We start from the raw sequence: 110,987 nt of genomic DNA, 5'->3' as shown, positions 1-110,987 counted from the left end.
AAGTGCAGCGCGCCGAGCAGGACGAAGACAAGTTCGTCGAGCAGGCCAACCAGTATTCCAACCAGAAGCTCGGCCAGGCGCGTGGCGCCGCGGCGCAGATCCGCGAGGACGCGGCAGCCTACAAGAACCGTGTCGTCCAGGAAGCCGAAGGTGAGGCGCAGCGCTTCATCTCGGTCTATGACGAATACGCCAAGGCGCCCGACGTGACGCGCCGGCGGCTTTATCTGGAAACGATGGAGAAGGTGCTGAAGGATTCCAACAAGGTCATCGTCGAACAGGGCAATGGGCAAGGGGTCGTTCCCTATCTGCCGCTGCCGGCACTGCAGCCGAAGGCGCTGCCGCCTGCGACCACGGGAGGAGCCCAGTGATGGCCAATCGTCTTCCCATCATCGCGGTCATCGCGGCCGTGCTTCTGTTCCTGCTCTACTCCTCGGTCTTCGTGGTCAACGCGCGCCAGCAGGCGCTCGTGCTGCGGTTCGGCGAGATCGTCGACGTGAAGAATGAACCCGGCATCTATTTCAAGGCGCCTTTCGCCTTCTTCGACGCCGACAGCGTGCAATTGATCGAAAACAGGGTGCTGCGCTTCGATCTCGACAACATCCGCGTCCAGGTTTCGGGCGGCAAGTTCTACGAGGTCGACGCTTTCATCGCGTACCGCATCTCGGATCCGCGCGTGTTCCGCTCAGCCGTGTCCGGTCAGATCACACTGGCCGAAGCACGACTGAGGACGCGTCTCGATGCGGCGCTGCGCCGTGTCTACGGTCTGCGCGACTTCGAGGCGGCGCTTTCGGAAGAGCGGGCCGTGATGATGCGCGAAGTGCGCGATCAGCTTCGGCCCGACGCCACCTCGCTCGGCCTGCAGATCGAGGATGTGCGCATCCGCCGAACCGATCTGACGGCTGAGGTTTCGCAGCAGACCTTCGACCGCATGAAGGCCGAACGTTTGGCCGAGGCCGAACGGCTGAGGGCACGCGGCAAAGAGGCCGCGCAGCGCATCACCGCCCGCGCCGACCGCGAAGTGGTGGAAATCGTCGCCGAAGCGCGCAAGGAATCGGAAATCCTGCGTGGTGAAGGTGAAGCCCAGCGCAGCGCGACCTTTGCCGACGCCTACAAACGCGATCCGGCGTTCTTCGACTTCTACCGGTCGATGAATGCCTATGGCACGGCGCTGGACAACTCCGGGACGACGATGGTGCTGTCGCCGAACTCGGAGTTCTTCCGCTTCTTCCGCAATCCGGACGGGACGGACGCGAAGCCGGCGGCGCCTGCGGCTCCGGCGACGGCACCTGCCGCGCCGGCGACGGCACCTGCCGCGCCGGCGACGGCACCTGCCGCGCCGGCTGCACAACCTGCACCCGCCCAGTAGGGCGGTGCAGGATTTCCTTGCGGCCATAGGCCTGGTCCTCGTTGTCGAGGGCCTGGTCTATGGCGGCTTTCCCGGCCTTGCCAAACGTCTTGCCGGCGAAGTGCTGTCGACGCCGGAAATTGCGCTGCGCATCGTCGGGCTGGTGGCGATCGCCATCGGCGTCGGCATCGTCTGGTTGGTGCGTGGCTGAGGACCGCTGATCTGCAATTCCAGGAAAGTGTGAGCGGTTTTCCGTCCGGAATTGCGTAAAAGCAAAGGGATTGAACGGTTCGCCGTTTCCGCGAAACGGCGAACTGCTCTAGGGTGTAACGGAGGATTTATCCTCCTGATGTGGCCATAGCCGCAAACGTGCCGTATTTCTTGCCAACATGACGCGACGCGGCGTTTTGCCGAAGCGCTTTTTCTTTTCAGCAATCCGGGAGGCTTTCGATGACATCCAACACCCTTCTGCGCGCGGCGCGGCGGACGTTCATCGCAGGTGCTGCGGCACTTATGGTCGGCGCGCTTGCCGTTCCGGCTTTGGTGACGCCGACGGTGGCCGCGGACGGACCGGCTTCGGTCGCCGACCTCGCCGAAGGCCTGCTCGGTGCGGTGGTCAACATCTCGACCTCGCAGACCGTGAAGGGCACGGAAGGTCCGGGCGCGGTGCCGATGCCGCAGCTGCCGGAGGGTTCGCCGTTCCAGGATTTCTTCGACGACTTCTTCAAGAACCGTGGCGGCGACAAGGATGGCGGCGCGCAAAAGGTGCAGTCGCTGGGCTCCGGCTTCGTGGTCGACGCCGAGCAAGGCATTGTCGTCACCAACAACCACGTCATCGCCGATGCAGACGACATCGAGGTGAATTTCTCCGACGGCGTGACGCTCAAGGCGACGCTGGTCGGCACCGACACCAAGACCGACGTGGCGGTGCTCAAGGTCGACCCGAAGGGCCACAAGCTGACGGCGGTGAAGTTCGGCGATTCCAACAAGATGCGCGTCGGCGACTGGGTGATGGCGATCGGCAATCCGTTCGGCCTTGGCGGCACGGTGACGGTCGGCATCGTCTCGGCCCGCAACCGCGACATCAATTCCGGCCCCTATGACGACTTCATCCAGACCGACGCCGCCATCAACCGCGGCAATTCCGGCGGGCCGCTGTTCAACAGCCTGGGCGAGGTCATCGGTATCAACACGGCGATCATCTCGCCGTCGGGCGGCTCGATCGGCATCGGTTTCTCAATCCCCTCGCAGCTTGCCTCGGGCGTCGTCGACCAGCTGCGCCAGTTCGGCGAGACCCGTCGCGGCTGGCTCGGCGTGCGCATCCAGCCGGTGACCGACGACATCGCCGAGAGCCTCGGCATGGCGACCGCCAAGGGCGCGCTGGTGGCCGGCGTCATCAAGGGCGGACCGGTCGACAACGGCACAATTCTCGCCGGCGACGTCATCATCAAGTTCGATGGCAAGGACATCCATGAAATGCGCGACCTGCCGCGCGTCGTGGCGGAAAGCCCGGTCGGCAAGGCGGTCGACGTGATCATCGTGCGCAAGGGCGTCGAGCAGACGGTGAAGGTGACGCTCGGCCGGCTTGAGGACGGCGAGAAGGTCGCTGCCGGTGAGGACGGCACTACCGATGAGGACAAGGGCGGCGACAAGGCGCCCGCGGTCTCCACGGCCTCGGTGCTCGGCATGACCGTCGGCGAGCTCAATGACGACACACGGAAAAAATTCGGCATCGCGGCCGACGTCTCCGGCGTCGTCATCACCGACGTCACCAAGGATTCGGCCGCCGCCGAGCGCGGCATCCAGGCCGGCGAGGTGATCACCGAAATCGCCCAGGAATCGGTCGCGACCCCGAAGGACGTGATGGACCGGATCGGCGCGCTGAAGGAGCAGGGCCGCAAGAATGCGCTCTTGATGCTGGCGTCCAAGACAGGCGAGTTGCGCTTCGTGACGATCCGGATGGATTGAGTCCGGTCAGGCCTGCAACGATCTGATTTCGAAATGAAAAGGGCGGCTAGTTAGCCGCCCTTTTTCTTGCCTGCCAGTCCTTGCGCGACAGGGTGTAGAGGACATGCCGCTTGAGGTGCGGGTGGCTGTCAGGGATGGATGGGTGGTCGAAATCGCGAGCCGGGTCAGGGCTCATGCCAAGACGCTCCATGACGGCCGTCGAGCGGCGGTTGGCCGCGACGGCGAAGGAGACGATCTCGTCCCGGTCAAGCGTCTCGAAGCCAAAGGCGAGCCAGGCTTCGGAGGCCTCCGTGACATAGCCCTTTCGCCAGAATTCCGGCGCCAACCGCCAGCCGATCTCGATCGTATCGGAGGGCAGGGACGGCACGTGATCGGTCTTTAAGAGGCCGACGAAGCCGATGCATTCCCCAGTCGCGGCGATCTCGGCGGCGGCAAAACCAAAGCCGTCCTCGGCGATCCTGCCCCGAAACTCGTCCATCTTGGCATCCGTCTCGGCGCGGTCGCGGCGGAACGGAAAAAATTCCATCACCCGCTCGTCGGAGTTGATGCGATGGAATAGTTCGCGGTCGCGCTCTTCCCAGTTGCGCAGGATGAGGCGCTCGGTGCGCATCGGTTTCATTGGGCGAACTCTTCCTGGCGGTAGCCCTGGAGATAAAGCAGTGCGGTGAGATCGCCATGGTCGATGCGGACCTTGGCTTCGGCAGCAACGGCCGGCTTCGCGTGGAGCGCGACACCGGTGCCGGCCAGGCGGATCATGTCGAGGTCGTTGGCGCCGTCGCCGACCGCAATCGCATCGAATGGCGTCAGGCCCAGGCGGGCCGAGATATCGTTCAGCGCATCGGCCTTGGCGGCGCGGCCGAGGATCGGCTCGGCGACCAGGCCGGCAAAGCGCCCGTTCTCCTCGATCAGTCGGTTGGCACGGTTTTCCTCGAAGCCGAGCATGGCGGCGACACGGCTGGTGAAGACGTCGAAGCCGCCGGAGACAAGCGCCGTCCAGGCGCCATTGGCGCGCATCGTCTGCACCAGAGCGCGGCCGCCCGACGCCAGCGTCAGGCGGTTCGCGATGATGCGGTCGACGACGGCCGTATCGAGGCCTTTCAGCAGCGCCACGCGTTCACGCAGCGCCGGCTCGAAAGCGATCTCGCCGTTCATCGAGCGTGCGGTGATGGCAGCGACGCGGTCCTTGACGCCGATCTCGTCGGCGAGTTCGTCGATGCATTCCTGGTCGATCATGGTTGAATCCATATCGGCAAGCAGGATTGTCTTGCGGCGGCTTTCGGCCTGCTGAACGATCACGTCGACCGGCTCGGAGCCAAGTGCCAAGCGCAAGGCGGCACTTGCCTCAGCGGCTTCCGCACCCTCGGGCAGCACCAGGTCGCAGGCGACGCCTTCGCCCAGCCAGCGAACAGCGCTTGCGCCGACCGACCGTGAGGCCATATTCGCAAGCGAGGCCGACATCGCGCGGCGGACGGGGTGGGACACAAGCGTGGCAATGAGCGGCATCGAGGCTTCCAAGCAGCTAGGCGAGGGCGGGCAGGCGGGCGAGGGCCGCGTGAAGGACGCGATCCTGATAGCCGGGCCGACCGCCAGCGGCAAGTCGGCGCTGGCGCTCGATCTCGCCGAGCGCAAGGGCGGCGTCATCGTCAACACCGATTCCATGCAGGGCTATTCGGTGCTCGACGTGCTGACGGCGCGGCCGAGCGCTGCCGACCTCGCCCGCGCGCCGCACTATCTCTATGGCCACGTGCATCCCTCCACCGCCTATTCCACCGGCGCCTGGCTGCGCGACGTGATGAAGCTGATCGATGACGGCACGCTCGCCCGACAGCCCGATGACGCCGGCTTTGAACGTCCGGTGATTTTCGTCGGCGGCACCGGGCTCTATTTTCGCGCACTTGCCGAGGGCATTTCGGAAATGCCCGACATTCCGCAGCAGGTACGCGACCGCTGGCGCTACGGGTTAAAGGAGCAAGGCGCAGCCAAGCTGCACCGCATCCTGATGCATGAGGATTCGGCAGTCGCCATGCAGCTGAAGCCGACCGACGGCCAGCGCATCGTGCGGGCGCTGGAGGTGCTCGACGCATCCGGCCGCTCCATCCTAGAATGGCAGGCAGCGCGCGGCCGGCCGCTGATCGACCGCGACAGCGCTCGGTTCTTCGTTATCGAGCCGGACCGCGCCGCCCTTGTCGAGCGGATCGAAACAAGGTTCGACCGCATGCTCGATCTCGGCGCGCTCGATGAGGTCAAACGGCTTGCGGCGCTTGGCCTCGATCCCGACCTGCCGGCGATGAAGGCGATCGGCGTTCGCGAACTTTCGGCCGCCATGGCTGGTGACACCAGCTTTTCCCAGGCCATCGCGCGCTGCAAGGCAGCGACGCGGCAATATGCCAAACGGCAAACGACGTGGTTTCGCCATCAGCTGGGACCGGAATGGCTGAGATTGCAGCCCGGCGACGGCCTGCAAGCCGTGATTTGATTTTCGTGCTGCTAATACAATTAAAGAACAGAAGTAGGAATGAACATTCCCGCTCCGGTTGTCTGGATTAACCGTCCGTAAGGCGCCGGCATGCCATAGATCCGGGGGGTACTTTTCCAACGGGGAGCAGATGCGTTTCCACAAGGCGGAATCCGCATTTTTCGTCTTTATTTTCGTGATCCTGGCCGCAGGCCTGGTGACGCTTTATGCCTATGGTCAATTGCAGTCCATCGCGGTCGGTCACGATACGACTTCCCGGGTCGAGAGGATCGCCTATCTCAACACGCTGCTGTTTGTCACCGGGGTGCTGCTGGCGACAGCGCTGTTCTTCGGCGTGTTCTTCATCTACCCGCTGATCCGTAGGCAGGCCACGGAAGAGGGCAAGCTGCGCGCCATGACGGTTTCGCTCAGCGCCCGCTCGGAAACGCTGCAGCATGCGGCATTGACCGACGGCCTTACCGGCATGCAGAACCGGCGCTACTTCGATGATGCGCTGAAGGAATATCTCGAGGAATTCCGCCGCATCGAAAAGCCCGTCGGGCTGATGATCCTCGACCTCGATCATTTCAAGCAGGTCAACGACACGCATGGCCACGATGTCGGCGACGAGGTGCTTAGGGCAGTCGCCAATTGCCTCAAAGGCATGACGCGCTACCACGATGTGGTGGCGCGGCTTGGGGGCGAGGAGTTCGCCGTCGTCACGCCCAACATGGATGCGGAGTTGTTGGGGAAGTTCGCCGAACGCATCCGCAAAGCGATTGCCAACATGTCGGTGCTGTCGGGCAATGTCCGCCTCAAGATCACCACCAGCGTCGGACTAGCCGTCTGGGATCGGAAGGAAACCGCCGAGGAATTCTACCGCCGCGCCGACCGCCAGCTCTACGAGGCGAAGAGGCAAGGCCGCAACCGCGTCTGCGCCTGAAATCCCGGCATTAAATTCGTGAGGCTGGCCGTTTGATGCCGTCTTCTGCGCTTCCGGCCTTCGCCGGCCGAAGCACTCATGAGGTGGTGACGGCAGCTATGGCTACGGCCGGCGTAGGCCGGTGCTCACGGACTCAATGTCCGCTCCGCTCCGGTTCTCGAAGTCGACACCGACCGACTCAGCCTGACGAATTTTCTGGCGTGATTTACCCAAGCGGCCAACGAAGCCGAGCCCTGGCGCTCCGGCGGCTTCTCAATTGGCCGGCAAAAAAGTCGCTACGCTGAAGGTCAATCGTTCTGCGGGCGCATGCCGAAGGTTGTGGGCTTGAGGCCGTAGCGCAGGTCGAAATCGTCGTCGGGCTGGACGCGCTGGGCGGTGGCCGGCTTGCGGTAATCGGGATCGCCGGCCTGGCGGCCGGAGTCCACGACCTCGGCGAAGGCCATCTGCTGCTGCGGTTTCGGGACGTTGCGCAGCCGCTCGACGATGGCGGCGAGATCGACGTCGTTGCCGTCCTGCGACAACTCGTCCTGCTCTCGCTTGGCGGTGCCGGGGATCAGGTTCTCCGCCAGTTTTTCGAACTTCAGCCGCATGGTCGTCGCCACGCCTTCACCGAAGGCGATGGCTTCGCGCTGGCCCATGGAGGACAGAAAGGCCAGCGTCGAGGCGGAGGAATCGGCGATCGCCGAGCGGATGATCGCCTGGTCCTGCTCATTGGCCAGCCGCATGGCGAAGAAGGTCGAGCATTGCGACAGGATGGTCGGATCGAGTTCACCCGGGCGCTGGGTGACGACGCCGAGATAGCAGCCATATTTGCGGCCTTCCTTGGCGATGCGCGACAGTGCATGCCTTGTCGGGGCGAAGCCTAGGCGCGGATCGGCCGGCATATAGCGGTGCGCTTCCTCGCACAGCAACAGCAGCTTCAGCCGGCCCTCGCTCCACAGCGCAAGGTCGAAGGCCAGGCGCGCCAGCACCGAACAGACGGAGTTGACCACTTCGGACGGCATGCCGGCCATCTCGAAACAGGTCACCGGGCGGCCATGATGCGGCACACGGAAAATATTGCCGATCGTCTCGTGGATCGTGTCCTCGATCAGCCGCGAATTGAACATGAAGCGATAGCGCGGGTCGGACGCGGCGGACTCGATGCGCGTCTTCAGCGATTTCAGCGTCGGGCGGTCGTTCTTGCTTTCCAGGAGGCCCATGCGCTCGTCGATCTGCTTGATGAGATCGACCATGCGGTAGGGCACCGGCGTGTCGGCGGTCAGCGCATCGCTGCCGCGGCGCACGTAAGAGCCTGAATTGGGATTGCGATAGAGGTTCTTGGCGGCGGGGATCAGGTCGCGCAGGACATCGACTTCTTCCGGCACGACCTCTCGGCCGCGAAACAGCACTTCGGCGAATTCTTCAAGCCTGAACATCCAGAACGGCAGGTCAAGCGTCTTGGAATCGACCCGGACGCAGAACTCAGGCAGGGATGCCGCGAATTCATTGTGCGGATCGAGAATGAGGATTCGCAGATCGGGCCGGGCGGCGATCGATTTGCGCAGCAGCAGCGAGATGGCGGTGGATTTGCCGACGCCGGTTGTGCCGACAACGGCAAAATGGCGCGCCAGCGTGTCGTCGATGGCGATGTTGGCGTCGATCGACTCATCCTGCGACAGCGTACCGATGGTGATCGAATGACGCCCGGCGAGATCGTAGACCGCCTGCAGATCACGGGTACGGATGCGGTGCGCTATGGCGCCGATATGAGGATAGGTGGTGATGCCGCGGTCGAACACCGGTTTGGCCCCCGGTTCGGCGCCGTCGCGCACTTCGCCGATCAGCTCGACGCTGACCTCGATGGGGTTTTGTCCCTCATTGCTCCAGGCGCGATCCGACTTGCCGATTTCGTAGACCAGACCAACGGTGCGCGATGTCCCGAGATTGATGGAGATCATCTTGCCGACGGTCCACAGGCCGGTGACCGCGCCTTCGATGTCGTCGGCATAGGCGCTGATGGTGGCGCGCGCACCGTCGCACTGCACGACGTTGCCGAGAATGCGCTTGTCGCTCTGCTCTGCGCGGCGGCGCTCCTGCGAGGTCGGTTCGCCGACGGAGGCTTCGCGCTCGACAAACATACGATCCGATCCCCATTCTCGTGGAGCCTCGATCCTACACAGACGGGGTTAAGGTGGCGTGATGCGGGATGGTGTAGCAGGGGTTAACCCGTCAGCGAAAATTCAACCGGCCGGCCTCTTTTCCGAATCCAAATATTCGATATATTGGACGAATGACTGATATAGCGAATGACATGTCGGCCACGATAGGCAGACGAATCCACGCCGAAAGAGCCTTGCGGGGCTGGTCGTTGGCCGACCTGGCGAACCGCTCCGGCGTCTCCAAAGCCATGCTCAGCACTATCGAGCGCGGCATGACCAGCCCGACGGCCGCGCTGCTGGTGCGCATCGCCGCTGCTTTCGGCATGACGCTGTCGACGCTGATAGCACGCGCCGAGCAGCAAGGTGGCGGCCTGCTGCGCGAGAGTGAGCAGCCGGTATGGCGCGACCCCGGTACGGGCTATGTCCGTCGGCATCTGTCGCCGGTTTCCGACACGCCGCTCGAATTGATCCGGGTGCAACTGCCGGCTGGCGCCAGTGTGAGTTTCCCGGCGGCGTCCTATGCCTTCATCAAGCAGCAGATGTGGCTGATCTCCGGGCGACTTGAGTTCACCGAGGGTGATATGGTGCTTAGTCTCGAGCCCGGCGACTGCCTGGCGCTCGGCGCGCCGTCGGACTGCACGTTCCATGCCGTCGGACCGCAGCCGGCCGACTATCTGGTTGCGCTGGTCAGGGGCTGAAATCGTGGCAAGACGTCCCAAGCGCTCCGACAATGGCGGACCGCCGCTCGATGATTACAAGGGCCCGCCATGGGGCAAGGGCGATCCCTACATCTTCCTGGCCTGGCAGGCAGCGCATGCCAAGGCGTGGAAGGCGCCAAGCCGTGACGTGATGCTGATGCGCATGGAAAAGGCCGAGCGGCTTGGCCTGACCTATGAGGAATACACGCTCGAAATCCTCGAACGCGGGCTGCATCTGCAGCCGAAAGACACAGATCGCATCGCCGCGATCAAGGCGAGACGAAAGCGGCGCCGCGTCGCGCGTCTGGATTAGCAAGGGAAAGTGCAGGTGAGTCCCATCGAAATCAGGTCGCTGACTGCGGAAACACGCGACATGCTGGCCGACCTCCTGATCGAGACGGTCGCGGCCGGCGGCTCCGTCAGCTTCATGCATCCCTTATCCAGGCAAGCGGCGGAGACCTTCTGGAGCAACTCGTTGATGGCAGCAGAGAGAGGTGAAAGAGCGGTGCTGGGTGCTTGGTATGGCGACGCGTTGATCGGCACCGTCACCTTGCTGCTCGACTTTCCGGTCAATCAGCCGCACCGGGCCGAGATCGCCAAGCTCATGACCCGCGTCGAACACCGCGGCAAGGGCATAGCGAGCCGGCTGATGCGGGCGGCCGAAACGCTCGCCGTCGAGAAAGGCCGCACGCTTCTGGTGCTGGACACCGCAACCGAGGAGGGCGCTTCCGGCCTTTACGAAAAACTCGGCTTCACGCTCACTGGCGAAATACCGGACTTTGCCCTGAAACCGCATGGCGGGCTGACCGGCACGCTCATCTACTGGAAGCGCATCGGCGGCGCTGCCTAAGCCTTGTGGTGAACCTCTTGCAGCGCGTAGACCGGCGTCGCGATGCCTTCCATGCGCGCCTTCAGCTGCAGCGCCAGGAACTGGGAGTAATGGCGCGACTGGTGCAAATTGCCGCCATGGAACCACAGCGCCTCCTGCTGCGTCGGCTTCCACATGTTGCGCAGCTCGCCTTCCCAGGGGCCTGGGTCCTTGGTGGTGTTGGAGCCGAGGCCCCAGCATTTGCCGACCTTGTCTGCGACCTCCCGTGAGATCAAATCGGCCGCCCAGCCATTCATCGAACCGTAGCCGGTGGCGTAGACGATGAGATCGGCCGGCAGTTCCGATCCGTCGGAGAGCAGAACGGAGTGCGCCTTGATCTCGTTCACCTCGACGTCGCTCTTCAATTTGATCGAGCCGTCGATGATCAGGTCGGAGGCGCCGACATCGATGTAATAGCCCGAGCCGCGTCTCAGATACTTCATGAACAGGCCGGAGCCATCGTCGCCCCAGTCGAGCATGAAGCCCGCCTTCTCAAGGCCCTTGTAGAATTTGTCGTCGCGCTTCTTCATCTCGGCATAGGCCGGGATCTGGAATTCGTGCAGGATCTTGTAGGGCAGCGAGGCAAAGACGAGGTCGGCCTTGGCGGTGGTCATGCCGCTCGCGACCGCCTTTTCCGAATAGAGCGAGCCCAGCCCGATCTCCATCAGCGTGTCGGACTTGACGATATGCGTGGTCGAGCGCTGTACCATGGTGACGTCGGCGCCGGCCTCCCAAAGGGCTGCTGCAATGTCGTGGGCGGAGTTGTTCGAGCCGATGACGACAGCTTGTCTGCCGACATAGGCATCAGGTCCCGGGTGTTTCGAGGAGTGATGCTGGTCGCCCTTGAAGCTTTCCATGCCCTTGAAGTTCGGCATGTTGGCCTTGCCGGATTGCCCGGTGGCCAGCACCAATTGTTTCGGCTTCAGCGTGATGTCCTTGCCGTCGCGGCGCACGACAACGGTCCATTCCTTTTTCTTGTCGTCATAAACGGCGCTCTTGGCCTCGGTCGATGACCAGTAATTCAGCTCCATCACCTTGGCGTACATTTCCAGCCAGTCGCCGATCTTGTCCTTGGGCGCGAAGACCGGCCAGTTCCTGGGGAAGTCGATATAGGGCAGATGGTCGTACCAGACCGGGTCGTGCAGGCACAGCGACTTGTAGCGCTTGCGCCAGCTGTCGCCGGCCCGTTCGTTCTTCTCGACGATGATGGTCGGCACGCCGAGCTGCCGCAGCCGCGCGCCGAGCGCGATGCCGCCCTGGCCGCCGCCAATGATGAGCGTATAGGGCTGCGTCTTGAAGCCGAGCTCGGCGGCTTCCTTCTCGCGCTCCTCCTTCCAGGTCGGGCGGTTCTTGCCATGGCCGTGCTTGGCGCCGAGCGGGCGGTCGAAGCCGGCCGGCTCCTCATGGCCCTTGAGCTCGACCATGGTGGTGAGCAGCGTCCAGATCTTGCCGTCCTTCAGCCGGATGTGACCAAAGCCGCGCGCCACGGACGTCTCGAAGCTGATCCAGCCGTCGACCACGCCGTCGCTTTCCGTGGCGTCCTCGCCCCTGGCGATCGCCCAGTTCGACGGTCTGGTTTTCGCCAGCTGGCTGACCAGCATGTGGCGCACCTGGTCGCGGCCTTCCATCGTCTTCATGTTCCAGGTGAAGGTAACAAGATCGCGCCAGTAACAATCCTCCTGGAAGCAGGCGACCGCCTTGTCGATGTCGCCGGCGGTGAGTGCCGCGCCGAAGCGATCGAGCAGGTCGGAAAGCTTCTTGTTGGGGGCCTTGTCGAGCATTGAATTTCCTCCGCGATTTTTCCTGGCCGCCTGTAGCGAGCGGAACCCTGCCGAAGCTTGACGTCCGGCCTGGCGCAGTATCGCGGCAAATTATGCGCCGCGTCACGTCGTCCAATAGTTTGGCGCGTATTCAGGGGCTTATCGGGAAATCGGGACGCCGAAGACCGTCGCGAACCAGCGGCGGACCGCTTCCTCGGCCGGGCTCAGATGCGCGCCCGAAGGTGCGGTCAGATAGTGGCCGGCACCGCTCGACAGCGTAAAGCCGGACAGGGTGACGAGAGATCCTTCGCGCAGTGCCGCGTCGGCCAACGGTCGCGATCCCAGCACCATGCCGGCGCCGTGCTTCGCCGCCTCCAGTGCGGTAACGAAACTGTCGAATTTGTGCGTGGGCCCGAGCGCCGGCTTCATCCGGGCGACGGCGAACCACTCGCCCCACATTTCCCGCGCGCCGACCACTGTAAGTCTCGGCAATCCTGTCCAATCCTTGGCCTTGGCGACATTTGGCGACGCCATCGGCGTCAAGGTTTCGCGGGTGAGGCGGTCGGCCTGCCGTCCGGCAAAGGAGCCGGAGCCAATGCCGAATCGGATGTCGAGACCCACAAAGCGCTCGCCGTAATCGGCCGGTGTGTGGATGGTCTCGATCTGCAGCTGGACGAACGGCAGGTCCTTGGCCATTTGCGGCAGCTTCGGCGCGATCATCAGCACGGCAAACGAGATCGGCGAGCGTATCGTCACGCTCTGGACGGTCTTGGGTTCGAACAACTCGCGCGTGCTGTTGGCGATCACGGCAAAGGCCGATTGCAGATGCGGCAGGTAGGCGGCACCCTCCGGCGTCAATTCGACGCCGCGCGCCAGGCGGATGAACAGCGGCTGCTTCAACCGCTCTTCGAGAGAACGGATGTGCTGGCTGACCGCAGCCTGGGTCAGGCCAAGCTCGGCCGCGGCGGCGGTGAAATTCGACAGCCGCGCGGCGGCCTCGAAACTCCGCAGCCAGTCGAGCGGCGGCAAGGGCAGGGTTGCTTGAGGCATAAACCGTTTGTGGCCTTTGGCCGCAAAATGATAATTTGAGTTATGCCTTCAACATCATCACGATGCAACCGGAAACCCTGCGGAGTTGGCTGCGGGGCGCAGCGGACAGGAACGGATCTCCATGCTTACCCAGGCGCTGATCGGCGACGAAGGAAGAACGATCGACCTCGGTTGGAAGGACGGCGCGCGCACTCGCTTTCACGCCATGTGGTTGCGCGACAATGCGCTCGACGACAAGACGCGCAGCGCCGGCAACGGCCAGCGGCTGATTACCATTCTCGACATTCCGGCGCAAACGCGGATCGGCGCAGCCGCGATCAAGGGCGATGCGCTTGAAGTCAGTTTCGAACCGGAGGGAAAGACGGTGCGCTTTCCTGCGGCATGGCTGAGCGCCAATGCCTATGACCGCGATGCCGCCCGACAGCCCGGCTGGACAGGCGAGGGCACCGTGCGATGGACCAGGGCCTCTATGCAGAATTCGGTGCCGCGCGCCGGCTATGTCGCGGCCAGCCGCGACCGCGCCGTCTTGCGGCAATGGCTGTCGGCGGTGAAGACCCACGGCTTCGCGGTGATGGACGATCTGCCGGCCGAATCCGGGGCGCTGTGCAAAGTGTCCGATCTGTTCGGCTATATCAGGGAGACCAATTACGGCCGCTGGTTCGAGGTGCGCGCCGAGGTCAATCCAACCAATCTGGCCTACACCAATCTTGGCCTGCAGGCGCACACCGACAACCCCTATCGTGATCCGGTGCCGACCTTGCAGATCCTGTCCTGCATCGAAAACACGGTGGAGGGCGGCGAATCCAGCGTCGTCGATGGTTTTGCCGTGGCGGCCGCGCTGCAGGCCGAAAACCCCGAAGGCTTCCGGCTGTTAAGTTCATACCCGGCGCGTTTCGAATATGCCGGTTCGTCGGGCGTGCGGCTGCAGGCCAAGCGGCCGATGATCGAGCTGGGGCCTGATGGCGAACTCATCGCCATCCGCTTCAACAACCGCTCGCTGGCGCCGACCGTCGATGTGCCGTTCGCGGAGATGGAGGCCTACTACGCCGCCTATCGCCGGTTTGCCGAACTGATCGAGGATCCTTCCTTCGAAGTCACCTTCAGGCTCGAGGCGGGCGAGGCCTTCATCGTCGACAACACCCGCGTCATGCATGCCCGCAAGGCGTTCTCCGGCGCCGGCAAGCGCTGGCTGCAGGGCTGCTACGCCGACAAGGATGGCCTTTTGTCGACGCTGTCGGCGATCGAACACAGCTTCAAGGAGGCTGCGGAATGAGCGGCCAGGATTTGAACGCGGGCAACATCGTCGAATTCATCGCCGATATTTTCGAACGCCGAGGGGCGGAATCCTATCTCGGCGAACCCGTCACCATGTCGGAGCACATGTTGCAGGGCGCCTGGTTCGCCGAAAAGGACGGCGCGCCCGATGTGCTGGTGGCGGCAGCACTGCTGCACGATATCGGCCACTACACCAGCGAGTTCGGCACCTATTCGCCCGACGATGTCGAGGACAAGCATCATGACGAAGCCGGCGGCGAGGTGCTGGCGCCGTTCTTTCCACCGGTGATCGTCGAATGCGTCAGGCTGCATGTCGCGGCCAAGCGCTACCTCTGCGCTACCGACCCCACCTATTTCGGCAGGCTGTCGCAGGCCTCGGTCCACACGCTGTCGCTGCAAGGCGGGCCGATGAATGCCGAAGAGGTGGCCGAGTTCCGCAAGAACCCGTTCCACGAGGAAGCGGTGCGGGTTCGCATCTGGGACGAGGCCGGCAAGATCGCCAACATGAAGACCCGGGCATTTCGCGACTACATGCCGCTGCTGCAGCGGGTTGTCCGCGACTTCGCCAATCGCGCCTGATCGCAATCCGGGGAAGGAACGGCATATGCACCGTTTCGACGGCAAACATGCGCTAACCGTATGCCGCCGCAGACTTGCCGCGAGCGTCTGCGTGCGCAGGCGCTCGCGCCTCGCTGCCGATCCCTACCGGTGACGAGCCTTGTCACCGCGGATTTTATTGCGACATCCGTCGGCGCGGCCCAAGATCAGTAGGTCAGACTTCGGTGTATATTTGACTCAGACGAAGGTCTGAGAATCGAGCTGCAAGCACGAAAGGAGAGTTTCCTCAGCGTTTGTGAGCCGCAATTTTGGGCTGTTCATTCTTGAATACCGTGACACATCATGATGTGATGGTGGCATGAATGGAGAAAGGCAGCCCCTGTTTTCATCCGTGCGTCGCCGGGCGTACTTTAGCTTGCGCGTATTCGCGGCGGTTGCGGTGACGATGCCGGTGCTTGGTCTGCGGTTGAGCCATGTCGACGGTTACAAGATCGAATTCGCCGCTGCCAGCGCCAAGAGCGGAAACAATGGCAATGGTAACGGTGGTGGCAACGGTAGTGGTAACGGTAATGGCTCAGGCGGCAACGCCGGGAATGGCAACGCCAACGGAAAGGGAAAAAATGGTGCCGGCGACAACGCCGCCGGTAGCCAAGCTCCCAGTAGCCAAGTCAATGCCGCTGGCGACACGGTGACGGTACAGGGCGCCAAAATCCAGGTCGTGCATCGCGATGGATTCAGCGAAAGCATCGAGGCCGGCCGCTTCACTATGAAGGATCCGCTTGGAAGGACAATTGTCGAACGCGCCGTAAGGGCCTCCGACATTGCTCGTCTGAAAGGGCTGTAACTGTTGGTTCGCCAACCAGCATCCGACCTTCAGACAAGCCCCGATCTCCCTATACAAGACCCGTTTTGGGCGCGTGCATAAGAATGGCTGCTTCGGTGCGGTTTCGCACCTTTAGCTTTTGAAATATCCGAGTCATGTGGTGTTTTACCGTTTTCTCCTGCAGGTTGAGACGTTTGGCGACTTCTTTATTGCTCAGTCCTTCGCCTACCAAGGAGATTATCCCAAGCTCGCGTCCCGAGAGATTGGCAACGAGATCGGTTGTGCGCTTTTCCGGCCGGATCAGTTCATTCAAAAGCTGCGCTGACAGGGTCGGCGAAACATATTTTTTTCCTGCGGCTATATAAGTCAGCACCTCGGCCAGCGATGCCGCCCCAATCCCTTTCAGCACATATCCGCGTACGCCCAGCCTGAGCGCCGTTGCCAAATCGGCGTTCGCCTCCGAGACGGTGAGCATGACGATCTTGCAGTCAGGCTGAGTTGCAAGAATATTTTCCGCTGCCGCCAGACCCCCTCCCGGCAAACTGATGTCTAGCAGCAATATGTCGGGATTTGCCAAGGCCGCAAGCTGTTCGGCATCCGTCGCGGTTTCGCCCGCACCAACGACTTCGAAGCCGCCGATTTCGGCGAGGCTGCGAGCCACACCCTCGCGAAACAGCGGATGATCATCAACAATGGCAATCCTTATGGGAGCGGTCATTTCTGGTCCTCGATGTTGAGCGTTATGGTCAGCCGGGTCCCCCTGGGGCTCGAAAAGGTCTCGAAGTGACCTCCGATACTTTCGATACGTTCCCTCATACCGGCGAGTCCAAGTCCTTCACACGATCCCGACTGGAATCCAGGGCCGTGATCAAGCACTTGAATGAGGAGCTTGCCCTGCGTCACTCTCGCCTTGACAGCCTGCCCCTTGCCCAGACCGTGTCGCCAGGCATTGTTCAGCCCCTCCTGCGCGAAGCGAAAGATGCTTATTTTCTCGGACGTCCCCAGGTCGGGCAGGCGAGATGGCAGTGAAAGCGATACGGAGGAGGCCGTCCGGCGTTCATGTTCGGCAACCGCAAGCCGCAATATCTCCGCGACTGTCGAAGCTTCGATCTGTGGCAGCACGAGGCCGGTGCAGATGGCGCGGATCTCCCGCATCGCCTCGTCCAACGTATGATGGATATCGGCGATCTCGGTCTTCCGGTGGCTTGGGGATGCGGCGGGATCGAGCAGCAGAGGGCTGTCCATGCGCAGCGCAGCCAGTGCGACCAGCTGAGCTGGACCGTCATGCAAATCAGACCCGATGCGACGCAAGTAACGCTCGTTGATTGCCGTTGCGCGGCGCGACGCCTGCTGGACGCGCTCCCGCAAAGCGGAATTCTGCTCCAAAAGCAACTGAAGTTCGGCCACTTGTGTCTCAAGCGCTGAACGCTGCGTTTCGATAGTGCTGCTGCCGCGAAGCACGATTCCCGAGAGCATCGCCAAGGCGACCGCGGTCGCGCCAGCCACGAGCAGCCAGCTCGACCATAGTGCCGAGTTTAAAGTGCCCTGAAGATCGTCGGCTATCTCGTAGAACTCGGAAACGGCCACAACATCGCCCGACCACGGCTCTCGAACCGGATTGTAGATCTCGAGCAGCGAGGCGGTGGGGCTCTTGCGTTCCTTCCTTTCATTTTCGTCCAGATCATTGAATTGCGCCACCACGTTTCCACCGAACGCATGCAGCAAGTTCGCATTTGGCTCGAAGGTCTGGCCGATAAGAGCCGCGTCTTTGGCGTACAGCACCTTGCCATCACGCCGCCAAAGCACGAAGGACGCCAGTTTTTTTCCGAGAGCACCCTGGTCCAGGGTTTCATCGAGTGCCCGTTTAACGGTGTCGCTGAGCTGCTGGCTTTTGCGCATGTCCGGCAGGATTGGCGCGATGACACTGTCGACGTAAAGCGCGGTCGTGCTTGCAGAGTTGCGGATCACTCCATCTCGTATTTGCGAGGTGACCCATAGGCCGACGACCAGCATCAGCGACAGCAGCCCAATGCTTCCGACTATGATGAACTGCCAAGCCAACGATAGCCTGTTCCAGTTTTGATAGAGACTATCAATGTAGCGCACGTCTCAACCGACCCCGCGAGCTTTGGCCGTGCCAAAATGCCTAAGCCATCCTACATCTAGAACGGTCGATGGTGCGAGCAAGCGCCAGGTTGAATTGCTGGGGAAACCGCCAATTCAGGGCATGATCCCACCGCCACCCGCGGGGAACGGCGGTGGGATCAGCGTTACTGTATGATCTTGACGATCTTCCGCGTGCCGGGGTCGACCAGCACGGTTCGCCCGTCGACCACAACGTAGCGATACTTGACGCTCGGCACTTCATGCAGTTCCACCGTGTCGGGAATGGCGGTCCCCACGTTCAATTCGACACCTGGAATCTTCACCGACGCAAGGGGCTGCTTTTTCACGTATTCGCGCACAACCGTTTCCTGCTCCGGCGCGATGATGACGTCTTGAGCAGCAACTACGCCGGCGCTCGCGAGCAGCAAGAATCCGGCAATTGCGGTCGACTGGTACATGGTCGTCATGATTCTCTCCTTCATGCGAGCAACGCTCATGCATCTTGCGCGAGCTCGATTCCGATACGGGTGGTGTTGATGAGGTTGATGCACACACCGGGAGCCGAACGGGCTTTTCGCGGCTGCGTTCCCGTGTGGGGCTTCGGTCCGGGCGTCATCGGGCCAATGGACGATAGGGGGAGGGACCAAAGTCTGGTGCCAGGCTGTAGAGGTCCTAGAGCCTCCTCAAGGCGGAACACAGGGTTCTCGGCATCGTTGAGATCAGCACTTGTGGGAGGCGTTAATGGACAACAGCGTCCATCAGGCACGATGGTTGCTCTTGCCTGTTTTCGGGGTAGCCATCCTGGTCATGACGACGGGAGTACTTCTAAGCTTGTGAGGCTGGTGTCATCGCTATGGGATCACAAGCTCAGGAAAAAACAAAATGTTGCGTTGCATTAATTGTTTGATGCAATTTGTAGGTGATTGTTGCAAAATTACTGCCAACATTCATTGGTCTTCTTAGAAGCCCGATTTTATTCACAAAATGTGGAACAAAGTATTTTTGGCAGAGTTGGCTAGGCTGAGGGACCGACTCTTTAAGGAGAAAGCAGATGAAACATGTGTTGATCACGAGCATGATTGCGCTTGGCGTCGGGTGCGGCGCCGCGATCGCCCAGACCCAGGCCGTGCAGCCGAGCGGTGGCGACAACTGCGCCGCCGGCGCGGCCGATTGCCAGAAGGGCGGCAAGGCCGGCGAACAGGCGCAAGGCAAGATGAAGTCACAGACCGATCAGAATGCACAGGGCCAGGCTGGCGCCACGACCGATCAGCAGGCTCAGGGCAAGGCCAAGCTCAAGACCGATGAACAGGCCCAGGGCAAGGCCGGGACCAGCACCGAGCAGAATGCTCAGGGCCAGACCGGCACCAGCACCGAGAAGCAGGCTCAGGGCAAGGCCAAGCTCAAGACGGATGAACAGGCCCAGGGCAAGGCCGGGACCAGCACCGAGCAGAATGCTCAGGGCCAGACCGGCACCAGCACCGAGAAGCAGGCTCAGGGCAAGGCCAAGCTCAAGACGGATGAACAGGCCCAAGGCAAGGCCGGGACCAGCACCGAGCAGAACGCTCAGGGCCAGACCGGCACCAGCACCGAGAAGCAGGCTCAGGGCAAAGCCGGGACCAGCACCGAGCAGAACGCTCAGGGCCAGACCGGCACCAGCACGGACCAGCAGGCCCAGGGCAAGGCCGGGACCACCACCGAGCAGAACGCTCAGGGCAACACAAACGTCCAGACCGACCAGGGCAATACGGCCTCGATCAACAACGTGACCGTCGAGCAGAAGACGCAGGTCACGCAGATCATCCACGAGACCAGGGTTGAGCCGGTGAAGAACGTCGACTTCGACATTTCGGTCGGCATCGAGGTGCCGCGGCACAAAGTGCGCCTGCACCGTCTGCCGGCGCGCATTGTCAAGATCGTCCCGGCCTACGAATCCTATGAGTACTTCGTGCTGGCCGACGGGCGCATCGTCATCGTCGACCCGGATACGTACAAGATCGTGCTGATCCTGACGTGACACGGCAGTGGCTCTTGTTCCCGGCGCGGTGCGATTGAGGGGTATCGTATGCGCCGCGGTGGCCCGCCGACCAGAGGCGGCGGGCCACTTGCTCGCATCGCGCGTTTTTCCCGTTGACACCTTGCCTTTCACCCTCGTAGTGTCCGCCACGATGAAAAAGGCACTCATTCTCGTAGGAAAGCGCGTGGGCAAGGCGGTGTAACCGCCGGGCGAAAACCTCCCATGCGCAACACACAGGCTCCCATCGGGGGCCTTTTTTATTGCCCGAAACACGACTAAACGACCAGCAATCGCCTCATGGCTAGAAGTACGGGACCAGACCGATGAGCAACGGACAGAACGAACGGCGCGAAATGCCAAACAGGGAAATGACTGGCGCCGAAATGGTGGTGCAGGCGCTGAAGGACAATGGCGTCAAGCATGTCTTCGGTTATCCCGGCGGCGCGGTGCTTCCGATCTATGACGAAATCTTCCAGCAGGACGAGGTCGAGCATATCCTCGTCCGCCACGAGCAAGGCGCAGGGCATGCGGCCGAAGGCTATGCCCGCTCGACCGGCAAGGCCGGCGTCATGCTGGTGACCTCCGGCCCGGGCGCCACCAATGCGGTGACGCCGCTGCAGGATGCGCTGATGGATTCGATCCCGCTGGTCTGCCTGACCGGGCAGGTGCCGACTTCGCTGATCGGCTCCGACGCGTTCCAGGAGTGCGACACGGTCGGCATCACGCGCCCCTGCACCAAGCACAACTGGCTGGTGAAGGACGTCAACGAATTGGCCGCCACCATCCATGAGGCCTTCCATGTCGCGACGACCGGCCGCCCCGGCCCGGTGGTGGTCGACATTCCGAAGGATGTGCAGTTCGCCAAAGGCATCTATGTGCCGCCGCAGGCGGCGCCGCGCACCAGCTACCAGCCGAAGGTCCAGGGCGACCTGGAAAAGATCAAGGCCGCCGTCGAACTGATGGCCAGCGCCAAGAAGCCGATCATCTATTCGGGCGGCGGCGTCATCAACTCCGGTCCGGAGGCCAGCCATCTTCTGCGCGAACTGGTCGACCTCACCGGCTTCCCGATCACCTCGACGCTGATGGGCCTCGGCGCTTATCCGGCATCGGGCAAGAACTGGATGGGCATGCTAGGCATGCACGGCACTTATGAAGCCAATATGGCGATGCATGATTGCGACGTGATGATCTGCATCGGCGCGCGCTTCGACGACCGCATCACCGGACGGCTGACCGCCTTCTCGCCCAACTCGAAGAAGATCCACATCGACATCGATCCATCGTCGATCAACAAGAACGTGCACACGGAAGTGCCCATCATCGGCGATGTCGGCCGGGTGCTGGAGGACATGGTGCGGCTGTGGCGGGCGAGCGCCAAGGCCGACAAGAAGGCGCTCCATCCCTGGTGGGAGCAGATCGCCAAATGGCGCGCGCGTGACTCGCTCGCGTTCAAGATCAACCACGATGTGATCATGCCGCAATATGCCATCCAGCGGCTCTACGAACTGACCAAGGACATGGACACCTACATCACCACCGAGGTCGGCCAGCACCAGATGTGGGCGGCGCAGCACTATCATTTCGAGAAGCCGAACCGCTGGATGACGTCGGGCGGGTTGGGCACGATGGGATACGGCCTGCCGGCGGCGCTCGGCGTGCAGATCGCGCACCCGGATGCGCTGGTCATCGACATCGCAGGCGATGCCTCGGTGCAGATGACGATGCAGGAGATGAGCGCGGCGGTGCAGCACAATGCGCCGATCAAGATCTTCATCCTCAACAACCAGTATATGGGCATGGTGCGCCAGTGGCAGCAATTGCTGCACGGCAACCGTCTGTCGCATTCCTACACCGAAGCGATGCCCGACTTCGTCAAGCTGGCCGACGCATATGGCGGTCATGGCATTCGCTGCGAGAAACCGGACGAGCTGGACGATGCGATCAAGGAGATGATCGCGGTGAAGAAGCCGGTGCTGTTCGATTGCCGGGTGGCGACGCTCGCCAACTGCTTCCCGATGATCCCGTCGGGCAAGGCGCATAATGAAATGCTCCTGCCCGACGAGGCGACCGACGAAGCCGTGGCCAACGCCATCGACGCCAAGGGCAGGGAACTGGTCTAGGTCCAAGCCGGGGCAGGGCTGTCGCGAGAAGCCGTGCGCAAACAGAGAATTAGCTCAAAGTCTGAAATCGAGACATGTCATGAACGCACAGCTTCAACCGACCGGCTCCGCCTATTTCATCGCCAAGGAAACGGAAAAGCCGGAGAACCACACGCTCTCCGTTCTGGTCGACAATGAGCCCGGCGTGCTTGCCCGGGTCATCGGCCTGTTTTCCGGCCGCGGTTATAACATCGAGAGCCTCACCGTCTCCGAGACCGAACACGAGAAGCACCTGTCGCGCATCACCATCGTGACGCGCGGCACGCCGCATGTGCTGGAGCAGATCAAGCACCAGCTCGAACGCATCGTGCCGGTGCATCGCGTCGTCGATCTCACCGTGCGCTCGCACGAGTTCGGCCAGGAGCGGCCGCTGGAACGCGAGTTGGCGCTGGTCAAGGTCGCCGGCACCGGCGAAGCCCGCGTCGAGGCGCTGCGTCTGGCGGACGCTTTTCGCGCTTCGGTCATCGACGCCAACACCGAGCACTTCATCTTCGAGATTACCGGCAAGGGTTCGAAGCTCGACCAGTTCATCGCCATCATGAAGCCGCTCGGCCTGGTCGAGATCTGCCGCACCGGCGTGGCGGCGATGAACCGGGGCCCGCAGGGGATGTAGGCCTTCATGCGCGCGGCGGAGCGCTTTGGACCAATCGAATGAAGTTGCGTCCAACGCCCTGTCGACTTAAGTCAGCATTGCTGACCTTTGTGAGCCGTCATGACCCTCGACGCTTTCCTTGCACTTTTGGTCTACGCCTTCGTGACCTCGATCACGCCGGGGCCGAACAACCTCATGCTCTTGGCGTCGGGCGTGAATTTCGGCCTCGTCAGAACCATTCCGCATATGCTGGGCATCAGCATGGGTTTCCTGGTACTGTTGCTTGCTGTCGGCTTTGGCCTGGGCGCGGTGCTGACGGCGTTTCCGGCCCTGCACACCGGATTGAAGATCGCCGGCGCTGCCTATCTGCTCTATCTCGCCTGGAAGATCGCCATGTCGCGCTCGCTGTCCAGCAAGGGTGAGACGGAGGCACGGCCGATGCGCTTCATCGAGGCAGCCGCATTCCAGTGGGTCAATGCGAAAGCCTGGGTGATGGCGATCACCGCCATGGCCGTCTACTCCAATCCGGACCACCCGTTCCTGTCGGTGGCGCTGATCGCGATCGCCTTCACCGTCGTCAACCTGCCGAGCGTCTCGGTGTGGGCCGGCTTCGGCACGGCGCTGCGCGGATTCCTGTCGGATCCGGTGCGGCTGAAATGGTTCAACATCGCCATGGGCGTGCTCTTGGCGGCGACGCTCTGGCCGATGCTGAAATAGACGCATCCGGCCTGAAATCTCAACCGCATCCTGGCTGGTTTTCCGACTGCTGAGCCGGCTGCATAGTCATTGTGCAGTGCACATTAAATCTTCGTAATGCCGTGTTTTGGCCCTTTTCCGACAAATGTGCGTCCTATCTACTTCGGCGAGATCGCGGCAAGGCGCCGTGCTTGGGTAGAATGAGACCACCGGGTTCGGCGTGTCGGATCATAGGGCTTTTAGTCGATGCGCGGAAAAGTCGTTCTGGCGGTGGTGGTGGCAGCGGCCTGTGTCGCCGCGGCATGGGTCTATTTTTCGCCGGCGGCAATGAGCAGTCTGCAGCAGATGCTGCCGGGCGCCAGGCAGGCGGCAGCAACGGACAAGCCGGCTGGATCGGACAAGGCTTCGGCCGACAAGGCTAGGGGCAAATCCGGCGCCGGCGGTAATGCCGCCCGTTCGGCCTCGATCGTCTCGGCCACTGCGACAATGGCCGATTTTCCAATCCGCCGTTACGCCATCGGCTTCGTGTCTTCGCCGGCCGTGGTCAACATCAACGCCCGCGTGTCCAGCCAGATCGTATCGATCGACGTCAAGGACGGCCAGATGGTGAAGGCCGGCGACCTGCTGTTCTCGCTCGACGACAGGGCGCTCAAGGCGCAGCTTGCCAAGGATCAGGCGACGCTCGCCAAGGACCAGGCCCTGCTGACCAGTTCGGGCTCCGACCTCCAGCGCGCCAAGGATCTCGTCGCCAAGCAGGCCGGCACGCAGCAGACCTACGATCAGGCGGTGGCGGCGCAAAAGGCTGCCGCGGCGACGGTCGATGCCGACAAGGCGACGATCGACGCCGACAATGTCCAGCTCGGCTTCGCCAGCATCAAGGCGCCGATTGCCGGCCGGCTGGGCGCGGTCAACGTTTCGGTCGGTGACCTCGTTACCTTGAGCAACGGCAACTCGAGCACGGCCACGCCGCTGGTGACGATCACCGAGATGGATCCGCTGCAAGTCAACTTCAACCTGCCGGAGAGTAACCTGGCGCTGCTGCACAAGGCGCTGGCCAACCCGCAGCAAGGCGCGGTGACGCTCACCAAGGATGGCGATCCGACGCCGATCGGCAAGGGCACGCTCGACTTCGTCGATTCCAGCGTCGACACCGCATCCGGCACCATCGCGACACGGGCGAGCATTCCCAATGCCGATCTTTCACTGTGGCCCGGCCAATATGTGAATGTCGTGCTCGACGCCGGCATCATGCCGCAGATGACATCCATCCCGACTGTTGCCGTGCAGCCCAGCCAGAAGGGTCCGTTCGTCTATGTCGTGAAGCCCGACAATACGGTCGAGATGCGGCCTGTGCAGGTGGCGCTGACCGAAGGCGAAAACAGCGCCATCAGCGAGGGCGTCAAGTCAGGCGAGAAGGTTGTCGTCGAGGGCCAAACCAGGCTGAAGGACGGCGCCAGCGTGCATGAAGGCAAGGCGGCCGGCGGTGACCAGGCCGCGCCCAAGGTCGCCGAAGCGGCTAAGGCCGGTGGGGCCGCCCAATGATTTCCGAATTCTGCATAAGAAGGCCTGTCGCCACGCTGCTGATGTCACTCGCCCTCGTGCTGGGCGGGCTGTTTGCCTATAAGTTCCTGCCGGTGGCGGCATTGCCGAGCGCCGAATTCCCGGTCGTCAACGTCTCGGCCAACCTGGCCGGCGCTTCGCCTGAAACCATGGCGACATCGGTGGCGACGCCGCTGATCAAGCAGTTCGCCACCATTGCCGGCATCGATTCGATCTCAACCAGCAATTCGCTGGGACGCACGTCCATTGCCATCCAGTTCGTGCTCAACCGGGATATCGACGCGGCGGCCGCCGATGTGCAGGCGGCGATCGCGCGCACGCAGCGGCAGTTGCCGCCGGAGATGACGTCGCCGCCGAGTTATCGCAAGGTCAATCCGGCCGACGCGCCGATCCTTCTGATGTCGCTGGTCAGCGACACGGTTCCGCTCACCGACCTCGACGCCTTCGCCGAAAACGTCATCTCGCCCTCGCTGTCGACCATCGACGGCGTGGCGCAGGTGTCGATCTTCGGCCAGCAGAAATATGCGGTGCGCGTGCAGATCGATCCGACGGCGCTGGCGGCGCGCGGCATTTCGATTGACCAGCTGCAGACGGCAATCGCGTCGGCCAACTCCAACACGCCGCTCGGCGTCTTGCAGAACGACAAGCAGCAGCTGACCATCACGGCCAATACGCAGCTCACCGACGCGGCGGGATTTTCCAACCTCATCATCGCCACCAAGAACGGCCATCCGGTGCGGCTGGGCGAGGTGACGCGCGTCATCGACTCGGTCGAGACCACGACGACCGCAAGCTGGTACGACGGCACGCGCGCCATCATCCTGGCGGTGCAGCGCCAGCCCGACGCCAACACCGTCGACGTCGTCGACAAGGTCAAGGCGATGCTGCCGTCGTTCAAGGACCAAATGCCGGCCGCCGCCGACATCAAGCTGCTCAACGACCGTTCGACCTCGATCCGCCAGGCCGTCGACGACGTCCAGTTCACGCTGCTTCTGACGATCGCTTTGGTGGTGATGGTGATCTTCGTCTTCCTGCGCCGTGTCACGGCAACCATCATCCCGGCCGTGGCGGTGCCGATCTCGCTGATCGCGACGCTCGGCGCCATGTTCCTGTTCGGCTTCTCCATCGACAACATCTCGCTGATGGGCCTGACGCTCGCAGTCGGCCTCGTCGTCGACGACGCCATCGTCATGCTGGAAAACATCTTTCGCCACATGGAGGAGGACGGTCTCTCGGCCTTCGATGCCTCGCTGAAGGGCGCGCGCGAAATCGGCTTCACCATCATCTCGATCTCGATCTCGCTGGTGGCGGTGTTCATCCCCGTGCTTCTAATGGGCGGCGTCATCGGCCGCATCTTCAACGAATTCGCCGTCGTGGTGACGGTCGCCATCCTGGCTTCGATGTTCGTGTCGCTGACACTGACGCCAATGCTGTGTTCGCGCTTGCTGTCGGTGACCAAGGCCGATCGCGACAAGCATGCCCCCGGCCACAAGCAGGATATCGTCACCCGCGGCTATGACCGGCTTTTGACCTTCTGCCTGCGCCACACTTTTCTGGTGTTCCTCGTCTTCGCCGGCACGGCGGCAGGGTCGGTCTGGCTGATCGAGGTCTCGCCGAAAGGCTTTTTCCCGCAAGAGGATATCGGCCAGATCTCGGTTACGACGATCGCCAGGCAGGACATCTCCTACGACGCCATGGTCAAGCTGCAGAACCAGGCGGCAAGTGTCTTCTCGCATTCGCCCTATGTCTCGCATGTCGCCTGGTCAGCCGGCGGCGGCAACAATGCGCTGAACCAGGGCCAGCTCTATGTGCAGCTGAAGGACAAGAGCCAGCGCCCCGACATCGACAAGGTGCTGTCGGATCTGCGGCGGCAACTGGCCACTGTGCCGGGGATCGATGCCTATATGCAGCCGGTGCAGAACCTGCGGCTTGGCGCGCGTTCTTCCGCCAGCGCCTACCAGCTCGTCGTTCAGGGCCTCGATACCGGCCTGACCGACACATGGGCGCAAAAGCTCAACGATGCGATGGCGGCCGATCATGCGAATTTCACCGACGTCACCAGCGATCTGCAGAACAATTCATTGCAGGCGACGCTGGTGGTCGATCGCGACAAGGCGGCGTCGCTCGGCATCGACACCGACACGCTGCGCTCCAGTCTCTATGGCGGCTTCGGCACGGAGCAGGTCTCGACGATCTTTGGCTCGGCCGACAGCTACGAAGTCATCATGGAGCTCGATCCCAACATCGAATGGTCGCCCGAGCGCATGCTGGCCATCCAGGTCAGGACGGCAAGCGGCAGCCTGGTGCCGCTCGGCGCCTTTGCCCGCGTCGACCGCACCGCCGGCGCGCTGACGGTCAACCAGCTCGGCCAGCTGCCCGCGGTGACCATCTCCTACAACCTGCCGCAAGGCGTGGCGCTGGGCGACAGCACGGCCCGCATCGCCGCGCTGAAGGAGCAGATCGGCATGCCGCCGGCGATTTCGACCAGCTTTGCCGGCACCGCCAAGACCTTCCAGGATTCGCTGGCCAATCAGGGCCTGCTGATCGGCGGCGCCATTCTGACCATCTATATCGTACTCGGCATCCTCTATGAGAGCTTTATCCATCCGCTGACCATTCTGACCGGCCTGCCTTCGGCGGTGCTGGGCGCCGTGGTCGCGCTGCGCTTTGCCGGCATGGACCTGTCGGTGATCGCGGTGATCGGCATCCTGATGTTGATCGGCATCGTCAAGAAGAACGGCATCATGATGGTCGACGTCGCGCTGGAGCTGCGACGAGAAGGCATGTCGGCCAAGGAGTCCATACACAAGGCGTGCCTGATGCGTTTCAGGCCGATCATGATGACGACGTTGGCGGCGCTGATGGGCACGTTCCCGATCGCGCTCGGCACCGGCGCCAGTGCTGAGCTGCGCCAGCCGCTCGGTGTCGCGGTGGTTGGCGGTCTCCTGGCGTCGCAGGCGCTGACGCTGTTCGTCACCCCTGTCATCTATGTCTATTTCGAGAATTTCTCCGGCTGGCTGGTGAGCTTCTTCTCTTCGAAAAAGAACAGGCCGGAGCTGCATGCGGTCGAGAGCGGCGAGCAGGCCTCGCTGTTCGCTCCCGAGGATCGGCTCGAGCCGCAAAGGGCCGCCGCCGAATAGGCGATAGCCCGTGGCCCAAGCTGTCATGCTTGCGGCCGCGTGCCGCCGATCCTAATCTGAGGTCATGTCCCATGATCATGACCACGACAACGAACTCGACCCGTTTGCGGCGCGCGTGCGCGCGCTGGAGACCATCCTCACCGAAAAAGGCCTGATCGATCCGGCCGCGATCGACGTCATCGTCGACACCTATGAGACCAAGATCGGACCCCGCAACGGCGCCAGGGTGGTGGCGAAAGCCTGGAGCGATCCGGCCTATGCCGAGTGGCTGAAGCGCGATGCGACGGGAGCGATCGCGTCGCTGAGCTATAGCGGCCGCCAGGGCGAGCACATGCAGGCGGTGTTCAACACGGACGAGACGCACAACCTCGTCGTCTGCACGCTGTGCTCCTGCTATCCGTGGTCGGTGCTCGGGCTGCCGCCGGTCTGGTACAAGGCGCCGCCCTATCGCTCGCGGGCGGTGATCCATCCCCGCGGCGTGCTCGAAGAGTTCGGGCTGACCTTGCCGGCGGAGAAAAACATCCGCGTCTGGGATTCGACTGCCGAACTGCGCTATCTCGTGGTGCCGATGCGGCCTGGCGGTACCGAAGGCTGGAGTGAGGACCAGCTCGCCGAACTGGTGAGCCGCGATGCGATGATCGGCACGGCGGTGGCGAGAGAACCGGCATGAACGGGCCGGAGGATCTCGGTGGGCAGATGGGTTTCGGGCCGGTCGCGCCCGAAAAGGACGAACCGTATTTTCATGCGGATTGGGAGAGGCGGGCGCTCGGCGTGACGCTGACTGCCGGCGCCATGGGCGCGTGGAACATCGACGAGAGCCGGCACGCCAGGGAATCGCTGCATCCGGCCGTCTATTATTCCTCAAGCTACTACCAGATATGGATCAAAGCGCTCGAGGTGCTGCTGAAGCGCCATGGCTTCGTCAGCGAGCGCGATCTGACGGAAGGTCGGGCGGTCGATCCGGCGGCGACGCCCAAAAGGGTGTTGAAGGCCGAAAACGTTCCGGCGGTGCTGGCCAAGGGCAGTCCCTGCGACCGGCCGGTCGAGACAGCGCCGCGCTTCAAGGCCGGCGACCCGGTGCGGACAAGGAATTTCAATCCCACCGCCCACACGAGGCTGCCGCGTTATGCGCGCGGCAAGCACGGAGTTATCGAGGCCGTGCGTGACGGTTTTGTGTTCCCCGACAGCAACGCGCATGGCAACGGTGAAAACCCGCAATGGGTCTATACCGTGGTCTTCGATGGCTCGGAAATCTGGGGCGAGGGCGCCGACCCGACGCTGACCGTCTCGATCGATGCCTGGGAGAGCTATCTTGAGCCGGCCTGAAGGTGCATTGCCGGCGGGTCTGGACGAACCGGTATTCGCCGAACCCTGGCAGGCCGAAGCCTTCGCCATGACGGTGGCGCTGCATGACAAGGGCCTGTTTTCGTGGAGCGAATGGGCCGATGCGCTGTCGGCGCAAGTGAAGAAGCCGGGCGCCGCAAGCGACGGCCACGACTACTACGAGCATTGGCTGGCTGCGCTGGAGACGCTGCTGGCGGCCAAGGGCGTCGCGGGAAAAAGTGACGTCGACACGCTCGCCGCCGCCTGGGAACGCGCCGCGCATGCAACCCCGCACGGCAAGCCGATTTTGTTGGAGAACGATCCGGGGCCGACCAGAGGTAGCGGCGGCGGCGCGAACATATAGTCCGCCTGTGGTTGGTGTTTGAAATCTGGCGGCCGATGCAACTAATTTTCGACGACCATGCCTTCGTCGTCCCCATAGACAAACGCCTCAACGACGGCGAAGCGGCCACGGTTTTTGGAAATGGCGACGAAGTCGTTGTCACCCAAGTGGAGGATCACTTGCTCGTCGCTGATGGCAACACGTTCTATGGTTCTGGCATTTTCGTCACCCAGACAGGCCGTGACCTCGGTATATATCGCGAACCCTGCGTCATCCGACAAGGAGACAACGATGCCATAACCAGGTTCGCCGATTTCGATCTTCTTTATCGACTTTCCGATCAGCCTGTCTGCGAACGACCTCATCAATATCCTCGCTTATAGGTGTCTGCGCCGATCTGCATCTCGATCATGTCCGTGATAGTGGCATTGCCCGATCTAGGTTCAAATGCCTGAATTCAAATCGTTCGTTATCCGCTTGCATGTTCACTTTACGTTCGCATTTGCGCCTGCTAGTTTGTCCCGTTGAAGGTGAGGCAATCCCATCGTTTTAAGCGGTGGTTGGCACCAAGCTTGTCTTTCTCTCGCGAATCCGGTCTGTCGAACCGATGGAATTCTCCCCCCAACAGGACGAGGCTCTGAAAGCGGTGGCGCGCTGGCTGAAAGAGGGCCGGCCGCAGGTCTTCCGGCTGTTCGGCTATGCCGGCACCGGCAAGACGACGCTGGCGCGCTATTTTGCCGAGCATGTCGACGGCCAGGTGCAGTTCGCCGCCTTCACCGGCAAGGCGGCGCAGGTGCTGCGCTCCAAGGGCGCGGTCAATGCCCGCACCATCCATTCGTTGATCTACCGGCCGAAGGGCGAGGAATCGGTGTCGGACGAGGTGACCGGCAAGACCTCGATGTCGCCGACCTTCTCGCTCAATCGGCAAAGCCCTATTTCACGGGCGAAGCTGGTGGTCATCGACGAATGCTCGATGGTCGACGAGCAGCTTGGTCGCGACCTTCTGAGTTTTGGCACGCCGATCCTGGTGCTTGGCGATCCGGCGCAGCTACCGCCGATCTCGGGCGGCGGCTTTTTCACCGAGCATGAGCCGGATGTGCTCTTGACCGAAATCCACCGCCAGGCGCGCGACAATCCGATCATCCAGCTGGCGCTCGACGTGCGCGAGGGCCGCGAGTTCATGCGCGGCGACTACGGCAGCGCGCAGGTCATCGGCAAGGAGGACGTCACCCAGGAGCTGGTGCTGAAGGCGGACCAGGTGTTGGTCGGCACCAACCGAACACGCCGCCGCTACAATCAGCGCCTGCGCGAGCTGAAGGGTTTCAATGCCGATTATCCGCAGGCCGGAGACAAGCTGGTCTGCCTGCGCAACGACCCCGCCAAGGGCCTGCTCAACGGTTCGCTGTGGAAGGTAATGACCTCGTCGCGCGAAACGGTGAAGCCGGGCATCAACCTTCTGGTCTCGCCCGAGGAGGACGATCCCGACCGCGGCGTCGCCAAGATCAAGCTGCTCAAGTCGGCTTTCGAGGATCCGGACGCCGATATCCCCTGGCAGCAGAAGAAGCGCTTTGACGATTTCGACTATGGCTACGCGCTGACCGTGCACAAGGCGCAGGGTTCGCAGTGGAACGATGTCGTGCTGTTCGACGAGAGTTGGGCGTTCAAGGAAACCCGCCAGCGCTGGCTCTATACTGCCATAACGCGGGCGGCAGAGCGGCTGACGATTGTTAGATAGCTGGCGTTAGATAGCCGGCGTCAGGTAGCAGCCGGCGCAGCGGGGCTGAGTGGCGTCGCACCCAGCCATTGCCAGGCATCCGCTTCATCCTCGGCCGCGAAGTGCCTGAACTCGATGGGTGGCGAAGCCGGAAGGAAGTTCCGCGCATCCGCTATCCAGTCGGGCTCACCGATCGTCGCGCACCGGGCGATATGCTCTAGCGCATGCACCGTGCCCTGTTTCAGCGTCTCGTCGTCCATATCGATCCAGTCGACGCCCTCATGATCGACCAGCCGCACCAAGACGTCGATCCTCGGGTGCAGCGCGTAGGCAGCCTCCAGCAATCCGAACAGATTTTCGCCGTCGGCGGCAGAGACATGGCCGACGACGTCGATGGCGAAAAGGTCCTCACGGTCGGTTTCGAGGCGGCGGATCGCGGGCACGGACTGGAGAAAATTCATTGGCTGGGTTCCCCCTTGCGAGCAGATGTCATCACTGGAACACCCGAAAGCCCCTGTCTGTTCCCATCAAAGGCAGTATAGATGCGCTGCACAAACAGCCGGACCTCACGCCATGCCCGCGAAACTCTCGGTCAATCTCAACGCCATCGCCATGCTGCGCAACCGCCGCAACCTGCCGTGGCCCAGCGTCACCGGGCTCGGCCGCCTGGCGTTGGCGGCCGGCGCGCACGGGCTGACGGTTCATCCGCGGCCCGACGAGCGCCACACCAGGCATTCCGACCTGCCCGAGATCCGGGCGCTTATCGACGACGAGTTTCCCAAGGCGGAATTCAACATCGAGGGCTACCCGACCGAGGATTTTCTGGCGCTTGTGGAAAGGCACCAGCCCGAGCAGGTGACGCTGGTGCCCGACGATCCGGCGCAGGCGACATCAGACCATGGCTGGAACTTTGCCGCCGAGGCGGCGTTCCTTAACCCGATCGTCAAGCGTCTGAAAAAAGGGGGCTTCCGCGTGTCGCTGTTTTCCGATCCGGATCCCACCGGCGTCAATGCCGCGCGCGACACCGGCGCCGACCGCATCGAGCTCTATACCGGGCCCTACGGCAGCTACCATTCCGATTCCGCCAAGGCGCGGAAGGAGCTGGAAAGATTGGGAAAAACCGCGGATGCCGCACTCGCCGCCGGACTCCAGGTCAATGCCGGGCACGATCTGGTGGTGAACAACCTTCCGGCATTGGCAAAGCGCATTCCGGCATTGGCCGAAGTGTCTATCGGACACGGGTTGACAGCCGATGCGTTGGAGTATGGCATGGCCGGCACGGTGGGGCGGTTTCTGAAGGCTTGCGGTTGGTAGCGGTGGAAGGCTCGTGTCGAAGGTGATATCGCATGACAGCAAGCAAGGCGCACCGCGCGGTGATCGGGGAGTAGTCGATGGCTCTTTCCAGCATCGGTAGCGAGGCTGAACCCGTCGAACAACCGAACCACTCCCACACTGAACAGCACAGCACCAAAGTTCTGATGCTGGGCGCGCTTGGCGTCGTCTATGGCGATATCGGCACCAGCCCGATCTATGCCTTCCGCGAGGCGCTTCACGCTTCGCCTGGTACCGACACGCGTATAGATGTCCTGGGCGTGCTGTCGCTGATCGTCTGGGCGCTGACGATTATCGTCACCATAAAATACGTCGCTTTCGTGCTTCGCGCCGACAACAAGGGCGAGGGCGGCACGCTGTCCCTGATGGCGCTGGCGCGCAGCGCCTATCCAAAAGGCGCCAAGCTTATCCTCGGCATCGGACTTTGCGGGGCGTCGCTTTTTTTCGGAGACGCTATCATAACTCCGGCCATTTCCGTGCTGTCGGCAGTTGAGGGCCTGGAAGTGGTGACACCGACGCTGGAGGCCTATGTCGTTCCGATCACCTTGGTCATCCTGGCATTTCTGTTCTCCGTGCAGCGCTTCGGCACGGGGAAGGTGGCGGCAGTATTCGGGCCGGTGACGGCGCTATGGTTCCTGGCCATCGGCGTTTCCGGGCTCTACCACCTGATGGATGATCCTTCGGTGCTGTTGGCGATCAACCCGTATTATGCGATCGCCTACTTAGCCGGCACGCCGACCGCCGCTTTCGTGACCGTTGGTGCAGTGTTCCTGGCGGTAACGGGGGCCGAGGCGCTTTATGTCGACCTTGGACATTTCGGGCGCAAGCCGATCGTGCTCGCGTGGTTTTCCGTGGTGTTTCCTTGCCTGCTGCTCAACTACTTCGGCCAGGGCGCCTTTGTATTGGCGAATGGCGGCAGGCCGACCAATCCATTCTTCGAGATGTTGCCGGATTGGGCGCTGATGCCAATGGTCGGCTTGGCAACGGCCGCCACCGTGATCGCCAGTCAGGCGGTGATCTCGGGTGCTTTTTCGCTGGCACGTCAGGCAGTGCAACTCAACCTGCTGCCCCGCATCGAGGTGCAGCACACGTCCGAAATGCAGAGCGGCCAGATTTATATGCCGCGCGTCAACCTGCTCATCGCCCTGGGAGTGATGCTGCTGGTTGTCGGCTTCGGCAGCTCGAGTTCGCTGGCTTCCGCTTACGGAATTTCGGTGACCGGCGAGATGCTGATGACAACCATTCTGCTGTTCGTTGTCATGCGCAATTTGTGGAAATGGCAGCTTGGGCTCGCCCTGGCATTGGCGCTGCTGTTCGGCACCATCGACATGGGTTTCTTCCTGGCGAATGTCGTCAAGATCGTGGAAGGCGGATGGGTGTCAATATCCGTTGCCTGCCTCATGGGGCTGATCATGACCACCTGGATACGCGGCAGCCGCTATCTGTTCGACAAGACCCGGCGCAACGAAATCCCGCTCGATTTCCTCGCCGGCAATCTGCTGAAGAAGAAGCCGCAGCTGGTGTCCGGCACCGCCGTGTTCCTGACCAGCGATCCGCAAAGCGCGCCGACAGCGCTGATGCACAGCCTGAAGCACTACAAGGTGCTGCACGAGCAGAACGTCATTCTGTCGGTGGTCACCGCACCGCAACCGCTGGTGCCCGACAGCGAGCGGGTCAAGATGGAGACAGTCAACGAGTTGTTCATGCGGGTGACGCTGACCTTCGGCTATATGGAGCAGCCCAACATTCCGCGCGCGCTGGCGATCTGCCGCAAGCAGGGCTGGAAGTTCGACATCATGACGACGTCGTTCTTCCTGTCGCGGCGCTCGCTCAAGGCATCGCCCAATTCCGGCATGCCGGTGTGGCAGGACAAGCTGTTCATCGGGCTCGCCCGCTCGGCGGCCGATGCGACGGAGTATTTCCAGATCCCGACCGGACGTGTGGTCGAGATCGGCACGCAGGTGGCGATCTGAGGTTTCCGGCAGCCTTTGACGCCACGCACCGGTCATTGCGGGGCAAGCCCTGCGTTGGGAACATGGTAGCCCTACCGTCACGGCACTTGATATTGCATCGCAGCAAGCGTAGAGCACCGCGCGCTTATCGGAGTGTCGTCCATGGCCCTTACCAATGCTGGTATTGAGGCAGAACCCGTCGAACAATCGAGCCATCCCGAAATCGAACAGCACAGCACCAAAGTTCTGATGCTGGGCGCGCTCGGTGTGGTCTATGGCGACATCGGCACCAGCCCGATCTACGCCTTCCGGGAAGCGCTTGTTGCGTCCTCCGGCGGCGAAATCGCCGAGCGCGGCGATATTCTGGGCGTGCTGTCGCTGATCATCTGGTCGTTGACGATTATCGTCACCATCAAATACATCATGTTCGTGCTCAGAGCCGACAACCGAGGCGAGGGCGGCGTGCTGTCGCTGATGGCGCTGGCGCGCGGGAGTTTCCCGACCCGCTCGGCGATCATCCTGGCCATCGGTGTTGTCGGCGCGTCATTGTTCTTCGGTGACGCCGTCATCACGCCGGCAATCTCGGTGCTTTCGGCGGTTGAAGGCATGAATGTCGTTACCCCGACCTTCCAGCCCTATGTCGTGCCGCTGACGCTGGTCATCCTGGCGATCCTGTTTTCGGTGCAGCGCTTCGGCACCGGCGGTGTGGCGCTGATCTTTGGCCCGATCACGGCGGTCTGGTTCCTGGCTATCGGTCTTTCGGGCTTGAACCACATCATCGCCGATCCCGAAATCCTGTGGGCGGTCAGCCCGCACTACATCGTCGCCTTCCTGATCAATTCGCCCGATGTCGCCTTCGTCACCATCGGCGCCATCTTCCTCGCCGTCACCGGTGCCGAAGCGCTTTATGCCGATCTCGGCCATTTCGGCCGCAAGCCCATCGTGCTCGCCTGGCTGGCCATCGTGTTTCCCTGCCTGCTGCTAAACTATGCCGGGCAGGGCGCTTTCGTGCTGGCGAAGAACGGTCACGTCGGCCATCCATTCTTCGAGATGAACGAAGGCTGGACGCTGATCCCGATGGTGGTATTGGCAACCGCGGCGACGGTCATCGCCAGCCAGGCGGTCATATCGGGCGCCTTCTCGCTGACCAGGCAGGCGGTGCAGCTCAATATGCTGCCGCGCCTCGAAATCCTGCACACGTCGGAACGGCAGTCGGGCCAGATCTACATGCCGCGCGTCAATGTTTTGCTGGCGTTGGCGGTGATGTTGCTGGTCGTCGGTTTCGGCGAATCGAGCAAGCTCGCCTCCGCCTATGGCATCTCGGTGACCGGCAACATGTTGGTGACGACGGTGCTGCTGTTCGTCGTCATGACCCGCATCTGGAAATGGCGGCTGTGGGTGGCCGTCGCCATGACGGCGCTGTTCGGCTTCATCGACATCGGCTTCTTCGCCTCCAACATCGTGAAGGTGTTCGAGGGCGGCTGGGCGTCGCTTGCGGTGGCCTTCACCATCGTTCTGGCGATGTGGACCTGGGTGCGCGGCAGCCGCTATCTGTTCGACAAGACCCGGCGCAACGAAATCCCGCTCGATTTCCTCGCCGGCAATCTGCTGAAGAAGAAGCCGCAGCTGGTGTCCGGCACCGCCGTGTTCCTGACCAGCGATCCGCAAAGCGCGCCGACAGCGCTGATGCACAGCCTGAAGCACTACAAGGTGCTGCACGAGCAGAACGTCATTCTGTCGGTGGTCACCGCACCGCAACCGCTGGTGCCCGACAGCGAGCGGGTCAAGATGGAGACAGTCAACGAGTTGTTCATGCGGGTGACGCTGACCTTCGGCTATATGGAGCAGCCCAACATTCCGCGCGCGCTGGCGATCTGCCGCAAGCAGGGCTGGAAGTTCGACATCATGACGACGTCGTTCTTCCTGTCGCGGCGCTCGCTCAAGGCATCGCCCAATTCCGGCATGCCGGTGTGGCAGGACAAGCTGTTCATCGGGCTCGCCCGCTCGGCGGCCGATGCGACGGAGTATTTCCAGATCCCGACCGGACGTGTGGTCGAGATCGGCACGCAGGTGGCGATCTGAGGGGTCTCGAAGGGATAAATCGTCGAGGAGGCTAATATGAGCGGCGAATTGGTGCTGGTCACCGGCGGGTCCGGCTTCCTCGGCGCTCACTGCATCCTCGAACTGTTGAAGGCCGGCTACCGCGTCCGCACCTCCGTGCGATCGGCCAGGCGCGAAGCCGATGTGCTCGCCATGCTCAAGGCAGGTGGCACGGAGCCCGGTGACGCCCTTTCATTCGCCCATGCCGATCTGATGGCCGACGCAGGCTGGCCGGCGGCGGTGGCCGGCTGCGATTACGTGCTGCATGTCGCATCGCCTTTTCCGCCCGGCGTGCCCACGCATGAGGATGACCTGATCCTTCCGGCGCGCGAGGGCGCGTTGCGCGTGCTGCGGGCGGCGCGGGATGCCGGGGTCAGGCGCGTCGTGCTCACCTCATCCTTCGCGGCCGTCGGCTATGGCAAGATGCGCGCGGATGGGCAGCCTTTCAACGAGGAAAACTGGACCGATCCGGCAGGCAAGGTCAGCGCCTATGTGAAGTCCAAGACGCTCGCCGAGCGCGCGGCCTGGGATTTCATCGCCGAGCAGGGCGGCGCGCTGGAGCTTGCGGTCGTCAATCCCGTTGGCATCTTTGGACCGGTGCTCGGCGCGGACCATTCGACCTCGACCGAATTTGTCCAGCGCATGCTGAACGGCGCCGTGCCTGGGCTGCCGCGCCTGTCCTTCGGCGTCGTCGACGCGCGCGACGTGGCGGATCTGCATGTTCGCGCCATGACCCACCCCGCCGCCAAGGGCGAACGGTTCCTCGCTGTCGCCGGCGATTTCATGACGGTGCGCGAGATCGCGCAGACCCTGAAGACGCGGCTCGGGCCGGCGGCGTCGCGCGTCTCGACGCGGGAGTTTCCCGATTGGCTGGTGCGCATCATCGGGCTGTTTAATCCGGAAGCGGCCCAACTCGCAACGGAACTGGGCAAGATCAAGAACGCCACCAACGCCAAGGCGGTGCGCGTGCTCGGCTGGGCGCCACGCTCGCGCGAAGATGCTTTGATTGCCACGGGCGAAAGCCTGATCCGGCTGGGACTGGTCAAGCGACGTAAGTAATTGTGCGGGAGGCCGAACCTTAAGGGCTCGGCGTCCCGCAACGGCAGCTTTCAGCCGGCCAGTGCAGCCTTGTTCGTCTCCAGAAACTGCTTCAGCGGCACCGACTTTCGGCCGGAGAGTTTTTCGACCGCGTCTGTCACCATGCCGAGGTCACCTGCGCGTGCGGCAGCGTCGAACGACACCAGCACCTTGGCGAAGGGTTCAGGCAGGCCGGCCGACTTCATTCCCTCGGTCAGGGCTTCGTCGGAAAGCTGGATGACCTTGATCGGCTTGCTGGTGACCTCGGTGACCAACGCCGCCACTTCGGCAGCCGTATACGCACTGGGGCCGGTGAGCGTGTAAGTCGCGCTTTCGCTGCTGTCCGAGGCGAGCCCCGCTGCGATCGCCGCCGCGAAATCGTCACGCGTGCCGTAGGAAATGGCGCCGTCGCCGGCGGAGGTGTACCACTGACCCGACGCCAGAACCTGCGGCAACGCCATGAACAGGTTCTCGTTATACCAGCCATTGCGGAATATCGTGTAGGGGATCCCGCTCGCCTTGATCGCCTGTTCGGTGTCGTAGTGGTCGGGCGCGAAAACAACCGGCGAACCAGGCTCGGGGTTGGGCATCGAGGTGTACAGCAGGTGGCCGACGCCAGCCTGTTTGGCCGCCGTCACCGCCGCAAGCTGCTGCTCGCGCCGCTTCCCCTGTACCTCAAGTTCGTTGGTCGAGATGACGAGTGCCCGGTCGGCTCCCGCGAAGGCCTCGGCAAGCGATTGCGGGTCGTTGAAGTCAGCGGCTCTGACGACGACGCCGCGCGCCGCCAGATCGGCAAGGTTGGCGGGTGTACGGGTGGTGGCGATGATGCGGTTTGCGGGGATCTTTAATGTGTCCAGCAGGTGGTTGATGACGCCGCGGCCAAGCTGGCCGGAAGCGCCGGTGACGAGAAGGGTTGCGGTCATGGGGGATCCTGAAATTGCGCCGGGTGGCGGGTGCTTCTGACAGTCTCAAAAAGAGACCAGCACTAAAATAAGAATTGACCGGCCACCGTAAAGAAGGCAGTTTTTAGGGAGGTAGGCACCGCCAGGGAACCAGCAGCCATGGACGGCAAGGTCGTCAATCTGAGAACCAAGCTCAATATATTCAAAGCCACCAGCGATGGCGCAAACATTGCCGATTGCCCAGTTCGCGACGTGATGCAGGGCGTGAACGGCAAATGGAGTTCGCTGCTGATGGCGGCGCTCGCAGAGCAGCCCTATCGTTTCGGCGAGTTGCGGCGCCTGGTGCCCGACATCTCGCAGCGCATGCTCACCCAGACGCTCCACGATCTGCAGCGCGACGGCTTTGTTCATCGCGAAGTGTTCCCGACCAAGCCGCCAAGCGTCGAATACAGCCTGACCGATCTCGGCCGTTCGATGTTCGGCGCCTTGCATCAATTGATCCTGTGGGCCGAACTCAACCATGGTGCGGTGCGCAAGGCGCGCGCTGCCTTCGACGCCGGTGGCTGATATTTTGGTCCATGCAGCAAAGGCTTGATTTGACAATGGCGCTGAAGGATTGTCCGGCCAGTGGTTGGGCGGGCAATGGAAAAATCTCTCGACATCGCGATTGCGGGCGCCGGCCCGGCGGGACTCGCCACCGCGCTCTATCTCAAGCGCGCGGGCCACAACGTCACCATCTTCGAACGTTTCGAGGAACCCAAGCCCGTCGGTTCCGGACTGATCCTGCAGCCGACCGGGCTGAGCGTGCTCGCCGATCTCGGCCTGCTCGACGACATTCTGGCGCTGGGGAGCCGCATCGAGCGTCTGCATGGCGCCGATGCCTCGAGCGGCCGCACCGTGCTCGCCGTGCGCTACGATGCGCAGCCTGGCGGCCGTTTCGGGCTGGCGGTGCACCGGGCGGCGTTGTTCAACATGTTGTTTCGCGCCGCGCAGCGCCAAGGCATCGCCATCGAAACCGGTGTCGAGATCGAGACGCTGGACGTCGGTGAGCGGGCGATCCTGATCTTCGACAAGAGCCGAACGGTGGGGGGCCGCAGGGCAGGGCCGTTCGACCTCGTGGTCGACGCCAGCGGCTCGCGTTCGAAGCTGCGCCGGTGCCTCAACGATCCGGCCGAGCCGCGGCAGCTCACTTATGGCGCGTTCTGGGCCTCGCTCGGCTGGCGCCAAGGCTTCGACGAAAATGCGCTGCTGCAGCGCTACGACAAGGCCAGCGTGATGATCGGCGTCCTGCCGATCGGCCGACCGGAACCGGGCGGGGAAAAGATGGCGGCGTTCTTCTGGAGCCTGAAGCCGGCGGATGCCGAAAACGTGCGCGCGGCAGGGCTCGACGCCTGGAAGGCGAGACTGGTCTCGCTGTGGCCACAGTGCGAGGCGTTCACCAGCCAGATCGACAGCTTCGACCAGCTGTCGCTGGCGCGCTACGGCCATCACACGATGAAGCTGCCGACCGGCCGCCGGCTGGCGGTGATCGGCGACGCCGCGCATTCGACCAGCCCGCAGCTCGGGCAAGGCGCCAACATGGCGCTGCTCGACGCGGCAGCGCTCAGCCATGCCTTGGCACAGACGGGCAACGTCGAGGCAGCGCTGGAAAGCTACGCCCGGGCGCGGCGATGGCACGTCCGGATCTTCCAACTGCTGTCGCTGGCGTTGACGCCGTTCTACCAGTCGGACGGCACGATGCTGCCCTTCTTCCGCGACAGGCTGGTGGCAACCATCGCCAAAATCCCGCCAGTGCCAAGCGTGCTTGCCTCGATGGTGGCCGGCACGCTGATCGATCCGTTCAGGCGGATCGGGCTAGAGGAGGTGCACTGGCCAGATCATCCGGCGGGATCAGGCTCGAGAGAAGCGAATTTCTCGCACGCAGGAATAGACGCAGCCGCTGCGGATAGTCCGGCGCCACGGCACCCTTGATCGAGGCGCGTTCGCTCAACGCCTTGCGCCAGGCCTGGACCAATGGCTTGCCGTCCAGAATGCCGAAATTGCCGATCCGGTCGAAGGCGTCGAGATAGCGGAAGACCGGGCCGTAGACGGCATCGACGAGGCAAAAGCACTCGCCATTGAACCACGGTCCGGCCTGGTCGGCCAGTTCGTCCTCCAGACGATCGAACATGGCCGAAAGTGCCGTGGACTCTGCCAGGAAGGCGGCCTCCGTCGAAGCCGTGTAGAACCGGCCGATGGTGTTCAATGTCGCCGAGCCGAACTCGATCCAGGCGCGATGCCGGGCACGGGCGTAGGCGTCGGCCGGATGCAGAGGATTGGCTTGCGTCTCCTCGAGGAATTCGAGAATGACGGCGGATTCGAAGATCACCGTCTCCTCGCCATTTGCGTGGACGATCAGCAGCGGCACCTTGCCCAGCGGCGAAATCGGCTTGAACCAGTCCGGCTTGTCGGCGAGGTCGATGGTGACGCGTTCGAACGGCACGCCCTTCTCAGTCAGCGAGATCGCGGCGCGCTGGACATAGGGGCACAGATGATGGCTGACGAGAATGAGCTTGCCAGGCATTTCATTCTTCTGAGGCATGTCACTCTCCCCAGACATAGTTCAACGCGCCGTCCTCGACCCGCGTCGACAGGAACATCAGTCGCGACGCTTTTGGCGCCGGACCTTCAAGCCGATCGCCGCTTTCCATATCGAAGGCGGCACCGTGCCATTGGCAGACCAGCTTGCCGTCCTTGCAGTCGAGCGGCCCGCCGAAATGCAGGCAGACATTGGCGGCGGCACGGACACGCTCGCCGCTGCGCCAGACATGGACCTCGCGGCCGAAGAACGGTGCAATCAAGCTGCCCGTCTGCGGGACGTCGGCGACTTTGCAGATTTCGTGTTTCATGGATTTTTCCCGGATTGATGCAGCTGCATGCATATAGATGCATGTGCATCGATCGTCAAGCTTGATGCTAGTGCATCGATCGTCAAGCTTGATGCAACTGCATCTATTGCCTAGGATGGGTCATGACCAAAACAACCACGCCTTCGCCCGAAGCCGTCAAGGCCTGGGCCCGCCTGATGCGGGTTTCGCGCCAGCTCATCGAAAAGGCGGAAGAGGCTTTGAAGACCAGCGGCTTGCCGCCGCTCGACTGGTATGACGTGCTGCACGAGCTAGCCGAGGCGGGCGAGGGCGGGCTGCGGCCGTTCCAGCTGACCGAGCGCACACTGTTTGCGCAGTACAACATCTCGCGGCTCCTGGCGCGGCTCGAGGCCGACGGACTGGTCGAGAAGCTCAGGGTTGCCGATGACGGCCGCGGCCAGACCATCCGCATCTCGGCCAAGGGCCGTGAGACGCGGCGGCGGATGTGGGCGGTCTACGGACGCTCGATTGCGGAATTGGTCGGTGACAAACTCTCGACGGAGGAGCTGAAGATACTGGCAAGCCTGCTTGGAGAGTTGCGCCATCCGCCTGCCGATGATTGATCCGTCAGAACCTCGCCGTTTGCTCGGCGGCTCTCAAGTCAACGATTTTTCTACCTGGCCCCTTGCGTCGAGCACAGGATTGCGCAATATGCCGAACCGTAACGTACGGTACGCATTTTTCGGCGGTTCGGCTACCTCATCGGATGGGCAGGAAATTGTTGCAGGCGAACGCCGACATCGACACCAGCGCGACGCTGACGGAGCGGCAGAAGGCTGTTCTGGACGCTGCCTTGCGCCTGCTGGTCGAGGAGGGCGACAGCCTGACTATGACCGCGGTGGCGCGCCGCGCCAGCTGCTCGAAGGAAACGCTCTACAAATGGTTCGGCGACCGCGACGGACTGCTGACGGCGACCGTGCAGTGGCAGGCATCGAAAGTGCGCGTGGTGCCGGTCGACGGTGAGCGGCTCGATCTTGCCTCGATGACGGCAAGCCTGGAAGGCTTCGCCTCGGACTGGCTAAAGGTGATTTCGAGCGATACCTCGATCGCCCTGAACCGCGTCGCGGTCGGCCATGCCGGATCCGGAAAGGACGATCTCGGCGCCATCGTGCTGGAGAATGGCCGTTTCGCGCTGGCCAGACGGCTGAAGCCGGTGCTGCTTGCCGGCAAGCAGGCCGGGCTGCTCGACTTTACGGACGCCGAAATGGCGTTCCGGACCTTTTTCGGGCTGGTCGCCCGCGACGTGCAGATCCGTCTCCTGCTCGGCGACAGGCTGGAATTGACTGAAGCGGCGATCGGCGGCGATGCCGTCCGGGCAACGCAGCAGTTTCTCGCTCTTTACGGAGCAAAAACCGGGCCGCAAGGCCTCTAATCTCTACGGGAAGGAAGCAAAAGATGCGTGTCTATTACGATCGCGACGCCGATCTCAATCTGATCAAGGGCAAGAAGGTCGCCATTATCGGCTATGGCAGCCAGGGCCGGGCGCACGCGCTCAACCTCAAGGATTCCGGCGCCAAGGAAATCGCCATCGGCCTCAAGGCGGGATCGGCGACCGCCAAGAAGGTCGAGGCTGACGGGCTCAAGGTGATGAGCGTGGCCGACGCTGCCAAATGGGCCGATTTGATGATGATGGCGACGCCTGACGAATTGCAGGCCGACATCTACAAAAACGAAATCGCGCCAAACATTCGTGACGGCGCCGCGATTGCCTTCGCGCACGGCCTCAACGTGCATTTCGGCCTCATCGAGCCGAAGTCGACCGTCGATGTCGTCATGATCGCGCCGAAAGGCCCCGGCCACACGGTGCGCGGCGAATACCAGAAGGGCGGCGGCGTGCCGTGCCTGGTCGCCGTCAACCAGGATGCTTCCGGCAATGCGCTCGATCTCGCTCTGTCCTACGCCTGCGGCGTCGGGGGCGGCCGTTCGGGCATCATCGAGACCAATTTCCGCGAGGAATGCGAGACCGATCTGTTCGGCGAGCAGGTCGTGCTCTGCGGCGGCCTGGTCGAACTGATCCGCGCCGGTTTCGAGACGCTGGTGGAAGCCGGCTATGCGCCCGAAATGGCCTATTTCGAGTGCCTGCACGAGGTCAAGCTGATCGTCGACCTGATCTATGAAGGCGGCATCGCCAACATGAACTACTCGATCTCGAACACAGCCGAATGGGGCGAATATGTCTCTGGCCCGCGCATCATCACCGCCGAGACCAAGGCCGAGATGAAGCGCGTGCTGAAGGATATCCAGACCGGCAAGTTCACCTCGGAGTGGATGCAGGAATACCGCGCCGGCATGTCGCGCTTCAAGGGCATCCGCCGCAACAATGACAGCCACCAGATCGAGGAAGTCGGCGCCAAGCTGCGCGCCATGATGCCCTGGATTTCCAAGAACAAACTGGTCGACAAGGCCAAGAACTAACCCGCAATCTTCAGGATTGGGAGCAAGGAGCCGGCGGAGCGATCCGCCGGCTCTTTCATGCCGGTTTATCGATCAGGACGCTCAGCCATAGTGCCAATGCGGCTTCGGCTCGGTGCCGGTGAACTCGACGCCGATGCGGTCGTCGCGGCGCCAGCGCACGATGGCCTTGTAGCCGATGCCGTCGACCGGCACATAGAGCAGGAACTCGTCCGGCACGCGCGCGTCTATCGACACTTTCAGTTCGGCGCCGCCGGCATGCATGTTGCGGACCGTGCACTTGACCTCGGAATTGGTGAGGCCGGTCAGAATCGTCGCGCCTTTCAGCACGCGCTGCCGGTGTTTGTTTCGCAACTCGTTGTCGGCCATGACGGCACGTCCTTCGCGACCGGATCGGCGCGATCGTCAGATGGGGCACGATATCACGGATAGGCTGAGCCGATAAACATATGGTTAGCGGTGACCGAGACCAGCCGTCTTTCCCAAATGAAAACGGCGCCGCGATGGGGCGGCGCCGTCGTGTATTGTCGTTTATAGTTCAGCTGTAGGGCGACCAGCATTGCTGGCGCGGGCCACCATAGGGCTGGAACGTGTTGTCCCAGGCCCGGTAGGACCGATAGCGGTCGTAGCACCACTGTACATGGGCGCTGGACAGACGCTGCGTGCGGTAATAGCGGCGGGGCGCCGGCTGCACGTAGTAGCCGTCATTGTAATAGCCGTTGTTGTAGTAGCCGTTGTTGTAGATACTGCCGAGGCCCAGACCCAGGCCGAGGCCGAGAACTGCTGCGGCGCCGGTGTCAAAATCACGGCCGCGATGGTGGCGGTGATGGCGCCAGCGCCAGTTGTCGCCGCCGTTCCAGTTGCCGTTGTTCCAGTTGCCTGACCGGGCAAAGCGACGGCCGTCGTGGCGGCGCCACTGCCAATCGTTGAAGGAGCGGCGGTCATTGCCGCCCGCCCAGCTGTCGCGAACCGGTGTGATGTCAGACAATGCGGTGCTTGCCGGCACCGACAAGTCCGGCTGCAGGATCGGGCCCGCGGCGGATGGCGCCGTGAGACCCGAGAAAAGACCGAGCGCTAACAGCCCGGATTTGACTGTGGACGAAAAGAGCGAGCTCATTGCACTCTCCAAGTGATACAGGCCCCACGCCCGGATACCCCAGGGAAGTGGCCTATTGATGGACCTTGGCGTCTGAACGGAGGATGAACAGAAAGGTTCCATCAGCCATGACGAGCAGCCCTTGTTTTCATTGGCGCTTGCAGGCAAAGGTCAGTCCATGTCGCTGCGCCTCGCCACTTTCAATGTCGAAAACCTGATGAACAGGTTCGATTACTCGGGCTTCCGCAACCAGCTCAACGAAGACCGCACGCTGGCGCTTTTCGACATCCAGAGCGAAGCCGAATACCGGATGCTGGAGCAGGCGCGCGCCATCGCGCAATCCGACGATACGCGCCAGTTGACCGCGCTCGCCATCGCCGCCACCCGTGCGGACATCATCTGCATGCAGGAGGTCGACAACATCGAGGCGCTGAAGGCCTTCGAGTACGGCTATCTCTTCAAGATGGTGGGCGAGGGTTACCGGCAGAAATACACCACCGCCGGCAATGATTCGCGCGGCATCGACGTTGCCGTGATGATGCGCAACGAGACAGCGCAAGGTCAGCCGATCGAATTCGTGCGCATGACCAGCCATGCCTATGTCACGTTCGAGCAGTTCGGATTGCACACGCCTGAACTCGAGGCGCTCGGCAACCTGGCCAATGAACGCATCTTCCGGCGCGATTGCCTGGAGGTCGACATCAAGGTCGGCGGCGTGCCGCTGACGCTTTACCTCGTCCATTTCAAATCGATGGGCTCGCCGCGCAATGGGCTCGACGGCCGCGAGGCGACGATGCCGGTGCGCATCGCCGAGGCGCAAGCCGTGCGCCGCATCATCGAGGAGCGCTTCGGCAAAGAGCACGCAGCCGATAAAAACTGGGCGATCTGCGGCGACATGAACGACTACCGCCAGCGGGTGAAGATCGAGGGCGACGCTATCGACGGCTACCGCTTCCAGGTGATCGACGAGAGCCAGTCCTGTATCGATGTGCTCACCGCCGGCGGCTTTTGCGAGAATGTCGTCGAACGCCGGCCGGAGATGGACCGCTGGAGTTTCTACCACACGCGCGGGCCGAAGGAGCGGCATCTGTGCCAGCTCGACTACATCCTGCTGTCGAAAGGGCTGGCGGCGAAGAATGCGACGGCGGTTCCCGACATCATCCGCAACGGCCAGCCCTGGCGCACCATCTTTCCGGCCGGACAGGCGGTGGAGCGCTTTCCGCGCGCCGGCTGGGACCGGCCGAAGGCGTCGGACCATTGTCCCGTCGCAATTACCCTGGACATGGCTTGAGCACGGTGAGCTTCGACCTGCCGCGCAACGTCATCCTGCCCGTCGACGAAATCGACGTCCGGCTCGACCCCGGCCCGCATCCGTTCGAGCGCGACAACGCGCAGGCGATCACTGACAACTGGCGGCGCGAGGTCACGGCCAATCCGGCGTTGTTCGACGGCACGGTGGTGCTGCTCTCGGCGCTCGCCTGGCGCGACAACCGGATCGTCGGGCGTTGTCACGCGGTGAAGTACTCGACCTTCCTGCTGTGGCGAAAGAACCGGCAGGGGACGGGCGCCGAGCATGCCTATGGCCACGCCATGCTGGTCGCCGGCGACAACGCCCTGGTGGCGATCCGCATGGGCGCGCACACGGTCCCGGCCGGCAGTGTCTACTTCGCTGCCGGCTCGTTCGAGCCGATCGATTTTCGCGATGGCCGCGTCGATGTCGATTTCAACATGATCCGTGAAGTGCGCGAGGAGACCGGGCTTGACCTGACAGGCGCTGCGCGCGGCAAGCGCTACCATGCGCTGTCGACTTCGACCGGCACGGTCCTCTTCCGCCGCTACCACGTCGATGCGCCGGCCGACGAGATTGCGCGGCGCATCGGCGCCTTCGTCGCGACCGAGACCGAGCCGGAGATCGAGGGGCCGGTGATCATCCGCCACGCCGCCGACCTGCCGGAAGGGCTGGCACCGCATATGAAGCCGCTGGTCGAGTGGCATTTTGGCGGTGGCGGGGGCTAACGGCGCGGATTGTTCTGCGCCGCCTTGCGGTCGTTGCGGGCGGCGACGAGGAACAGGATGACGCCGATGCCCAGCAATCCACCCATGACCATGCCCATCGTCTGGCCGACGACTGCCTGAAAATCGGCGGTGACACGATCGGGATTGGCCATGCCGTAGCGGGCGAGATACCACCAAAGTCCCGCAAGGGCGCCTTCGATGATCACCATCGTCAGAATCAGCCGCGCCTTCTTGCTCATTGCCACTCCTTGACCAGATGCCTTTGCTCTAAAATTAGCATCGCAGACCGGACGACAACAAGTATTGCCGATGTCGACAAGCACCCATCCTTGTGGATAGCGGTTGGTTGCGGTGGAGCTGATCTGGCGCTTATTCGTGGCGCAGCGCGTCGATCGGGTCGAGCCTGGCGCCGCGCAGCGCCGGGAAGAAGCCGAACACCATGCCGATCAGCGCCGAAAAACCGACGGCGAGCAGGATGACCGCCGGGCTCGGCGCAAACGGTATGGCCAGCGTTGCCGAGGCGAGGCCGGCCAGCGCCAGGCCGATCAGGATGCCGATAATGCCGCCGAGCAGCGACAGCACCGTCGCCTCGACCAGGAACTGGATGAGGATGTGCTTTTCATGCGCGCCGATGGCGAGCCTGATGCCGATCTCGCGGGTGCGCTCAGTGACCGAGACCAGCATGATGTTCATGATCCCGATGCCGCCGACCAGCAGGCTGACGCCCGCGACGGCGCCCAGCATGCCGGTCATGGTGGTGGTGGCGCTGGCCATGGCGTCGGCGATCTGGGTCATGTCGCGGATCGAGAAATCGTCTTCGCGGTCCGGCGTGATGCGGCGGGTGTCGCGCAAAATGTCCTCGACTCGCGGCTGCAATTCGGTGGTCGGGGTGCGGTCGTCGGCGGCGACGTAGATGTTGTCGATGTCGCGGTTGCCGGCGATGCGGCGCTGATAGGCGGCAAGCGGCATCAAGACGACATTGTCCTGGTCCTGGCCGAAGCCGGTATAGCCCTTGGGTTCGAGCAGGCCGATGATCTTGCACGAGGTGCGGTTGACGCGGATGATCTCGCCCTCGGGTTCGCCGGCGCCGAAGAATTGCTGGCGCACCGTTTCGCCGATCAGGCAGACGCCGGTGCCGGAGCGTGTTTCCGAATCCGAGAACGGGCGGCCCGACACCAGCTTCCAGTCGCGGGCGTCGAGATAGGCGCTGTCGGTGCCGGTGACGCCCGAGGTCAGGCTCTCGGTGCCGAAGATGACGCGGACTTGTTTCTGCGACGCCGGCGCAATGGCGCGCGCTCCGGTCAGGTGGGCTACGAGGGCGGCTACATCCTTGTCGGCCAGAGGCCGTACCGCCTGGTCGAGCCCGCCTGGTCCGCCGGTGCCTGCCGGGCGGCCGGAACGGACGACGAGCAGGTTCGAGCCGAGCTTGGCGATGTCCGACTTGACCTTGGCCGTGGTGCCCGAACCGATGGTCAGCATGGCGATGACGGCGGCGACACCGATGACGATGCCGAGCAGCGTCAGGAACGAGCGCAGCACATTGCGGCGGATGGAGCGCAGAGAGAGGCGGACGGTTTCCCAGATCATGACGCCAACTCCGACTTGGCCGTGTCGGACGCGACGTGGCCGTCGAGGAAGCGGATGGTGCGCTCGGCATAATCGGCGACATCGGCCTCGTGGGTGACCATGGCGATGGTCAAGCCGAGCTCCCGGTTCAGCCGCGTCAACAACTCCATGATCTCATGCGTGCGGGCGGTGTCGAGATTGCCGGTCGGCTCGTCGGCGACGAGCAGCGTCGGCCTGGTGACGATGGCGCGCGCGATCGCCACGCGCTGTTGCTGACCACCGGAGAGTTCGGCCGGCGTGTGATGTTCGCGCCCGACCAGGCCGACCTCCGCCAGCGCCTGCATGGCAAGATCGCGGCGCTCGCGGGCCGGCGCGCCGCGATAGATCAGCGGCAGCTCGACATTTTCCGCCGCCGTGGTGCGCGGCAACAGATTGTAACCCTGGAAGACGAAGCCGATATAGAGATTGCGCAGAAGCGCCCGGCGGTTGCGGTCGAGCCGCCCGGCGTCGATGCCCATGAAGGAGTAGGTTCCGGCCGTCGGCGTGTCGAGGCAACCGATGATGTTCATCGCGGTCGATTTGCCCGAACCGGACGGGCCCATGATGGCGACGAATTCGCCACGCTGGATGGCGAGGTCGACGCCGGCCAGCGCATGGACCTTGGCTTCGCCCTGGCCATAGCTCTTCCAGACCGTGTCGAAACCGATGAGGCCCGCGGCCATGGCGTCAGCTCCGCAGCTGCGAGGTCGTGATAACCTCTGCACCTTCATCCAGCCCGGAGGTGATCTCGGTCAGTTCGCCGTCGGTGGAGCCGATCTTGACGTTGACCGGGTGCGGCCGGCCGTTCTCCAGCACATAGAGCGTGCGTGAGCCGTCGGTGGGCGCCTTCACCGGCTGGCGGCGGTTGCCGCCACGACCCATGCGGCCGGTGAACAGATCGCTGAGGCTCCACGTGCGGGCAGCAGGTGCCGATGGCCGATAGCGAAACGCTGTTGAAGGCACGGTGAGCACGCTCTTGGCCTGCCTGGTGACGACCGAAACCGTGGCGGTCATGCCGGGCCGCAGCAAAAGCTCGTTATTGTCGACTTCCAACCGTGCATTGTAGGTGACGACGCCGTCGGTGGTGACCGAGGCGTAGGAGATGTCGCGGATCTCGGCGTCGAACGGCCGCTCCGGAAAGGCATCGACGGTGAAGCGTGCATGCTGGCCTGGTTTGACCGCGCCGATATCGGCCTCGTCGACCGCCGCCACCAATTCCATGTTCCTCAAATCGGCGGCGATGATGAACAGAACCGGCGCCTGCAGCGAGGAGGCGACCGTCTGGCCGGGGTCGACGGAACGCGTCAAGACGATGCCGCCAATCGGCGCATAGATGGTGCTCTTGGCAAGGTCGGTCTGCTGCGCCTTGAGATCGGCCTGGGCGATGGCGAGATTGGCCTGCGCACTATCGAGCGCCGCCTTGGAGCGGTCGCGCGTGGCAGTCGCCGCCTCGAGCGACTGATCGGTCGCCATGCCACGCCTGGTCAGTTCGGCCGCGCGGGTGAGGGCGCTTTCGTTCTCCTTCAGGGTTACCGTGGCGTCCTCGACATTGGCGGCAGCGGCCTTGGCCGAGGCTTTGGCGCGTTCGATCTGGACCTCAAGTTTCACCGTGTCGAGCGTCGCCAGCACATCGCCCTTCTTGACCTGCTGGTTCTCTTCGGCCGACACCGAGCGGATGATGCCGGACAGTTCGCTTGAAATGTCGACCTGGGTGAGGGGCTGCAGCGTGCCGGTCGCCGATACCGCGACGGTGAGGTCGGCAATGGTGGCCGGCGTTGTGGTGTAGTCGATCTTGGCCGGGGAGCCGGCATACCATTGGTAGCCGGCGAGGCCGCCGGCAACGGCGATCAGCGCCAGCAGCGCGTAAAGCCAGCCACGACGGCGCGTCTTGCGCACACCACTCTGGTCAAGCCCAAGCGCCGCCTCGATGGCGGAATCCGATTCCGTCTTTGGCAGATTGACAAGCTGGTCCACGCCGGACCCCTATGAAAGCGTAATGTCCCTATATGTGCACAGATCAGGCTTGGTGGTTCGAATATCAAATTAAATTTCGGCCATGTCCGGATTGAGGCGGAAGGTTTTTCAAGATGCAGACCCGCAATTACTTGCTCTACGATGTGTTTACGACGGAGCGGCTGGCCGGCAATCCGCTGGCTGTCGTGCTCGACAGCCAAGGGCTGGATACAGCCGCCATGCAGGCCATTGCGCGCGAGTTCAACCTGTCCGAATCGGTCTTCGTGCTGCCGCCGGACAATCCAAAACATCGCAACCGCATCCGCATTTTCACGCCCGACTATGAGATGCCGTTCGCCGGACATCCGACAGTTGGCGCCGCGATCGCGCTGGCCGAACTGACAGGCGAGGGCGAAGCCGGCATCTTCGTGCTGGAGGAGAATATCGGCCCGGTGCGCTGCGCCGTCAGCCGGCACGATGGCGCCACCTTTGCCGAGTTCGACCTGGCGAAGCTGCCGGAGCCGCTGAAGCTCGATGCCGACCCGGAGGCGATCGGCGCCGCCCTCGGGCTGGCGCCGCACGAGATCGGCTTCGAGAATCACCTGGTGTCGTTCTGGTCGGCAGGCGTGCCTTACGTCACCATTCCGGTTGCCAATCTGGAGGCTGCCGGCCGGATCAAGCTCGACAACCAGGTCTGGTCGGAACTGGCGCCGCGCAAGAGCGAATGGGCCTTCGCCAGCCCGTATGTCTATTGCCGCCAGACGGTGAACCATGACAGCGCCTTCCATGTCCGCATGATCGTGCCGGGCACGCCGTCCTATGAAGACCCGGCGACCGGGTCGGCGGCGGCGGCCTTTGCCGGCGCCATCATGCAGTTCGATGGCCCGACCGACGGCATTTCGCAGCTGTGGATCGAGCAGGGGCTGGAGATGGGCCGCCCGTCACGTATCCGCTTGGAACTCACTGTCGAAGGCGGAAAACTGGCCTCCGCGCGCATCGGCGGCCATGCCATCAAGGTGGCGGAAGGCAGGCTGTTCGTGTGACCGCCTGCGGCAGTTCAGCGATTTGTCGGGAAATGATTCCGGCAGGGCTGGACAGGACCGGTATCGGCGGCTATATGCCCGCCAACGCCGGTTTTACCGGTCGAGTGGGTGCGTAGCTCAGTTGGTAGAGCAGCTGACTCTTAATCAGCGGGTCCACAGTTCAATCCTGTGCGCACCCACCAAATTTCTAGAAGAGTTGGTGGAAGACCTTGGAATGCCGGACGCGTTGACGCGCCTCGACATGCCTCAATCATGGGGCAGGTTTGCCTTAAACTCGGCGGCCGGTAAGCCGGTGCGCTATTTGGCGAAGGAGTGAAGGCCGCGCTGGATTAAGAAAAGCCCGGAAGCCGAAGCCGCCATCAATTAAAGCCAGTTTGAAACCACGGACTGGTGTCATACCCTAAGCGCGGATTATAATGATCCAGGAAGTTTTCGGCCCTATTTGACGGTCGCGCAACCACGGTGCCTGTCGATTTGCAATCCGGTTTCGCGGTCGGCTTGCTGCCAGCCTTCTTATGAGCTGTAGAACACGAGGTTGTAGCCTGAGCGGTGGCCACCTTTTTCTTCTCTTTCGCAACAGCTGCTCCGGTAGCGGCCAATACTATTGCTACGCCAAAGACAACGAGTTTCATTGAAAACGCCCTCACCCTGCACAATCCGTAATGATTGCGCCTGGTCACCGTTACGTCAATCACATTTTGTCGGCAACGGCGGCGAATAGTGCCAGTAAAAAGAGCCCACCACAGAAGCAGCGGGCCAACCCCCAGGTGGGGAATCTTTCAGCGGCCGTGCTGTTCGAGCCACCAGCCCGGAATGCCAGTGACCGGCCCGACGATGGTCAGTGAAGGTTCGGGCCGGCGCCCTCCCGTCAAATCGCTCTAGCTACTTCTCCGAAACGCCAGCCTCGGCAAAGCTCGCCATCCTTACATGGCATTCCAGTGCCGAGCGGACGATGTTGACGGCGAGGCAGGCGCCGGAGCCTTCGCCGAGCCGCATGCCGAGGTCGAGCAGCGGCGGCAGGCCGAGCGCTTCGAGCAGGCGGCGGTGGCCGGATTCGGCTGAGACATGGGCGGCGATGGTGTGGGCGAGGCCTGAGGGGTGCAGTCGCGCCAGGGGTGCTGCGGCGGCCGTGCAGACGAAACCGTCGAGCAGCACCGGCACATTGTTGTGGCGGGCGGCGAGCGTGGCGCCGAAGATGGCGGCGAGTTCGCGACCGCCAAGGGCGGCGGCGATCTTCAGCGGGTCGGACAGCGCGTCGGCATGGCGCTTGAGGCCGGATTCTATGGCGGTGACCTTGCGCTTCAGGCCGGCATCGTCGACGCCGGTGCCGCGCCCGGTCCATTTTTCAGCGCCACCGCCGAACAGGGCGGTCGAAATGGCGGCCGCCGGCGTGGTGTTGCCGATGCCCATCTCGCCGAAACAGACGAGGTCGAGGTCGTTCGTCACCGCGTCATAGCCAGCCGAGACGGCGGCGAGGAACGTCTTTTCATCCATCGCCGGCACGTCGGTGAAATCGCCGGTCGGCTGATCGAGATCGAGCGGGATGACGTCGAGTTCCGCGCCGGCGATGCGGGCAAGCTGGTTGATGGCGGCGCCGCCGCCGGCAAAATTCGCCACCATCTGCACGGTCACTTCCGAGGGAAAGGCTGAAACGCCTTGCGCTGTCACACCGTGGTTGCCCGCGAACACGAAGACTTTGACGCGGTCGAGTTTCGGCATGTCGCGGCCCTGCCAGCGCGCCAGCCAGGCGGCGAGGGTTTCCAGCCGGCCCAGGCTGCCTTGCGGCTTCGTCAGCGTGTCCTGGCGGCGGGCGACGGCATTGGCGGCGGTATCGCTGCCGGCAGGCAGATCGAGACAGGCGGCGCGCAGTTCGTCGAATGATTTGAATGGCATGGGGAAGGAATCTCCGGGGAAGAATCAGGACAGGGAAACGGAAGCGACGAGCAGGACAGTGATCTCGCCTAGCTGCTGCAGGGCGCCGATCGTGTCGCCGGTGTGGCCGCCGATCTGGTTGAGGCAGAGCGCGCGCAAGGCGCTGAACACGAGAGCGAGCAGGGTCAGTGCGGCAAAGGCGCCGCCGAGCCCCAGGGTCAGAAGCGGGATGGCCCCGAGCACGGCGCCGAGAACAGCTGTCTGGGCCGAGACGGTCCCGGCGCCGGCAGACAGGCCGTCACTGCGCGCCGCCGGCGCCAGATGCATGAACGCGCCGAGCAGGCCGCGCGATGCGGCGTGGGCGGCGATCAGCGCGAAGAGCACGCTTGTCGGATTCGCCAGTTGCGACAGCGCGCTCCAGCGGATGAGCATCGACAGGCCAAGAGCTGCTGCGCCATAGGTGCCGATGCGGCTGTCGCGCATGATCTCCAGTTTTTTATCGCGCGTCTTGCCGCCGCCAAAACCGTCGGCGACATCCGACAGCCCGTCCTCATGCAGGCAACCGGTGGCGAGCAGGGTTGCTGCAAGCGCAAGGGCGGCCGCCGGCCCAGCGGCGAGGCCGAGCTTAATCCCGATAGCGTAGACGACAGCGCCGACCAAAGCGACGGCGAGGCCGGCGACAGGCGCGGCCCAGATCGCATCGGCCAGGCTGCGGCCGCGAAAGTCGAACACAGGCAATGGCAGCCGGGTGAAGAAGACAAGGCAAAGCGCGATGTCGTCGAGCGCTTGCCGGGGCGAGGGCACGGCGGTCATGCACTCCTCGCAATGGCGTGGAAGAAGGTGCCGCTGACATGGTCGCGCCGGTAGCCAGAGGCGCCGAGCGGATTGCCCTGGCCGTCGGCGAGGTCGGCCAGCGGCTCGTCATTGCCGGTGGCGATCATCTGCGCATAGTGGAATTCATGGCCACGGATCAGCGCGCCTTGCGGCCCCAGCGGACAGGCGGCGCGCAGGCGTGCCTCGCGGTAGCCGAGGTTCATCTTGCGCTTGGCAAAGCTGGTGGAATGGCCGAGCAGGCCAAGCATGGCGTGCGTCTCGCCGGCCGCGTCCTCCAGCGCTTCGCCCAGCACCATGAAGCCGCCGCACTCGCCATGGATCGGCTTGGTCTCGGCAAACCTGGCCATGCCAGCTCGGAAATTGGTCGCCGCCGCGAGGCGGCCGGCGTGGAGCTCGGGATAGCCGCCGGGCAGCCAGCAGACATCGCAATTCTGCACCGGTGCTTCGTCGGCGAGCGGCGAGAACAGCACGATCTCGGCGCCGGCCTGACGCCAGTGGGCGGCGACGTGCGGATAGAGGAAGGTGAAGGCGGCGTCTTCGGCGAGCGCGATTCGTTGGCCGGGCGGCTGCAAGGCATGTTCGAAACTGCCTGATGCCGGCGAAAACGGCGCGGCCAGCGCCATGATGGCGTCAAGGTCGAGGGATTTCTCGACCATGTCGGCGAGGCGGTCGAGATGCGTCATCAGGTCGGCATATTCGCCGGCCTGGACGAGGCCGAGATGGCGCTCCGGCAGGTTGAGCGTGGGATCGCGCAGGATGGCGCCGACGACCGGCAGGCCGAACGCTTCGATCGCCTCGCTGCACAGCTTGCGGTGGCGCTCGCTGCCGAGACGGTTGAGCACGATGCCGGCCATGCGCACATCCGGGTCGTAAGTGGCAAAACCCTTGGCGACGGCGGCCGCCGTCGTCGACTGTCCCGAGACGTCGAGCACCAAAAGCACCGGCAGGTGATAGAGCCGCGCCAGATCGGCGGCCGAGCCGGTGCGGCCTTGTCCGGCCGGGATGCCGTCGAATAGGCCCATCGCGCTTTCGAGGAAGATAAAATCGGCATCCTCGGTGGCATTGCCGGCCAACGCGTTGAGCAGGTCAGGCGACATCGCCCAGCTGTCCAGGTTGACGCCGGACAGACCGGTTGCGGCGGTATGAAAACCCGGATCGATATAGTCGGGGCCGGACTTGGCGCCGCGCACCTTGATGCCGCGCCGGGCGAGCGCGCGCAAAATGCCGATGGTGACGCTGGTCTTGCCGGAGCCGGAACGCGGCGCGCCGATGATGATGGCGCGGGTCATGCGTTACCCGCCAGTGCCGCGCGCATGGCGACGATGCCGCCGACGACAATGAGGGCCGGCGAGGCCAATTCCGCCGCGGCGGCCGCTTCGGAAATGGTGGCGAGTGTCGCGACGACGGTCCGCTCCTGCGGTGTCGTCGCCGAAACGATGACAGCCGCCGGCGTCGACGGCGCCAGCCCGCCTTCGAGCAGCGACGCGGCGATAACAGGCAGATTGGCCATGCCCATATAGATGACCACCGGCTGGCCGGTGCGGGCGATCGCGCCCCAGTCGAGATCGTCATCTGTGCCGGCGGCATGACCTGTCGCCAGGATGATCGCCTTGTTGATGCCGCGCATGGTTGCGGGAATGCCGGTGGCGGCCAGCGCGCTCAGCCCCGATGTCAGGCCGGGCATGACGCGGAAAGGGATTTTTTCGCGCGCCAGCGCCAGCGCCTCTTCGCCGCCGCGGCCGAAAATATAGGGATCGCCGCCCTTCAGCCGGACGACGCGGCGGCCCTCGCGTGCCAGCCGCACCAGCAAAGCGGTGATATCATCCTGCCTCATGGACGGTTTGCCGCCGCGCTTTCCTGCAAAGAACAGCTGGGCATTGTCCGCAACGGCGACAACGTCAGAGGAGACCAGCGCGTCATAGACCACAGCGTCGGCCTCGGCCAATGCCGCCAGCACTTCCAGCGTCAGGCAGCCGGGATCGCCGGGGCCGGCGCCGGCCAGCCAGACATGGCCCGGCTCAAGCCGGCGCGGCTTGAAGTTCAGCCGGGCAAGGGCCTGTTCGAGCGTCGTGTTTTCGCTTTTACCGCTCACAATCCGTCCCGTCCGCGAAAACGCCGCTGATAGTGGGCGTCGTACAATGAACTCTCGCCAAAACCTTCCGCTGCCAGCGAGCGGCCGACGAAGATGATCGCCGTGCGCTCCATCGGGTCGGCGGCGAGCAATGCCTCGATCGTGGCGAGCGTGCCGGTCAGCACGCGCTCGTCCGGCCATGAAGCGCGAAAGACGATCGCCACCGGGCAATCGCCGCCATAATGCGGCGACAATTCGGCGACGACTCGGTCGATGGCGTGGATGGCGAGATGAATGGCCAGCGTCGCGCCGGTGCGGCCGAAGCCGGCCAGCGTTTCGCCCGGCGGCATTTTCGAGGCACGGCCAGAGATGCGGGTCAGCACCAGGCTTTGTGCCACCTCGGGAATGGTCAGTTCGCGGCGAAGGGCTGCGGCTGCGGCGGCGAAAGAGGGAACGCCCGGCGTCAGCGTGTAGGGGATGCCGTGCTTTTCCAGCCGGCGGATCTGCTCGGCAACCGCACTCCACACCGAGAGATCGCCGGAATGCAGTCGGGCGATGTCATGGCCGGCCTGATGGGCTTCCAGATACGCGGCCTCGATTTCGTCGAGTGACATCGGCGCCGTATCGATCAGTTTGGTCCCCGGTGCGCAGTGTTGCAGCAATTCCGGCGCGACGATCGAGCCGGCATGCAGACAGACCGGGCAGCTTGCCAGCAGCTTGGCGCCGCGCAGTGTCATGAGGTCGGCGGCACCGGGACCGGCGCCGATGAAATGCACGGTCATGGCGCGTCTCCGCTGATGGCGATGGCGCAGGTGACCAGGCCGAGCACGGTGCGTGGACCAAGCAGCTTTGCACCGGGGCCGGCAACGGCAAGGGCGGAGGCTTCTGAGACGGAGGGTGTGCCGGCGAGATCCTGCGAGAGATCGGATTTGCTGAGTGCCTCCGACGAGACGGCCTGAAGTGCGGCGTCATCAACGATGATGACGGGAAGGTTGAGCGTGCGGCCAGCGGCAGAGATCGCTTCTTCGTCTTTCTTGAGCGCGGCGGTCGCCAAGGCCGACAGCGCCGTTATCGCCAGCCCGTGCGCTTCGAGGGCGGTTTCGATCGCCGCGAGCACGTCTTCGACGCTCACGCCCTTCCGGCTGCCGATGCCCGCCACCATCATGGCTTCACCCAGCTCCACTGGGTGACCGGCATGGCCGGGCGCCAGGCCTGCATCGAACCGACAGGAGAAGCGCGGGAAATGGTGATGCGGGTGAGGTCGCCGCCGCGCTTGATGTGCTCCGCGAGAAGCAGCGCCTCCATCTCCAGCGTCACCGCATTGGCAACGAGACGGCCACGGGATGGCAGCGCCTTGATGGCGGCGTTCAGTACGCCGGCGTCGCTGCCACCTCCGCCGATGAAGATCGCATCCGGCGTGTCCAGCCCGGCCAGTGCCTTGGGCGCCGACCCTTCCACCACGACAAGACCGGGCACGCCGCAATGCGCGGCGTTGCGGACGATGCGGGCGGCGCGGTCGCTGTTGGCCTCGATGGCGATGGCGCGCATCGAGGGGTGAGCGAGCATCCATTCGATGCCGATGGAGCCGGAACCGGCGCCGATGTCCCACAGCAATTCGCCACGCCTCGGCGCCAGCGCCGCAAGCGTGATGGCGCGGATGTCGTGCTTGGTGATCTGGCCGTCGTGCTCGAACAGATGGTCGGCGCGGCCAACGGTCAGCGGCAGGATGCGGGCCTCTTGTGTCGATTCAAGCTCAAGCGCCAGCACGTTGAGCGGATTGATGTCTCTGAGATCGAAAGCGTCGGCACGTGCCGAGCGAAGCTTCTCGTTCGGTCCGCCCAGCGCTTCCAGAACGGTCAGCCGCGAACCGCCGAAGTCGAGCTCTGCGAGCAGGCGCGCTATTGTCGCTGGTGCGTCGCCGTCCGATGTCAGCGCCAGGATGCGCGCCCTGGGATGCAGCAGCGGCCGGATCAGATCGAGTGGGCGGCCATGCAGCGAGATCACTTCGATGTCCTGCAACGCCCAGCCGAGCCGTGCGGCGGCCAGCGAAGTCGCTGACGGCGCGGGGATAACATGCATTTGCCCAGGCTTCACCTTGCGGGCAAGCGTAGCGCCGACACCATGGAAGAACGGATCGCCGGAGGCGAGCACGCAGACCTGCCGGCCGGCCAGCGCCAGCACGTCTGCCATGCCGGCATCGAAAGGAACCGGCCAGGCGCGCGCCTCGCCCTTGGCCAGGGAGGCCACCAGCGCCAGATGCCGCTTGCCGCCGAAGACGAATTCGGCTTGCGCGATCAGCCGCTTGGCCTCGTCGCCGAGACCCGCTAAACCGTCCTCGCCGATGCCGACGATTGTAAGCCATTTTGGCGTGGGCTGTTTTTTTGACATGTCGCGCCGCCCCTCATCCGCCTGCCGGCACCTTCTCCCCGTGTAGTGACGGGGAGAAGGGAGAAGCTCCGGCTCTGACGCCTCCCTCTCCCCGTTCTTCACGGGGAGAGGGTAGGGGTGAGGGGCAGCGCCGACGCTGTTCAACATGGTGCTCATGAAGAAGATTCTGATCCTTGGCGGCACGACAGAAGCGCGCCAATTGGCCGAAAAACTGGTGGAAGATTTCCGTGTCACCCTGTCGCTGGCCGGCCGCACCGAAAGCCCGGTCGCGCAAGGCGTGCCGGTGCGCAGCGGCGGATTTGGCGGCGCCGACGGGCTGGCCGCCTATCTCAGGGAGGCGGGCATCGACCTGCTGATCGACGCCACACATCCCTATGCGGCGCAGATATCCGCCAATGCGGCGCAAGCCTCGCGCCTGACCGGTGTGCCGATCCTGGCGCTGCGCCGTCCCGGCTGGAAGCCTGTCGACGGCGACCGCTGGACGCAGGTCGATACGACAGGCGATGCGGTGCACGCGCTTGGATCGACGCCGCGCCGCGCCTTCCTGGCGCTCGGCCGGCAAGAGGTCGCGGCTTTCGAGGCGGCGCCGCAGCATCACTACCTCATCCGCAGCGTCGATCCGGTCGAGCCGAAACTGGCGGTGCCGGATGCGACCTACCTTCTGGCGCGCGGGCCGTTTCGCGAGGCGGATGAACGCGCACTGCTCGAGGAGCACCGCATCGATGGTGTCGTGTCCAAGAACAGCGGCGGTGAGGCGACCTACGGCAAGATCGCCGCGGCGCGGGCGCTCGGTATCGAGGTGGTGATGGTGCGCAGGCCCTTCCTGCCGGAGGTGCCTTCGACCGAGACCGTCGATGAACTCGCCGCTCTTGTTGATAAATTTTGGGTCGATCATTTGCTCGACCCCGTCGCGGAGCGCGGCGTGTAGACCAGCGCCGGTTTGTCGCCGCGCTTGATGATCCGTGTTTCCGGCGAACCGATGATGATGCAGGTCGCCATGTCGGCTTTTTGCGCGTCGACATCGGCCAGCAAAAAGACCTCGATGCGCTCGTCCGGGCGGCCGGCGGCGCGGCCGAAGATGACCGGCGTGGTGCCGGGCAGGATGGCGGCCAGGCATTCGAAGGCACGACCGAGCTGCCAAGGGCGCGCCTTGCTGATCGGGTTATAGAGCGCGATGACAAAGCCGGCGCCGGCCGCCGCCAGCAGGCGCAGTTCGATCAAGTCCCACGGCTTCAGATTGTCGGACAGCGAGATGGCGCAGAAATCATGGCCGAGCGGCGCGCCGATGCGGGCGGCAACCGCCAGCATGGCGGTGACGCCCGGCACGACAGTGACATCGACGGTGCGCCATTCGGCCGGACCGGCCTCGATCGCCTCGCAGACGGCGGCCGCCATGGCGAACACGCCGGGATCGCCGCCGGAGACGACGGCGACGTCATGGCCGTCCGCCGCCTTTACCAGCGCGTCCTTGGAGCGGGCGAGTTCCTCGCGATTGTCCGAGGCGACGCGGGTCTGGTCCGGGCGCAGCTCCAGCCGGTCGAGATAAGGCTTGTAGCCATAGAAGAACTTTGCCTCGGCGACGGCGCGGCTGGCTTGCGGCGTCACCTGATCGGCATTGCCGGGCCCAAGGCCGATGACGGTGAGGCGGCCGCTCATGGCTTGGCTCCCATAACGCCAGGCCGGCCGGACCAGCCGGCGACCAGCACGATGGCGAAATAGGGGGCCTTGTCGTCCGGCTTGTCGGCAAGCTTCATCGAGATGCTGCCGGCCATGGTGCCGCGCTCGACATAAACGGCGCGGGCGAGCTTGCCGGTGGCGTCCAGTGCCCGCCTGATCTTGGACAGATTGCGGCCGACCTTCATGATGACGGCGGCATCCGTGTCGGCGAGACGGCGTGTCAGCTCGAACTCGCTCATCGTGCCGGGCAAAACCGTCAGCACATCGTCGCCCTGGACGATAGGCACGCCGGTCTGCGACCAGCAGCCGGACATGGCGGTGACGCCGGGGATGACCTCGGTCGGGAAGCGATGGGCGAGGCGGACATGCAGGTGCATGTAGGAGCCGTAGAACAGCGGGTCGCCTTCGGAGAGCACGGCGACCATGCGGCCGGCTTCGAGGTGTTCGGCGACCTTCTCGGCCGACTCCTCGTAGAAATCGGTGATCTGCGAACGGTAGTCGTCGTGATCCTTGTCGATCTCGGTGGTGACGGGGTAGAGCAGCGGCAGTTCCAGCATATCCGGCCGGAAGCGCGCCTCGACGATGGCGCGCGCATTGCTGTTGTTGCCGCGCTTGGCGAAGTAGGCGACGACATCGGCCTCGGCCAGAACGCGCGCGGCCTTCAGCGTCAGCAGCTCGGGGTCGCCAGGCCCCGTGCCGACGCCGACAAGACGGCCTTTTGCCAGATCTTCTTTGACGGCTGCGTTCACAGGCCGGGCCTCGCCAGCGAATTGAGGGCGGCTGCAGTCATGGCGCTGCCGCCAAGCCTGCCGCGCACGATGGCGTAGGGCACGACGTAGGAGTTTTCAGCCAGCGCATCCTTGGATTCGGCGGCACCGACGAAGCCGACCGGCATGCCGATGATGGCGGCCGGTTTCGGCGCGCCATCGCGCAGCTTTTCCAGGAGATAGAAGAGCGCTGTCGGCGCATTGCCGATGGCCACGACCGAACCGGCCATGCGTTCGCCCCAGAGGTCGATCGCGGCGGCCGAGCGGGTGTTGCCGATCTGCTTGGCGATGTCGTGCGTGCGCGGGTCGCGCAAGGTGCAGATCACCTCATTGCCGGCCGGCAGCCTGGCGCGGGTGACGCCATGCGAGACCATTTCGGCATCGCAGAAGATCGGCGCGCCGGCCGCCAAGGCGCTGCGGGCGGCGGCGACGAAATCGCTGGAGAAAACAAAATGACTTGATGCTTCGACCTGGCCGCAGGCATGGATCATGCGGATGGCAACGTCGGCCTCGGCCTCGGAAAAGCGGGACAGATCGGCCTCGGCGCGGATGATGGCAAAAGAGCGCTCATAGATGGCGTTGCCGTCATGGATGTAATCGTAGGCGGCCATGCTTATTCCTGTCGGTAGCTTTCGGCGATTGCCGCCGGCCCGAGCCTTGTCAGGCAAGCGGCGGCGGTTTCGCCCTGAAATCGTGCGCTGCGGACCATCGCCGCGACGCGACTGACGCCGCGTGCGGCGTCATAGCCCGGCCTGTAGCCCGCAGGAAGGGCCTTTGCCGTCGCGTTCACGACAAGTCCGGCTCCGTTTTCGCCGCCGACGATTGTTAGCGCGGCAGAGCCGGGGTGAGCGCAGCCCTTGGCGCAGCCGGAAATGTGCAGTGTGAAGTCGAGGATATCAGCGTTTTCGGCGGCGATTGTCTCGGCAATATCGCGCGTGGTGATGCGGCCGGATGCGCAGGCAGGAGTGCCGGGGCAGGCGGCGATGCGGGTGCGCGGGTCGGCGGCGGTGGTGACGAAGCCGAGGGCGGCGGCGGTGGCTCGCAGGGGGTGGTTTGCGGACGACGGTTGGCCGAGGAACAGCAAGGCGCGGCCGGGGGCGAGGCGGATTTCGGCGACGCCGAGGGACAGGGCGCTTTGGGCGAGGGCGATGAGTTTTTCGGCCGGCATGCTGCCATAGGGGAGGGCTATGCCGAGAGCGGTGGTGTCGTTGGATAAGGGGAAAAGACCGATAGGCCGGCGATCCTGCACACCCCCCTCCGTCCTGCCGGACATCTCCCCCTCAAGGGGGGAGATTGCGTCTTCGTGGGCGATTTCGCCAATTTTCAGCGTCGAAAGTGGAGAGCCGCCGGCGACCCTGCTGATCTCCCCCCTTGAGGGGGAGATGTCCGGCAGGACAGAGGGGGGCGCGAAGGAATGCCAGCTTGCGAGAGAGGCCAATTGCCTCTCCGACAAATCCCGAGAATGTGCGTCACGCCCCTTCTCGGCAATCATCCTCAGCACAGCAACCGCAATATCGCGCGCTGCATCCTCATCGGCCGTCGCAAGCGGCCTCGCGCTTTGACCGTCGCCGGCAACAGACAAAGCCCACATAACGTTGCCGCCCACCCGCACCGCCTTCAGCCTGACATCAGCCGTCACCCCATCCATCGTCAGCTGCCCGCCACCATCGACAACCACCGACACCTTCGGTCCGAGCCTTGGCGTCAGCCCAGCTTCCTCGACCGCAGCCCTGATCCGCTCAGCCAAAGCTCGCGGATCGGCAATCTCCCGCGGATCGATGCCGGCCAGCGGCCCGGTCTCGACCGGCACGCCGGTACGCACTGCAATCCCCAGTGCATCGACCTCCGCCGCCAACAGCACGGCACTTTCCGCCGTCAGGCCGCGTATCTGCAGGCTGCCTCGTGCGGTCACTTCCATGATGCCGTTGCCGCGCTTCAAGGCGGATTCGCAGAGTCCGATCAGCGACTTGGGGGAAAGCCCTCCAGCAACCGGGTTGAGCCGCACCAGCAGGCCATCGCCGGTCTGCATCGGCGCCGAGAGAGCCGGACAGGCGCCGCGGCGCGAGAAGGCGTTCATGCCGCGACCCCGAGCGCCTCGGCCTCGGCGATCAACGCCGCGAGATCGTCGTCGATCGCGTTGCGCAAGGGATGCCAGAGACCGCGCCGGCGCGCCGACAGGAAGCGCTCGGCGATGACTTTGGCAGCGGCCGGATTTTCACGCAGGATGAAGGCGCGGACATCGGGATCGCCGACATAGGCGTCATGCACGGCCTCGATCAACGCGCCCGAAATGGCGTGCGTGGTTTCGGCAAAGCCGATGAGGCGGTCGACGGTTTCGGCAAACTCGGAAGCGCCGCGCGGACCATGCCGCATCTGGCCGGCTATAAAGCGCGCATTGACGGCTCGCGCCCGCACAACCCGCGACACAGCCTCGCCGACCGAGCGCGGCTTCGGCTTTTGCGGGTCGGTGGTGTCGAGCACGATGACGTCGGCATTTCGGCCCAATGCCGCAAGGGCGGCCGAAAAGCCGCCGATGAAGGCGACGTCGGCGGAGCCCTCGAGAATGTCGCGGCCGGGATCGTCGCCGGTGTGGACCAGCAGATCGGCCTCGGCGACGCGGGTCTCGAAAGCGCCGGGGGAGGCGATGCCTTCGCCCTCTGCGCCGCCATAAGCATGTGATGTCGCATCGAGATAGGCGCGGCCGATTTCTTCGCGCCCGACCCAGTCGCCGCTGGACAGCAGGTCCTCGACGCCGGCGCCGTAGGTGCCGGGCGAGGTGCCGAAGATGCGCGGGCCGATCTTGCCATCGGCACGGGTTCTGGCGGCGAGCGGGTTTTCCGAATCGTCCTCGTCGCGCGCGGCAACGGCGTTGGCGGCGGCGTCGATCAGCGCGATCTGGGTCGGGAACATGTCGCGGAACAGACCCGAAATCCGCCAGGTGACATCGACGCGCGGGCGACCGAGCGTGGCCGGCGGCAGCACTTCGATGCCGGTGATGCGGCCGGTGGCCGAATCCCATTGCGGCCGGCAGCCCATCAGCGCCAGGCCTTGCGCGATCTCCTCGCCGCCGGTGCGCAGCGAGGCCGAGCCCCAGAGGTCGATGACCAGCGAGCGCGGCCAGTCGCCATGCGACTGCATATAGCCGCGCACGACTTCTTCTGCCGCCGCCTTTCCCAGATCGTAGGCGGTCGGCGTCGGCATGGTGCGCGGGTCGGAGGTGAACAGGTTGCGGCCGGTGGGCAGCACGTCGGAGCGGCCACGCGCCGGTGCGCCCGCCGGACCCGCCTTGATGTGACGGCCGTCGAGCGCCGCCAGCAGCGCGGCCTTCTCGGCTTCGGCGCTTTGCCGGCGCATGGCGTCGGGTTCGTCGTCTGGCGCGCGGCCGTAAATATGCAGGCCGTCCTTGATGGCGAAATCCTTGAGGTCGCAGAGCCAGGCGTCGATGCGGCGCAGCGCCTCGTCGGGCGCATCGGTTCCGGCGACGCCGGCTTCGGAGGCGAAGCCGGTCTTTTGCGCCGTGTCGACGATCAGCTTGGCCAGACGATCGCGGCGGCGGCGGTCGAGGCCGTCGGCCTGGGCATATTCGTCGACGAGGCGTTCGAGCTGGTGCTGCCCTTCGTCGAGGCCGGCACCGGTCAGCCGCGGCGGCAGATGGCCAAGCGTGACGGCGGCGATACGCCGCTTCGCCTGCGCCGCTTCGCCGGGATTGGAGACGATGAAGGGGTAAATGACGGGCAACGAGCCGGTGACGATCTCGGGGAAGCAGTTTTGTGAGAGCGCTACCGTCTTGCCGGGCAGCCATTCCAGCGTGCCATGGGCGCCGACATGGATGAGAGCATGGATGCGGAGCGATTTGCGCAGCCACAGGCCGAAGGCCAGCAGATCGTGGCGCGGCGGCAGCGTCGGGTCGTGGTAGTCGGCGCGGCGGTCGGCCGAGCGGCCACGGTCGGGGGCGAGAGCGACAGTGATGTTGCCGAAGGTGGCGGCGCGGAAAGGGAAGCCGCTCTTGCCCTCCCCCTTGTGGGGAGGGTGGCCCGCAGGGCCGGGTGGGGGTGGTGCACCGCTACCCCCACCCCGTTTCGCGCCATCCGCTTCGCGAATGTCGCGAACCGACCCTCCCCACAAGGGGGAGCGTGAAGGAGCACCCCATGCCGCCTCGACTGCAGCCAGTGCCTCAGCCGGCAAATCCTTCGAGAAGTCCAGATACTCTTCCAGCCCCAGCCCACCATCGCTCCGCTCCAACGCGTCCAGCAGCGCACGCGGCGTTTCTGGAATCCCGTCAACGCGATAGCCCTGCTCCTTCAGGTCATGCAGCATGGCCAGCACGCTGGACGGCACATCCAGGCCCACTGCATAGCCAGTGCGGCCGGGCGCGCTCGGATAGTCCGGAATGAGGATCGCCAACTTACGCGTCGCGCGGGGCGTCTGCTGCAACCGTGTGAACGCCGCTAGCCTGTCCGCCACTTGCGCCACGCGATCCGGTTCCGGGCGGTTGGCGAAGGCGCGGTGGCCGAGCGCCGGGTCGGTCTCGCTCTCGCCCTTGAAGGAAATCGCGCTGGCGAGGATGCGGCCGTCGAGTTCGGGCAGCACGACATGCATGGCGAGGTCGGCGGGCGCCAGGCCGCGCTGGTTGTTGTCCCAGACGTCGCGGCGGGTGGTGGCGACGATGACCTGGAAGACAGGCACGCCGGCGCGGTCGAACAAGGTTTCGACGCCCGGTTCGGCGCCGGAAGCGAAGGCGGTCGCGGTGATGATGGCGGCGGGGTTGAGCGCGGCCAGAGCAGTTTCGACGAAGGCCAGGGAGGTCGGGTCTTTGAGGCTGGAGACGAAGATCGGGATCGGTCTCATGCCGCGCTGGCGGAGTGCATCAAAGAGGGCATCGATTGGCGCGACATCGGCGGCCAGCAGCATCGAGCGGTAGAAGAGGATGGGGATGATGGGAGGGTTGATGTTGTCTGCGCCGAGTTCCCGCCCACCCCCCTCTGTCCTGCCGGACATCTCCCCCGCAAGGGGGGAGATTGCGCTGTCATCGACGCTTTCGCCGATCGGGGATGTTGCAGAGGAATTTATTATCGGCTGGGCAGAAAAAGTGCCGAGGTCCGCGCCGGCTGATCTCCCCCCTTGCGGGGGAGATGTCCGGCAGGACAGAGGGGGGTGTGAAGGAACGCCGACATCGGCAAAATCCAACTTGCCTACGACGCCGCAGCCTGGCTCGTAGTAGCCAGCTTTCGGCACGCTGACCGGCTCAGCCGCCGCCGCATCCTGCCCAGCCAACCCCGCCAGCCGCTGCATCAGCGCTGCCATATTCTCCGGCCCGCCCTCGCGGAAATAGCCCAGCAGGCCGTCCTGCTCCTCGCGCGGCAGCGTCGAGGCTTCGATCAGCCTGAGGTCCTCGTCATGGCTTTCACCAGGCAGCAGCGCCAGCTTGATGCCACGTTCGCGAGCAGTCACCGCGAGTTGGTCGCAGCCATAGCGCCACCAGTCATAGCCGCCGAGGATGCGCACCAAGATCACCTTGGCCTGGCGGGCGACGCTGTCGATCCAGAGGTCCACGGACATGGGATGACGCAGGTCGCGCAACGCCGCCAGCCGCATCGACGGCAGGCGGGCGGCATCGGCCTTCCAGGCCGCCGCGAGGCCGGCGAGGTCGCTGTCGGTGAAGGACAGCGCCACGATATCCGCCGGCGTCTGCCGGAGATCAACCGGCTCGGCGAGATCGTCGAGCGAGGCGGAGGTCGTGGTGAGTATGTGCATCGCGGCTCGTGCCTGAGATCAACCGGCGAGTATACGCTCGATCGCCGGACGGTTCAGCCCCTTCAGGCCAATGACGACGAGACGCGAGCGGCGATCGTCCTCGGCCGTCCAGGCGCGGTCATAGTAATGGTTGACGCGTGGGCCGACGGCCTGCAGCAAAAGCCGCATCGGCTTGCCGCCGACCTCGACGAAGCCTTTCACGCGAAGCACGTTTTCCTGTTCGGCGGCGGCAGCGACGCGCTTTGCCAGTTCGTCCGGATTGGTGATCGAGGGGATGTCGACGATGAAGGTGTCGAAATCGTCATGCTCATGATCGAAAGCGCCGTCGTGATGCGACTTGCGGTTCTCGATGTCGTCTTCGACGGCGAGACCGAGGCCAAGCAGCACCGACGGGTCGACCTTGCCATGCGCAGTCGGCACGATTTTTACCGCGCGGGCGGAATGTTCATTGATGATGGCGTTGGCGCGGGCCGAACCGGGGGCGTCCATCAGATCGCTCTTCGACAGGATGATCAAATCGGCGCAGGCGATCTGGTCCTCGAACACTTCTTCGACAGGATCGTCATGGTCGAGCGTCTCGTCCTGAGCGCGCTGTGCCTGCAAAGCGTCCATGTCGTTGGCGACGCGGCCTTCGGCCAGCGCCGGGCCGTCTACCACGGCGATGACACCGTCGACGGTTACCCGGCTCTTCACGCTCGGCCACTGGAACGCCTGGACCAGCGGCTTGGGCAGAGCCAGGCCCGAGGTCTCGATCAGGATGTGGTCAACCTTCGGTGTCAGCGCGAGGATCTTGTCGAGGGCGGGCACGAAATCGTCGGCGACTGTACAGCAGATGCAGCCATTGGCCAGTTCGACGATGTTTTCCTCGGGGCAGGTGTCGATGCCGCAGCCTTTCAGGATTTCCCCGTCGATGCCGATGTCGCCGAACTCGTTGACGATGATGGCGATGCGCTTGCCGCCGGCATTTTCCAGGAGATGGCGGACCAGCGTCGTCTTGCCGGCGCCGAGGAAGCCTGTAACGACAGTGCAGGGAACACGGGAGAGGTTGGCGGCCGGGTTTGAAGCGTTCATCGTCAGTCCTTCAGCATGTCGAGGGGTGGGATGCGGGCAACGAGGCCGCGCTTGAGGCTATCGGGCCGGCCGCGCCACGGGATGAGGCCGTCGGTCGAAGTCGCGAAGAGCTTTGCGCCGGTGACGAGGTCGGCGCCGCTGGTTGGGGCCAGATCGCCGAAGACATAGCTCCAGCAGCCATCACGCAGGATCGCGGCGCTGAGGCGGCGCTTGCAATTGCCGAGACATTCGGCGGTGCGGACCCGGATATCGCCGGCAGCGGCGCGGCGTGTGTCCTCAGCCAGCAATTCGCCGGCGCGCGGATGGGCGTCGGAACCGGTCTCATCGCGGCAGGAGGCGCAGACGATGACGGTCACGCCGGTCAGGGCGTCGTTGTCCCCGGACGCAATGTCCGCTGTGCCAGCCGAAAAACTGCTGTTCTGGTCCAAAAACCGTGCTCCTTGCCCGGAAACCCGCCAGGCGATCGGATACTTTGTCTCAGACGGCAGGTCTCCTGGCTCGCGGGTCATCGCCTTGGTTAGCCGCCTTCCCGGTGTTACCCAGTGGCTTTCGGCCTTGGCTCTTCGCTTACAGTTGCGGGGACAGCCGCGGATTTGGGATTTTCGTCCCGCACCGCATTCCCTCTTGGCCCTTGCCGTTGCGGGCAGGGGACCGTCTGCAGCGGATTTAGGCTTTTGCGGGCGGCGGTGTCAACGCACGGCTACGACATGGCGATGTCGGCAGGGGCTGTCATGTCCCGGTTCCGGCAGTGCCAGGATGACCTGTCGGATAGCTTGATAGCCAACGCCATAGTCCCAGTCATGACCGACAGCCAGATTCTGTCCCTCATGCCAAACCGCGTTGTCCAGAAGGACTTCGGCACTAATCAGCGTGCCCTTCAAGCCTGCCAGAAAGGTCCGGACAAAATGGCTTCCGGGGGGTACCGAAGCTGTGAACAGCTTTTCCAGCTTGGCACAGAATGCTGGATAGCCTGGTGTCAGCGAGCATAGCTCGGTTGTGGCCTGGGAAATGACCGGGCCGCTATAGATTTTCCAGCGGGCATCTTTTCGCCAGATCTTCCAACTGGCGCTGCTTCGCTGCCAAAGCTCTATTTCGGCCTGCATGTTCTCGCAGACGTGATCGGCCAGTCCCTCAATGGCCACATGGAAAACACCACGGAGAAACTTTTCAAACGCCTGGTTCAGTTCCTGTTCGCGCGTGTCGCCGAAGCCAGCAAAGGATTCAATGACCGGCTGAACATCAAGCAGCGGAGAAAAAATGTAGATTTCCAGGACCAGCCGGTCAGAACTCGTCTCGAACACCTCCGCCTCAAACCGAAGCTGCTTCGATTGGAGCATGACGTCCCTATCTCTGCGGACTGCATCTATTCCATGCGCAATGAGGGCGCCATGGATCATGTCGAGCACTTTGTCCGATGCCATTGCACAACCTACGAGGCTTATTGAGGCGTCTATGACAGACGCTGCAAGGGTTGGCCATCTCTCTCGCTAGCCAATGCCGGCCCCAAATCGCCGGCGGGCGTCACTTCGATGCGCTCAAGTCCAAGCCAGCCCTGCATCTCCTTTAGTTCCTCGAAAAGCTGTGCGGTGGTCTCAGGCGGTGCGCCTGCTTCGGCATAGGCGGCGTGGACGCGTAAGACACTCGCAGGCCGGTCGGCCTTGAGGTCGACGCGGGCGACGATCTTGTCGCCGAGCAGGAAAGGCAGCACGTAATAGCCATATTGCCGCTTGTCGGCCGGGGTGTAGATCTCGATGCGGTAGCGGAAATCGAAGAGACGCTCGGTGCGCGCTCGCTCGAAGACCACCGGATCGAAGGGCGCCAGCAAGGCGCGGGCCTCGATCTTTCGCGGCAGGCGGGCGTCCTTATAGAGGTAAGCCGGTTTGTCCCAGCCTTCGACGCGTACCGGCAGCAACTCGCCCAGTTCGACCAGTTCCTCCAACCGGCCCTTCATGTCGGCCGGCGACAGGCGGAAATAGTCGCGCAAATCGCCTGATGTGGCGATGCCGTGGGCGCGGGCAGAAATGCGCAGCAATTCGCGGTGCGCGTCCTCGGCGGCCGGCACCGGCAGATCGAGGATCGCCTGCGGCAGCACGCGCTCGGGCAGGTCATAGAAGCGTTCGAAGCCACGGCGGTGCGCCGTGGTGATGCGTCCGGCCCAGAACAGCCATTCGAAGGCGTGCTTGGCGTGGCTCCAGCCCCACCAGCCGCCCGAACCTTTCTGGCCTTCCAGGGCCGAAGCGGCGATCGGGCCACGCTCGGCGACCGCACGGTAGATCTCTTCGATATAGGCGGCGTGCTCGCGGCCCCATTTGGCGAGACCCAGATACATTTCATCGCCCTGCTCGGCGCGCTGCATGCGCCAGCGCATCAGCGGGTATGTCTCGACCGGCAGGAAGGAGGCCTCATGCGCCCAGTACTCGAACACGGTGCGCTTGCGGGTGATTGCGGCATTGTCGAGCAGGGCGAGCGGGTAGGGGCCAAGCCGCGAATAGAGCGGCATATAGTGGGCGCGCACCACGGCGCTGACGGAATCGATCTGCAGAAGGCCGGTGCGCGAGAGCACGCGGGCGAGGTGACGGCGGTCCGGTGTGCCGCCCGGTCGCGGGTCGGTAAAACCCTGCGCGGCGAGCGCGATGCGCCGGGCCGTCGCGAGTGAGATTTTGTCCTTCATCAAGATGCCTTTGCCCTGATCCGTTCCCGTATTTTTAGCCGATGATTCCGGCGATGCTAGCAGGCTTGTGGCGGGAGACATGTCAGGAGACAAAAGTGGAGTAAAAAACGAAGGAAATCAAACAGGAGGAGATCGGACCAGTTTTTCCCGAACTGCCGTCCAGCACCCTCTTTTGAACAAGGTTTGACTTGCTTCGCTCAAAGCCCTGCGCTAACCCTCGCCGCGTTGCAGCAAAGGCACCTAAAACGGTTCAGCGGTTAAACTGTCACGCTTCCGCATTAGGGTTGGTTGCTGTAATCAAAGTGGATTGGCCGCCAACGGAAAGCCGCAGCATGAACGCATTGCTCAGTTCGTACCTGCCCATAGTTCTCTTCATCGCCGTGGCGGCGGTCGTCGGCCTGGCGCTCATCATCGCGCCGTTCCTGGTGGCTTATCGCAATCCCGATCCGGAAAAGCTTTCCGCCTATGAGTGCGGGTTCAACTCGTTCGACGATGCCCGGATGAAGTTCGACATCCGCTTCTACCTGGTGTCGATCCTGTTCATCATCTTCGATCTGGAAGTGGCCTTCCTGTTTCCGTGGGCGGTGTCGTTCTCGAAGATCGGCATGCTCGGTTTCTGGTCGATGATGGTGTTTTTGGCGGTGCTGACCATCGGTTTTGCCTATGAATGGAAAAAAGGAGCGCTGGAATGGGATTGAACGACAGTTCCGGTACGCTCGTCGCGCCAAAGCCCAAAGGCCTGATAGACCCCAATACCGGACGTCCGGTCGGTTCTGACGATCCGTTCTTCCTCGAGATCAACAATGAACTCGCCGACAAGGGTTTTCTGGTCACCTCGACCGAGGCGCTGATCACCTGGGCGCGCAGCGGCTCGCTGATGTTCATGACCTTCGGCCTTGCCTGCTGCGCCGTCGAGATGATCCACACCTCGATGCCGCGCTACGATTCGGAGCGGTTCGGCGTTGCGCCGCGTGCGTCGCCGCGCCAGTCCGACATCATGATCGTCGCCGGCACGCTGACCAACAAGATGGCGCCGGCGTTGCGCAAGGTCTACGACCAGATGCCGGAGCCGCGCTACGTCATCTCGATGGGCTCCTGCGCCAATGGCGGCGGCTACTACCACTATTCCTATTCGGTGGTGCGCGGCTGCGACCGCATCGTGCCGGTCGACATCTATGTCCCCGGCTGCCCGCCGAGCGCCGAAGCGTTGCTCTATGGCATTCTTCTCCTGCAGAAGAAAATCCGCCGCACCGGCACGATCGAACGGTAGGCATGATGGGTAAAGAGCAAATTGTCTATGGCAACCCTGAGCCTTGGCTAGGGTTAATGTTCAAAACCTTGGATCCGCGATTTGACGTATATGAATCGGGTAAGCGGTTTTATTCTTCCGAGTTCTCAACTGATACAAAATTTGGGGATGCTGGTCTCGGCGTCGACATCTTATTGAATGACTGGGAGGCCAAGCCTACAGGCGACCCCCGAGCTGTTTTTTATTATGGTGACGTGAGACTGCGGTCGCTCGGTGATCGAACCAAGAATCTGGTGGCAGAAATGTCGGCCAAGCTTTCCTGCAGGGTCTCGTCCGCCAATGGAGCGGTAAGCGAAAAATTGTTTGTGGAATGCGTTGCTCTGAACGGCGACCCAGCAAATCTGGAAGCACGGCCGCTTGTCGGAAAGTTGTTTTTTGGCGAGCCGGGTGGTGACGATGAATGTCAAGTTTTTTTGACCATTGACGTCGCCAAGGAGAGCGCTTGGTTTGGTGAGAAGGATGCGGAAGACTCGCGCAAGGTCCTGGGCTGGTTGGCGAGGTTGTCATGAGCGAAGCATTGAATAGCCTCTCGACCTATCTAGGCGAAAAGCTGTCCGGCCGCGTCAAGGACGCGGTGCTGGCCTATGGCGAACTCGGCATTTCCGTCGAACCCGGGGACCTGATCGACGTGGTGACCTTCCTGCGCGACGATCAGCGCTGCCAGTTCATCTCGATCATCGATGTCTGCGGCGCCGACTACCCGTCGCGGCCCAAGCGCTTCGACGTCGTCTATCATCTGCTGTCGCCGAAGCAGAATTTGCGCATCCGCATCAAGGTGCAGGCCGACGAAGAGACGCTGGTGCCGTCGCTCACCGCCGTCTATCCCGGCGCCGACTGGTTCGAGCGCGAGACCTACGACCTCTATGGCGTGCTGTTTTCCGGCCATCCGGACTTGCGCCGCATCCTCACCGATTACGGCTTCGAGGGCCACCCGCTGCGCAAGGATTTCCCGCTGACCGGCTTCGTCGAAGTCCGCTACGACGACGAAGCCAAGCGGGTGATCTACGAGCCGGTGGAATTGAAGCAGGAATTCCGCAATTTCGATTTTCTTTCCCCATGGGAAGGCACCGACTACGTGCTGCCCGGGGACGAAAAAGCCAAGACGAATTGAGGCGCCAGAATGGCCGAAACCTCCGTCCGCAATTTTAACATCAACTTTGGACCTCAACACCCTGCAGCGCATGGTGTTTTGAGGTTGGTGCTTGAGTTGGACGGCGAGGTGGTCGACCGCGTCGATCCGCATATCGGCCTGCTCCATCGCGGCACCGAAAAGCTGATCGAGCACAAGACCTATCTTCAGGCAGTGCCCTATCTCGACCGGCTCGACTATTGCGCTCCGATGAACCAGGAGCATGCCTTCGCGCTCGCCACCGAGCGGTTGCTCGGCATCGAAGTGCCGAAGCGCGGCCAGTTGATCCGCGTGCTCTATTCCGAGCTCAGCCGCATCATGTCGCACATCCTCAATGTGACGACGCAGGCGCTGGATATCGGCGCGCTGACGCCGCCGCTGTGGGGTTTCGTCGAACGCGAAAAGCTGATGGTGTTTTATGAGCGCGCTTCCGGTTCGCGCATGCATGCGGCCTATTTCCGTCCCGGCGGCGTGCACCAGGATCTGCCGGCGAAGCTGGTCGAGGACATCGGCAAGTGGATCGACCCGTTCCTGAAGTCGCTTGACGACCTCGACAGGCTGCTTACCGGCAACCGCATCTTCAAGCAACGCAATGTCGATATCGGTATCGTGTCGCTTGCCGACGCCTGGGCCTGGGGCTTTTCCGGCGTCATGGTGCGCGGCTCGGGTGCTGCCTGGGATTTGCGCAAGTCGCAGCCCTATGAATGCTATTCCGAGATGGATTTCGACATCCCGATCGGCAAGAACGGCGACTGCTACGACCGTTATCTCGTGCGCATGGAAGAAATGCGCCAGTCGGCCAAGATCATGCGTCAGTGCGTCGACCTTCTGCTCGGCAAGGAGAGCACCGGGCCGGTGTCGAACCTCGACGGCAAGGTGGTGCCGCCCAAGCGCCAGGCGATGAAGCGCTCGATGGAAGCGCTGATCCATCATTTCAAGCTCTATACTGAGGGTTACCGCGTGCCGGCCGGCGAGGTCTATGCCGCGGTCGAGGCGCCGAAGGGCGAGTTCGGGGTCTATCTCGTCTCCGACGGCACCAACAAACCCTACCGCTGCAAGCTGCGCGCGCCCGGCTTCGCGCATCTGCAAGCCATGGATTTCCTCTGCCGCGGCCATATGCTGGCCGACGTCACCGCCGTGTTGGGTTCCCTCGATATCGTCTTCGGGGAGGTTGATCGGTGATGGCGGCAGCCAATCCTACAGTGCGCTCTCAGGTCGGTGTTCGAGGGAATGCGGACGCTGCCCTACCGCGGTGGCGCGAATTGGCAAAAGCCATGCTGCCGGTCGACTTCGCCGAGGCTTCTTACAACTCGACTCAGCACTGTTCGATCTATGACTTCTTTTTTACCCTGCTACCCAAGACGCGCCTTGCCCACCGCGAGAATGACGTCGACAAGCTGGGTAGAATGCATGGGTTCGCCCAATGGGCTGCCGTTCACCCGAACAAACAGATTTGGAATGCGGCTGGTGTCGCTTTTTACGAGCACTTGTTCGACGATGACATCGACGCTGATGCGGTCATGGCATGGATCTCGCCTCAAGTAAGGCAAACCGTTCTGGGACTGTGGCAATACACGTTGCCCGCAGAGCGATTTGCGAGTGTTGCTCGATCTGCCGAACGCATTCCGTTTTCTCATCAGAAAGAATGTGAAACCGCAATAGCTCTCGTAGCAGAGCAGGGGGCCGATCGCTAAATGTCAGTCCGCCGTCTCGCAGATGCAAGCGTCCAGCCAGCCACCTTCGCCTTCAACCGGGCGAATGCGGCGGTCGCGAAGCAATGGATCAAGAAATATCCGAAGGGTCGCGAGCAGTCGGCGATCATTCCCTTGCTGATGATTGCGCAGGAGCAGGAAGGCTGGGTCACCAAGGCGGCGATCGAGACGATTTCGGATATGCTCGGCATGCCGCGCATTCGCGGGCTTGAGGTCGCGACCTTCTACACGCAGTACCAACTCAATCCGGTCGGCACGCGCGCGCATATACAGGTCTGCGGCACCACGCCCTGCATGCTGCGCGGCTCGGAAGCGCTGATGGATGTGTGCCGCTCGAAAATCCATCACGACCAGTTCCACACCAACGACAAGGGCACACTGTCGTGGGAGGAAGTCGAATGCCTCGGCGCCTGCGTCAACGCGCCGATGGTGATGGTCTTCAAGGACACGTTCGAGGATCTGACGCCTGAGCGGCTGGCCGAAATCATCGATCTTTATGATGCAGGCAAGGGGGCCTCGGTTCCCACGGGACCGCAAAACGGCAGAACCGGCTCGGAGCCGGCGCCTGGCCTGACGACGCTGAAGAGCGAAAAGGCGATCCTCAAAGCGACGCGCGACAAGGAAGCCAGGGCGGCGAGCAAGGCTGCCCACGCGGCGCCCGACGCAATCATTGCAGCGCCTGTTCCGGCGCCTGCCGCTCCTGCAGCGGCCGCCCCGGTCGCGCCATCCAACGCCGGCAAACCGAAAACCGATGCGCCGGAAACCAGCTCGGCGTTGAAGTCGCCCTCCAGGGCCAAGGTTGCACCGGCGGCGGAAAAAGCGGCGAGCGTCCCGGCGCCCCTGCATTCGGCCGCCAACGCCAACACCGCGGCGCCTGAAGTCGAGAAGGTCGCCAAGCAGCGTAATGGCCCGAAGACCACCGCCACGCCGGCAACTGCCTTCACCGCGCCGGAATTCAAGGCGCCAGAGGTCAAGGCCGCGGTGGCCCCGGCCGTCAAGGCGCCGGCAGCCAGGCCCGCAAAGCCGTCGCTCGAGGACAAGAACCGTCCGGCCGGAATCGACAGGCCGGCCGCGGTCGACGATCTCAAGCTGATCTCGGGCATCGGCCCGAAGATCGAGGGCATCCTTCATTCGCTTGGCATCTTCACCTTCACACAGGTCGCATCCTGGAATAAGGCCGAGCGCGACTGGGTGGATGGATATCTCGCTTTCCAGGGCCGCATCGAGCGCGACGACTGGGGCAAGCAGGCCAAGGCGCTCGCCAAGGGCGGCGTCGCCGAATACATCCGCGTCTTCGGCAAGGAGCCACGTTGATGGCTGAAGCGCAAAGCACCGGATCTTTGCTGACGCTGCGCAGCATTGTCATCGGCGTTGTCTGCATCGCTGCTGCCAACATCCTTCTGGAGGGGCTTCGGCGCCTCGTCGAATTGCCGTTTTCGGATACCCTGGAATCGATGGCCGCGACCGGCATGGGCGTGCTGGTGTGGTTCTCGATCGTCTTGCGGGGAAAGAGGTAAGTCATGCTGGCCGACAAAGACCGCATCTTCAACAACATCTACGGCCTCTTCGACAAGTCGCTGGCCGGCGCGATGGCGCGCGGCGCCTGGGACAACACGCCCGGCATCATCGCCAAGGGGCGAGAGTGGATCGTCAACGAGATGAAGGCGTCCGGCCTGCGCGGCCGTGGCGGCGCCGGCTTCCCGACCGGGCTGAAATGGTCGTTCATGCCCAAGCAGAGCGACGGAAGGCCGAGCTATCTCGTTGTCAACGCCGACGAATCCGAGCCGGGCACGTGCAAGGACCGCGATATCCTGCGCAACGATCCGCACACGCTGGTCGAGGGCTCGTTTATCGCCGGCTTCGCCATGGGTGCGGTCGCCGCCTACATCTATGTGCGCGGCGAGTTCATCCGCGAGCGGGAGGCGCTGCAGCGCGCAATCGACGAGGCCTACGAGGCCAGGCTGATCGGCAAGAACAACACGTCCGGCTACGATTTCGACATCTACATGCATCACGGCGCCGGCGCCTATATATGCGGCGAGGAAACAGCACTTCTGGAAAGCCTCGAAGGCAAGAAGGGCCAGCCCCGGCTGAAGCCGCCATTCCCAGCCAATGTCGGTTTGTACGGTTGTCCGACAACCGTGAACAATGTCGAGTCCATAGCGGTCGCGCCGACCATTTTGCGCCGCGGTGCGGCCTGGTTCTCGTCCTTCGGCCGGCCCAACAATGTCGGCACCAAGCTGTTTTGCATCTCGGGCCACGTCAACAATCCGTGCACCGTCGAAGAGGCGATGTCGATCCCGTTCCGCGAGCTGATCGAGACCCATTGCGGCGGCATTCGCGGCGGCTGGGACAATCTGCTCGCGGTCATTCCGGGCGGCGCTTCGGTGCCGCTGGTGCCGGCCGAGCAGATCATCGATGCGCCGATGGATTTCGATGCTTTGCGCGACCTGAAATCCGGCCTCGGCACGGCGGCTGTCATCGTCATGGACAAGTCGACCGATATCGTGAAGGCGATCGCCAGGCTTTCCTATTTTTACAAGCATGAGAGCTGCGGCCAGTGCACACCGTGCCGCGAAGGCACCGGCTGGATGTGGCGGGTGATGGAGCGGCTGGTGCGCGGCGAGGCGCAGAAGCGCGAGATCGACATGCTGCTCGACGTCACCAAACAGGTGGAGGGCCATACGATCTGTGCGCTGGGCGATGCGGCGGCATGGCCGATCCAGGGCCTGATGCGGCATTTCCGCGGCGAGGTGGAGCGGCGCATCGACGAGTTTTCCCGCAACGCGCACCGGGCCGAGCCGGTGATGGTGGCGGCGGAGTAGATTTAAAATACGGGCGCAAGCCCGGGACCGAAATATAGGGGCGGGGAAGACGAAGAAACGACCAGGAGATGTCTATGGCGCCGTATTCGAACCCTTTGATGCCCAATTTGGACCAGCTTGAGAAGATGAACCAGGATTTGACCAGGATGATGCCGAAGGAGATGGCCAGCGCCGTCAACCTTCTCGCGCATCCTGTCGCGGGTGCCGCCGCGATGTCGGCGCTGGGCTTTGGCCTTGCCAACCATGCCTTTGGCGTGTGGCTAGGCGCCTTGTCGGGTGCTGCCGAGGCATCGCAGCGGATTTTCCAGCCGATCATCGACGATTTCGAACAGCGCAGCCAAGGGTTCGCCGAGACCGCCCCCGCCACCAAGGCGCGCGCGGCGACCAGAACCCTGATCGCCGAGGCGCAGAGTTTTGCCCAGGATCTGACCGATATTGCCGCTCTCACCGTCGATGCCGAGTCGGAGAAGACCGAGGCCGTCGCCGAAGGCGCGACGATCGGATTGATGCCGGAGGATTTCAGACAGCCCAAAGCCGTGGCTCGTCCGGCCAAGCCGTCGGATCTCAAGGCGATCACCGGCGTTGGGCCGAAGCTGGAAAAGGTGCTGAACGGCCTCGGCATCTGGACCTTTGCCCAGATCGCGGCATGGACGCCGGAAGAGATCGCCTGGGTCGAGGACTACCTGTCGCTCACGGGCCGCATCGGCCGCGACGAGTGGACCCGCCAGGCCGCGGCGCTGACGCTGGCTGCCAAGGCGAAGAAGTAGGGGTGGCAGGCATGGAGATCCACGACAGGAGCGATGTTCTCGATGTGCGCAATGCCATCGTCAGCAACTCCAGATTTGACGATGTGAACTTGTCGAACACGCAGTTTCACAACGTCGACCTGTCGGCGGCCCTGGTGGACGACGCGAACCTCTCGGACGCGTTTTTCAGCAATGTGAATATAAGCAATTTGAAGATAGAAAACGCTGAAGTCGCCGGCATGATGATCAATGGCATCAGGCTGAGCGATCTGTTTCAGGCATATGAGACGGCGCAGACCGCCGGGGGCAATTGATGGCAAAGCTCAAGGTCGACGGGAAAGAGATCACTGTACCCGACCACTACACGCTGCTGCAGGCGGCCGAGGACGCCGGCGCGGAAGTGCCGCGCTTCTGCTTCCATGAGCGGCTGTCGATCGCCGGCAATTGCCGCATGTGCCTGATCGAGGTGAAGGGCGGGCCGCCGAAGCCGCAGGCCTCCTGCGCCATGAATGTGCGCGACCTCCGTCCGGGTCCGAATGGCGAGGCGCCTGAAATCTTCACCAACACGCCGATGGTCAAGAAGGCCCGCGAAGGCGTGATGGAATTCCTGCTGATCAACCATCCGCTGGATTGCCCGATCTGCGACCAGGGCGGCGAATGCGACCTGCAGGACCAGGCGATGGCCTTCGGCGTCGATTCCTCGCGCTATCACGAGAACAAGCGCGCGGTCGAAGACAAATATATCGGCCCACTGGTCAAGACGGTGATGAACCGCTGCATCCACTGCACGCGCTGCGTTCGCTTCACCACGGAAGTTGCGGGCATTTCCGAGCTTGGCCTGATCGGCCGCGGCGAGGATGCCGAGATCACCACCTATCTCGAAAGCGCCATGACCTCGGAGCTGCAGGGCAATGTCATCGACCTCTGCCCGGTCGGCGCGCTGACCTCCAAGCCTTTCGCCTTTCAGGCACGGCCGTGGGAGCTGACCAAGACAGAATCCATCGACGTCATGGACGCCGTCGGCTCGGCAATCCGCGTCGACAGCCGCGGCCGCGAGGTGATGCGCATCCTGCCGCGCGTCAATGAAGCGGTGAACGAGGAGTGGATTTCCGACAAGACCCGCTTCATCTGGGACGGATTGCGCACGCAGCGCCTCGACCGCCCCTATGTCCGCAAGGACGGAAAGTTGGCGCCGGCCAGCTGGGCCGAAGCGTTCGTTGCGATCAGGGATGCGGTGTCGAATGCGGCGCCCGAGAAAATCGGCGCGATTGCGGGCGATCTTGCCGCCGTCGAGGAAATCTACGCACTGAAGCAGCTTATGGCTGCGTTGGGCTCAAGGAACACCGATTGCCGCCAGGACGGCGCCGCACTCGATCCGGCGCTCGGCCGCGCCAGCTACATCTTCAACCCGACCATCGAGGGCATCGAGCAGGCCGACGCGGTGCTGATCATCGGCGCCAATCCGCGCTTCGAGGCCTCGGTGCTCAATGCCCGCATCCGCAAGCGCTGGCGGATCGGCAATCTGCCGGTCGGCGTCATCGGCGAGGTCGGCGACACACGCTACGATTATGAACAGCTCGGCGCCGGTCCGGAATCTCTGAAAGATCTGGCCGATGGCAATGGCAAGTTCTTCCAGGTGCTGAAGAAGGCGACGCATCCGCTGATCATCGTCGGCCAGGGCGCGCTGTCGCGTGCCGACGGCGCGGCGGTGCTCGGCCAGGCGGCGAAACTCGCCACGGCCGTCAACGCTGCCCGCGCCGACTGGAACGGCTTTGCCGTGCTGCACACTGCAGCCGCGCGCGTCGGCGGTCTCGATGTCGGCTTCGTGCCTGGCAAGGGCGGCAAGAACGTTGCCGGCATGCTGGGTGAGAGCGAGGTTCTGTTCCTGCTCGGCGCCGACGAGGTCGACATGTCCAAGACCGGCGGCGCCTTCGTCATCTATGTCGGCACGCATGGCGACGCCGGTGCGCACCGCGCCAATGTCATCCTGCCCGGAGCCGCCTACACCGAAAAGTCCGGCACCTATGTCAATACCGAGGGACGCGTGCAGCAGACCAACCGCGCGGGCTTCGCGCCGGGCGACGCGCGCGAAGACTGGGCGATCCTGAGGGCATTGTCCGATGTGCTGGGCAAGAAACTACCCTTCGATTCGCTGCAGCAGTTGCGCGCCAAACTCTATGGCGAATACCCGCATCTCGCCCGCATCGATCATGTTGTCTCAGGCAACCCCGACGACATCGCCAGGGTGGCGAAGCTCGGCGGGCGGCTGAACAAGGGCACTTTCACCTCGCCGGTCACGGATTTCTATCTGACGAACCCGATCGCGCGGGCCTCCGCCGTCATGGCGGAATGCTCGGCGCTGGCGAAAAACGGCTTCAGGCAGGCGGCAGAGTAGACATGGACACTTTCTTCTCCTTCTATGTGGTGCCGACGCTGATCATCCTTTTAAAGTCGGTCGTGCTGATCGTCGTTTTGCTGATCGGGGTTGCCTACCTGCTTTACGCCGACCGCAAGATCTGGGCGGCGGTGCAATTGCGCCGCGGCCCGAACGTCGTCGGCCCGTGGGGCACGCTGCAGGCTTTCGCCGATCTGCTGAAATTCGTCTTCAAGGAACCGGTCATTCCGTCCGGCGCCAACAAGGGCGTGTTCCTGCTGGCGCCGCTGGTGTCGGCCGTGCTGGCAATCTCGGCCTGGGCGGTCATTCCCGTCAATGCGGGCTGGGGGATCGCCAACGTCAATGTCGGCATCCTCTACGTCTTCGCCATCTCCTCGCTCGAGGTCTACGGCGTGATCATGGGCGGCTGGGCGTCCAACTCGAAATACCCGTTCCTCGGCGCGCTGCGCTCGGCGGCGCAGATGGTGTCCTACGAAGTCTCGATCGGCTTCGTCATCGTCACCGTGCTGCTCTGCGTCGGCTCGCTCAACCTGTCGGACATCGTGCTGTCGCAGCAGGATGGGCTGGGCACCAAGCTTGGCCTGCCCAACAGCTTCCTCGACTGGCACTGGCTGGCGCTGTTCCCGATGTTCGTCATTTTCTTCATCTCGGCGCTGGCCGAGACCAACCGCCCGCCCTTCGACCTGGTGGAAGCCGAGTCGGAACTCGTCGCCGGCCACATGGTCGAATACTCCTCGACGCCGTTCCTGTTGTTCTTCCTCGGCGAATATGTCGCCGTGGTGATGATGTGCGCGCTGGCCACCATCCTGTTCCTCGGCGGCTGGCTGCCGCCCTTCGACTTCGCCCCCTTCACCTGGGTGCCCGGCGTGATCTGGTTCGTGCTCAAGATCTGCCTGATGTTCTTCATGTTCTCCATGGTGAAGGCCTTCGTGCCGCGCTACCGATACGACCAGCTGATGCGGCTCGGCTGGAAAGTATTTTTGCCGATCTCGCTGTTCATGGTCGTTGCCACCGCGGCCTTCCTCAAGATCACGGGGATGGCGTGATGGGCGATTTCACCCTTGGTTTTTTGGGAGCAGTTGCCGGCGTAGTCGTGGCGTTGTTCGGCAATCTGGTCGTGCTTCCTTACGTCTTGCGGCAACAGGAACAAAGGTTGGCAGCAAACTACCGAGCCCCGGTGTTTAGCTGGGACAAGCAGAAATTGGCTGCTCTGACGACACTTGCTTACCGTTTCCTGATGCCTGTTTTGTTTGGGTTTGTCGGCGCCATCGCTGCAATACAGATTTTTGGGGGTGCCGAATGAGTGCGCTTGCTCAAGCCGCAAAATCGCTGCTGCTGCAGGATTTCGTCAGCGCCTTCTTCCTGTCGATGCGCCAGTTCTTCGCGCCGAAGGAGACGATCAACTATCCGCACGAAAAGGGGCCGATCAGCCCGCGCTTCCGGGGCGAGCATGCTTTGCGCCGTTACCCCAATGGCGAAGAGCGCTGCATCGCCTGCAAATTGTGCGAAGCGATCTGTCCGGCGCAGGCGATCACCATCGAGGCCGGCCCGCGCCGCAATGACGGCACGCGCCGCACCGTGCGCTACGACATCGACATGGTGAAGTGCATCTATTGCGGCTTCTGCCAGGAAGCCTGCCCGGTCGACGCCATCGTCGAGGGGCCGAATTTCGAGTTCGCGACGGAGACGCGCGAAGAGCTTTACTACGACAAGGACAGGCTGCTGGCGAATGGCGACCGCTGGGAGCGCGAACTGGCGCGCAACATCTCGCTGGACTCGCCCTACCGCTGACATTTGACGCATGGACGGGGCGAGGGGCCTCGTCTAAGGACAACGCAACTTGCCGGCCGGAGGCGGTCGCAGAAATCAAACAGGACGGATGTCCTGTTTGGACAGGAACCCCGGGGGATCCCCAATGCTGAGTGGACTAGAGGCGGCCTTTTTCTACCTCTTCGCCTTTGTCGCGGTGGCGTCGGCCTTCATGGTCATTTCGTCGCGCAACCCCGTGCATTCCGTGCTGTTCCTGATCCTGACCTTCTTCAACGCCGCCGGCCTGTTCATGCTGACCGGCGCCGAGTTCCTGGCGATGATCCTGCTCGTCGTCTATGTCGGCGCGGTCATGGTGCTGTTCCTGTTCGTCGTCATGATGCTCGATGTCGACTTCGCCGAGATGAAGGAAGGCGCCCTGCAATATGCGCCGATCGGCGCGCTGGTCGGGCTGATCCTGGCGACCGAGCTGATCGTGGTGCTCGGCGGCTACACCTTCGCGCCGCAACTGGCCTCGACGGTCTCCAAACCCATCCCGGATCTTGCCGCGCGGACAAACACCGCAGCACTCGGCGACATCCTCTATACCGACTACCTCTACTACTTCCAGATTTCGGGCCTCATCCTGCTGGTCGCCATGATCGGCGCCATCGTCCTGACGCTGCGCCACAAGGAAGGGATCAAGCGGCAGTCGATCGCAGCCCAGGTCGGCCGCACGCCGGCGACAGGCATGGAAATCCGCAAGGTCAACTCGGGCGAGGGGCTCTGACGATGTTCGGTCGTTTGAAGAAAAAATATTGGGGAGAGCAGGTTGCCTCTTGGCGGGTTGATTCGACTGAAAAGGCCTGGGTATTCGTCTGGAATCGCGACGGGAATCTTACGCTGAACATCAAGAGCGAAGATTTCACGTACGTTCAGGGGGCAGGCCGGAATGATGCAACAGTTATCTTCGAGCCTTCTGCCATAGACAGCCTTTTGGACGCCATCGTATCCGCGCGTTCAATGATTCAACAAATGCCGGGAAAGGTTTGATCTGGCCATGGTCGTCGGCATCGCACATTACCTGACCGTATCGGCGATCCTGTTCACGCTCGGCGTGTTCGGCATCTTCCTGAACCGCAGGAACATCATCGTCATCCTGATGTCGATCGAGCTGATCCTTTTGGCGGTCAACATCAATTTCGTTGCCTTCTCGGCGGCATTGGGCGATCTCGTCGGCCAGGTGTTTGCCCTGTTCGTGCTGACGGTCGCGGCCGCCGAAGCGGCCATCGGTCTTGCCATTCTCGTCGTCTTCTTCCGCAACCGCGGCTCGATCGCGGTCGAAGACGTGAACCAGATGAAGGGTTGACGGGGCTAACATGTATCAAGCGATCGTCTTCCTTCCGCTGCTCGGCTTCCTGATCGTCGGTCTGTTCGGCAATTCGCTGGGCGCCAAGGCATCGGAATACATCACCTCGGGCTTCCTGGTGATCTCGGCCGTGCTGTCCTGGGTCGCCTTCTTCTCCGTCGGCTTCGGCGAAGGCGAGGTGTTCACCGTGCCGGTACTGCGCTGGATCCAATCCGGCGGCTTGGACGCGTCCTGGGCGCTCAGGATCGATACGTTGACGGTGGTCATGCTGGTGGTGGTCAACACGGTGTCGGCGCTGGTCCACATCTATTCGATCGGCTACATGCACCACGATCCGAACCGGCCGCGCTTCTTCGCCTATCTGTCGCTGTTCACCTTCGCCATGCTGATGCTGGTGACGGCGGACAATCTGGTGCAGATGTTCTTCGGCTGGGAAGGGGTGGGTCTCGCGTCCTATTTGCTGATCGGCTTCTGGTACAAGAAGCCGTCGGCCAATGCCGCTGCCATCAAGGCCTTCGTCGTCAACCGCGTCGGCGATTTCGGCTTCGCGCTCGGCATTTTCGGCGTCTTCGTTTTGTTCGGCTCGGTCAATCTCGGCACCATCTTCGCCAATGCCGCGACGTTCATTCCGGCTGAAGGCGCGCCGCAAGGGGCCGCCGTGCTGACCTTCCTCGGCTATGCGCTGGACAAGCAGGCGGCCATGACCATCGTCTGCCTGCTGCTGTTCATGGGCGCCATGGGCAAGTCGGCGCAGGTGCCGCTGCACACCTGGCTGCCGGACGCGATGGAAGGCCCGACGCCGGTTTCCGCGCTGATCCATGCCGCCACCATGGTGACGGCCGGCGTGTTCATGCTGGCGCGGCTGTCGCCGCTCTTCGAACTGTCGCATTCGGCGCTCACGGTGGTGACCTTCATCGGCGCCTTCACCGCCTTCTTCGCGGCGACCGTCGGCCTGGTTCAGAACGACATCAAGCGCGTCATCGCCTATTCGACCTGCTCGCAGCTCGGCTACATGTTCGTCGCGCTCGGCGTCGGCGCCTATGGCGCGGCGATCTTCCATTTGTTCACGCATGCCTTCTTCAAGGCGCTGCTGTTCCTGGGCTCCGGCTCGGTCATCCATGCCGTCTCCGACGAGCAGGACATGCGCAAGATGGGTGGCCTGCGGAAGCTCATTCCGAAGACCTACTGGATGATGGTGATCGGCACGCTGGCGCTGACCGGCGTCGGCATTCCGGTGACCGTCATCGGCACCGCCGGCTTCTTCTCCAAGGATGCCATCATCGAGGCTGCCTTTGCCGGCCACAATTCGGTCGCCGGCCTCGCTTTTGTCCTGCTGGTCATCGCCGCCTGCTTCACCTCCTTCTACTCCTGGCGGCTGATCTTCATGACCTTCCACGGCGAGCCGCGGGCGAGCCACGACGTCATGCACCATGTCCATGAATCGCCGCCGGTGATGCTGGTGCCGCTGTTCATCCTGGCCGCGGGCGCGCTGTTTGCCGGCGTTATCTTCCATGGCGCCTTCATCGGCGAAGGCTATACCGAATTCTGGAAGGCCTCGCTGTTCACGCTGCCGGACAACCACATCCTGCACGATATCCACGAATTGCCGCTGTGGGTCGAGCTGGCACCGTTCGTCGCCATGATCATCGGCTTTGCCGTCGCCTGGAAGTTCTACATCCGCTCGCCGGAACTGCCCCGGAGCGTCGCCGCCAACCATCGGCTGCTCTATGCCTTCCTGCTCAACAAATGGTACTTCGACGAGCTCTACGACGTCCTGTTCGTGCGGCCGGCAAAGGCGCTGGGCAGGTTCTTGTGGAAGACCGGCGACGGCACCATCATCGACGGGCTCGGCCCTGACGGCATTTCGGCGCGCGTCGTCGATGTCACCGACCGCGTCGTCAAGCTACAGACCGGCTATCTCTATCACTATGCCTTCGCCATGCTGATCGGCGTGGCCGCACTCGTCACCTGGATGATGCTCTGATGACCGCCTGGCCAATCCTCTCGCTGGTCACCTTCCTGCCGCTTGTAGGTGTGCTGCTGATCCTGTTCATCAGGGATGACAGCCCGAATGCGCGTCGCAACATCCGCGCCATCGCGTTCACGACGACGGCAGCCACCTTCATCATCTCGCTGTTCATCTGGACCGGCTTCGACAATTCGCAGGCCGGCTTCCAGTTCGTCGAGAAATTTGCCTGGCTGGATTCCGGCATCTCCTACCATATGGGGGTCGACGGCATTTCGATGCTGTTCGTCATCCTGACGACGTTCCTGATGCCGCTCTGCATCCTGGCGTCGTGGGAAGCGATCGACAAGCGCGTCAAGGCCTACATGATTGCCTTCCTGCTCTTGGAAACGCTGATGATCGGCGTGTTCTGCGCGCTCGACATCGTGCTGTTCTACGTCTTCTTCGAGGCCGGCCTGATCCCGATGTTCATCATCATCGGCGTCTGGGGCGGCAAGCGCCGCGTCTATGCCTCGTTCAAGTTCTTCCTCTACACGCTGGCCGGCTCGGTGCTGATGCTGCTCGCCATCATGGCGATGTTCTTCCAGGCGGGCACCACCGACATCCCGACGCTGTTGACGCACAACTTCCCGGCCCACATGCAGACATGGCTATTTCTAGCCTTCTTCGCCTCCTTCGCGGTGAAGATGCCGATGTGGCCGGTGCACACCTGGCTGCCCGATGCGCACGTCGAAGCGCCGACGGCGGGCTCGGTGATCCTGGCGGGCATACTGTTGAAAATGGGCGGGTACGGCTTCCTGCGCTTCTCCCTGCCGATGTTCCCGCTGGCGTCGGAAATGTTCGCACCGCTGGTGTTCACGCTGTCGGTCGTCGCCATCATCTACACCTCGCTGGTGGCGCTGATGCAGGAGGACATGAAGAAGCTGATCGCCTATTCCTCCGTCGCCCATATGGGCTTCGTCACCATGGGCATCTTCGCCATGAACCAGGAAGGCGTGCAGGGCGCGATCTTCCAGATGCTGAGCCACGGCCTCGTCTCGGGCGCACTGTTCCTGTGCGTCGGCGTCATTTACGACCGCATGCACACGCGAGAGATCGACGCCTATGGCGGCTTGGTCAACAACATGCCGAAATACGCAACCGTGTTCCTGATCTTCACCATGGCCAATGTCGGCTTGCCCGGCACGTCAGGCTTCGTCGGCGAGTTCCTGACCATGCTCGGCGTGTTCCGGGTCAACACCTGGGTGGCTTTCTTCGCCGCCACCGGCGTCATCCTGTCGGCGGCCTACGCGCTCTGGCTCTACCGCCGGGTCATCTTCGGCGCGCTGACCAAGGAAAGCCTGAAGGGCCTGCTCGATCTGTCGACGCGCGAGAAGGCAATCATCTACCCGCTGGTCGTGCTGGTCATCTTCTTCGGCGTTTATCCCGCTCCCGTCTTCGATGCCACGGCCCAGTCGGTCAAGGCGCTCGTCACCAATGTCACCGCATCCATCGGCGCCGCGCAGACCGCGGCGGCGAACTGACCAGAGGTTTTGCGAACCATGACGCCGGACCTTTATTCCAGCCTTTCGCTCTCGACGCCGGAGCTGATCCTCGCCATCGGCGCGCTGGCGCTGTTGATGGTCGGCGCCTATTCGCGCGCCAACACTGCCATTCTGGTGACTGTCCTTGCCGTCGCCGTGCTGGTGATCGCAGGCCTATGGCTGATCTTTCCCACGGGGCAGGGCGCAGCCTATGGCAACGCCTTCATCCAGGATCCGTTCTCCCGCTTCATGAAGGTGCTGTCGCTGATCGGTTCGGCGGTGACGCTGGTGATGTCGATGCGCTTCGCCAGGCAGGAGCATTTCGACAAGTTCGAATACCCGGTGCTGATCCTGTTGTGCACGCTCGGCATGATGCTGATGATCTCGGCCAACGGCATGATCGGGCTCTATCTCGGCCTCGAACTGCAGTCGCTGGCGATTTACGTGCTGGCGGCGATCAATCGCGACAATCTGCGTTCGACCGAGGCCGGTTTGAAGTATTTTGTGCTCGGCGCGCTGTCGTCGGGCATGCTGCTTTACGGAATCAGCCTCATTTACGGCTACACCGGCAATGTCGGCTTCCAGGAAATCGCCTCGGCGCTTGGCAGCGGTGAGCGCCAGCTCGGCCTCGTCGTCGGCCTGGTTTTCGTTTTGGCCGGTCTTGCCTTCAAGATTTCCGCGGTGCCGTTCCACATGTGGACGCCCGATGTCTACGAGGGCGCGCCGACGCCGGTCACCGCCTTCCTGGCGGCTGCCCCCAAAATGGCGGCAATGGCGCTGATCGTGCGCGTCACCATGGGCGCCTTCAAGCCGATCGCTTCCGACTGGCAGCAGATCATCGTCTTCATCTCGATCGCCTCGATGGCGCTCGGCTCCTTCGCCGCGATCGGCCAAACCAACATCAAGCGGCTGATGGCGTACTCCTCGATCGGCCATATGGGCTACGCGCTGGTCGGCCTAGCCGCCAACAGCCAGGCCGGCGTGCGCGGCGTCGCCATCTACATGCTGATCTATCTCGTCATGACGCTCGGCACCTTCGCCTTCATCCTCGCCATGCGGCGCAAGGAAGGCAATGTCGAGCAGATCAGCGATCTCGCCGGTCTGTCGTCGACCAACCCGATCATGGCGACGATCCTGACCATCCTGATGTTCTCGCTGGCCGGCATCCCGCCGCTCGCCGGTTTCTGGGGGAAATGGTACGTGTTCCTCGCCGCCATCAACGCCAACCTCTATGCGCTGGCGATCATCGGCGTGCTGGCCTCCGTCGTGGGCGCTTTCTACTATCTGCGTATCATCAAGATCATGTGGTTCGACGAACCGGCCGGTGGCTTCGTGCCGATGGCGGTTGAGCTGCGCCTCGTGCTTGGTGTCTCCGGCGCTTTCGTGCTGTTCTATGTGTTGATCGGCGGTCCGATCGCGACCTACGCCGAAGCCGCCGCCAAGACATTTTTCTGACCGGATGGCATTTCGGCTGGCTCCAACCTCTGAGACGGAAGGGTTCCGGCTCGAGGCCCATGACAGCGTGGGTTCCACCAACACGCTTGCGCTGGACCATGCAAGGGCAGGCGACCCCGGCAAATTGTGGGTCGTTTCCAAGAAGCAGGAAAGCGGCCGTGGCCGCCGCGGCAGGGCCTGGGTATCTCCCGAGGGCAATCTGGCGGCGACATTGCTGGTCATCACCGGCGGTGAGTTGCGTCTGGCGGCGACGCTGGGCTTCGTCGCCGGCCTGTCGCTGGCCGATGCGCTTGACGCCGTGGTGCCGAAGGGCAGGATCGCCATCGGCCTCGACGGCGCCAGCCGAGGGCAGAACCGCTTCGAGCTGAAATGGCCGAACGATGTGCTTGCCTCCGGCGCCAAACTGGCCGGCATCCTGCTGGAATCGGCCATTCTCGATGGCGGCCGTTTCGCGGTGGCGGTGGGCATCGGCGTCAATGTGGTGGCGCATCCGCCGGATTTGCCGTATCCGGCGACATCGCTTCAGGCGCTGGGCGCGACATGCGACGCCGAAACGCTGTTCTTGGCGCTGTCCGATGCCTGGACCGACAATGCCCGGCTGTGGGATGACGGACGCGGGCTCGACGCCATCCGGCGTCGCTGGCTGGCGCGCGCGGCGGGGCTTGGCGGCGAGGTTGCTGTCAGGATTGACGGGAATGTGGTGCGCGGTACCTTCGAGACCATTGACGCGGACTGCCGTTTCGTGATCCGCGATGATGAGGGGTCGGTCGTGACGGTAGCCGCCGGCGACGTGCATTTCGGCGCCGTCGCGTCGGCAAAGATTTAGAGCTGGCCGCAAGGGCCGGGAAGGGAAATTTGATGGCGAAAGCGCAAAACGCCGAACTCGTCTTCGTGCCGCTCGGCGGCGTCGGCGAGATCGGCATGAACTTCGCCCTTTACGGCTATGGGCCGCCTAGCGCGCGCGAGTGGATCGTCGTCGATGTCGGCGTGACCTTTCCCGACGCAGCGCACCCGGGCGTCGACCTGATCCTGCCCGATACGCGCTTCATCGAGGAGAACCTCGCCGGCCTGCGCGGCATCATCATCACCCACGCGCATGAAGACCATTACGGGGCGCTGCTCGACATCTGGCCGAAGCTGAAGGCGCCGGTGTGGATGACACCGTTCAGCGCCGGACTGCTGGACGCCAAGCGCCAGGGCGAGCAGGGCGCGCCGAAGAAAATTCCGGTGACGATCTACCGGGCAGGCGAAACATTCACTGTCGGCCCGTTCTCGATCGAGGCCATTCCGGTGGCGCACTCGATCCCCGAGCCGATGTCGCTGGCGATCACCTCGCCGGCCGGCACCGTCATCCATACCGGCGACTGGAAGATCGATCCGGAACCGACGATCGGTCCGAAAACCGACGAGGCGCGGTTTCGCGCCTATGGCGACAAGGGTGTGCTGGCGCTGATCTGCGATTCCACCAATGCGCTGCGCGAAGGCGAATCGCCGTCGGAAGTGGCGGTGGGGGAAGGCCTCAGGGGCGTCATCCAGAGCGCTGTCGGCCGTGTCGCCGTCACCACCTTCTCCTCCAATGTCGGACGCATCGTCTCCATCGCCAAGGCGGCGCGCGATGCCGGCCGCCAGTGCCTGGTACTCGGCCGCTCGCTCAAACGCGTCATCGATGTCGCCGGCGAGCTCGGCTACATGGACGGGCTGCCGGAGTTCATCGCCGAAGAGGATTTCGGCTTCATCCCGCGCGAGAACCTGGTCATCATCTGCACCGGCAGCCAGGGCGAGGCGCTGGCGGCACTGGCAAAACTGTCGCGCGACGAGATGAAATCGGTGTCGCTGACGGCCGGCGACACGGTGGTGTTTTCCTCACGCACCATTCCCGGCAACGAGAAGGCGATCCTCGAGATCAAGAACCGCCTCATCGACCTCGGCATCAAGATCATCGAGGATGGCGACGCGCTTGTGCATGTCTCCGGCCATCCCCGCCGCAGCGAATTGCGCAGGATGTATGAGTGGGTGCGGCCGCAGATCGGCGTTCCCGTGCATGGCGAAGCCGCGCATCTGGTGGCGCAGGGATCGCTGATGTCGACGTCGGGCATCGGCCAGGTGGCGCAGGTGCGCGACGGCGACATGCTGCGGCTGGCGCCGGGTCCGGCCACGATCATCGACCAGGTGCCGTTCGGCCGCATCTACAAGGACGGCAGGCTGATCGGCACCGACCAGGCGATGGGCATACGCGACCGGCGCAAGCTATCCTTCGCCGGCCATGTCGCGGTCAATGTCGTGCTCGACGACAAATATGAGCTCGCCGGCGATCCCGATCTGGTCGCCATCGGCGTCGCCGAGGCCGATGCCCGTGGCGAAAACATGGAAGATCTGATGCTCGACGCGGCCGTCGGCGCGGTAGACTCGATCCCTCGCCAGCGCCGCAAGGACCTCGATCTGGTGCAGGAAGCGGTGCGCCGCGCCGTGCGCGGCGCCGCCAACGAGGCCTGGGGCAAGAAGCCGCTGGTGACGGTGTTTGTGACGAGGTGAGGGAATAGGCAGTAGGCGGTAGGCAGTGGAGAAAAATGCAGATGTATCACTACTGCCTACTGCCCATTTCCTACTCCCTTAACTTGTGGAGCACTTCATGCTGGGACGCCTGAACCATGTAGCACTTGCCGTGCCGGACCTGGCCGCGGCGATTGCGGCCTATCGCGATACGCTTGGCGCGAAGGTCACCGCGCCGCAAGCGCTGCCCGAGCATGGCGTTACCGTGGTGTTCGTCGATGTCGGCAACACCAAGATCGAACTCCTGGAGCCGCTGGGCGAACGGTCGCCGATCGCGGCCTTTCTGGACAAGAACCCCTTCGGCGGCATGCATCATGTCTGCTACGAGGTCGGCGACATCCTTGCCGCGCGCGATCACCTCAAAGCAAGCGGCGCCCGCGTGCTGGGCGACGGCAATCCCAAAACCGGCGCTCACGGCAAGCCGGTGCTGTTCCTGCATCCCAAGGATTTCTTCGGCACGCTGGTCGAACTGGAGCAGGCATGAGCTGGATTTCGTTTGCCGCGCTGTTCTTCATCACATGGTGGCTGATGCTGTTCATCGTGCTGCCGTTCAGCGTCAAGACGCAGGATGACGACCAGGACGTGACGCTGGGCACGGTTGCGAGCGCGCCGCGCGGACCGCATATGCTGCGCGCCGTGATCCGCACCACCATCGTCACGGCTGTCGTCATGGGGGTTTTCTACAGCCTGACGCACGGGCTGGGTTACAGCCTCGACGAAGTCCCGCACATCATCCCCGAAGCCAGCCAGGCACCGGCTAACTAAACACTTTCACGCCGGCAGATCGGCTGGGATGTTTGTGCCTGTTTCGGAGCGCCAAACTCAGGTTTTGTCTCACCAGCTTGCGATGCGCAATAGGCGGCCAGGCATGGCCCACCCGTATTAGAATCACGACTGGGCATCAGGCTGACGCAAGCTCACGTGATTTGGGAACAGGTTGATCTAACCAGATGATCGGGCAAAAAAAATGCAAGGCACAAGGCCTTGCAATTTAAACGCGTTCCGATCTGTTTTCCGGTTTCCGGCGGCAGCGGGTAACCGCGCCTAGATCGCATCCTCCCAAGACTTTGACCGCGTAGGAGAGCAGATTTTTCTCTACCCTCTCGGTTATCGGGGCACACTAGCCTAACCCTGATGAAATTGTCACGCAGAATTTTGCCCGCAATCGGGCAATCTGTGCTGCAGTGCACAATAGTGCGGCAGGCTCTGCTTGCGAAACGAACAACACCGGGGCTGCCGCCTTAATCTGGTCAGGTGTGCCGCGTCGCCCGGACGCGCAAAGCGTGTGTGAGCACTTCGGAGTCAGGTCATCATTTTGTATCAAAAGCATTATCGTTTTCGGTGCGAAGGTCTTTGGAAGAAGAATCGATTTTTGCGATTTCCGGCCGATGCGGCCGGTCGGGTTTCCATTCCGTCACGAAATAGCTATGAAGCCGGGGCAAGCAAGCCAGCCGCGCCGATTCCGGCGCAGCCTCCTCTCTCACGGACCTGTCCATGCGTTTGTCGCAGTTTTTCCTGCCCATCCTGAAAGAAAATCCGCGCGAGGCCGAGATCGTCTCGCACCGGCTGATGCTGCGTGCCGGCATGATCCGCCAGCAGGGGCAGGGCAGCTTTTCCTGGCTGCCGCTGGGCAAGCTGGTGCTGGACAAGGTCTGCCGCATCATCCGCGAGGAGCAGAACCGCGCCGGCGCTTTGGAAATCCTGATGCCGACCATCCAGTCGGCCGATCTGTGGCGCGAAAGCGGCCGCTATGACGATTACGGCAAGGAGATGCTGCGCATCAAGGACCGGCAGGACCGCGACATGCTTTACGGTCCGACCAATGAGGAAGTGGTCACCGAGATCGTGCGCGCCTACGTCAAGTCCTACAAGGACTTGCCGCTAAACCTCTACCACATCCAGTGGAAGTTCCGCGACGAGGTGCGGCCGCGCTTCGGCGTCATGCGCTCGCGCGAATTCCTGATGAAGGATGCCTATTCCTTCGACCTCGATTTCGAGGGCGCGAAGGCCGCCTATAACCGCATGTTCGTATCCTATCTCAGGACGTTCACGCGCATGGGGCTGCAGGCCATTCCGATGCGGGCCGACACCGGGCCGATCGGCGGCGATCTCAGCCATGAATTCATCATCCTGGCCGACACCGGCGAGAGCCAGGTCTATTGCGACCGCGAATATCTGTCGCTCCAGGTGCCCGGCGAGAAAACCGACTTCGGCAATGACGGCGAGATCGCCGACATCGTCAAAACGTGGACGACGCCTTACGCCGCCACCGACGAGATGCATGACGAGGCGGCCTGGGACAAGCTTGGCGAAGCCGACCGGGTCTCGGCACGCGGCATCGAGGTCGGCCACATCTTTCATTTCGGCGACAAATATTCCAAGCCCATGGGCGCCAAGGTGACCGGGCCCGACGGCAAGGATCATTTCGTTTCCGGCGGCTCCTACGGTATCGGTCCGTCGCGGCTGGTGGCAGCGATCATCGAGGCCAGCCATGACGATAACGGCATCATCTGGCCGGAAGCGGTGACGCCGTTCGACATCGGCCTGATCAACATGAAGGCCGGCGACGCCGAGTGCGACCGCGTCTGCGGCGAGCTCTACGCCGCCTTCACCAGCGCCGGCAAGGATGTGCTTTACGACGACACCGACCAGCGGCCGGGCGGCAAGTTCGCCACCGCAGACCTGATCGGCCTGCCCTGGCAGGTGATCGTCGGGCCGCGCGGCGTGGCCGCCGGCGAGATCGAGATCAAGAACCGCCGGACCGGCGAGCGCGAGACGCTGCCGGTCGCGGAGGCCAGGAAACGCTTCGGTGCAACCGCATGAGCGAAGCCGCGGCAGCGAAGTCTTCGGTAGCCCAGTCTCCGGTTGGCAAGTCTCCGGTCGCCAAATCTCCGGTCGCCGGCCCGTTCTCCATGTTCGAACGCATGGTCGCCTGGCGTTATTTGCGGTCGCGCCGCAAGGAGACGGTGATCTCGGTCATCGCCTCGATCTCCTTCCTCGGCATCATGCTAGGCGTCGCCACGCTGATCGTCGTCATGGCTGTCATGAACGGGTTTCGAGCCGAACTTCTGACCCGCATCCTCGGCGTCAACGGCCATCTGATCGTGCAGCCGCTGGATTCGCCGCTTGAGGACTATGCGCAGGTCGCAGCCCGCATCAACGGCGTGGCCGGCGTCAAATACGCGATCCCGCTGATCGACGGCCAGGTGCTGGCGCAAGGCAATGTCGGCGGCGGCATGGGCGCGCTGGTGCGCGGCATACGCGCCGAGGATCTCGGCAAGATCGCCATCGTCGCCAAAAACGTCAAACAAGGCACGCTTGACGGTTTCGACTCCGGCGAGGGCGTCGCCATCGGCAAGCGTATGGCGGAAAATCTCGGCCTTGTGCTTGGCGACACCATCACGCTGATATCGCCGGATGGCGACGTCACGCCGATGGGCACGACGCCGCGGCTGAAGGGCTACAAGGTGGCGGCGATCTTCGAGGTCGGCATGTCGGAATATGACAGCTCCATCGTCTACATGCCGTTTTCCGAAGCGCAGCTCTATTTCAACATGGACGGCAGGGCGCAGACGATCGAGATCTATGTCGACAATCCCGATAATGTCGACGCGCTGAAACCGCTGGTCGATGCGGCGGCGCAACGGCCGATCGACATGGTCGACTGGCGCCAGCGCAACGAGACGTTCTTTTCAGCACTGCAGGTCGAGCGCAACGTCATGTTCATGATCCTGACGCTGATCGTGCTGGTGGCGGCGCTCAACATCATCTCCGGCCTGATCATGCTGGTGAAGGACAAGGGCCACGATATCGCCATCCTGCGCACAATGGGCGCCTCGCGCGGCGCCATCCTGCGCATCTTCCTGATGACGGGCGCTGCGATCGGCGTAACCGGCACGCTCGCCGGCGTGCTGCTCGGGGTGCTCATCTGCACCAACATCGAATCGATCCGCCAGTTCTTCTCCTGGATGACCGGCAAGGTGCTGTTCAATCCGGAACTCTATTTCCTCAGCCAACTGCCGGCAAAGATGGACCCACGCGAGACCACCTACGTCATCCTGATGGCGCTCGGCCTGTCCTTCCTTGCAACCGTGTTTCCGGCATGGCGCGCCGCACGGCTCGATCCGGTCGAGGCCTTGAGATACGAATGAAGTCCGAGATCATTATCGAGCTGAAGAGCGTCGAGCGGCACTATGTCCAGGGGCCGCGCAAGCTCACCATTTTGAACGGCGCCGACTTTTCGCTGAAGCGCGGCGAGATGGTGGCGCTGGTGGCGCCGTCGGGCACCGGCAAGTCGACGCTGCTGCACACGGCGGGCCTGCTCGAGCGCCCCGACGCCGGTGACGTCATTCTGGCCGGCCGCGCCTGCGGACGGCTCTCCGACGACGAACGCACGGCAATCCGCCGCAACGATGTCGGCTTCGTCTATCAGTTCCATCATCTGCTGCCGGAGTTTTCGGCACTGGAAAACATCATGATGCCGCAGCTGATCAAAGGGCTTTCGCGCAAGGAGGCGTCGGAGCGCGCAGCACAGCTGCTCGACTATATGCAGATTGGCAAGCGCGCGTCGCACCGGCCGTCGGAGCTGTCCGGCGGCGAACAGCAGCGCGTCGCCATTGCTCGCGCGGTCGCAAATGCGCCCTTGCTGCTTTTGGCCGACGAGCCGACCGGCAATCTCGACCCGGTCACCGCGTCCTATGTCTTCGAGGCGCTTGGCGCGCTGGTCAAGCAGTCCGGACTTGCCGCGCTGATCGCCACCCACAATCACGAGCTCGCCTCGCGCATGGACCGCCGGGTGACGCTGGCGGACGGCAAGGTCGTTCCGTTGTAGGCCCCAACTGGTGCGTGTCGGCCGATCGCAAAGGCATGCGATGCGCCCTCCGTCAGCACTGCCGTCACCCCGTCAACCTTTCCTTAACCCTGCCCAAACCGGCTGTCAGGATTTGTCGGCATGCCGCTTTCCGCTCATTGACTTTCGAACAAAGTTAGAACAAAATACGAACATAGCAACAACAGGAGAGAGTTATGAGCGATCTTGTTCAGGACGTCGTTTCGTTGGTGTGCATGAGTGCGTTTCTGGTTTCCATGGCCGTCTGGATCGGCGCCATGTGATGCAACTGCTGTTCGCCGTTTAGGCGGGCAGGAGGGCGTTGTGCCGTTAAGCCTTTCTTGCCGCCGTGCCGCTAGGGTGCCCTGCCAAATACAGGGAGCAAAACCTCAGGTGTCGCCGATCGTGACGTCCCTTCTCGTGGCCGGTAATCTCGGATTGATTTTCCTTTTGATGACCGCGCCGCTCGGTTTGCGCACGGTGAGGCTCAGCCGCGTGGTCGCAATGGACCGGCAGCGCCTCTGGCAGGCGCTGTGGCCGCTCGGCAGCGATGCCGGCTGGTCCGGCGAGATACTCTCGGCCCAGCCGCTGGACGGGCAGGGCACGACCCGCATCCTGCTGTCCTGGGAAGGCCGCGACGGCCAGCCGATCGAGCGCGGGTCGCGCTTCGAGGACGTCGTCGAAGGCAGTCGTTTTTCGATGCGGGTCATCGAGGATACCGCGCTCGACGCGTCGTTCTGGAAGGATTTTTACGAGACCACTGAACTCACCTCGGAAGGTGCCGGCACGCGGGTGACGCTCAGCCAGACCGATCGCTATCGCGGCGTCGCCTTCCTGGTGTTCCGCTACTTCGCCATGCGCCGCGAGCTCGGCAAGCTGGAGATCTGGGCGAGGACCGGACAGTATCGCAAGGGCGGCTGGTTCGAGCATCCGCTGAGCCAGGTCGGTTTCGCCGTTCTGTCGGCTTTCATCCTTTGGCCGTTCTTCGGGCTCAATCTCGGCGGCCTGGCGCTGGCCGCGATCCTGACCTCGGTGGTTGCCCTGCATGAGCTCGGCCACATGGCGGCCTTTCGGCTAACCGGTCATCGCAAGGCGCGGATGATCTTTATCCCGCTGCTCGGCGGCATCGCCATTGGCGGCCGGCCTTATGACAGCCGCTTCGAGGTCGCCTTCGTGGCGCTGATGGGCGCTGGTTTTTCCGCGTTCCTGGTACCGCTGCTGATCGTCGCCAGCGGGCTCGCATCCGGCGAGGGACATCGGCTCGCCGCGGCCCTTCTGGCGACGCTTGCCGGCTTTGCCGCGCTGTTCAACATCGCCAATCTGGTGCCGGTGTGGAAATTCGACGGCGGTCAGGTGCTGCGCCAGATCTGCCCGGGGCCGGTCGCCCTGGCGCTCGCCTCGTTTTCCCTGCTCTCGGCCTTGCTATGGCTTGGCTGGCTGGCCGGCTTTTCCCAAAGCTTTCTGCTGGTGGCGGGCGCCGTCTTTGCCATCCTCAGCCTGATGACAGTGGGTAGCGGGGTAAAACCGCGCCACGAATTGAAGCCGATCCGCATCTTCGACCGTTTCGCCATGGCCGGCGCGCTGCTGGCCGTCTTCGCCATTCACGGTTTCGGGCTGTTGTGGGCCTCGGCGCGGTTGCTTTGAGCGTTGGTCGAGGCGAGACTCAGCCGGCCTTGCGAGCCGGTTCTGCAGAAGTTGACTCCGCTGCCCCGAAAACATCCTCGAAGGCGGATTTCAGCGCCAGGTCGAAATCGCCCATGGTCACGGGCAGGCCGAGGTCGACGAGGCTGGTGACGCCGTGATCCGGCACGCCGCATGGCACGATGCCGCTGAAATGGCTGAGATCCGGCTCGACATTGACGGCAATGCCATGAAAGCTCACCCAGCGCCGCAGCCGGATGCCGATGGCCGCGATCTTGTCTTCAGCCGGCGAGCCGTCGGGCAGGGACGGGCGCTCGGGCCGCACCACCCAGACTCCGACGCGGTCCTCGCGGCGTTCGCCGCGCACATTGAAGGCGGCAAGCGTGCCGATGATCCACTGCTCGAGCGCGGCGACGAAGGCGCGCACATCCTCGCGCCGGCGCTTCAGGTCAAGCATGACATAGGCAACCCGCTGCCCCGGCCCGTGATAGGTGTATTCGCCGCCTCGCCCCGCGGCAAAGACCGGGAAACGGTCGGGGTCGATCAAGTCCTCGATGCGGGCGCTGGTGCCGGCGGTGTAAAGCGGCGGATGCTCGACCAGCCAGACCATCTCGGCGGCCGCACCCGTGCGGATCGCCTCGGCGCGCGCTTCCATCAGGGCCAGCGCATCGGTGTAGCCGGTCAGGCCGGGCTCGATGCGCCATTCGACCGGCGCCGAACCCGGCAAGGGCAGGAACGACGTGGCGATCTGGCTGCGTTCGGTCATGGCTTTTTCGTTTTTCGCGTGACGCACGCCGGCTTGGCGAAACCGGCTTGCGCTCTGGGGCCAAATGCATTTGCCCTTCATATGGCGGTATCCGGCTGAAACGTCCAGTTCGCCACGCATTTCGGCCTTCGCGCACGACCCCGAAGATAGGAACGATCTTCGGAAAGGATCATGCGCCAAATCAAAGTGCTGCAGCGTCCTTTGCGCGTCCCACAGGACGCGCGGCGCTGTAGAGGCCGATATGCCAATTTGCGGCGATTATTGCGCGCCGCGCCCTTGTTTCGCCGGAAACGATTTGCTACACGCCGCGAGCCGGTTCGTTCCGGCTCCTACCACGGGCGGTCGTGGCGGAATTGGTAGACGCGCAGCGTTGAGGTCGCTGTGGGGCAACCCGTGGAAGTTCGAGTCTTCTCGACCGCACCATAATTTTTCGGCCATTGAAATCATTGCGGCTTCTCAGGCCGTCGACGCCAAATCATCGCCTTTGGCGCTTGAACCGGCCGCAGCAGAGTTGCAACAAGAGGTCGCAGAGCCGCACGCGAACGCCATTTGGCTCGCACCGGCCAGCCTCCTGCACCGAGTCCCCGGCTTTGACGGTGGCGGGGCAGGGGATGTGGGTGACCTAAGCGGCGCGTCGTTGCGGGAAATGGAGACCCGGACGGGCTCGACGAGGGTCAACGGCCGTCACGACGGTGTGGTGGTGATCGCAGTAGACGCGATCCGGCGACGTCGGCCCGGCACAAAACCGGTAACCTCCGGGTACCGAGCGGTCTTCGCTCACCGGGAAGCGGCACTGGTTGAGGCCTAGCTGAATGAGGGGGACGTCTCTCGACGCTGGTCGGATATTTTCACGCATGATGGTTTTCAGTTCCTGGTTCATAGCCCTTGCCGGCTGACGACCGCGATGCGACCCGTCGGAGCGAGCTTCTCTCGTTTTGGAGGCTGTGGACCACATATGGTGCTGATCGCACCGTCAAAGAAGCCCGGCGCCCCGCTTCTGAAGCCAAATCGTTTGCGACTTAAGGCCACACCCGCGAGCGCCCGAAGCACCTGTCCGGCCGGGATTTGCCGGCGCGTCGTTGCATAGCCTCAGTCCGTCGCCGCCGATCGCTTGAAGACGATGGTGACCCTGGTTCCCTCGCCGGCACTCGACTTGACGTCGAATTGCGCCTTGGCATTTTCGGTCAGCGACCGCGCGATCAGGGAGCCGAGCTTGCCGGGCTTGGGCCAGGTCTCACCCGTCGGCAGACCGATCCCATCATCGGCGACAGTCACCCGGCAACCATCGCCGCTGACGACGCTGTGCAGCGTGATCGTGCCGCCCTCGCGCCCGACGAATGCATGTTTGAGAGCGTTGGTCAGCAACTCATTGACGACCAGGCCTGTCGGCATGGCAACGTTGATGGATACCGGATAGGTATCCACCTTAAGGTCGAGGCGGATACCTTCGACTGCGTGCGACGCCATGACGGCGGACGCGATCTGGCTAAGATACACACCAAGATCCACCTCATCCTTCTGCTGGTCAGCCGACAAGGTCTGGTAAAGGATTGCCAATGCGTCTACCCGGCCGGCAAGCCTTTCGAAACGCTTCTGGTCCGGTTCGGTGGCGTTGCGGGTTTCCATCCGGATCAAAGCGGTGATCATCTGCAGATTGTTTTTCACCCGGTGCTGCAGTTCGCGCAACAGGGTGTCCTTCTCCCGGATTAGCTCTTCCGCGGGTCGCGCGTCCTCGGTCTCACCGTGTGCCGTGACATCGACAAGCGCCACCAGCCGGAAGCAGAGCTTTCCGTTGTCGTCCTCGATCACGTTGGAATAAACGTCGACGATTGCCGGCTTGTCCTCGCCGCGCTCAAGACGAAATGTGCCGACGAAATCGGTGTCTTCAACAACAGCCTCGGCGAGCGGCCTGTCCTTCTGCCGATGAAGCCCCCTGCCGGAAAGGGCCGCCCAGTTTTCCCGCGCAAGCTTCGGCGCCTTGAGGTCCGAGAGCTTCTCGAATTCGGGATTGGCGTAGACGACACGCTCCTTCGCGATCAATTCCGAGACGGCGATCGCGATCGGCATCTGGTCGAGAAATTTCTTGAACTGGTCGCTTTCCAGCGCGGTGGCGAGGTCAGGCGTATCGAGCAATTGCTCGACAGCGTCAGCCTTATCGGAGTCTGTCATCTCGGCGCCTGCGTGATGCGTGGAAGCCATCAATATCAGGCATGCAATTCACCCGCCATCTCCAATATCGAAGGGATACGACAGCGTCACTACTGGTGCGGGCCGCGTCGCGCAGGGCTCCACCGCCTGCTGCTCACGAGCGAATTGGACAGAAGGCATTTTTCTCAGGGCCGCCGAACTTTGAAAAGAAATGTCTATGGAATTTGTAGAATTACGCTTTGAATGGGATCTCGGTACTGCTCGCCGGCCTTGGCGGCCTTCGCCTCCTGAGTTGAGATCAGTGCTCTCGTTACCAAGCAAGTCGGCTCCCGATGAGGGAGTTGCTCCGCCGATCGCTGTGCGGCCGGCAGACGGCGGAGCATTGCCAGCAGCCCCGCGGCTTTAGAGGAAGAGGTTCCCATGACCAGACTTACCCCCGTAGAGCAGATCATCCCGGATGCCGATATTGTCCCGCTTACCGGACGCGTCGGCGCAGAGATCAGGAACATTCGGCTCTCCGGCGACCTGCCGCAGCACACGGTCGCGGCGATCAACCAGATCCTGTTGCGGCACAAGGTGGTGTTCTTCCGCGACCAGGCGCATCTCGACGATGCCGGGCAGGAGCGCTTTGCCCAGCGTCTCGGCGACCTCGTCCCGCATCCGACGCAAGGTCCCGTCAAGGGAACGGCGTCCATTCTCGAACTCGATTCCAGCCGTGGCGGCGGTCGCGCCGACCAATGGCATACCGATGTCACCTTCGTCGACGCCTATCCGAAATTCTCCGTTCTTCGCGGCGTCGTCATACCGCCGGCCGGCGGCGACACCATCTGGTCGAACACCGCGGCCGCCTATCAGGACCTGCCCGAGCCGTTGAAGCTGCTGGCCGACAATCTCTGGGCGGTGCACAGCAACGCCTACGATTACGCCGCGGTGCGGCCGCGTGCGAGTGCTGCGGAAAAGAAGCACTTCGAGGAAATCTTCACCTCGACGATCTACGAGACCGAGCATCCCGTTGTCCGCGTCCATCCCGAAACAGGCGAGCGCTCGCTGCTGCTCGGCAATTTCGTGCAACGGCTGATCGGTCTTTCCAAAAGCGATTCGGCGAAGCTCTACGAGGTGTTCCAGTCCTATGTCACGGCGCCGGAGAACACCGTGCGCTGGCGCTGGAAGGCCGGCGATGTGGCGATCTGGGATAACCGCGCGACGCAGCACTACGCCGTCAACGATTACGGCGACCAGCACCGGGTGGTCCGTCGCGCCACGGTCGACGGCGACATTCCGGTCAGCGTCGACGGCCGCCGCAGCGCCACCCGCACCAAGGTCGCGAAGCCGGCAGCCGACAAGGCGGCATGAGGCGCGGTCGAACGCGAAGGCCGCTGTTCAGGCGGCCTTCTTCATACGTGACAGCGTATCGGCGACCACCTCACCAAACGAGGACGGCGTCGGCACGATGATCACCCCGGCGTCCTTTAGAATCTCGACCTTCTCCTGCGCCGACTCGCCGAAGGCCGAGATGATGGCGCCGGCGTGGCCCATGCGGCGGCCTTTGGGGGCGGAGAGGCCGGCGATGTAGGCGATCAGGGGCTTGCGCATATTATCGCGCGCCCAGATCGCGGCTTCGGCTTCCTGCGGTCCGCCGATCTCGCCGATCATCACCACGGCGTCGGTGTCGTCATCCTGTTCGAACAGTTTCAGCACGTCCTTGAAGGAGGAGCCGTTGATCGGGTCGCCGCCGATGCCGACGCTGGTCGAGACGCCGATGCCGAGCGACTTCATCTGCGACGCCGCCTCGTAGCCCAGGGTTCCCGAGCGGCCGACAATGCCGACGCGGCCGGGGAGGTAGATGCTGCCGGGCATGATGCCCATCAGCGCCTGTCCGGGCGTGATGACGCCGGCGCAGTTCGGGCCGATCAGCCGCATGCGGTCCTCGTAGCGGTAGCGCAGCATGTAGCGCTTGACCTGCATCATGTCCTGCGACGGGATGCCGTCGGTGATGCAGACGCAGAGTTTAATGCCGGCGTCCGCCGCTTCCATGATCGAATCGGCGGCAAAGGGCGGCGGCACGAAGACGATGCTGGCCTCGGCGCGGGTCTCGCGCACCGCGCCCTTGACCGTGTTGAAGACAGGCAGGCCGAGATGCTTCTGGCCGCCTTTGCCGGGGGTGACGCCGCCGACCAGCTTGGTGCCATAGCGTTTCATGTCGTCGGCATGGAAGCTGCCGATCTTGCCGGTGAACCCCTGGACGATGACGCGGGTGCTGCGGTTGAGCAGGATTGCCATTTTCTCGACCTCCCTAGAGCATGATGCCGAAAAGTGTGAAGCGGTTTTCGGACGACATCATGCTCCATCTGTTTGATTTTAGAGACGGATTCAGATTTCAGGTCGATTCGACCTGAAATCATCCGGCTCTAGGCTGCTTTTTTCTTGGTGGCCGAGCGCCATGCGGCGACGGCTTTTTCGGCGGCTTCTGCAAGCGTGCCGGCAACGATCACCGCCTCGCCGGAATCAGCCAGGATGCGGCGGCCTTCCTCGGCCCTGGTGCCGGAGAGACGGACCACCAGCGGCACGTTGACGCCGACCTCGCGGATCGCCTTGATGACGCCTTCGGCGACCCAGTCGCAGCGGTTGATGCCGGCAAAGATGTTGACCAGGATGGTCTCGACATTCTTGTCGCCGAGCACGGCGCGGAAGGATTTCGCCACCCGCTCCGGCGAGGCGCCGCCACCGATGTCGAGGAAGTTGGCCGGTTCGCCGCCGGCGATCTTGATCATGTCCATGGTCGCCATGGCGAGCCCTGCGCCATTGATGATGCAGCCGATGTTGCCGTCGAGGCCGACATAGGAGAGGCCACGGTCGCTGGCAAAAGTTTCGCGCGGATCTTCCTGGCTTTTGTCGCGCAGCTCGGAGATTTCCGGCCGGCGGAACAACGCGTTCTCGTCGAACGACATTTTGGCGTCGAGCGCGATCAGATTGCCGTCGCGGGTCACCACCAGCGGATTGATCTCCAGCATCGAGGCGTCGTAGTCGCGGAACACCTGATAGCAGGCGAAGATGGTTTCGGTCGCCTTGCCGATCAGATTGTGGTCGAGGCCGAGCCCGAAGGCGATCTCGCGCGCCTGGAAACGCTGCATGCCGACGCCGGGATCGACCGATGTGCGCAGGATGGAGTTCGGTGCCTTCTCGACGATGTCCTCGATCTCCATGCCGCCGGCAGCGGACGCCACGATCATGACGCGCTCTTCCTTGCGGTCGAGCACGAAGCCGACATAGAGCTCCTGCGCGATATCGACGGCTTCCTCGAGATACAGGCGCGAAATCAGCTTGCCGCGCGGGTCGGTCTGCTGTGTCACCAGCTTGCGGCCGAGCATGCCCTCGGCCGCGCTGGAAATCTCCTCGTCATTGGCGCACAGTTTGATGCCGCCGGCCTTGCCGCGGGCGCCGCAATGCACCTGCGCCTTCAGCACCCATTTGGCGCCGCCGATCTCGCGGGCCCTGTAGGTCGCCTGCTCGGGGCTGTAGGCCAGCCCGCCGCGCGGCACATGCACGCCGTGGCGTGCCAGCAGTTCCTTGGCCTGATATTCGTGGATGTCCATTTTGTCCTCCCTGAACAGTCAATGCGTGGCGACGCGCGGCTCGCTAGAGAATTGGCTGGCCCGTTCGATTGCCTCGTTGACCACCAGAACATTGCGCGCCATGCGTTCCGACGCTGCGTCGATCATCTTGCCGTCGAGTGCGGCCGCTCCCTTGCCCTGCGCCTCCGCCTCCTTCAGCACTTCGAGGATGCGCCGGGCGCGGGTGACCTCTTTTTCCGGTGGAGAGAAGACGTCGTTGGCAAGCGCGATCTGCGAGGGGTGGATCGCCCACTTGCCTTCGATGCCCAGCGCCGCCGCGCGCCTGGCGCCGGCGATGTAGCCCTCCGGATCGGAGAAGTCGCCGAACGGCCCGTCAATGGCGCGCAAGCCATAGGCGCGGCAGGCGACGGTCATGCGCGACAGAGCGAAATGCCACTGATCGCCGGGATAGTCGGGGTTGAGGCCGCCAATGTTGACCGTGCGCGCCTTGCAGCTTGCCGCATAGTCGGCGACGCCGAAATGCATGGCTTCCAGCCGGCCGGGTGTCGCGGCAATCGCCTCGACATTGGCCATGCCGAGCGCGGTCTCGATCAGCGCTTCGAGGCCGACGCGGGTCCTGAAACCCTTTGCCATCTCGATCTGGTTGACCATGGCCTCGACCATGTAGAGGTCGGCCGGCACGCCGACCTTCGGCACCAAAATGGTGTCCAGCCGGTCACCGGCCTGCTCCATGACGTCAACCACGTCGCGGTACATGTAGTGCGTGTCGAGGCCGTTGATGCGCACCGAGACGGTCTTGCCCTTGGCGCGCCAGTCGATGTCGTTGAGCGCCTGGATGATGTTCTTGCGGGCGCGTTCCTTGTCGGGCGGGGCGACCGCATCCTCGATGTCGAGGAAGATGAAGTCGGCGGCGCTGTTGGCCGCCTTGTCGATCATTTCCGGGCTGGAGCCTGGAACCGCCAGCTCGCTGCGCTGCAGCCGTAATTTCTTGAGGTGGTTGATGGTGTGGCTCATTGTCGGCTCCTCAGGCGGCTTCGGCGACCGGCACGGCGGCCGAGGCGCGGAAGTGCTGGATGGCGGCGCCGACGCCGGAGCCGGGCGCCAGCCGTACGCCGCAGTCGAGCAGCGCCATTTCGGCGGCCGAGAGCGAGGCCAGCACCATCACCTCGTTCAGCCAGCCGAGATGGCCGATGCGGAAGACCTTGCCGATCACCTTGTTGAGGCCGCCGCCGAGCGCGGTCTGGTATTTCTGGTAGGCGCGCTTGACCACATCGCCGCTGTCGACGCCGTCCGGCACCAGGATGGCGCTGACGGTGTCGGAGTGCCATTTAGGCGTCTTGGCGCAGAGCTTCAGGCCCCAGGCGTCGACCGCCTTGCGCACGCCTTCGGCGAGGCGATGGTGACGGGCGAAGATGTTTTCCAGCCCTTCCTCGGCGATCAGGTCGAGCGAGGCGCGCAGGCCGCGCAGCAGCTGAGTAGCCGGCGTATAAGGGAAATAGCCGGCGTCGTTGGCGCGGATCATATCTTCGAAGGAGAAGAAACAGCGGCGGTGGGTGGCGCTCCGCGAGGCCACCAGCGCCTTCTTGCTGACGGAGAGGAAACCGAGGCCGGCGGGCAGCATGAAACCCTTCTGCGAGCCGCTGACCGCGCAATCGACGCCCCATTCCTCCTGGCGAAAGTCGATCGAGCCGATCGACGAGACGCCGTCGACGAAGAGCAAAGCAGGGTGGTTGGCGTCATCGAGCGCGGCGCGGCAGCCGGCGACGTCGCTGGTCACGCCGGTCGCGGTCTCGTTTTGGGTGCAGAAGACTGCCTTGATGCGGTGCGCCTTGTCGGCCCTGAGCCGCTCGGCATAGAGCTCGAGCGGCACGCCGGTTCCCCATTCGCAGTCGATGACATCGACCTCGAAGCCGAGCCGTTCGGCCATGTCGACCCACAGATGCGAGAACTGGCCGAAGCGCGACATCAGCACGCGGTCACCGGGGCTGAGCACATTGGTCATCGCCGCTTCCCAGGCGCCGGTGCCGGAGGAGGGATAGATGAAGACGCGGCCGGTCTCGTTCTTGAACACCGTCTTGATGTCTTCGAACAGCGGTAGCGTGAGATCGGGGAAGGATGCTGCACGCATGTCCTCCATCGGCAGGTTCATCGCCTGCCGGACCTGTTCGGGGATGTTGGTCGGTCCGGGAATGAAAAGATGGGTGAAACCGGCCATGTCGCGAACTCCTCCTGATCCAGCAAAGCGGTGATGGGGAGTTTCGTTACGACGGCTAAAGGCGACAACACCTCAAGGGGTAACATCTTGCCGCGCGCGGGTGGGGCTTGCCTACCCGGGTGACCTACCCGTGGCCAGTCGCTCGCCTACCCCAACGGCTGCTTCTGGGTACGCCTCTCCCGCGCGTAGAGCGCGACGGCCATCGCCCGGTTGCGGACGTCGAGCTTGTCGTAGAGGTTCTTGAGGTGGTATTTCACCGTGTTCTCCGAAATCCCGGTGCGCGTCGCGATCTGCAGATTGGTCCAGCCGTCGGACAGCACCGCCAGCAGCTCGCGCTCGCGCACGGTGAGCAGCGACAAGGGTGTGTCGTTGACCTTATTGATGTCGATGTAGGGGATGCAGATGCGGCCATGCGCGACGGCCAGGATGGTCTCGAAGATGATCGCCGGATCGTCGAACTGGAAGCAGTAGCCCTGGGCGCCGAGCCGCACGCACTGCTTCAGGATGCCGATGTCGTGGTCGTTGGAAAACACCGCGATGCGCACGCCGAGCTTGCGGCTGTGAACCTCGGCCAGCACATCGGCGCCGTCCATGTCGGAGAGCTTCCAGCCGATAACGGCGACGTCGAATTCCGCTTCGGCTGCCAATTCCAGAAAATGCCTGCCGCTTTGCACGCAGGCCCTGAGATCGAAGCGCCCGTCGCAGTCCAGCATGTCGCGCAGCGCCGATATGACGAGCGGATTGCGTTCGGCCACGACCACGCGCACGCGCCGTTCCTCGATTGCCTTCTGCGTCTGCGACCTGATCTTCAAGGGCTTCCGGCTGTTCTGGTTGTCGCCTGGGCGGGTCCGGCCTTTGCCTGGACCTGCATCATGACAATTCTGCCCCAACCGTGCTGGGGTGCTCTTTCCCCAGCGACATGTGCTGTCGCGCCGCCTGAATCCTGGGCGGCGTCATATCCTGATGAAATCGCTCTCTCCCCATATGCCGGGCGGGGCGCATTTCGTTTGATATTCCCGTGCGTTGCGCGCTAGACCTGACAGGCACCTTTTCCGAAATTCCCATGGCGGGAGCCGCTGGTGGAACGCCAGGACGACCACACGACCGGCGCCAAAGCCGCTGACGACGCCCACGCCGACATCTATGGCGAGGACGGCGCCGTCCTGTCATCATTCCTGGCCCAGATCGGGGCGGCGATCGCCGATCGCGATACGCTGACGCTGAAGCGCGAAGTCGACGACCTGCACCAGTCGGAACTTGGCGATCTGCTGGAGGCCCTGCACCCCGAACAGCGTCGCGCCCTTGTCGAACTGCTCGGCGCCGATTTCGACTTCTCGTCGCTGACCGAGGTCGACGAGGCGATCCGCCGCGATATCGTCGACAATATGCCCAATGAGCAAATTGCCCAGGGCATGCAGGACCTCGATTCCGACGACGCGGTCTACATTCTCGAAGACCTTGAAAAGGAAGACCAGGACGAGATCCTGTCGCAGTTGCCGTTCACCGAGCGGATCAGGCTGCGCCGCTCGCTCGACTACCCGGAAGAGACCGCCGGTCGCCGCATGCAGACCGAGTTTGTCGCCGTGCCGCCGTTCTGGACCATAGGACAGACCATCGACTACATGCGCGAAGACAAGAACCTGCCCGAGCGCTTCAGCCAGATCTTCGTCATCGATCCAAGCTTCAAGTTGCTCGGCGCCATCGACCTCGACCAGATCCTGCGCACCAAGCGCACGACCAAGGTCGGAGACGTGATGCACGAGACGAGGCACGCCATTCCGGCCACCATGGACCAGGAAGAGGCGGCGCGGGACTTCGAGCAATACGATCTTCTGTCCGCCGCCGTCGTCGACGAGAACGAGCGGCTGGTCGGCGTGCTGACCATCGACGACGTCGTCGACGTCATCCAGCAGGAGGCCGAGGAAGATCTGCTGCGCATGGGCGGCGTCGGCGACGAAGAGTTGTCCGACAGCATTCTTTCGACCTCGCGCTCGCGCGTGCCCTGGCTGCTGGTCAACCTGTTGACGGCGTTCCTGGCGGCATCGGTGATCGGCCTGTTCGACCGCACCATCGAGCACATTGTGGCACTGGCCGTGCTGATGCCGATCGTGGCCGGCATGGGCGGCAATGCCGGTTCGCAGACCATGACCGTCACGGTACGCGCGCTGGCGACCAGGGATCTCGACATCTACAATGCCGGCCGCATCATCCGCCGCGAAATGGGCGTGGGTTCCATCAACGGCATCATCTTCGCCGTGCTGATCGGCATCGTCGCGGCCGTCTGGTTCCGCGATCCCAATCTGGGCGGCATCATAGCGGCGGCGATGATCATCAATATGTTCGTGGCAGCCCTTGCCGGTATCCTGATCCCGCTATTGCTCGACCGGTTCAAGATCGACCCGGCGGTGGCGTCGGCGGTTTTCGTCACTACGGTCACCGACGTCGTTGGCTTCTTTGCCTTCCTCGGGCTGGCCACCTGGTGGTTCGCTATCCCTTGAGAAAGAGGCGTTGCGGGTTCAATTGACTTTTACGTAAATGTGGTGCGAGGCTTGCGCGGGGTTTCATGCCGAGTCCGGCTTGGAACGGGGTTGATCGGAATGCGTTGGAAATCCCGGGCGACCGGGCGTTTTCCGATGTTCCGACATTTGGAGCAAAGATGCGGGAATATTATTCGATCACCGAACTGACCCGCGAATTCGACGTGTCGACGCGGACGCTGCGCTTCTATGAGGACGAGGGGCTGGTGCAACCGGTCCGGCGGGGCCGCACAAGGCTGTTTCGCCCATCTGACCGGCATCTGATCCGTCAGATCATGCGCGGAAAACGGCTCGGCTTCTCGATCAACGAGATCCGCGAAATCATCCAGATGTACAAGGAACCGCCCGGCGAGGTCGGTCAACTCAACCTGATGATCAAGCGCATCGAGGAAAAGCGCGAGGATTTGCGCCAGAAGCGCCGCGATCTCGAGGAGACGCTGGCGGAGCTCGACCAGGCGGAGGAGTCTTGCGTCGAGCGGCTGGTGGAGTTGGGGGTAAATACCTGAGCGGATCGTCGAGCGTTTGCGCGCCCGTCGCAAACGTTCGCGATTAGCGGAGCCCTTCCACACTTCGTCATTCTAGGGCGAAGCAGGAGCGAGGCTCCGTCGCGGAGACCCTAGAATCCATTCCGTGACATTGGCCGTGGAGTGCAGCGGTGCAGAATTCTGGACGTGGCAACGCCTGTACGTCGCGGCATGGATCCTCGGGTCTGCGCTGCGCCGCTACGCTCCTTGCTTCGCCCGTGGATGACGAAGAGATGGGCGTTTCGGCTAGTCGCCAAGGCATGCGAACCCTGCCAGCGATCACACCCGCCTCAGATCCAGCGCCTGACCCGCTTCGCATAGTCGCGGTACTTCTTGCCGAATTTGGCGAACAGCACCTTCTCCTCGCTCTCGATGGCGACCTTCTGCGTTGCAAAAGCCGCGATCAGGGCCAGCGGCAGGAACCATACGATCCCCGAGACGAAGGCGACGCCGATCAAAAGCAGCGTGTTGGCCAGATACATCGGGTTGCGCGTGATGCCGAACGGGCCAGACGTCACCAGATGCTCCGGCACGCCATTGGGGTTCATCGTCGTTTTGGCCCGGATCATGGTGCGGATAGCGGTGAACCAGAGGGCTGCGACGGCAAACAGCACCACAAAGCCGGCGGCAAACAAAAGGTCGCCCAAGAGGTCGCCGATCCAGGGCAGGGGATAGAACAGGCCGAGCACGATGCTGATGGCGATGGCGGCGATGTAGATCAGCGGCGGCCACGGGATCAGCCGTGGTCTCGGTAGATCGGGTTTTGCCAGCCCGGGTTTTGCTAGCTTGTCGGTCATTGTTGCCCTCCCTGCGTCATCGGACTCTCCTCCGTCCTTGCGGTGCAGATGCCGGCGAGTTCACCGAGATGCGCTTTGAACTCCGGGGTCTGGTCACCATTGTAGAGCCGGTCGAATGCCGCTTCGCTTTGCAGCGTGTCCAGCATGCACACACAATAGCTGGTGCAGAACTCCGTGTCGCGCTGCTGTTCGCAGGATACCTGG

At 63.3% G+C, this 110,987-nt stretch carries 112 protein-coding genes, 2 tRNA genes, 1 pseudogene and 1 riboswitch (2 of these 116 running past the window's edge); of the genes and pseudogenes, 69 read left to right on the top strand and 46 right to left on the bottom strand.

Annotated elements, in window-relative coordinates:
* From hflK to AC3EML_RS24355, 4 genes are all read left to right on the top strand, one after another.
* Positions 1-368, top strand: the final stretch of a protein-coding gene (hflK, locus tag AC3EML_RS24370; protein WP_023667407.1) for an FtsH protease activity modulator HflK. Its footprint begins 742 nt before the window's first position; the window shows 368 of its 1,110 coding nt (coding positions 743-1,110); the start codon falls outside the window, past its left edge; the stop codon is at positions 366-368.
* On the top strand, positions 368-1,366 hold the full coding sequence (hflC, locus tag AC3EML_RS24365; protein WP_286457240.1) for a protease modulator HflC: 999 nt from the start codon (positions 368-370) through the stop codon (positions 1,364-1,366). Before hflK ends, hflC begins: the two co-directional genes overlap by 1 nt.
* 4 nt (positions 1,367-1,370) lie before the next feature.
* Positions 1,371-1,556, top strand: coding sequence for a DUF2065 domain-containing protein (locus tag AC3EML_RS24360; RefSeq protein ID WP_023668333.1), 186 nt, complete (start codon positions 1,371-1,373; stop codon positions 1,554-1,556).
* Positions 1,557-1,795: 239 nt separating this feature from the next.
* Positions 1,796-3,313, top strand: a complete 1,518-nt coding sequence (locus tag AC3EML_RS24355) for a DegQ family serine endoprotease (RefSeq protein ID WP_023753511.1) — start codon at positions 1,796-1,798, stop codon at positions 3,311-3,313.
* A gap of 46 nt (positions 3,314-3,359) precedes the next feature.
* Here AC3EML_RS24355 and AC3EML_RS24350 read toward each other — a convergent pair whose 3' ends face one another.
* Both AC3EML_RS24350 and serB read right to left on the bottom strand, forming a co-directional pair.
* The gene (locus AC3EML_RS24350; protein WP_352522187.1) at positions 3,360-3,932 is read right to left on the bottom strand and encodes a GNAT family N-acetyltransferase; all 573 of its coding nucleotides are present in this window, start codon (positions 3,930-3,932) and stop codon (positions 3,360-3,362) included.
* Positions 3,929-4,816 (bottom strand): phosphoserine phosphatase SerB, encoded by an 888-nt coding sequence (gene serB / locus AC3EML_RS24345; protein WP_023712488.1) that lies wholly within the window; start codon positions 4,814-4,816, stop codon positions 3,929-3,931. Before serB ends, AC3EML_RS24350 begins: the two co-directional genes overlap by 4 nt.
* On the opposite strand from serB, the gene miaA reads away from it, so the two are divergent.
* Positions 4,806-5,789, top strand: coding sequence for a tRNA (adenosine(37)-N6)-dimethylallyltransferase MiaA (gene miaA / locus AC3EML_RS24340; protein ID WP_352522186.1), 984 nt, complete (start codon positions 4,806-4,808; stop codon positions 5,787-5,789). The two genes, serB and miaA, sit on opposite strands and share 11 nt — an antisense overlap.
* Positions 5,790-5,919: 130 nt before the next feature.
* Positions 5,920-6,711 (top strand): GGDEF domain-containing protein, encoded by a 792-nt coding sequence (locus AC3EML_RS24335; protein ID WP_023690907.1) that lies wholly within the window; start codon positions 5,920-5,922, stop codon positions 6,709-6,711.
* A gap of 287 nt (positions 6,712-6,998) precedes the next feature.
* Here AC3EML_RS24335 and AC3EML_RS24330 read toward each other — a convergent pair whose 3' ends face one another.
* Entirely contained in the window at positions 6,999-8,831 is a 1,833-nt protein-coding gene (locus AC3EML_RS24330) for an ATP-binding protein (RefSeq protein ID WP_023827567.1), read from the bottom strand.
* Between the two features lie 152 nt (positions 8,832-8,983).
* Between AC3EML_RS24330 and AC3EML_RS24325 the strand changes: the two genes are divergently transcribed.
* The 3 genes from AC3EML_RS24325 to AC3EML_RS24315 are packed head-to-tail and all read left to right on the top strand — an operon-like array spanning position 8,984 to position 10,400.
* The gene (locus AC3EML_RS24325) at positions 8,984-9,550 is read left to right on the top strand and encodes a helix-turn-helix domain-containing protein (RefSeq protein WP_352522185.1); all 567 of its coding nucleotides are present in this window, start codon (positions 8,984-8,986) and stop codon (positions 9,548-9,550) included.
* 4 nt (positions 9,551-9,554) lie between these two features.
* Complete coding sequence (locus AC3EML_RS24320; RefSeq protein WP_023682084.1) at positions 9,555-9,863, top strand: hypothetical protein; 309 nt, start codon at positions 9,555-9,557, stop codon at positions 9,861-9,863.
* 15 nt (positions 9,864-9,878) lie between these two features.
* On the top strand, positions 9,879-10,400 hold the full coding sequence (locus AC3EML_RS24315) for a GNAT family N-acetyltransferase (RefSeq protein ID WP_023668341.1): 522 nt from the start codon (positions 9,879-9,881) through the stop codon (positions 10,398-10,400).
* Here AC3EML_RS24315 and AC3EML_RS24310 read toward each other — a convergent pair.
* A complete protein-coding gene (locus AC3EML_RS24310; protein WP_352522184.1) occupies positions 10,397-12,199 on the bottom strand; it encodes an NAD(P)/FAD-dependent oxidoreductase in 1,803 nt (600 codons plus the stop codon). The genes AC3EML_RS24315 and AC3EML_RS24310 overlap by 4 nt on opposite strands.
* A 138-nt stretch (positions 12,200-12,337) precedes the next feature.
* Positions 12,338-13,228, bottom strand: coding sequence for a LysR family transcriptional regulator (locus tag AC3EML_RS24305; RefSeq protein ID WP_352522183.1), 891 nt, complete (start codon positions 13,226-13,228; stop codon positions 12,338-12,340).
* A gap of 121 nt (positions 13,229-13,349) precedes the next feature.
* Here AC3EML_RS24305 and tmpA point away from each other — a divergent pair, with 121 nt between their 5' ends.
* From tmpA to AC3EML_RS24290, 3 genes are all read left to right on the top strand, one after another.
* Entirely contained in the window at positions 13,350-14,501 is a 1,152-nt protein-coding gene (tmpA, locus tag AC3EML_RS24300; protein ID WP_352522182.1) for a 2-trimethylaminoethylphosphonate dioxygenase, read from the top strand.
* On the top strand, positions 14,498-15,082 hold the full coding sequence (gene tmpB / locus AC3EML_RS24295; protein ID WP_023707197.1) for a (R)-1-hydroxy-2-trimethylaminoethylphosphonate oxygenase: 585 nt from the start codon (positions 14,498-14,500) through the stop codon (positions 15,080-15,082). The genes tmpA and tmpB overlap by 4 nt, the downstream gene beginning before the upstream one ends.
* 394 nt (positions 15,083-15,476) lie before the next feature.
* Positions 15,477-15,905: a hypothetical protein gene (locus tag AC3EML_RS24290; protein WP_023731683.1), complete on the top strand. Its 429-nt coding sequence runs from the start codon at positions 15,477-15,479 to the stop codon at positions 15,903-15,905.
* Between the two features lie 49 nt (positions 15,906-15,954).
* On the opposite strand, the gene AC3EML_RS24285 is transcribed toward AC3EML_RS24290, so the two are convergent.
* The 3 genes from AC3EML_RS24285 to AC3EML_RS24275 all read right to left on the bottom strand — a co-directional run bounded on the left by AC3EML_RS24285 (position 15,955) and on the right by AC3EML_RS24275 (position 18,457).
* The gene (locus AC3EML_RS24285) at positions 15,955-16,602 is read right to left on the bottom strand and encodes a LuxR C-terminal-related transcriptional regulator (protein WP_023668347.1); all 648 of its coding nucleotides are present in this window, start codon (positions 16,600-16,602) and stop codon (positions 15,955-15,957) included.
* Complete coding sequence (locus AC3EML_RS24280) at positions 16,599-17,990, bottom strand: sensor histidine kinase (RefSeq protein WP_023690914.1); 1,392 nt, start codon at positions 17,988-17,990, stop codon at positions 16,599-16,601. Before AC3EML_RS24280 ends, AC3EML_RS24285 begins: the two co-directional genes overlap by 4 nt.
* Positions 17,991-18,154: 164 nt before the next feature.
* Entirely contained in the window at positions 18,155-18,457 is a 303-nt protein-coding gene (locus AC3EML_RS24275; protein WP_023731684.1) for a DUF1236 domain-containing protein, read from the bottom strand.
* Positions 18,458-19,065: 608 nt separating this feature from the next.
* On the opposite strand from AC3EML_RS24275, the gene AC3EML_RS24270 reads away from it, so the two are divergent.
* From AC3EML_RS24270 to AC3EML_RS24230, 9 genes are all read left to right on the top strand, one after another.
* Positions 19,066-20,004, top strand: a complete 939-nt coding sequence (locus AC3EML_RS24270; RefSeq protein ID WP_488505329.1) for a DUF1236 domain-containing protein — start codon at positions 19,066-19,068, stop codon at positions 20,002-20,004.
* Positions 20,005-20,327: 323 nt separating this feature from the next.
* Positions 20,328-22,124, top strand: a complete 1,797-nt coding sequence (locus AC3EML_RS24265) for an acetolactate synthase 3 large subunit (RefSeq protein ID WP_352522023.1) — start codon at positions 20,328-20,330, stop codon at positions 22,122-22,124.
* 79 nt (positions 22,125-22,203) lie between these two features.
* Entirely contained in the window at positions 22,204-22,776 is a 573-nt protein-coding gene (gene ilvN, locus AC3EML_RS24260) for an acetolactate synthase small subunit (RefSeq protein WP_023668352.1), read from the top strand.
* A gap of 99 nt (positions 22,777-22,875) precedes the next feature.
* Complete coding sequence (locus AC3EML_RS24255) at positions 22,876-23,472, top strand: LysE family translocator (protein WP_023682076.1); 597 nt, start codon at positions 22,876-22,878, stop codon at positions 23,470-23,472.
* 225 nt (positions 23,473-23,697) lie between these two features.
* On the top strand, positions 23,698-24,993 hold the full coding sequence (locus tag AC3EML_RS24250) for an efflux RND transporter periplasmic adaptor subunit (protein WP_352522022.1): 1,296 nt from the start codon (positions 23,698-23,700) through the stop codon (positions 24,991-24,993).
* On the top strand, positions 24,990-28,151 hold the full coding sequence (locus tag AC3EML_RS24245; RefSeq protein WP_352522021.1) for an efflux RND transporter permease subunit: 3,162 nt from the start codon (positions 24,990-24,992) through the stop codon (positions 28,149-28,151). Before AC3EML_RS24250 ends, AC3EML_RS24245 begins: the two co-directional genes overlap by 4 nt.
* 64 nt (positions 28,152-28,215) lie before the next feature.
* Positions 28,216-28,821, top strand: a complete 606-nt coding sequence (nthA, locus tag AC3EML_RS24240) for a nitrile hydratase subunit alpha (RefSeq protein WP_023751649.1) — start codon at positions 28,216-28,218, stop codon at positions 28,819-28,821.
* Positions 28,818-29,477, top strand: a complete 660-nt coding sequence (gene nthB, locus AC3EML_RS24235; protein WP_352522020.1) for a nitrile hydratase subunit beta — start codon at positions 28,818-28,820, stop codon at positions 29,475-29,477. The genes nthA and nthB overlap by 4 nt, the downstream gene beginning before the upstream one ends.
* The gene (locus AC3EML_RS24230) at positions 29,464-29,838 is read left to right on the top strand and encodes a nitrile hydratase accessory protein (RefSeq protein ID WP_023725319.1); all 375 of its coding nucleotides are present in this window, start codon (positions 29,464-29,466) and stop codon (positions 29,836-29,838) included. The genes nthB and AC3EML_RS24230 overlap by 14 nt, the downstream gene beginning before the upstream one ends.
* A 41-nt stretch (positions 29,839-29,879) precedes the next feature.
* Here AC3EML_RS24230 and AC3EML_RS24225 read toward each other — a convergent pair whose 3' ends face one another.
* Entirely contained in the window at positions 29,880-30,182 is a 303-nt protein-coding gene (locus AC3EML_RS24225) for a hypothetical protein (protein WP_352522019.1), read from the bottom strand.
* Between the two features lie 242 nt (positions 30,183-30,424).
* Here AC3EML_RS24225 and AC3EML_RS24220 point away from each other — a divergent pair, with 242 nt between their 5' ends.
* The gene (locus tag AC3EML_RS24220; RefSeq protein ID WP_023682070.1) at positions 30,425-31,552 is read left to right on the top strand and encodes an ATP-dependent DNA helicase; all 1,128 of its coding nucleotides are present in this window, start codon (positions 30,425-30,427) and stop codon (positions 31,550-31,552) included.
* 20 nt (positions 31,553-31,572) lie between these two features.
* Here AC3EML_RS24220 and AC3EML_RS24215 read toward each other — a convergent pair whose 3' ends face one another.
* The gene (locus AC3EML_RS24215) at positions 31,573-31,992 is read right to left on the bottom strand and encodes a SpoIIAA family protein (RefSeq protein WP_023682069.1); all 420 of its coding nucleotides are present in this window, start codon (positions 31,990-31,992) and stop codon (positions 31,573-31,575) included.
* Between the two features lie 112 nt (positions 31,993-32,104).
* On the opposite strand from AC3EML_RS24215, the gene AC3EML_RS24210 reads away from it, so the two are divergent.
* From AC3EML_RS24210 to AC3EML_RS24195, 4 genes are all read left to right on the top strand, one after another.
* Entirely contained in the window at positions 32,105-32,845 is a 741-nt protein-coding gene (locus AC3EML_RS24210) for a pyridoxine 5'-phosphate synthase (protein ID WP_023668363.1), read from the top strand.
* A 77-nt stretch (positions 32,846-32,922) separates the two neighbouring features.
* Positions 32,923-34,836, top strand: a complete 1,914-nt coding sequence (locus AC3EML_RS24205) for a potassium transporter Kup (RefSeq protein WP_023823130.1) — start codon at positions 32,923-32,925, stop codon at positions 34,834-34,836.
* Between the two features lie 141 nt (positions 34,837-34,977).
* Positions 34,978-36,897, top strand: coding sequence for a potassium transporter Kup (locus AC3EML_RS24200; protein ID WP_352445548.1), 1,920 nt, complete (start codon positions 34,978-34,980; stop codon positions 36,895-36,897).
* 36 nt (positions 36,898-36,933) lie between these two features.
* Positions 36,934-37,974: an SDR family oxidoreductase gene (locus AC3EML_RS24195; protein ID WP_023712682.1), complete on the top strand. Its 1,041-nt coding sequence runs from the start codon at positions 36,934-36,936 to the stop codon at positions 37,972-37,974.
* Between the two features lie 50 nt (positions 37,975-38,024).
* On the opposite strand, the gene AC3EML_RS24190 is transcribed toward AC3EML_RS24195, so the two are convergent.
* Positions 38,025-38,915 carry an SDR family oxidoreductase gene (locus tag AC3EML_RS24190; protein ID WP_023706160.1) on the bottom strand — a complete coding sequence of 297 codons (891 nt, stop codon included), beginning with the start codon at positions 38,913-38,915 and terminating at the stop codon, positions 38,025-38,027.
* A 138-nt stretch (positions 38,916-39,053) separates the two neighbouring features.
* Here AC3EML_RS24190 and AC3EML_RS24185 point away from each other — a divergent pair, with 138 nt between their 5' ends.
* Positions 39,054-39,461, top strand: a complete 408-nt coding sequence (locus AC3EML_RS24185; protein WP_023690335.1) for a winged helix-turn-helix transcriptional regulator — start codon at positions 39,054-39,056, stop codon at positions 39,459-39,461.
* Between the two features lie 75 nt (positions 39,462-39,536).
* Complete coding sequence (locus AC3EML_RS24180) at positions 39,537-40,865, top strand: FAD-dependent oxidoreductase (RefSeq protein WP_488505328.1); 1,329 nt, start codon at positions 39,537-39,539, stop codon at positions 40,863-40,865.
* On the opposite strand, the pseudogene AC3EML_RS24175 reads toward AC3EML_RS24180, so the two are convergent.
* Together AC3EML_RS24175 and AC3EML_RS24170 are read right to left on the bottom strand one after the other, a co-directional pair.
* Positions 40,759-41,475: pseudogene (locus tag AC3EML_RS24175) on the bottom strand (glutathione S-transferase family protein); the annotation flags it as partial. The gene AC3EML_RS24180 and the pseudogene AC3EML_RS24175 overlap by 107 nt on opposite strands.
* Before the next feature lies 1 nt (position 41,476).
* Complete coding sequence (locus AC3EML_RS24170) at positions 41,477-41,782, bottom strand: Rieske (2Fe-2S) protein (RefSeq protein ID WP_023668375.1); 306 nt, start codon at positions 41,780-41,782, stop codon at positions 41,477-41,479.
* A gap of 122 nt (positions 41,783-41,904) precedes the next feature.
* Here AC3EML_RS24170 and AC3EML_RS24165 point away from each other — a divergent pair, with 122 nt between their 5' ends.
* The 3 genes from AC3EML_RS24165 to ilvC all read left to right on the top strand — a co-directional run bounded on the left by AC3EML_RS24165 (position 41,905) and on the right by ilvC (position 44,215).
* Positions 41,905-42,363 carry a MarR family winged helix-turn-helix transcriptional regulator gene (locus tag AC3EML_RS24165; protein WP_023805507.1) on the top strand — a complete coding sequence of 153 codons (459 nt, stop codon included), beginning with the start codon at positions 41,905-41,907 and terminating at the stop codon, positions 42,361-42,363.
* Between the two features lie 143 nt (positions 42,364-42,506).
* Positions 42,507-43,172, top strand: coding sequence for a TetR/AcrR family transcriptional regulator (locus tag AC3EML_RS24160; protein ID WP_031201867.1), 666 nt, complete (start codon positions 42,507-42,509; stop codon positions 43,170-43,172).
* A 23-nt stretch (positions 43,173-43,195) separates the two neighbouring features.
* Positions 43,196-44,215: a ketol-acid reductoisomerase gene (gene ilvC / locus AC3EML_RS24155; protein ID WP_013531065.1), complete on the top strand. Its 1,020-nt coding sequence runs from the start codon at positions 43,196-43,198 to the stop codon at positions 44,213-44,215.
* Positions 44,216-44,296: 81 nt separating this feature from the next.
* Here ilvC and AC3EML_RS24150 read toward each other — a convergent pair whose 3' ends face one another.
* Both AC3EML_RS24150 and AC3EML_RS24145 read right to left on the bottom strand, forming a co-directional pair.
* On the bottom strand, positions 44,297-44,581 hold the full coding sequence (locus tag AC3EML_RS24150) for a PilZ domain-containing protein (RefSeq protein ID WP_023685169.1): 285 nt from the start codon (positions 44,579-44,581) through the stop codon (positions 44,297-44,299).
* A 169-nt stretch (positions 44,582-44,750) separates the two neighbouring features.
* A complete protein-coding gene (locus AC3EML_RS24145) occupies positions 44,751-45,329 on the bottom strand; it encodes a BA14K family protein (RefSeq protein ID WP_023805505.1) in 579 nt (192 codons plus the stop codon).
* Between the two features lie 157 nt (positions 45,330-45,486).
* Here AC3EML_RS24145 and AC3EML_RS24140 point away from each other — a divergent pair, with 157 nt between their 5' ends.
* Positions 45,487-46,599: an endonuclease/exonuclease/phosphatase family protein gene (locus AC3EML_RS24140; RefSeq protein WP_023744652.1), complete on the top strand. Its 1,113-nt coding sequence runs from the start codon at positions 45,487-45,489 to the stop codon at positions 46,597-46,599.
* Between the two features lie 5 nt (positions 46,600-46,604).
* Entirely contained in the window at positions 46,605-47,324 is a 720-nt protein-coding gene (locus AC3EML_RS24135; RefSeq protein WP_023668380.1) for an NUDIX hydrolase, read from the top strand.
* Here the strand turns inward: AC3EML_RS24135 and AC3EML_RS24130 are convergent.
* From AC3EML_RS24130 to AC3EML_RS24115, 4 genes are all read right to left on the bottom strand, one after another.
* On the bottom strand, positions 47,321-47,563 hold the full coding sequence (locus AC3EML_RS24130; RefSeq protein WP_023690325.1) for a hypothetical protein: 243 nt from the start codon (positions 47,561-47,563) through the stop codon (positions 47,321-47,323). The genes AC3EML_RS24135 and AC3EML_RS24130 overlap by 4 nt on opposite strands.
* A gap of 130 nt (positions 47,564-47,693) precedes the next feature.
* Positions 47,694-48,911: an ABC transporter permease gene (locus tag AC3EML_RS24125; protein ID WP_023685173.1), complete on the bottom strand. Its 1,218-nt coding sequence runs from the start codon at positions 48,909-48,911 to the stop codon at positions 47,694-47,696.
* Complete coding sequence (locus AC3EML_RS24120; RefSeq protein ID WP_023685174.1) at positions 48,908-49,612, bottom strand: ABC transporter ATP-binding protein; 705 nt, start codon at positions 49,610-49,612, stop codon at positions 48,908-48,910. Before AC3EML_RS24120 ends, AC3EML_RS24125 begins: the two co-directional genes overlap by 4 nt.
* Positions 49,613-49,616: 4 nt before the next feature.
* Positions 49,617-50,903 carry an efflux RND transporter periplasmic adaptor subunit gene (locus tag AC3EML_RS24115; RefSeq protein WP_352522018.1) on the bottom strand — a complete coding sequence of 429 codons (1,287 nt, stop codon included), beginning with the start codon at positions 50,901-50,903 and terminating at the stop codon, positions 49,617-49,619.
* Positions 50,904-51,016: 113 nt separating this feature from the next.
* Between AC3EML_RS24115 and AC3EML_RS24110 the strand changes: the two genes are divergently transcribed.
* Entirely contained in the window at positions 51,017-51,925 is a 909-nt protein-coding gene (locus tag AC3EML_RS24110) for a PhzF family phenazine biosynthesis protein (protein ID WP_023827323.1), read from the top strand.
* A 106-nt stretch (positions 51,926-52,031) separates the two neighbouring features.
* Positions 52,032-52,107, top strand: a tRNA-Lys gene (locus AC3EML_RS24105).
* Between the two features lie 177 nt (positions 52,108-52,284).
* Here the strand turns inward: AC3EML_RS24105 and AC3EML_RS24100 are convergent.
* From AC3EML_RS24100 to cbiE, 8 genes are all read right to left on the bottom strand, one after another.
* Positions 52,285-52,557 (bottom strand): hypothetical protein, encoded by a 273-nt coding sequence (locus AC3EML_RS24100; RefSeq protein WP_155922523.1) that lies wholly within the window; start codon positions 52,555-52,557, stop codon positions 52,285-52,287.
* 250 nt (positions 52,558-52,807) lie between these two features.
* A complete protein-coding gene (gene cobT, locus AC3EML_RS24095; RefSeq protein WP_023733820.1) occupies positions 52,808-53,818 on the bottom strand; it encodes a nicotinate-nucleotide--dimethylbenzimidazole phosphoribosyltransferase in 1,011 nt (336 codons plus the stop codon).
* Between the two features lie 24 nt (positions 53,819-53,842).
* Complete coding sequence (gene cobS / locus AC3EML_RS24090; protein WP_352522017.1) at positions 53,843-54,610, bottom strand: adenosylcobinamide-GDP ribazoletransferase; 768 nt, start codon at positions 54,608-54,610, stop codon at positions 53,843-53,845.
* A complete protein-coding gene (locus AC3EML_RS24085; RefSeq protein WP_352522016.1) occupies positions 54,607-55,920 on the bottom strand; it encodes a cobyrinic acid a,c-diamide synthase CobB in 1,314 nt (437 codons plus the stop codon). The genes cobS and AC3EML_RS24085 overlap by 4 nt, the downstream gene beginning before the upstream one ends.
* Complete coding sequence (cobA, locus tag AC3EML_RS24080; protein ID WP_023700386.1) at positions 55,917-56,723, bottom strand: uroporphyrinogen-III C-methyltransferase; 807 nt, start codon at positions 56,721-56,723, stop codon at positions 55,917-55,919. Before cobA ends, AC3EML_RS24085 begins: the two co-directional genes overlap by 4 nt.
* A complete protein-coding gene (gene cobM, locus AC3EML_RS24075; protein WP_352522015.1) occupies positions 56,720-57,484 on the bottom strand; it encodes a precorrin-4 C(11)-methyltransferase in 765 nt (254 codons plus the stop codon). Before cobM ends, cobA begins: the two co-directional genes overlap by 4 nt.
* On the bottom strand, positions 57,481-57,867 hold the full coding sequence (locus AC3EML_RS24070; RefSeq protein WP_352522014.1) for a cobalamin biosynthesis protein: 387 nt from the start codon (positions 57,865-57,867) through the stop codon (positions 57,481-57,483). Before AC3EML_RS24070 ends, cobM begins: the two co-directional genes overlap by 4 nt.
* A complete protein-coding gene (cbiE, locus tag AC3EML_RS24065) occupies positions 57,864-59,090 on the bottom strand; it encodes a precorrin-6y C5,15-methyltransferase (decarboxylating) subunit CbiE (protein WP_352513040.1) in 1,227 nt (408 codons plus the stop codon). The genes AC3EML_RS24070 and cbiE overlap by 4 nt, the downstream gene beginning before the upstream one ends.
* Before the next feature lie 154 nt (positions 59,091-59,244).
* Here cbiE and AC3EML_RS24060 point away from each other — a divergent pair, with 154 nt between their 5' ends.
* Entirely contained in the window at positions 59,245-60,018 is a 774-nt protein-coding gene (locus tag AC3EML_RS24060; protein ID WP_352522013.1) for a cobalt-precorrin-6A reductase, read from the top strand.
* On the opposite strand, the gene AC3EML_RS24055 is transcribed toward AC3EML_RS24060, so the two are convergent.
* The 9 genes from AC3EML_RS24055 to AC3EML_RS24015 form a co-directional block, all read right to left on the bottom strand.
* A complete protein-coding gene (locus AC3EML_RS24055) occupies positions 59,982-60,746 on the bottom strand; it encodes a precorrin-3B C(17)-methyltransferase (protein ID WP_023670833.1) in 765 nt (254 codons plus the stop codon). The genes AC3EML_RS24060 and AC3EML_RS24055 overlap by 37 nt on opposite strands.
* Entirely contained in the window at positions 60,743-61,516 is a 774-nt protein-coding gene (locus tag AC3EML_RS24050; protein ID WP_031197672.1) for a precorrin-2 C(20)-methyltransferase, read from the bottom strand. Before AC3EML_RS24050 ends, AC3EML_RS24055 begins: the two co-directional genes overlap by 4 nt.
* Entirely contained in the window at positions 61,513-62,145 is a 633-nt protein-coding gene (locus AC3EML_RS24045) for a precorrin-8X methylmutase (RefSeq protein ID WP_352463129.1), read from the bottom strand. Before AC3EML_RS24045 ends, AC3EML_RS24050 begins: the two co-directional genes overlap by 4 nt.
* Positions 62,146-62,147: 2 nt before the next feature.
* Entirely contained in the window at positions 62,148-63,611 is a 1,464-nt protein-coding gene (gene cobG, locus AC3EML_RS24040; RefSeq protein ID WP_352522012.1) for a precorrin-3B synthase, read from the bottom strand.
* Positions 63,608-67,288 (bottom strand): cobaltochelatase subunit CobN, encoded by a 3,681-nt coding sequence (gene cobN, locus AC3EML_RS24035; protein ID WP_488505326.1) that lies wholly within the window; start codon positions 67,286-67,288, stop codon positions 63,608-63,610. The genes cobG and cobN overlap by 4 nt, the downstream gene beginning before the upstream one ends.
* A gap of 18 nt (positions 67,289-67,306) precedes the next feature.
* Positions 67,307-68,359 carry a cobalamin biosynthesis protein CobW gene (gene cobW, locus AC3EML_RS24030; protein ID WP_352522010.1) on the bottom strand — a complete coding sequence of 351 codons (1,053 nt, stop codon included), beginning with the start codon at positions 68,357-68,359 and terminating at the stop codon, positions 67,307-67,309.
* 2 nt (positions 68,360-68,361) lie between these two features.
* On the bottom strand, positions 68,362-68,787 hold the full coding sequence (locus AC3EML_RS24025) for a DUF1636 family protein (RefSeq protein ID WP_023815532.1): 426 nt from the start codon (positions 68,785-68,787) through the stop codon (positions 68,362-68,364).
* A gap of 38 nt (positions 68,788-68,825) precedes the next feature.
* A riboswitch (cobalamin riboswitch) is annotated at positions 68,826-69,030 on the bottom strand.
* 18 nt (positions 69,031-69,048) lie between these two features.
* Complete coding sequence (locus AC3EML_RS24020; protein ID WP_352522009.1) at positions 69,049-69,780, bottom strand: DUF6348 family protein; 732 nt, start codon at positions 69,778-69,780, stop codon at positions 69,049-69,051.
* Positions 69,781-69,809: 29 nt separating this feature from the next.
* Positions 69,810-71,030 carry a winged helix-turn-helix domain-containing protein gene (locus AC3EML_RS24015; RefSeq protein ID WP_352522008.1) on the bottom strand — a complete coding sequence of 407 codons (1,221 nt, stop codon included), beginning with the start codon at positions 71,028-71,030 and terminating at the stop codon, positions 69,810-69,812.
* A gap of 332 nt (positions 71,031-71,362) precedes the next feature.
* Here AC3EML_RS24015 and AC3EML_RS24010 point away from each other — a divergent pair, with 332 nt between their 5' ends.
* From AC3EML_RS24010 to AC3EML_RS23870, 29 genes are all read left to right on the top strand, one after another.
* Entirely contained in the window at positions 71,363-71,728 is a 366-nt protein-coding gene (locus tag AC3EML_RS24010; RefSeq protein ID WP_112394699.1) for an NADH-quinone oxidoreductase subunit A, read from the top strand.
* Entirely contained in the window at positions 71,719-72,300 is a 582-nt protein-coding gene (locus tag AC3EML_RS24005) for a NuoB/complex I 20 kDa subunit family protein (protein WP_023670824.1), read from the top strand. The genes AC3EML_RS24010 and AC3EML_RS24005 overlap by 10 nt, the downstream gene beginning before the upstream one ends.
* A gap of 2 nt (positions 72,301-72,302) precedes the next feature.
* Positions 72,303-72,848 (top strand): hypothetical protein, encoded by a 546-nt coding sequence (locus AC3EML_RS24000; RefSeq protein WP_352522007.1) that lies wholly within the window; start codon positions 72,303-72,305, stop codon positions 72,846-72,848.
* Complete coding sequence (locus AC3EML_RS23995; protein ID WP_352522006.1) at positions 72,845-73,450, top strand: NADH-quinone oxidoreductase subunit C; 606 nt, start codon at positions 72,845-72,847, stop codon at positions 73,448-73,450. The genes AC3EML_RS24000 and AC3EML_RS23995 overlap by 4 nt, the downstream gene beginning before the upstream one ends.
* Before the next feature lie 9 nt (positions 73,451-73,459).
* Positions 73,460-74,650: an NADH-quinone oxidoreductase subunit D gene (locus tag AC3EML_RS23990; protein WP_023685196.1), complete on the top strand. Its 1,191-nt coding sequence runs from the start codon at positions 73,460-73,462 to the stop codon at positions 74,648-74,650.
* Positions 74,650-75,162 carry a DUF7674 family protein gene (locus tag AC3EML_RS23985; RefSeq protein ID WP_352522005.1) on the top strand — a complete coding sequence of 171 codons (513 nt, stop codon included), beginning with the start codon at positions 74,650-74,652 and terminating at the stop codon, positions 75,160-75,162. Before AC3EML_RS23990 ends, AC3EML_RS23985 begins: the two co-directional genes overlap by 1 nt.
* Positions 75,163-76,494, top strand: a complete 1,332-nt coding sequence (locus AC3EML_RS23980) for an NADH-quinone oxidoreductase subunit E (protein WP_352522004.1) — start codon at positions 75,163-75,165, stop codon at positions 76,492-76,494.
* Positions 76,491-76,697 (top strand): hypothetical protein, encoded by a 207-nt coding sequence (locus AC3EML_RS23975; protein WP_156933925.1) that lies wholly within the window; start codon positions 76,491-76,493, stop codon positions 76,695-76,697. Before AC3EML_RS23980 ends, AC3EML_RS23975 begins: the two co-directional genes overlap by 4 nt.
* 3 nt (positions 76,698-76,700) lie before the next feature.
* The gene (nuoF, locus tag AC3EML_RS23970; protein ID WP_023670819.1) at positions 76,701-78,005 is read left to right on the top strand and encodes an NADH-quinone oxidoreductase subunit NuoF; all 1,305 of its coding nucleotides are present in this window, start codon (positions 76,701-76,703) and stop codon (positions 78,003-78,005) included.
* 74 nt (positions 78,006-78,079) lie between these two features.
* Positions 78,080-78,772, top strand: a complete 693-nt coding sequence (locus AC3EML_RS23965; protein WP_352522003.1) for an NADH-quinone oxidoreductase subunit E — start codon at positions 78,080-78,082, stop codon at positions 78,770-78,772.
* 11 nt (positions 78,773-78,783) lie between these two features.
* A complete protein-coding gene (locus AC3EML_RS23960) occupies positions 78,784-79,065 on the top strand; it encodes a pentapeptide repeat-containing protein (protein ID WP_352522002.1) in 282 nt (93 codons plus the stop codon).
* Entirely contained in the window at positions 79,065-81,146 is a 2,082-nt protein-coding gene (nuoG, locus tag AC3EML_RS23955; protein ID WP_352522001.1) for an NADH-quinone oxidoreductase subunit NuoG, read from the top strand. The genes AC3EML_RS23960 and nuoG overlap by 1 nt, the downstream gene beginning before the upstream one ends.
* Before the next feature lie 2 nt (positions 81,147-81,148).
* Complete coding sequence (gene nuoH, locus AC3EML_RS23950; protein ID WP_352522000.1) at positions 81,149-82,192, top strand: NADH-quinone oxidoreductase subunit NuoH; 1,044 nt, start codon at positions 81,149-81,151, stop codon at positions 82,190-82,192.
* Positions 82,192-82,449, top strand: a complete 258-nt coding sequence (locus tag AC3EML_RS23945; protein WP_023670814.1) for a hypothetical protein — start codon at positions 82,192-82,194, stop codon at positions 82,447-82,449. The genes nuoH and AC3EML_RS23945 overlap by 1 nt, the downstream gene beginning before the upstream one ends.
* Complete coding sequence (gene nuoI / locus AC3EML_RS23940) at positions 82,446-82,937, top strand: NADH-quinone oxidoreductase subunit NuoI (protein ID WP_023670813.1); 492 nt, start codon at positions 82,446-82,448, stop codon at positions 82,935-82,937. The genes AC3EML_RS23945 and nuoI overlap by 4 nt, the downstream gene beginning before the upstream one ends.
* Before the next feature lie 124 nt (positions 82,938-83,061).
* Entirely contained in the window at positions 83,062-83,682 is a 621-nt protein-coding gene (locus tag AC3EML_RS23935; protein WP_352521999.1) for an NADH-quinone oxidoreductase subunit J, read from the top strand.
* 2 nt (positions 83,683-83,684) lie between these two features.
* Entirely contained in the window at positions 83,685-83,945 is a 261-nt protein-coding gene (locus AC3EML_RS23930; protein WP_023670811.1) for a hypothetical protein, read from the top strand.
* Positions 83,946-83,952: 7 nt separating this feature from the next.
* Positions 83,953-84,261: an NADH-quinone oxidoreductase subunit NuoK gene (nuoK, locus tag AC3EML_RS23925; RefSeq protein ID WP_023670810.1), complete on the top strand. Its 309-nt coding sequence runs from the start codon at positions 83,953-83,955 to the stop codon at positions 84,259-84,261.
* A gap of 10 nt (positions 84,262-84,271) precedes the next feature.
* Positions 84,272-86,245 carry an NADH-quinone oxidoreductase subunit L gene (nuoL, locus tag AC3EML_RS23920; RefSeq protein WP_023746862.1) on the top strand — a complete coding sequence of 658 codons (1,974 nt, stop codon included), beginning with the start codon at positions 84,272-84,274 and terminating at the stop codon, positions 86,243-86,245.
* Positions 86,245-87,750 carry an NADH-quinone oxidoreductase subunit M gene (locus AC3EML_RS23915; RefSeq protein WP_023670808.1) on the top strand — a complete coding sequence of 502 codons (1,506 nt, stop codon included), beginning with the start codon at positions 86,245-86,247 and terminating at the stop codon, positions 87,748-87,750. The genes nuoL and AC3EML_RS23915 overlap by 1 nt, the downstream gene beginning before the upstream one ends.
* Positions 87,751-87,768: 18 nt before the next feature.
* Positions 87,769-89,205, top strand: a complete 1,437-nt coding sequence (gene nuoN / locus AC3EML_RS23910; protein WP_023706136.1) for an NADH-quinone oxidoreductase subunit NuoN — start codon at positions 87,769-87,771, stop codon at positions 89,203-89,205.
* Between the two features lie 4 nt (positions 89,206-89,209).
* Complete coding sequence (locus AC3EML_RS23905) at positions 89,210-90,031, top strand: biotin--[acetyl-CoA-carboxylase] ligase (RefSeq protein ID WP_352521998.1); 822 nt, start codon at positions 89,210-89,212, stop codon at positions 90,029-90,031.
* A gap of 32 nt (positions 90,032-90,063) precedes the next feature.
* On the top strand, positions 90,064-91,737 hold the full coding sequence (locus AC3EML_RS23900) for a ribonuclease J (protein WP_023739141.1): 1,674 nt from the start codon (positions 90,064-90,066) through the stop codon (positions 91,735-91,737).
* Positions 91,738-91,834: 97 nt separating this feature from the next.
* A complete protein-coding gene (gene mce, locus AC3EML_RS23895; protein WP_352521997.1) occupies positions 91,835-92,239 on the top strand; it encodes a methylmalonyl-CoA epimerase in 405 nt (134 codons plus the stop codon).
* Positions 92,236-92,520 carry a DUF1467 family protein gene (locus AC3EML_RS23890; RefSeq protein WP_023670803.1) on the top strand — a complete coding sequence of 95 codons (285 nt, stop codon included), beginning with the start codon at positions 92,236-92,238 and terminating at the stop codon, positions 92,518-92,520. Before mce ends, AC3EML_RS23890 begins: the two co-directional genes overlap by 4 nt.
* A gap of 729 nt (positions 92,521-93,249) precedes the next feature.
* Complete coding sequence (gene proS / locus AC3EML_RS23885) at positions 93,250-94,578, top strand: proline--tRNA ligase (protein ID WP_023670802.1); 1,329 nt, start codon at positions 93,250-93,252, stop codon at positions 94,576-94,578.
* The gene (locus AC3EML_RS23880) at positions 94,575-95,906 is read left to right on the top strand and encodes a lipoprotein-releasing ABC transporter permease subunit (protein WP_023731225.1); all 1,332 of its coding nucleotides are present in this window, start codon (positions 94,575-94,577) and stop codon (positions 95,904-95,906) included. Before proS ends, AC3EML_RS23880 begins: the two co-directional genes overlap by 4 nt.
* A complete protein-coding gene (locus AC3EML_RS23875) occupies positions 95,903-96,586 on the top strand; it encodes an ABC transporter ATP-binding protein (RefSeq protein WP_023685211.1) in 684 nt (227 codons plus the stop codon). The genes AC3EML_RS23880 and AC3EML_RS23875 overlap by 4 nt, the downstream gene beginning before the upstream one ends.
* A 390-nt stretch (positions 96,587-96,976) precedes the next feature.
* Positions 96,977-98,227 carry a peptidase M50 gene (locus AC3EML_RS23870; protein ID WP_023733800.1) on the top strand — a complete coding sequence of 417 codons (1,251 nt, stop codon included), beginning with the start codon at positions 96,977-96,979 and terminating at the stop codon, positions 98,225-98,227.
* Between the two features lie 19 nt (positions 98,228-98,246).
* Here the strand turns inward: AC3EML_RS23870 and lipB are convergent, their stop codons facing one another.
* The gene (lipB, locus tag AC3EML_RS23865) at positions 98,247-98,990 is read right to left on the bottom strand and encodes a lipoyl(octanoyl) transferase LipB (RefSeq protein WP_023670798.1); all 744 of its coding nucleotides are present in this window, start codon (positions 98,988-98,990) and stop codon (positions 98,247-98,249) included.
* A 338-nt stretch (positions 98,991-99,328) separates the two neighbouring features.
* On the opposite strand from lipB, the gene AC3EML_RS23860 reads away from it, so the two are divergent.
* Positions 99,329-99,413, top strand: a tRNA-Leu gene (locus tag AC3EML_RS23860).
* A gap of 199 nt (positions 99,414-99,612) precedes the next feature.
* On the opposite strand, the gene AC3EML_RS23855 is transcribed toward AC3EML_RS23860, so the two are convergent.
* A complete protein-coding gene (locus AC3EML_RS23855; protein WP_081731649.1) occupies positions 99,613-99,945 on the bottom strand; it encodes a GcrA family cell cycle regulator in 333 nt (110 codons plus the stop codon).
* Positions 99,946-100,079: 134 nt separating this feature from the next.
* Entirely contained in the window at positions 100,080-101,159 is a 1,080-nt protein-coding gene (locus tag AC3EML_RS23850; protein ID WP_352521996.1) for a sensor histidine kinase, read from the bottom strand.
* A gap of 399 nt (positions 101,160-101,558) precedes the next feature.
* Here AC3EML_RS23850 and AC3EML_RS23845 point away from each other — a divergent pair, with 399 nt between their 5' ends.
* Positions 101,559-102,491, top strand: a complete 933-nt coding sequence (locus AC3EML_RS23845) for a TauD/TfdA dioxygenase family protein (protein ID WP_352521995.1) — start codon at positions 101,559-101,561, stop codon at positions 102,489-102,491.
* A 27-nt stretch (positions 102,492-102,518) separates the two neighbouring features.
* Here AC3EML_RS23845 and sucD read toward each other — a convergent pair whose 3' ends face one another.
* The 5 genes from sucD to AC3EML_RS23820 form a co-directional block, all read right to left on the bottom strand.
* Positions 102,519-103,418, bottom strand: coding sequence for a succinate--CoA ligase subunit alpha (gene sucD / locus AC3EML_RS23840; protein WP_352521994.1), 900 nt, complete (start codon positions 103,416-103,418; stop codon positions 102,519-102,521).
* Positions 103,419-103,546: 128 nt separating this feature from the next.
* The gene (locus tag AC3EML_RS23835; RefSeq protein WP_023815517.1) at positions 103,547-104,731 is read right to left on the bottom strand and encodes a malate--CoA ligase subunit beta; all 1,185 of its coding nucleotides are present in this window, start codon (positions 104,729-104,731) and stop codon (positions 103,547-103,549) included.
* 18 nt (positions 104,732-104,749) lie between these two features.
* Positions 104,750-105,724, bottom strand: a complete 975-nt coding sequence (locus AC3EML_RS23830) for an HpcH/HpaI aldolase/citrate lyase family protein (RefSeq protein ID WP_023670793.1) — start codon at positions 105,722-105,724, stop codon at positions 104,750-104,752.
* A gap of 10 nt (positions 105,725-105,734) precedes the next feature.
* Entirely contained in the window at positions 105,735-106,925 is a 1,191-nt protein-coding gene (locus tag AC3EML_RS23825) for an aminotransferase class V-fold PLP-dependent enzyme (protein WP_023731220.1), read from the bottom strand.
* Between the two features lie 146 nt (positions 106,926-107,071).
* The gene (locus tag AC3EML_RS23820; RefSeq protein WP_023690292.1) at positions 107,072-107,737 is read right to left on the bottom strand and encodes a response regulator transcription factor; all 666 of its coding nucleotides are present in this window, start codon (positions 107,735-107,737) and stop codon (positions 107,072-107,074) included.
* Between the two features lie 267 nt (positions 107,738-108,004).
* Between AC3EML_RS23820 and mgtE the strand changes: the two genes are divergently transcribed.
* Together mgtE and AC3EML_RS23810 are read left to right on the top strand one after the other, a co-directional pair.
* Positions 108,005-109,423: a magnesium transporter gene (mgtE, locus tag AC3EML_RS23815; RefSeq protein WP_023690975.1), complete on the top strand. Its 1,419-nt coding sequence runs from the start codon at positions 108,005-108,007 to the stop codon at positions 109,421-109,423.
* A 158-nt stretch (positions 109,424-109,581) separates the two neighbouring features.
* Positions 109,582-109,968 (top strand): MerR family transcriptional regulator, encoded by a 387-nt coding sequence (locus AC3EML_RS23810; RefSeq protein ID WP_023685221.1) that lies wholly within the window; start codon positions 109,582-109,584, stop codon positions 109,966-109,968.
* A 308-nt stretch (positions 109,969-110,276) separates the two neighbouring features.
* Here AC3EML_RS23810 and AC3EML_RS23805 read toward each other — a convergent pair whose 3' ends face one another.
* Both AC3EML_RS23805 and AC3EML_RS23800 read right to left on the bottom strand, forming a co-directional pair.
* Positions 110,277-110,783, bottom strand: coding sequence for a methyltransferase family protein (locus tag AC3EML_RS23805; protein ID WP_031246111.1), 507 nt, complete (start codon positions 110,781-110,783; stop codon positions 110,277-110,279).
* A protein-coding gene (locus AC3EML_RS23800; RefSeq protein WP_352521993.1) for an acetyltransferase domain-containing protein crosses the window boundary here: on the bottom strand, positions 110,780-110,987 show its 3' end. The gene runs 803 nt beyond the window's last position; the window shows 208 of its 1,011 coding nt (coding positions 804-1,011); its start codon lies off the right edge, out of view; it ends in the stop codon at positions 110,780-110,782. The genes AC3EML_RS23805 and AC3EML_RS23800 overlap by 4 nt, the downstream gene beginning before the upstream one ends.

It is taken from the genome of Mesorhizobium sp. P170090 (assembly GCF_057786115.1).
Note: the sequence above shows the minus strand (reverse complement) of the source record. Positions and strands in the feature narration are given on the sequence as shown.

Excerpts from the sequence above, each read along its gene's own strand:
- AC3EML_RS24185 (WP_023690335.1), top strand. The coding sequence starts at position 39,054 with ATGGACGGCAAGGTCGTCAATCTGAGAACCAAGCTCAATATATTCAAA.
- miaA (WP_352522186.1), top strand. The coding sequence starts at position 4,806 with ATGAGCGGCATCGAGGCTTCCAAGCAGCTAGGCGAGGGCGGGCAGGCG.
- AC3EML_RS24015 (WP_352522008.1), bottom strand. The coding sequence starts at position 71,030 with ATGAAGGACAAAATCTCACTCGCGACGGCCCGGCGCATCGCGCTCGCC.
- cobM (WP_352522015.1), bottom strand. The coding sequence starts at position 57,484 with ATGACCGTGCATTTCATCGGCGCCGGTCCCGGTGCCGCCGACCTCATG.
- nthB (WP_352522020.1), top strand. The coding sequence starts at position 28,818 with ATGAACGGGCCGGAGGATCTCGGTGGGCAGATGGGTTTCGGGCCGGTC.
- AC3EML_RS24120 (WP_023685174.1), bottom strand. The coding sequence starts at position 49,612 with ATGGCCGCGGGCCTCATCGGTTTCGACACGGTCTGGAAGAGCTATGGC.
- nuoF (WP_023670819.1), top strand. The coding sequence starts at position 76,701 with ATGCTGGCCGACAAAGACCGCATCTTCAACAACATCTACGGCCTCTTC.
- AC3EML_RS24170 (WP_023668375.1), bottom strand. The coding sequence starts at position 41,782 with ATGAAACACGAAATCTGCAAAGTCGCCGACGTCCCGCAGACGGGCAGC.
- AC3EML_RS23830 (WP_023670793.1), bottom strand. The coding sequence starts at position 105,724 with ATGAGCCACACCATCAACCACCTCAAGAAATTACGGCTGCAGCGCAGC.
- AC3EML_RS23900 (WP_023739141.1), top strand. The coding sequence starts at position 90,064 with ATGGCGAAAGCGCAAAACGCCGAACTCGTCTTCGTGCCGCTCGGCGGC.
- AC3EML_RS23990 (WP_023685196.1), top strand. The coding sequence starts at position 73,460 with ATGGCCGAAACCTCCGTCCGCAATTTTAACATCAACTTTGGACCTCAA.
- AC3EML_RS24020 (WP_352522009.1), bottom strand. The coding sequence starts at position 69,780 with ATGGCATCGGACAAAGTGCTCGACATGATCCATGGCGCCCTCATTGCG.
- AC3EML_RS24330 (WP_023827567.1), bottom strand. The coding sequence starts at position 8,831 with ATGTTTGTCGAGCGCGAAGCCTCCGTCGGCGAACCGACCTCGCAGGAG.
- AC3EML_RS23985 (WP_352522005.1), top strand. The coding sequence starts at position 74,650 with ATGGCGGCAGCCAATCCTACAGTGCGCTCTCAGGTCGGTGTTCGAGGG.
- AC3EML_RS24285 (WP_023668347.1), bottom strand. The coding sequence starts at position 16,602 with ATGACCGCTCCCATAAGGATTGCCATTGTTGATGATCATCCGCTGTTT.
- sucD (WP_352521994.1), bottom strand. The coding sequence starts at position 103,418 with ATGGCAATCCTGCTCAACCGCAGCACCCGCGTCATCGTCCAGGGGTTC.
- AC3EML_RS24145 (WP_023805505.1), bottom strand. The coding sequence starts at position 45,329 with ATGAGCTCGCTCTTTTCGTCCACAGTCAAATCCGGGCTGTTAGCGCTC.
- AC3EML_RS23890 (WP_023670803.1), top strand. The coding sequence starts at position 92,236 with ATGAGCTGGATTTCGTTTGCCGCGCTGTTCTTCATCACATGGTGGCTG.
- AC3EML_RS24125 (WP_023685173.1), bottom strand. The coding sequence starts at position 48,911 with ATGATCTGGGAAACCGTCCGCCTCTCTCTGCGCTCCATCCGCCGCAAT.
- AC3EML_RS24005 (WP_023670824.1), top strand. The coding sequence starts at position 71,719 with ATGGGATTGAACGACAGTTCCGGTACGCTCGTCGCGCCAAAGCCCAAA.
- AC3EML_RS24310 (WP_352522184.1), bottom strand. The coding sequence starts at position 12,199 with ATGCTCGACAAGGCCCCCAACAAGAAGCTTTCCGACCTGCTCGATCGC.
- AC3EML_RS24335 (WP_023690907.1), top strand. The coding sequence starts at position 5,920 with ATGCGTTTCCACAAGGCGGAATCCGCATTTTTCGTCTTTATTTTCGTG.
- AC3EML_RS24055 (WP_023670833.1), bottom strand. The coding sequence starts at position 60,746 with ATGAGCGGCCGCCTCACCGTCATCGGCCTTGGGCCCGGCAATGCCGAT.
- AC3EML_RS23805 (WP_031246111.1), bottom strand. The coding sequence starts at position 110,783 with ATGACCGACAAGCTAGCAAAACCCGGGCTGGCAAAACCCGATCTACCG.
- AC3EML_RS23855 (WP_081731649.1), bottom strand. The coding sequence starts at position 99,945 with ATGTGGTCCACAGCCTCCAAAACGAGAGAAGCTCGCTCCGACGGGTCG.
- AC3EML_RS24150 (WP_023685169.1), bottom strand. The coding sequence starts at position 44,581 with ATGGCCGACAACGAGTTGCGAAACAAACACCGGCAGCGCGTGCTGAAA.
- AC3EML_RS24140 (WP_023744652.1), top strand. The coding sequence starts at position 45,487 with ATGTCGCTGCGCCTCGCCACTTTCAATGTCGAAAACCTGATGAACAGG.
- AC3EML_RS24350 (WP_352522187.1), bottom strand. The coding sequence starts at position 3,932 with ATGAAACCGATGCGCACCGAGCGCCTCATCCTGCGCAACTGGGAAGAG.
- cobW (WP_352522010.1), bottom strand. The coding sequence starts at position 68,359 with ATGAACGCTTCAAACCCGGCCGCCAACCTCTCCCGTGTTCCCTGCACT.
- AC3EML_RS24215 (WP_023682069.1), bottom strand. The coding sequence starts at position 31,992 with ATGAATTTTCTCCAGTCCGTGCCCGCGATCCGCCGCCTCGAAACCGAC.
- AC3EML_RS23835 (WP_023815517.1), bottom strand. The coding sequence starts at position 104,731 with ATGGACATCCACGAATATCAGGCCAAGGAACTGCTGGCACGCCACGGC.
- AC3EML_RS23980 (WP_352522004.1), top strand. The coding sequence starts at position 75,163 with ATGTCAGTCCGCCGTCTCGCAGATGCAAGCGTCCAGCCAGCCACCTTC.
- AC3EML_RS24085 (WP_352522016.1), bottom strand. The coding sequence starts at position 55,920 with ATGACCCGCGCCATCATCATCGGCGCGCCGCGTTCCGGCTCCGGCAAG.
- AC3EML_RS23935 (WP_352521999.1), top strand. The coding sequence starts at position 83,062 with ATGCTGAGTGGACTAGAGGCGGCCTTTTTCTACCTCTTCGCCTTTGTC.
- AC3EML_RS24270 (WP_488505329.1), top strand. The coding sequence starts at position 19,066 with ATGATTGCGCTTGGCGTCGGGTGCGGCGCCGCGATCGCCCAGACCCAG.
- mce (WP_352521997.1), top strand. The coding sequence starts at position 91,835 with ATGCTGGGACGCCTGAACCATGTAGCACTTGCCGTGCCGGACCTGGCC.
- AC3EML_RS24165 (WP_023805507.1), top strand. The coding sequence starts at position 41,905 with ATGACCAAAACAACCACGCCTTCGCCCGAAGCCGTCAAGGCCTGGGCC.
- lipB (WP_023670798.1), bottom strand. The coding sequence starts at position 98,990 with ATGACCGAACGCAGCCAGATCGCCACGTCGTTCCTGCCCTTGCCGGGT.
- AC3EML_RS23995 (WP_352522006.1), top strand. The coding sequence starts at position 72,845 with ATGAGCGAAGCATTGAATAGCCTCTCGACCTATCTAGGCGAAAAGCTG.
- AC3EML_RS24265 (WP_352522023.1), top strand. The coding sequence starts at position 20,328 with ATGAGCAACGGACAGAACGAACGGCGCGAAATGCCAAACAGGGAAATG.
- cobS (WP_352522017.1), bottom strand. The coding sequence starts at position 54,610 with ATGACCGCCGTGCCCTCGCCCCGGCAAGCGCTCGACGACATCGCGCTT.
- AC3EML_RS23875 (WP_023685211.1), top strand. The coding sequence starts at position 95,903 with ATGAAGTCCGAGATCATTATCGAGCTGAAGAGCGTCGAGCGGCACTAT.
- AC3EML_RS24070 (WP_352522014.1), bottom strand. The coding sequence starts at position 57,867 with ATGATGGTGGCGGGCATCGGCAGCCGGAAGGGCGTGAGCGTCGAAGAC.
- proS (WP_023670802.1), top strand. The coding sequence starts at position 93,250 with ATGCGTTTGTCGCAGTTTTTCCTGCCCATCCTGAAAGAAAATCCGCGC.
- AC3EML_RS24190 (WP_023706160.1), bottom strand. The coding sequence starts at position 38,915 with ATGACCGCAACCCTTCTCGTCACCGGCGCTTCCGGCCAGCTTGGCCGC.
- AC3EML_RS24130 (WP_023690325.1), bottom strand. The coding sequence starts at position 47,563 with ATGAGCAAGAAGGCGCGGCTGATTCTGACGATGGTGATCATCGAAGGC.
- AC3EML_RS23825 (WP_023731220.1), bottom strand. The coding sequence starts at position 106,925 with ATGGCCGGTTTCACCCATCTTTTCATTCCCGGACCGACCAACATCCCC.
- nuoG (WP_352522001.1), top strand. The coding sequence starts at position 79,065 with ATGGCAAAGCTCAAGGTCGACGGGAAAGAGATCACTGTACCCGACCAC.
- tmpB (WP_023707197.1), top strand. The coding sequence starts at position 14,498 with ATGAGCGGCCAGGATTTGAACGCGGGCAACATCGTCGAATTCATCGCC.
- cobG (WP_352522012.1), bottom strand. The coding sequence starts at position 63,611 with ATGAACGCCTTCTCGCGCCGCGGCGCCTGTCCGGCTCTCTCGGCGCCG.
- AC3EML_RS23930 (WP_023670811.1), top strand. The coding sequence starts at position 83,685 with ATGTTCGGTCGTTTGAAGAAAAAATATTGGGGAGAGCAGGTTGCCTCT.
- nuoN (WP_023706136.1), top strand. The coding sequence starts at position 87,769 with ATGACGCCGGACCTTTATTCCAGCCTTTCGCTCTCGACGCCGGAGCTG.
- AC3EML_RS23945 (WP_023670814.1), top strand. The coding sequence starts at position 82,192 with ATGGGCGATTTCACCCTTGGTTTTTTGGGAGCAGTTGCCGGCGTAGTC.
- cbiE (WP_352513040.1), bottom strand. The coding sequence starts at position 59,090 with ATGTCAAAAAAACAGCCCACGCCAAAATGGCTTACAATCGTCGGCATC.
- AC3EML_RS24275 (WP_023731684.1), bottom strand. The coding sequence starts at position 18,457 with ATGACGACCATGTACCAGTCGACCGCAATTGCCGGATTCTTGCTGCTC.
- AC3EML_RS23845 (WP_352521995.1), top strand. The coding sequence starts at position 101,559 with ATGACCAGACTTACCCCCGTAGAGCAGATCATCCCGGATGCCGATATT.
- AC3EML_RS24200 (WP_352445548.1), top strand. The coding sequence starts at position 34,978 with ATGGCCCTTACCAATGCTGGTATTGAGGCAGAACCCGTCGAACAATCG.
- nuoL (WP_023746862.1), top strand. The coding sequence starts at position 84,272 with ATGTATCAAGCGATCGTCTTCCTTCCGCTGCTCGGCTTCCTGATCGTC.
- AC3EML_RS23810 (WP_023685221.1), top strand. The coding sequence starts at position 109,582 with ATGCGGGAATATTATTCGATCACCGAACTGACCCGCGAATTCGACGTG.
- AC3EML_RS24210 (WP_023668363.1), top strand. The coding sequence starts at position 32,105 with ATGCCCGCGAAACTCTCGGTCAATCTCAACGCCATCGCCATGCTGCGC.
- AC3EML_RS24000 (WP_352522007.1), top strand. The coding sequence starts at position 72,303 with ATGATGGGTAAAGAGCAAATTGTCTATGGCAACCCTGAGCCTTGGCTA.
- AC3EML_RS24255 (WP_023682076.1), top strand. The coding sequence starts at position 22,876 with ATGACCCTCGACGCTTTCCTTGCACTTTTGGTCTACGCCTTCGTGACC.
- AC3EML_RS24220 (WP_023682070.1), top strand. The coding sequence starts at position 30,425 with ATGGAATTCTCCCCCCAACAGGACGAGGCTCTGAAAGCGGTGGCGCGC.
- nuoH (WP_352522000.1), top strand. The coding sequence starts at position 81,149 with ATGGACACTTTCTTCTCCTTCTATGTGGTGCCGACGCTGATCATCCTT.
- AC3EML_RS24180 (WP_488505328.1), top strand. The coding sequence starts at position 39,537 with ATGGAAAAATCTCTCGACATCGCGATTGCGGGCGCCGGCCCGGCGGGA.
- AC3EML_RS24305 (WP_352522183.1), bottom strand. The coding sequence starts at position 13,228 with ATGCCTCAAGCAACCCTGCCCTTGCCGCCGCTCGACTGGCTGCGGAGT.
- tmpA (WP_352522182.1), top strand. The coding sequence starts at position 13,350 with ATGCTTACCCAGGCGCTGATCGGCGACGAAGGAAGAACGATCGACCTC.
- AC3EML_RS24205 (WP_023823130.1), top strand. The coding sequence starts at position 32,923 with ATGGCTCTTTCCAGCATCGGTAGCGAGGCTGAACCCGTCGAACAACCG.
- AC3EML_RS24160 (WP_031201867.1), top strand. The coding sequence starts at position 42,507 with ATGGGCAGGAAATTGTTGCAGGCGAACGCCGACATCGACACCAGCGCG.
- cobN (WP_488505326.1), bottom strand. The coding sequence starts at position 67,288 with ATGCACATACTCACCACGACCTCCGCCTCGCTCGACGATCTCGCCGAG.
- AC3EML_RS24225 (WP_352522019.1), bottom strand. The coding sequence starts at position 30,182 with ATGAGGTCGTTCGCAGACAGGCTGATCGGAAAGTCGATAAAGAAGATC.
- cobT (WP_023733820.1), bottom strand. The coding sequence starts at position 53,818 with ATGCCATTCAAATCATTCGACGAACTGCGCGCCGCCTGTCTCGATCTG.
- AC3EML_RS23915 (WP_023670808.1), top strand. The coding sequence starts at position 86,245 with ATGACCGCCTGGCCAATCCTCTCGCTGGTCACCTTCCTGCCGCTTGTA.
- serB (WP_023712488.1), bottom strand. The coding sequence starts at position 4,816 with ATGCCGCTCATTGCCACGCTTGTGTCCCACCCCGTCCGCCGCGCGATG.
- ilvC (WP_013531065.1), top strand. The coding sequence starts at position 43,196 with ATGCGTGTCTATTACGATCGCGACGCCGATCTCAATCTGATCAAGGGC.
- AC3EML_RS24045 (WP_352463129.1), bottom strand. The coding sequence starts at position 62,145 with ATGGCCGCCTACGATTACATCCATGACGGCAACGCCATCTATGAGCGC.
- AC3EML_RS23880 (WP_023731225.1), top strand. The coding sequence starts at position 94,575 with ATGAGCGAAGCCGCGGCAGCGAAGTCTTCGGTAGCCCAGTCTCCGGTT.
- AC3EML_RS24245 (WP_352522021.1), top strand. The coding sequence starts at position 24,990 with ATGATTTCCGAATTCTGCATAAGAAGGCCTGTCGCCACGCTGCTGATG.
- AC3EML_RS24195 (WP_023712682.1), top strand. The coding sequence starts at position 36,934 with ATGAGCGGCGAATTGGTGCTGGTCACCGGCGGGTCCGGCTTCCTCGGC.
- AC3EML_RS24355 (WP_023753511.1), top strand. The coding sequence starts at position 1,796 with ATGACATCCAACACCCTTCTGCGCGCGGCGCGGCGGACGTTCATCGCA.
- AC3EML_RS24110 (WP_023827323.1), top strand. The coding sequence starts at position 51,017 with ATGCAGACCCGCAATTACTTGCTCTACGATGTGTTTACGACGGAGCGG.
- nthA (WP_023751649.1), top strand. The coding sequence starts at position 28,216 with ATGTCCCATGATCATGACCACGACAACGAACTCGACCCGTTTGCGGCG.
- ilvN (WP_023668352.1), top strand. The coding sequence starts at position 22,204 with ATGAACGCACAGCTTCAACCGACCGGCTCCGCCTATTTCATCGCCAAG.
- AC3EML_RS23905 (WP_352521998.1), top strand. The coding sequence starts at position 89,210 with ATGGCATTTCGGCTGGCTCCAACCTCTGAGACGGAAGGGTTCCGGCTC.
- AC3EML_RS24100 (WP_155922523.1), bottom strand. The coding sequence starts at position 52,557 with ATGAAACTCGTTGTCTTTGGCGTAGCAATAGTATTGGCCGCTACCGGA.
- nuoK (WP_023670810.1), top strand. The coding sequence starts at position 83,953 with ATGGTCGTCGGCATCGCACATTACCTGACCGTATCGGCGATCCTGTTC.
- nuoI (WP_023670813.1), top strand. The coding sequence starts at position 82,446 with ATGAGTGCGCTTGCTCAAGCCGCAAAATCGCTGCTGCTGCAGGATTTC.
- AC3EML_RS23850 (WP_352521996.1), bottom strand. The coding sequence starts at position 101,159 with ATGACAGACTCCGATAAGGCTGACGCTGTCGAGCAATTGCTCGATACG.
- AC3EML_RS24010 (WP_112394699.1), top strand. The coding sequence starts at position 71,363 with ATGAACGCATTGCTCAGTTCGTACCTGCCCATAGTTCTCTTCATCGCC.
- AC3EML_RS24250 (WP_352522022.1), top strand. The coding sequence starts at position 23,698 with ATGCGCGGAAAAGTCGTTCTGGCGGTGGTGGTGGCAGCGGCCTGTGTC.
- hflC (WP_286457240.1), top strand. The coding sequence starts at position 368 with ATGGCCAATCGTCTTCCCATCATCGCGGTCATCGCGGCCGTGCTTCTG.
- AC3EML_RS24060 (WP_352522013.1), top strand. The coding sequence starts at position 59,245 with ATGAAGAAGATTCTGATCCTTGGCGGCACGACAGAAGCGCGCCAATTG.
- AC3EML_RS23965 (WP_352522003.1), top strand. The coding sequence starts at position 78,080 with ATGGCGCCGTATTCGAACCCTTTGATGCCCAATTTGGACCAGCTTGAG.
- AC3EML_RS23960 (WP_352522002.1), top strand. The coding sequence starts at position 78,784 with ATGGAGATCCACGACAGGAGCGATGTTCTCGATGTGCGCAATGCCATC.
- AC3EML_RS24325 (WP_352522185.1), top strand. The coding sequence starts at position 8,984 with ATGACTGATATAGCGAATGACATGTCGGCCACGATAGGCAGACGAATC.